The sequence below is a fragment of the Cellulomonas sp. JZ18 genome (assembly GCF_009720485.1).
Taxonomy (GTDB): domain Bacteria; phylum Actinomycetota; class Actinomycetes; order Actinomycetales; family Cellulomonadaceae; genus Cellulomonas.
Genome location: NZ_CP045245.1, coordinates 3,960,551 through 4,043,325, shown reverse-complemented (window position 1 = coordinate 4,043,325; position 82,775 = coordinate 3,960,551). Strand labels below are relative to the sequence as shown.

Here is an 82,775-nt window from a genome sequence, read left to right as displayed (position 1 = left end):
GTCCTACCTCGATGATCGGTCTCGCGGTCCGGCGAGTCTGGCACGCGGGCCCGTCGTCCACATAGTTGTCCACACCTGTGCGTGCACGGGGTGCGATGGTGCGCGCGACCGCACCGGGCGCGCGGGCGCGTCCCGGTGGACCGTTCGTCGCCGTCGCCACCGGCTGCCCGACCGGCGGTCCCTCGCGCGCCGGAGAGGCGCGGGGTGCGACGTCGACCGATGCTAACGGTGCGGCGCGGGACGCAGAAGGGGCCGAGGGGCGTGCGGGCGCCGAGCAGGTGCCGGTCCGGTGCAACCCGGCCGGGGGGCCGGTCGCGTGGTCGGCTCAGCCCATTTGACCGGCTGGCGTCGCGGAGCGTAACGTGGTCCAGCCTTTGACGGCTCCATCGGCGCGCCCTGACGCCACTCACACGGCTCCCCGTGTGCTCCTGAGGAGCAGTCGAGCACCTGGACCTGGTCGCGCGTGCGCGGCCGCCCCGAGAACGTGGAGATCGTCGTGACCAAGCGCACCTTCCAGCCGAACAACCGGCGCCGGGCCAAGACGCACGGCTTCCGCCTGCGCATGCGGACCCGTGCCGGCCGCGCGATCCTCGCCGCGCGCCGTCGCAAGGGGCGCGCCGAGCTCTCGGCCTGACCCGCACGCCGGTGCTCCCCGCAGCGCACCGGATGCGCCGCTCTGCCGACTTCCAGCAGACGGTGCGTCGCGGTGCGCGCGGCGGACGCCCGACCCTCGTCGTGCACGTCACGACCACGACCGACCCCGGCCCGCCCGTGGTCGGTCTCGTCGTGTCACGGGCCGTCGGGATCGCCGTCGTGCGCAACCGCGTGCGGCGGCGGCTGCGCGAGGTCGTCCGCGCGCGTCTGGACGCGCTCCCCGCGGGCACGCGGGTGGTGGTGCGGGCGCAGCCGGCGGCTGCCGAGGCGACGTTCGCGCGTCTCCAGGCCGACGTCGACGCGGCTCTCGACCGTGCGCTGAGGCGTGCCACCCCGGTCGGCCAGGTCGTCCCATGACCGTCCGCGGTGCTGCTCACGAGCTGCGTCGGCTGCCCGCACGGGCGCTGCTGGGGCTGCTCTGGCTGTACCGGAACCTCGTGTCGCCGCTCACACCCGCGACCTGCCGCTTCTACCCGTCGTGCTCCACGTACGCGGTGACCGCGGTGCAGCGGCACGGCGCGCTGCGGGGTACCTGGTTGGCGGCTCGACGTCTCCTGCGCTGCCACCCCTGGAACCCGGGCGGTGTCGACGACGTTCCACCGGCGCGCGATGCGCGCCATCATCTCGACGCGGTCACGTCCGCGCACTGAGCTCTCGAGGAGCACTTCCCGATGGACTGGATGGACGGCCTGCTCTTCCCGATCATGGTCGCGGTGGCCTGGATCATGGTCCAGTTCCACAACCTGCTGACCGCGGTCGGGCTCGACCCCGCGGGAGGTGCGGCATGGGCTCTGTCCATCGTCGGCCTCGTGATCGTCATCCGGATCCTGCTGATCCCGCTGTTCTTCAAGCAGATCAAGGCGTCCCGCGGCCTGCAGCTCGTGCAGCCCGAGATGCAGGCGCTGCAGAAGAGGTACAAGGGCAAGACCGACCCGGCGTCCCGTGAGGCGATGAGCCGGGAGATGATGGAGCTCTACCGGAAGCACGGGACCAACCCGTTCGCGTCCTGCCTCCCGCTGCTGCTCCAGTCGCCGATCTTCTTCGCCCTGTTCCGCGTGCTCTACGAGCTGCCGCGCCTGGCGGAGGGGACGTACCCGCGCGCCGACTCCATCGGCCCGATGACGCGGGAGCTGGCGGCACAGGCGGAGGCGGCGACCATCTTCGGCGCCCCGCTGTCGGGCACGTTCATGCAGGCCGACGGCAACTGGAACATCCGCATCGTCACGGTGCTGCTGATCATCGCGATGTCGGTGACGACGTTCACGACGCAGCGTCAGCTGACGATGAAGAACATGCCGCCGGCCGCGCTGCAGGGGCCGATGGCGCAGCAGCAGAAGATCCTGCTGTACGTCCTGCCGCTGGTGTTCGCGTTCTCGGGCGTGAACTTCCCGATCGGTGTCCTCATCTACTGGACGACGACGAACCTGTGGTCGATGGGCCAGCAGTTCTACACGATCCGCCGGATGCCGGCCCCGGGGTCGCAGGCGGAGGCCGCGCTCAAGGAGCGCAAGGCCCGGAAGGCGGCCCGCCGTGGCGTGTCGATCGAGGAGGACGCCGGCACGGTCGCCGTGATCGACGAGAAGCCGCGCGGGCAGCGCGAGCAGCCCAAGCGCAAGGACCGCGCGAAGGCACGTCCGGCCCAGCCCGGCACGAAGCCCGGGGGGCGCGACCCACCGGGGGCACGCCGAGCGGCAAGGGTGGCTCCTCGACCGGGAAGGGTGGGTCGGCTGCCGGCAAGCCCCGGGCCTCGGGTGCCGGCCGACCCAGCGGCTCGGCGGGTTCGGGCGGCGGGGCGACCGACGGCCCCGACGCCGCCTGACGCGAGCATCACGGACGTCGCCGCGAGCACGCGGCAGGTGAACGGAGGAGAGATGGGCACACAGCCGGACACGGCGGTCGACGCGGACCTCGTGCGGCGCCTCGAGGAGGAGGGCGAGATCGCCGCCGACTACCTCGAGGAGCTGCTGGACATCACGGACCTCGACGGCGACATCGAGATCGACATCGACCACGGTCGCGCGGCCGTCGAGATCGTCGCGGCGGAGGACGGCGACGAGGCGTCGCTGCGTCGCCTGATCGGGCGCGACGGCGAGGTGCTGGACGCCCTGCAGGAGCTGACCCGTCTCGCGGTGCAGGCGCGCACGGGGGAGCGGAGCCGGCTCATGCTGGACGTGGGCGGTCACCGTGCCGCCCGGCGGGCCGAGCTGGTCGCGGTCGCGAAGGACGCCATCGAGCGCGTGCGCGCCTCGAACTCGGCGCTGCGACTGGAGCCGATGAACCCGTTCGAGCGCAAGGTCGTGCACGATGCCGTCGCCGAGGCCGGGCTCGTGAGCGACTCCGAGGGCGTGGAGCCACAGCGTCGGGTGGTCGTCCGTCCCGCGTGAGGACGTCAGTCGTGAGAAGGGCGGGTGAGCCGATCGGCTCACCCGCCCTTCTGTCTCTCGGCCGTGGTGTTCGGGGTTCGGCCTGCCACCTGTCCGTGTGTGGGGAGGGGCTTCGCCCCTGAACGCCGTTTCACGTGGAACGGGGCGCGCACGTGGAAGGCCGAGCGTGCGTGCCCGAGGGCATCGCCTGCCTACCTGCTTCCCTGCATGCTTGCCCTGGCACGCACCGGTCCCGCACGCCGCACTCCGCGTCGTCCGTTCCACTGGTTCTCTCGACAGGTGACTGCAGGACGTCGTCCAGTAGCGCCCGCCCTGCCGGTGGTGTTCCCTTCGGTCGAGCACGTTGGATGGCGCGGCGGCTGGGCGGTGGGACGACGAGATCCGCAGCGGGACGTGGCGGGGCGTCGTGACACATGCCGTCATTGGCCGAGTGAGGTGGCAGGGTCGGCGCGCGGTTGGGCGGTACGCGTCGGGTGGACCGCTGGCGTTCCACGTGAAACGGCGGACCGAGCCTTCGCGGGGACCCCTCTGGTCGCTCCGATCCTTCCGATCCCGTCGCCGGTGCCCGGGTGGATACCGCGGGGGCGAGCGAGAGGCGGATGCCTCGACGGGCTCGCGCGCTGCGGGTGCAGCTGCTTCTGAGGTGCGTTCTCGGGCAGCGCTCGGCGGGTGACGACGATCTGACGCCCCTGGACAGAAGGGGGCGCGGTGATGTGCAACGACCGCCTGAAGCGCGGGAGTCGGGAGCACCCGCCCCCGTCACCGGCCGTCAGACGGGGGAGCGGCACGCTACCGCTCTCGGGTCACGGAGTCGTCGGCGGGCTCGGAGTCGTCGGACGGCCGTTGAGGAAGCGGCATGGTCCCGATGTCGCACCCGACCGGAGTCGCCCACGGTTCCTCTGCGTCCGCCCTGGTGTTGTACCGGGTCACGTCAGCGGGCTCGGATCTGCACGGAAGGCGAACGGAGGACGGGGCCCTGGGCAAGCCAACGCAGCCTCCACCGGGTTGAGCCGCCGCACCGGGGGCTGCAGGCGATGTGCGCCCGCGGGGTTTCGGCGTCGGGCGCACGCCGACCCGCGGGGAGGTCGTGCTGCGGAGCAACGTCGCCTGATCGCGGTCGGCCGGCGCCCGATGGTCTGGTGGGCCGGCCATCAGGTCGGCCAATGCCGAGCAGCGCCGTGCTTCGTGTCCGGCGGAGATCGCCATCCGCTCCGCTGCCAGCTCCGTGATCGCCGGCCTTGGGATGCCGAAGAAGCCACGTCCTCGCACGCAACGCCTCTCTACAGGGCGGCCCTGCGAGATGGACGCGCCGTTTCACGTGGAACCGACCGCTAGTGCCCGGAGAGGCCCCTACGCGCTGCCCATCAGGTCGCGTGGCTTCGTGTCCCCGTCTTCCTGGGCCTCATGACGCGCCGCCCCCGCGCACGGCAGGCCCGGACGGAATGCGAGCGTGACGCCGTAGAGGTGTCGGACCGGCGTGTGTGTTCTCAGCTCACAGTTTCACGTGGAACCGGGGAGGTGCGTCGGCGCTCCGCCAGGAAGGCAGTGGAGCAGGAGGTCCGACCGCGTCGTGTGGGGCGACCGGCGGTCGTGCTGGCGACGGCTGGCGGAGAGCGTGCCGGCGTGGGTGCGGAGCGCTTCTCGAGGATCGGCTCGTCACGCATCCTGAGGACGACCGTCGGAGGACTGAGGCTCCTGACGCCCCGGGAAGCCGGCCCGCAGGGCATGGCTGGACCAGTACTGCTCGGGCAGTTGCGGCCCTCGATCGACGATTGCGGCGCCACCGATGGCTGGCGCCTCCGTCGGGGTCCTGGGGTGCGGCGGGCGGGTTCCGCGCCGCCGGTGGCGGCTGAGGCGCCGTGGTCGAGCCCGCGTTCCACGTGAAACGCTCTTGCCGCGCCTGCAGAGGGGGAGAGTGCGGCACCCGCGCGGCCCGCGACGACCACGACTCTCCGCAGCGCAGCGCGTCGGGAGCACGGGCGGCACGCTGCGCTGCCTCGGCGCAGCCACGACGCGGCCGGTCGGTGCGGGCCGTGCCAGCAGAGGTCGGTGCCCGCCCGGCCCTCTGGTGCCCGCAGCGCTGGCACGGGAGCATCGCCGCGTCACCATGACCGGGAGCTGGAGCACCAACGCCCGACGTGGCCGCGCGGCGTCGACGCGGGACCACGCCGGCCTACGGCGGTGCTGCTCCGGGCCCGACGACCGGCGCGTCCGACCGGTGGAAGAGCCGGCGGCGGCCAGGGGCAGTCGATCGCCCGAGCTCCGCGCGGACCCGTTCATGCCTGCGGTCCGGAGGCGGCAGGAGATCGCGCCGGGTGCGGCCGGCACGACGACGGGCCGCCCATCCGTCGTGTCTCGCGAGCGGGACGCAGCAGTGCTGGGGTGCGGTGCGGTGAGGGCTGGGTGTGGCGGCGCGGGGAGGTTGGGGTGTGGCGTGCCGGGGTGCTGGGCGCCGCGACGCTGTGCAGCGAGGTGCGTGCGCTCGGGCGCGGTGAGTCGGCGGGATGTGCGCGCAGAGCGCTGTGCAGGAGGGGCCGCGAAGGATCGCGTGCTGCGAGGGGGTGACAGCGGCGGGCTGCGGTGGGAGTCCATCGGTGCGCGTGCGGCGGTGGGCAGCGAAGTACTACGGGACACAGCGTCGCGAGCGACGGTGGGGACTCGTGACCTGCCGACCAGATCGATCCCGGAGGACGCAGACGGGTACCTCAGTCGTCGAGGCCGTACGTCGTGAAGCGCGCCGAGCGACGGGGTACGTCGGTCCGATGCGGAGGAGGAAGCGCCCGGCCGCCCGGTTGCTGGGGCGTCAAGGGGACGGGCGCGCCGCCGTGAGGTCGGCGCCATCCGGGAGAGGTGACGAGTCGTCGAGAGGCGCGGACACGTCTCGGATCGGCAGGGGATCGGCACCACCGACTTCGGCGGTGCCGCATGCGGGCACGTCGCCGCAGAGCGGGCCTCGGCGGTGAGGAACCGAGGTGGCGCCACCCCGAGGCAATCGGCCCAGCGTCTGCACGGGCTGGCGGTGCGGCGCAACGGGGCGGTCTCGCGGTCCGGGGAGCAGCGATGCGCCAGCCGCGGGCCGACGGTGACGGTCCCGGCGACGAGTACAGGAGGGGCGGCACGCTCGCCCCGTGCACGGCCGTGCGAGGTTGCCGTGGATCAGTCTCTGAGGAGGACTCCTCGCTAGCCCGGCGGACCGGTGCGACTCCGATCTCCACAGGACCCGCGAGGCGCCGGAGCCCTGCAGGAGTCGCCTAGTACCGTTAGGGCACGTGCCCCGGCCTGGGGCTGCAGGACCGTGGATAGGAGCGCCGCGCCGCTGCGGCCCGATGGCGAACCGGGGGTCGGTGCGTGGTGAGCGAGCCGGACAGGACCTCTGCCAGCGAGCTCCCGCCGGCGCGAGACCCGTGGGAAGGCGACCCGCGCCTGGCGGAGTTCTTCGGTGATGCATGGGCGCAGGTCGAGCGCTTCCACCGGATGCTCGTCGACGAAGGCGAGCTGCGAGGTCTCATCGGGCCCCGCGAGGTGGAGCGCCTCTGGGAGCGGCACCTGCTCAACTCCGCCGCCGTCGTCCCGTTCCTCCCCGAGTCCGGCCTCGTCGTCGACGTCGGCTCAGGGGCGGGACTGCCGGGCATCGTCGTCGCCGCGATGCGTCCGGGCGCGAGCGTTGTGCTGGTGGAGCCGATGGAACGGCGGACCGCGTGGTTGGCGGACGTCGTGCAGGCGACGGGTCTGCAGAACGTGGAGGTCCGACGGGCGCGCGCGCAGGAGCTCGATGGTGCGGTCGAGGCGGACGCTGTCACAGCACGGGCCGTCGCGTCCCTCGACAAGCTGTTCCGATGGACCGTCCCGCTCGTGAGGGAGGGCGGACGTGTCGTCGCCCTCAAGGGTTCGCGCGCCGCAGACGAGCTGACAGCAGCGGCGCCGGTGATGCGCAAGCTGCGTTTGACCGACGGGGCGGTGCACCGTGCACCGACGATCGAGGGCGTCGAGGCGACCTACGTCGTGACGGCCGTGCGGGGAGGTGCTCCCCGTGTTCGGTAGAAAGCGACGCCGGGAGGAGAAGGCACGCGAGGCAGCGCGCGCGAGAGAGAGCGTCGAGCAGGGGCGTGTGCCGGATGCCGTGGACGCGCATGGCAAGGCGAGCCCCGCGCCGGCCGAGCAGCGGTCGTGGCAGCCTTCGGGACCAGAACCTGGGCCGTCGGTCGACCAGCACGAGACGGTCCCCGGTGGCGGGGCGGCACCTGTCCTGCGTGGATCGGTCGGTAGCAGCGGAGCAGACGACGCGACGGCGCGATCCCTGTGCGGCGCTGCTGCTGACGGGGCGGCGACGGATCACCCCATGGCGGATCGGGTGGTTTCACGTGGAACGGACCCCGCCCCGGTCGTGAGCGCACCGACTCGCGCCGGGCATGGGGGCACGTCGTCGCCGGCGTTCCAGGACAGGTTGAGGAGCGGGGGAGCGGCGACCAGGGAGGCAGCGTCCCGTGGGGGCCACGGCCCTTCGTCAGCGGAACATCCCGCGAGACCACGAGTGCGACGACCGGCGACCGCGATCCCTCACCCATCCCGAGGCCGGACGACGGCCGAGCCTACGGCTTCGCCGAGGAGGGTAGCGCTGGCCGCATGGGAGTGGAGCCCGTCCGTGAGGACGGCGGTGCTGGCCGCGGGGGAGCGGCGGCCTCCCGCGCGGACAGCGGTGCTGGCCGTGGAGATGGGGCGTCCTTCTCTGAGGACGGTGGTGCCGACGACGCAGGAGTGGAGTCCGCGGCCCCCGTCGTTGTACCGGTCGGCAGTGACGACAACGCGGTTTCACGTGGAACAGCCCTCGGTATGAGCGCGACGCATGGCGCTGTTGGTGCTGCAGCCTCGTCCCTCGATGCTCCCGAGACGACGCACCGCGAGAACGCGCCCGTTCCACGTGAAACGACGGAGACGTCGTCAGAGGAGGCGGCGTCCGCCCCCGACGGGGCCATCGACGCGCCGGCGGTAGGGCCGGCGGGCCTGACCGACGACCACGAGGCGGCCGGACACACTCGCACGCCGGACGCTCCCCAGAGCAAGGACTCTGAGGTCTCCCGCAAAGAGATCGAGAAGTCGACCGTTCCACGTGAAACGGCGCCGCAGGGCGCGGAGGGGAGCGCGCCCGTACCCGGAGGGACCGGCCCGGCTCAGGGCTCGCCTCCACAGGACGGCGAACGCCGAATCGACGCGAGCGAGGTACGGACGCGGCGTACGAGCGGCCGGCCGCAGCCCGTGTCCGTCGCGGACGTCGGTGCCGCCTACACGTGGCAGACTGAGCCGTCGCCCGCCCCGAGGAGCATGTGCCTGGCCGGCCCCACGCTCTCGAGCCGCGCGTCTCAGCCGGCGCCGCTGCACCGGACGACGACCACCACGGTGCCGACGAGCCCGCGCCCGAGGCGTGGACGACGGGGCGTGGCGACGTTCGGGACGACGTGGAGGGAAGTGGCGTGACGGCCATCGGGCGGGAGTCGATGATCTCGACGACGGGCGCACACGAGGACTCGGCAACGGCGCCCACGACCGGTCTGGACCCCGAGGAGCAGCGCCGAGCGGCTCTGGTGGAGAGCCTGCCGCGCCCGTCGGACGACACCCCGTTGATGGCCGAGCTCCAGCTCGACGCTCGTCGGCGCATCGAGCTCCGAGGTCGCAAGTTCCCGCGTCCGCCGCAGACGCGCGTCATCACGGTGGCGAACCAGAAGGGTGGCGTCGGCAAGACGACGACCACGGTGAACCTCGCCGCCGCGCTGGCTCAGGCCGGGCTGAAGGTCCTCGTCCTCGACAACGACCCGCAGGGGAACGCGTCGACCGCACTCGGTATCGACCACCGAGCGGGGACGCCGTCGATCTACGAGGTGCTCGTCGACAGCGCTCCGATGCAGGACGCCGTCCAGGAGAGCCCCGAGATACCCGGGCTCTGGTGCCTGCCGGCGACGATCGACCTCTCGGGCGCGGAGATCGAGCTCGTCTCGATGGTCGCGCGCGAGACCCGGCTGCGGACGGCCCTGGACGCGTACCTCCAGTGGCGGCTGGACCAGGGGATGGAGCGGATCGACTACGTCTTCGTCGACTGCCCGCCGAGCCTGGGCCTGCTCACCGTGAACGCGTTCGTCGTGGCGCGCGAGGTGCTGATCCCGATCCAGTGCGAGTACTACGCGCTCGAGGGACTCTCGCAGCTGCTGAAGACGATCGACCTCATCCAGGCGCACCTCAACCCGACGCTGCGCGTGTCGACGATCCTGCTCACGATGTACGACGCCCGCACCAACCTCGCCCAGCAGGTCGCCGAGGAGGTGCGCACGCACTTCCCGGACCGCACGCTGCGCACCACCGTCCCGCGCTCGGTGCGCATCTCGGAGGCGCCCAGCTACGGCCAGACGGTGATGACCTACGACGCCGGCTCGTCGGGTGCCCTCGCGTACCTCGAGGCCGCGCGGGAGCTTGCCGAACGAGCGGCCGGTGCGGGACAGCCGTCCTCGGGCACGGCCGCGGGCGACCAGACACCGGCGGCGCAGGCCACCGGACAGGAGGAGCAGTGAGCGAGAAGCGACGCGGCCTGGGTCGTGGGCTGGGCGCCCTCATCCCCACCGGGCTGGACCAGCCGCGCTCGACGGCGGAACGGCCCGTCGACGTGTTCTTCCCCGACAACCGCAAGGATGCGGTGCCGCCCGCCCAGGACGCCACGGCCAGGGCGGACGACGCCCGCGACGAGGGCACTCCGCAGGGCACGGGGGAGGGCGGGAGCAGCGCCGCGCAGGGGCAGGACGCCACCGCCCTCGAGGCACCGGCCACGACGAGCGACGCTGCGGCGCCGGCGACGGTCTCACGCGATGCGATGACGACCGCCACCGGCGACGTCCTGACCGACGCGCGCGAGCAGGACGGGCAGACGCAGGCCGAGACGCCAGGGTCGGCAGACGGCCCCACGGGCGCGGCGACACCCGGCGGTGGCGATGCGCGGGCGAGCGCGTCCGACGCCTCGCCGACGGAGGCGGTCGCCGCGGCCACCGCCGACGTCGGCTCCGAGGGCCTCGTCCCCGTGCCGGGCGCCCGGTTCGCGGAGCTGCCGGTCGAGTCGATCCGGCCCAACCCCCGCCAGCCGCGCACCGTCTTCGACGAGGACGCGCTGGCAGAGCTCGTCGGGTCGATCCGCGAGATCGGTGTGCTGCAGCCGGTCGTGGTCCGGGCCGTCGACGACGGCTACGAGCTCATCATGGGGGAGCGGCGCTGGCGGGCGACGCAGGAAGCCGGCCTCACGACGATCCCCGCGATCGTGCGCGAGACCGAGGACGGCGACCTGCTGCGCGACGCGCTGCTGGAGAACCTTCACCGCGCCCAGCTGAACCCGCTCGAGGAGGCGGCCGCGTACCAGCAGCTCCTCGACGACTTCGGCTGCACCCACGAGGAGCTCGCGGCGCGCATCCACCGGTCACGGCCGCAGATCTCGAACACCCTCCGCCTGCTCCGGCTGCCTCCTCTCGTGCAGCGCCGGGTCGCCGCCGGTGTGCTCACGGCGGGGCACGCCCGCGCGCTGCTCGGCCTGAGCGACGGCGCAGCCATCGAGCGGCTGGCGCAGCGGATCGTCGCGGAGGGGCTGTCGGTCCGCGCGGTCGAGGAGATCGTCGCCCTGGGCGGCGACGAGACGGCGCCCAAGCCGCGTCCGCGCCCGCGCGCGGGCGTCCGCAACGAGGCGCTCGACGACCTGGCGTCGCGGCTCTCGGACCGTTTCGAGACGCGAGTCAAGGTGGACCTCGGCAAGACCCGCGGCAAGCTGACGGTCGAGTTCGCCTCGGTGCAGGACCTGAACCGGATCCTCGCGTCCCTGGCGCCCGACGACCCGGGGATCCTGCGCGGTTAGGTGCGGCGTAGGGGTCCGAGCGGGCCATCAGCGGCTGCCGCTGGTACCGGATCGGCCCCTTCTCGCCCTCTCAGGGCTTTTGGGGCAACTTCTGGCGCGGTAAAGACTCCATCCGGGGCCGCTCGTTTCCCCCAGAGCCCTCCTCCGGAGGGCCACTCTCCGAGCGGTTCGTGCCCGCTCACCGGGACGGACCCAGCCCGGGGCCCTCTCGTTCCCGGATCGCCAGCCCCTCGGGCCTCCTGGCTGGGCAGGCCCTCGGATCTGCACGCCGGTGCCTCCGGTCGGCGACGCCCGCGTCTCCGGTCCGCGACGGCCGCACCGCCGACCGCGACACCCGCGACACCCGCACCGCCGACCGCGACACCCGCACCGCCGACCGTGACACCGGCGCCGACCGCGAGCACCCGCATCCCCGCGCGCCCGCATCACCTGACCCACCCGTGACGCACGCACCCGCGCTACCACCGGACGCACGCACCCGCGCTACCACCCGGACGGTCGCCCGGCCCCACCACCCAGTGCCGTAGCCCGGACGCACGGACGCCCGGACTCGTCAGCACGGTGGCTGTCGAGTCCGGGCGTCGATGTCGCGCCCGGCCGGACCAGGGGCCAGGTCAGGGGGCCAGGTCAGGGGGCCAGGTCAGGACTGCTGGGCGAGCAGCTCCTCGACCGCCTCCTTGAGGACCGCCTTGGGGCGGGCGCCGACGACCGTCTTCTCGAGCTCCCCGCCGGCGAAGAACGCGATCAGCGGGATCGACTGCACCTGGTAGTCCTGGCTCAGGCGCGGGTTCTCGTCGGCGTTCACCTTCACCACGCGCACCCGGCCCGCGTAGTCCTCCGACAGCTCCTCGAGCACCGGCGACACCATGCGGCACGGGCCGCACCACGGCGCCCAGAAGTCGACGACGACCGGGACGTCGCTGCGCAGGACCTCCGCCTCGAAGGTGTCGTCGGTGACGTCGATCGTGCTCATGCCTGCACCTCCGGGACGGGAGCGGACGCCTCGGCCGGGACCACGGGGTTCTCCACGTCGGACGTGTAGGCGAGGCCGGCGAGGTAGTGCTGGGCGTCGAGGGCCGCCGAGCAGCCGGAGCCTGCGGCCGTGATCGCCTGACGGTACGTGTGGTCGACGAGGTCGCCGCACGCGAAGACGCCGGGCAGGTTCGTCGCCGTGGTCCGTCCGGCCACCTGGACGTAGCCGTTCTCGTCCAGGTCGACCTGCCCGACGAGCAGGTCGGAGCGCGGCACGTGGCCGATGGCGACGAACAGGCCGCCCGCCTCGAGCTCGCGGGTCTCGCCGGTGCGGGTGTCGCGCAGGGTCACGCCGGTGACCTTCTGCTCGCCGTGGATCGCGACGACCTCGGCGTTCCACTCGAACTCGATCTTCGGGTTGTCGAACGCACGCTGGGCCATGATCTTCGACGCCCGCAGCTGGTCGCGGCGGTGCACCATCGTGACCTTCGACCCGAAGCGCGTGAGGAACGTGGCCTCCTCGACGGCGGAGTCGCCGCCGCCGACGACGACGATCGGCTGGTCGCGGAAGAAGAAGCCGTCGCAGGTGGCGCACCAGGACACGCCGCGGCCGGACAGGCGCTTCTCGTCCTCGAGCCCGAGCTCGCGGTACGCGGAACCGGTGGCGAGGATGACCGTGCGCGCGCGGAAGACGTCACCGCTGCCGGTGGTGACGACCTTGACGTCGCCGGTCAGCTCGAGCTCGGTCGCGTCGTCCCACAGGACCGTGGCACCGAACTTCTCCGCCTGCTTGCGCATGTCGTCCATCAGCTCGGGGCCCTGGACGCCGTCGGGGAAACCGGGGAAGTTCTCGACCTCGGTGGTGTTCATGAGCGCGCCGCCCGCGGTGACGGAGCCGGCGACGACGACGGGCGCGAGCCCGGCGCGCGCGGCGTAGACGGCGGCGGTGTACCCCGCGGGTCCGGAGCCGACGATGACGACGTCGCGGACGTCGTCGGCCGGGGTGCCGGGCTGCGCGGCGGGGTTCTGAACGGTCACAGGTGCCTCACTGGGTCGGATCGGCTGCGTCGCACGGGCGACGGGGCCGCCGGTGGCGGCCCTGGTCTGCCCGTCCGAACCGATCGTAGGGCGGTTCTGTTCCCGCGTGCCCGACGGTCCGCGGGGACGCGCGGTCACTGGACGGTGAGCTCCGTCAGCTCGATCCGGAAGCGGCCGTCGGGCATCGTCGGCAGCTCGGTGAACCACACGGTCAGGACGTCCGTCTCGACGGGCGCCGCGAAGGTGAGCGCCGTCTGCGGCCCCATCGGTGCGGCGGCCAGCACCTCGCCCTGCGTCGGGGCGTCGCCGCTGGTCGCACGGACCTCGACGTTGCCTCCCGTGCCGTTGACCAGCAGCGTCACCCCGCTCACGCTCGCGGGCGCCGCGAGGCGCAGCTCGAGGCCCACGCCCTCCTTCAGGCCCGCGAAGTCGGGACGGTTGTACGTCTGGGAGAACCAGAACGTCGCCGGGTCGCCGTCGATCGCGCGACTGACCGCCTCCTCGTGCTCGCCGTCGGCGTCGGAGGCGTCGAGCGACCGGATGCCGATCACCACGGGCGGACCCGCGGCGGGAGGCTGCGCGGGGGGCGCCGCGGTCTCGCCGCCGGCGGTGTCCGCCGGTGTCGGCGTGGCGGACTGCTCCGCCGCGGGTGTCCCGCCGCCGGAGGTGTCCGGCAGGGTGAACAGGGCACGCGCCGCGAGGACGAGGCCGACCAGCACGGCGACACCGACGAGCACGAGGACGACACCGGCGGCACCGACGCGACGGCGCTCCTGGGGCTCGTCCTGCTCGAAGGGGAACGGGTCGTCGTCGCCGCCGTCCCAGGCACCGTCCCACGCGTCGTCGTCCTGCCGTCCCGGCGGCGGCACCGGCGGCGGCGTGGCACCGCCACCCACCGGGGGCAGGGCGGCGGGCAGCGTCGGTGGCGAGGTGGCGGCAGCGGCGCCGACGCCCGCGGCGGGCAGCGCGCTCGTGCGCTCGACGCGGGCGCCCGGCAGCCCGCTCATGCGTGCCGGAGCGGCCGGGGGCGGGGTACCGGGGCGGACGACCCCCGGCGGCGCCTCGTCGAAGACCGTGCGGACCGACTGCCGGGGGACGCGCACCGGTGCCGTCTCGGCCTCGACGTCGGACGTCGCGCCCGCCGGGGCAGCGACCACGCCCGGTGCGGCCGGCGTCGCGTCGGCGGCGCGGCCGACGCGGATCTCGCCCCACGGCTCGAGCTCGTGCACGAGCTCCCCGGGGGTGTGCGGCCCGTCGCCGTACGTGCCGAGGGTGACCGCGCAGAGGGTGTCGAGGTCGTTCGGGACGCCGGGCGCGAGCTCGGCCGGTGCGACGGGGACGCCGTCGAGGACGGGTGCGGCCGGCAGACCGGGGGCCGCGCCCGCGGCGCTCTCCGGGTCGAGCGGCCAGCGCCCGGTGAGGCCCGTGTACAGCAGGCGCACGAGGTCGACGGCGTCGGTGCGGCTGGTGGCGACCGCGTCGCCGTGGGCGCGACCGGCGAGCGCCGCGTCGATCGCGAGGCCGGAGAGCAGCACCCGCCCGTCGGCGGACACGTGCACGACCGAGGGCCGCAGCGCGAGGTGGTGCACGCCCCGCCGCCGCGCCACCTCGAGCGCGGCGGCCGCCTCGCCGACGACGGCTCGCGCCTGGTCGGCAGTCAGGGGACCCTGCTCGACGAGCTGCCCGAGGGACGCGCCGACGATCTGCTCGGTGACGACGTAGCCGACGCCCTCGTGCATGCCGACGTCGAGCACGCGCACGAGGCGCGCGTCCGTGACGAGCGCGGCACGCCGGGCGGCGTCGAGCGCGGGCGCGACGTCCCCGGACTGCAGGACGCGCACGCGCACGGGTCGGTCGAGGATCTGGTCGACGGCGCGCCAGACGGACACGCCGTCGAGGTCCGACGGGAGGGGTTCGAGGACGCGGTAGCGCCCCGCCAGCACCGTCCCCCGGCCGACCTCCGCCACGTCCGCACCTCCGCCCGTCCGACCTGCCGTCGTCACCGCCGTCGACCCGTCCGCGCGAGCCGCCGCCGTCGTGCACCCCGCCCGGTACGTCCCTGCGCCGCGTCGCGCGCCGCCGGTCCCGCACCCCGGGAGCCATGCTAGACGGGTCGGTCCTGCCCCCGCCGCCCGCGCAGCCGCCGCAGCACCGGTCCGAGCAGCAGGTCCAGCTCGCGGACCCGCAGCAGACGCAGCGCGCCGAGGTACGCCAGACCCATGACGCCGCCGCCGACGACGCACTCCAGCAGCGCCCCGGGCACGCCCTCGACGCCCGCCCGCCGCAGCAGCACGAGCACGCCCAGGGCGACCGCCGCCGCGACCAGTGCGCCGAGCACCGCGCGGACGTGCGTGCGCAGCACCGCCCCGCGTCGACGCCGTGCAGGCGCCGCCGCAGCGCGGTGAGCGCGAGCAGGGCGCCGAGCAGGTACGACACGCTCATCGACAGGCCGGCCGCGGCCACCCAGGCCGTGCCGGGCAGCAGCACGGTGCCGAGGAGCGTGCCGCCGACCACCACCGCCGCCATCGCCACCTGGACCGGCACCATCCCGCGCGCGTCCTCGTACGCGTAGTAGACGCGCTGGCACATGGACCAGGCACCGAACGCCGGGAGGCCCACGGCCATCGCGATCACGACGTCCGCGACGGCGACGACGGCACCGCGCGGCTCGGCGGGCAGGACGATGCGGGCGACGGGCTCGGCGAGGACGACGAGCGCGACGGCCGCCAGCACCGTGAAGAGCCCGACGACGCGCAGACCGACCGACAGGGTCGAGCGCACGCTCCCGGCGTCCTCGTCGTGCGCCTGCGCGGACAGCCGCGTGAACAGCGCGGTCGCCAGCGACACGGTGACGAGGGAGTGGGGGAGCATGAAGATGGTGAACGCGTACTGGTACGCGGCGTTGCCCGCGACGTGCGCGGCCTCGGCCGCCGCACCCGGCGCCGACCACGCGACCCGTTGGACGACGAGGTAGCCGACCTGCCCGATCGCGAGCCCGACGAACGTCCACGTCGCGACGGTCCCCGCGCGACCGAGGCCGGAGCCGCGCAGACCCCAGCGCCACCGGTACGACACACCGGCCCGGCGCAGGGACGGGACGAGCACGAGCGCCTGCGCGACGACCCCCGCGGTGGCGGTCCCGGCGAGCAGGGCGACCCGCCCGCCGTCCCACGCCGACGCGTCGGAGACGTCACCCCCGAAGACGGCGATGAACACGCCGAACCCGGCGATGGACACGACGTTGTTGACGACGGGCGCCCACATGTAGGGCCCGAACGACCCGCGCGCGTTCAGCACCTGGCCGAGCAGCGCGTACGCGCCGTAGAAGAACAGCTGCGGGATGCACCACCACGCGAACGTCGTCGCCAGGGCGATCTGCGTCTCGTCCCCGCCCTGCGTGTACAGGCCCACGAGCAGGGGCGCGGCCAGCGTGAGGACGACCGTGAGCGCGGCGAGCAGCGCGAACCCGAACGACAGGAGGCGGTCGACGTACTCCTGACCGGCGTCCCGCTTGTACGCCCGGACGACCTGCGGCACGAGGATCGCGTTGAGCACGCCGCCCGCGAGCAGCATGAACAGCACGTTGGGCAGCGTGTTGCCGATCGCGAAGGCGTCGGCCGCCTGGCCGGTGACGCCGATGGCCGCGGCCAGCACCATCGCCCGCAGCAGCCCCAGCGCCCGCGACACGGCCGTGCCCGACGCCATGAGGGCCGCTCCGCGGCGCACGGCGCTGCGCGACGCGCCCGCCGACCTGTCGCCCGACCCCGCGTCGCTCACCTGTCTCCCTCCGGCGTGCCGCCGAGCACCGGCAGCGGCCGGGTGCCCTCCTCCTCGCGCACGCGCCGCGCCCCGCGCCGCGCGCTCTGCCCGCGTCGCACGGTCCGCACGATGCCGAGCACGAGGCCGATCGCCAGCAGCACGCCGACGACCGCCGTGCCGACCGACTCGATGGTCGGCGTCGCGCGGGCCAGGAAGGTGACCGGCGCGGACAGGGCGGTGCCGTCGGCGCTGGTCAGCACGGCCTCGACCTGCACCTCGCAGTTGGCGGTCGCGTGCACGGCCACGGGCACGGTGGCCTCGCCGCCGGCCGGCACGACGACGGTCGCGCTCGGCTCGGCGCGCAGGCACGCCTTGCGCGGCGTGGTCAGCACCCGCACGGACGCGTCCGCCGGCAGCGCGTTCCGCACCGAGAACCGCACCTCGCCGCGTGCGCTGATGATGTTCTGCGTGCTGGTCGGTGCGAGCTCGAGACCCGCGCGCCGGGCGTCCGCGGCCGCGACCACCGCGTCGACGAGGGTGGTGCGGGCGTCGGGCTCGGCGCGCCACGCCGTGGACAGGGGGCCAGGACGGCCTCGTCGAGGCCCTCCACGATCGCGGCCGGCTCCTCGGTCACCGACGCGAACGCGTGCGTCGCGGTGCGGGACGCGTCGAGCCGCCGCACGTCCTCGGCGCCCAGCGCGGCCTCGACGGGCACCAGCGCGGGGAGCGGCTCGCGCTCGGCGGTGCCCGTGGCGGCCCCCAGGAGCGAGGACAGCGACGCCGTCCGCGCCCACGGGGCCTGCTGGACCGCCGCCAGCACGGCGTCGACCACCGCGGCGTCCGGCGTCCAGCCGCGCGGCGGGGCGACGAGCAGGTGACGGGGCCCGCCGGTGGTGTCGCGCGCGACGACGGACAGCTCCGCGAGGGCGCGCTGCACCGTGGTCGCGGACGTCGCGTCCGGGTCGAGCTCGGTGGGGTCGACGAGCAGCTGCGTGAGCACCGCGTCCGGCACCAGCCCGACGAGGCCGGACGCGAGCTGCGTCCGCGCACCGGCCGGCTCGCCGTCCGGCGTCGGCACGTCGCCCGGCCGCAGCACGAGGGTCTGCGCACCCGTCGCCGCGGCGAGGTCGGCGGTCGCCTGGTCCGTCGCCGGACCCGGTGCCCACAGGACGTCGGTGCGGCCCGCGAAGGGGGCGTCCTGCAGCGCGCCTCCGGCGAGGGCCGCGCGCGAGCGCTCGGTGGCCGCGGCGAGCAGGTCGGGTGTGCCGGCGTGGGCGAGGGCGGTGAGGTCCGGGTCGCCCCAGGGCAGGGCGAGGACGTCGCGCCCGGTCGCCGCGGCCAGCAGGTCCTGCGCCCAGCCGGCCGTCGTGTCGTCGGCGGACAGGGCCGTCGCGACGAGCGCGGGGTCGACCGCCAGCGACACGTCGGGGTGGGCGCGCACGACCTCCAGGACGTCGGCGAGGCGCCCGCCGGCGACGAGGGACGCGAGGTCGGGTGCGGGGCCGGCGACGTCGTCCGCCAGGTCCGTGGGCACCGTCGGCGGACCGACCACGGGGCCAGCACGGACACCCGGGCCTGCGGGATGGCCCCTCGGTCGCCCAGAGCAGGAACGTGCGCTGCAGCCCCGCGCGCCGGGAGCCGTCGACGGCCTCGACGGCGAGCCCGCGCGGCCCCCAGACGTCGGGGCGGTCGAGCAGGCCCACGTCGCCGGCGGCGACGGTGAGCGTGACCTCGACCGAGGCGCCGGGCGCGAGCGGCCCCGGCGCGGCGGCCACGGCGACGCGGCTGCCGACCCGGCCGCCCGTACCGGGGGCCACGGGCTCGTCGAGCCACGCGGCCAGGTCCGCGCGCGTGCCGGGGCGGATCCGCTCGATGCGCAGGTACGCGCGCGGCGCCTCGACCTCGTCGCTCCCGTCGTTGGTCAGCCGGGCCCGGACGGTCAGGTCCTGGCCCGGGGCGAGGACGGCCGGCGCCACCTCGAGCACCTGCACGCGCACGGGGAGCGCGTCCTCGTCCTCCTCCTCCTCGTCGTCCGCCGGGGTGCGCGACGGCGTGCCCGCAGCACCCGACCCGTCCGACGCGGTGGGACGGGACGAGGGGGAGCCGGTCGCGGCGTGCGCGCCGGGGGCGGCGAGCAGGAGGGCGAGGAGCCCGACCAGCAGCGCCGCCAGCGCCGCGCTCCGACCGGGACGGGATGCGCTCATGCGTCCGCGGAGAGGACCACGAGCGCGGTGCCGGCGAGGCGGCGCTCGTTCGGGTACGCGAGGCGCGCGGAGAGGTCGACGACCCGCACCCACTCGACCTGCTCGGCCTCGCCGTCGGGGTCGTTCTCGACCGTGAGGTCCCCGTGCACGGCACCGAGCAGGAAGTGGTGCACGACCTTGTGCACCCGGCGGTCGTCGCCGGAGAACCAGTAGTCGATGACGCCGAGGCGGCGCAGGACCCGGCCGGTGATGCCGGTCTCCTCGGCGATCTCCCGGACGGCGGCCTGCTCGGGCGTCTCGTCACCCTCGAGGTGGCCCTTGGGCAGGCACCACTCGAGGCGTCCGGCGCGGTTGCGGCGCGCGATCACCGCGGCCTCGTACTCGCCGTGCCGCCGGATGACGACCAGCCCGCCCGCGGACGTCTCGTCGACCACGGGGACGGGCACGGCGTGCGGCCGCGGCGCCAGCCGGGCCGGGTCGATCCGCAGCCGGTGGCCGCCGGGCGGCGCCGGCACACGCCCGGGGACGGGCGGGTGGGCGGCGGCGGACATGCCGACACTGTAACGAGTCATCCCCCGCTGTCCCCCCTCGTCCGGGGACGGACGTCATGTCCGCGTCATCGCCCGGTCACGACGAGGTCGACCGGGCGCCACGCCGGGGTCAGCGCGTCGCCGGGGGCGCGGGCGGTGCCCCACGCGCGTCGCCGGGGTGCGCGCCGACCTCTGGCAGGCTTGTCCGGTGCCGCGCGAGACCGACGACCGACCGCCCTCCTCCCCGCAGCCGCCGTCCCTGCCGCAGCTCCAGCGCCGCGCGATCGAGGTGCTCACGCGGATGGCGCCGGACGCCGTGCCGCTGGGCGAGGCGTTCCGCGCCGCCGGGCACGAGCTCGCGCTGGTCGGCGGTCCCGTCCGCGACGCCTTCCTGGGGCGGGTGAGCAACGACCTCGACTTCGCGACCTCGGCGACGCCCGACGACGCCGAGCCCCTGCTCGCCGCGTGGGGGGACGCGCACTGGGACGTCGGCCGCGCGTTCGGCACGGTCGGCGCGCGCCGGTTCGCCGGGCGGCGCGGCCGGGGCTCGCAGGACGTCGTCGTCGAGGTGACGACCTACCGGACCGACGAGTACGAGGCGTCGTCGCGCAAGCCGGTGGTGGCGTTCGGCGACACGCTCGAGGGCGACCTCTCGCGCCGCGACTTCACGGTCAACGCGATGGCGGTGCGCGTGCCGGACCTCGCGTTCGTCGACCCCTTCGGCGGCCTGGGGGACCTGGCCCGGAAGGTGCTGCGCACGCCCGTGGACCCGCGGCAGTCCTTCGACGACGACCCGCTGCGGATGATGCGCGGCGCGCGCTTCGTCGCGCAGCTCGGCTTCCGGCTCGACGACGAGGCGCGCACCGCGATCGTCGAGATGGCGGACCGCATCGCGATCGTCTCCGCCGAGCGCGTGCGCGACGAGCTCGTGAAGCTGCTGCTGGCACCGCACGCGCGCGCCGGGCTCGAGGTCCTCGTCGACACCGGCCTCGCCGACCACGTGCTGCCCGAGCTGCCCGCCCTGCGCCTGGAGATCGACGAGCACCACCGCCACAAGGACGTGTACGAGCACTCGCTCATGGTCCTGGAGAAGGCGATCGCGCTGGAGACCGGTCCCGACGGCGCCGTCCCCGGCCCGGACCTCGTGCTGCGCCTCGCGGCGCTGCTGCACGACATCGGCAAGCCGCGCACGCGCCGGTTCGAGCCCGGTGGCGGCGTGAGCTTCCACCACCACGAGGTCGTCGGCGCGAAGATGGTCGCCAAGCGGCTCAAGGCGCTGCGGTTCGACAAGCAGACGGTGCAGGACGTCGCGCGGCTCACCGAGCTGCACCTGCGCTTCCACGGGTACGGCGACGGGGAGTGGACGGACTCCGCGGTGCGCCGCTACGTGACGGACGCGGGTCCGCTGCTCGAGCGGCTGCACCGGCTCACCCGCTCCGACTCCACGACGCGCAACCAGCGCAAGGCCGCCCGCCTGTCCGCGGCGTACGACGACCTGGAGACGCGGATCGCGCGCCTGCGCGAGCAGGAGGAGATCGCGGCCATCCGGCCCGACCTCGACGGGACGCAGATCATGGCCGCGCTCGGCATCGCACCCGGCCGCGAGGTGGGGGAGGCGTACCGCTACCTGCTGGAGCTGCGCATGGAGCGGGGCCCCCTCGGTGAGGACGCGGCGCGCGAGGAGCTGCTGCGCTGGTGGGCGTCCCGCGGGGCCTGACGGCCGGGGTCGACGGCGGCCGGTGCCGGCGTCAGCCGTCGCGGACGACGAGCAGGCACACGTCGTCCTCCTGGTGGCGGCCGACGAGCGCGCCCACGAGGGCGTCGCGCACCTGCTCCGCGCTCGCCCCCGAGGGGGTCGCGGCGAGCGCGTCCCGCAGGGCGGCGACGCCCTCCCGCAGCGTGCGGTCGCGCCGCTCGACGAGGCCGTCGCTGTAGAGCACGAGCGTCGACCCCGGCGGGAACGTCGCCGAGGCCTGCGTGCCGCGGCCGGGCCCCGCCAGCCCGACGGGGGTGGTGCTGCCGCCGGTGAGCTCGACGACCTCGCCGTCCGGCAGCCGCAGCACCGCCGGCGGGTGCCCCGCGCTGGCCCAGGTGAGGTGCGCACCGGCGTCCGTGCGCTCCCAGCGCACCTGGACGCACGTCGCGAGGTCGGCGAGCTCGAGGCCGCGCACGAGGTCGTCGAGGCGCGCGAGCGCGGGCCCCGGCTCGTCGCCGCTCCACACGGCGGCGCGCAGGAGCGAGCGCAGCTGACCCATGGACGCCGCCGCCCGCAGGTCGTGCCCCACCACGTCGCCGACCGCCAGGCCGACGGCGCCGTCGGGCAGGGCGAACGCCTCGAACCAGTCCCCGCCGACCTCGGCCCGTCGCCCCGACGGCAGGTACGACGCCGCGACGTCGAGCCCCGCCACGTCGCCGAGCACCGGCAGGAGGCTGTGCTGCAGGGTCAGCGCGGCGTCGCGCTCGGCCAGGTAGAGGCGCACGTTCTCCAGCACGATCCCGGCGCGGCTGCTGAGGTGCGCCGCCGTGACGACGGCGTCCTGGTCGAAGCCGTCCGGACGCTCGTGCACCAGGCACAGCACCCCGATCACGCGCGACCGGGCGCGCAGCGGCACCACGAGCGCGGAACCGAGCCCCAGGGCGCTCAGCAGCGCGAGCTGGCGGGGCGTCGTGCGCCCCGGGAGGGAGTCGACGTCCACGGGGAACGCGTCGGCGACGTGGTCCGGGGCGGACGTGAGCGCCTGCTGCACGCGCGACGACTGCACCAGCCACTCGGGCCCCTCGTGCGCGAGCTCCGCCGCCTCCCGTGCGCGCGCCGGGTCCGTCGTGACGACGTGCACGCGCTCGAACCGGCCGCGCTCGTTCGTCACCGCGACGAAGCCCCAGGTCGCCATCCGCGGGACCACGACCTCGGCGAGGGCGTCGACCGCGTGCCCGTACTCCAGGTGCCGCGTGAGCTCGTCCGTCACGGCCGCGAGCAGCGCCAGCCGCTCACCGGTCTGCCGGGCCCGGACCAGCTCGGTGTCCCGCGCGGCGTCGCCGACCGCGCGCGCCGTGACGTCGACCTGCACGCCGACCCGGTGCGTGACGCGCCCCTCGGCGTCGCGCAGGTGCGTGACGACGAGCTGGTTCCAGAACTCCGAGCCGTCCTTGCGCGCGTTGAGCAGCAGCTCCACGTGGTCCTGGCCGGCGGCGAGCGCGGCCCGCAGGCGGGCGACGGCCGCGGGGTCGGTGCGCGGCGTCTGCAGGAAGCGGCAGTTGCGCCCGCGCGCCTCGTGCGGCGCCCAGCCCGTGAGCCGCGTGAACGCCTCGTTGGTCCACACCACCGGCTCGTCGGGCAGCGACGGGTCGGTCAGCACGATCGCGAGGGTCTCGTCCTCGAGCACGCGACGCGCCAGGTCGCCCGTGAGCACGTCGTCGAGGACGTGCGGCAGCGGCTGCCCGTCGCCCCCGCTCACGCCCGTGCCGCCCGTGCCGCGGGGGCGTCGACCTCCTCGGGCACGTGCGGCGCCACGGCGTAGAGGACCGCACCCGCCGCGTACACCGCGGCCAGCGCGACGAACACCGGCCGCGACCAGCCGCTGTCGGGCAGCGTGACGGCGGCCAGTGCGGCCGCCCCGACGAACGCCGCGTTGTAGAGGACGTCGTACAGCGAGAAGGCCCGCCCGCGGTACGCGTCGACGGTGTCGCGCTGGACGATCGTGTCGACGGCGATCTTGGCGCCCTGCGCCGCGAGGCCCAGCGCGAGCGCCCCGGCGAGCACGGCCCACCGCGCGACGGTCACGGCCAGCAGCAGCTGGGTGACCACCGCGAGCCCCAGGCACAGCACGATCCAGCGGTGCGGCCCCGTGCGGGGGCTGAGCACGGGGGTCAGCACGACCGCGAGGGCGAAGCCCACGCCGCTGACGGCGAGCACGGTGCCGAACGTGCGCAGGCCCGCGTCGACGTCGGCCGGGTCGGACAGCAGGTTGCGCGAGATGAGGATGCTGGCGATGAACACCGCGCCGTAGCAGAACCGGTGCAGCGCCATGATGCCGAGGGCCTGCGCGGGCGTGCGGCGGGCCACGAGCCAGCGCGCGCCGGCGACGAGCCCGCGCGCGAGCTCCACGAGGGCCGCCCGGACGTCCGAGCGGTCGGCGCGCTGGTCCGGGCCGAGCTCGTCGGGTCGCAGGCGCGTCGCGAGCCCCGACGCGACCGCCATGACCGCGGCGGCCACGAGCAGCGAGATCGCGTCGCGCAGCCGCCCCGCCGGCAGGACGAACCCGAGGACGAACCCGAGGGCGCCGCCGGCACCGGCGGCCGCGGCGCCGAGCGTCGGGGTCAGGGAGTTGGCCGTGAGCAGCAGGGGCCCGTCGACGACCTTCGGCAGCGACGCCGACAGCGCGGCGAGCAGGAACCGGTTGACCGACAGCGTGACGAGCGCCAGCACGTACACCGCCGGCGTCACCCCGCTGGTGAGCATCACCACGGCGATCGTCAGCGTCAGCGCGACCCGCACGAGGTTGCCCCACAGCAGCACCTGACGCCGCCGCCACCGGTCCAGCAGCACGCCCGCCCAGGGGCCGACGATCGTGAACGGCAGCAGCAGCACCGCGAACGCCGCGGCGACGCCCGTGGCGGTGCTCGCGTTCTCGGGGGAGAAGAAGAACAGCGTCGCGAGCCCGACCTGGAACATGCCGTCGGACGTCTGGCTCACCAGACGGACGGCGAACAGGCGCCGGAAGCCGCGCAGCGGCCAGAGCGCCCGGAGGTCGGAGATCACCTGCACGCGGGACAGGCTATGCCCCGGCGCCGACGCGGCGACGGACCCCGGCACCTGACCCCGGCCCACCGGTTACGCTGCCCGGCAGCCGTGGACGAGGGGACGACGTGGACAGGGACGAGCGGGACGAGGTCGACCTCGTCGCCGAGCTGCGCGAGGCCGTCGAGCGGCGAGTGCCGGACGACGTCATGGTCGAGGAGACCGACGACGGGTTCGCCGTCGGGTTCCGCCACCCGTTCGAGGACGGCATCGGGAGCACGCGGGGCTGGGTGCGCAGCTGGTCCATGGTCCGGTGCGACCCCACCACGATGACCCTGCGCATCGTGGACATGAGCCTCAGTGCGGAGGTGAACCGCTTCACCGGGTCCGTCAGCGCGAGCGGGAGGACCGGGCGGGAGAAGTACCGACGCTGGGTCGAGGTCTACGAACGGGGACCCGACGGCAGGATGGTGCTGGTCGGCCGCGAGGAGCAGCGCAGCTCCACCCTGCACGACGCCATCAGGGGGCCCGCGCGCGAGCTGGGGTGGCAGGAGAAGCAGCCGGCGTCCGCGATCGCCGGCCTGGTCGCCGCCGCGGTGGCGGGCGGCGGGCTCGTGATCGGCGGCGTGTTCGTCGCCGTGATGGCGCTGACGGGCCGGATCGGCTGACCCCGGGCGTCGCCGCCGCCCGCCGCCGCAGCGCCCGCTCAGTCCGTCGACATGCCGCTCAGCACGGCGCGGAACTCCTCGCCCACGACCGGCAGCTGGTCGGCCGTGCACGTCGCCGTCAGGACCACGACCGCGGTCGTCCCGTCGTCCTGGACGGCCCCGAGCAGCCCGTCGAGCTGACGCAGGTCGTACCGCACGCCGTCGACCTCCGCCTGCCCGGCCAGCAGCTGCGTGAGCCCCGGCGCCGGCCCGTCCGTGCCCGTGGTCGTCAGGCGCAGGCGCTCGGCGGTCCCCGTCTGCCGCGCGAGCCGCAGCGCGGCCTCGTCGGCCACCCGCCCGAGCGGCGCGCCCGCGGGCAGCAGCGTGCGGCGCACGCTCATCAGCGGCGTGTACCCGCCGCCCAGGCCCGCGCGCCCGACCAGCAGCTCGACCCCCTCCACGCCGACCGCGCCGGGGTCCAGGGGCCGCCACAGGTCGTTCGGCCACCGCAGCGTCACCATCGCCGTCACCACCAGCTCGCGATCTCGTCGGCCATCTTCTGCCCCGTCTCGACGACCTCGGCGGGGTCGATCACGATCCCGACCGACAGCTCACCGCCGAGCCCCACGCGACGCCGCCGCTGACGCCCATGCGCCACTTGCCGTCCTCCATGCCGAACTGCACGGAGCCGCCGGCGCCGGCGCCGGCCCAGCCCTCGGCGCCCGCGGTGATGCCGATGCCGCCGAGGCTGGCCTCGCCCTCGACCGCCACCTTGGCCCCGGCCAGCGCCTCACCGCTCAGCTCGACGCCGTCGGTCGTGAACTGCGCCTCGCCCTTCGCGTACGCACCCGCCTGCGCCGTCCCGCTCACGTGCGCGTCGGCCCAGTCGTTGCGGTAGCCGACCTGGCCCTCCGCCTTCGCGAGGTTCGCCTCGGCGTTCGCCTGCGCGTGGAAGCCCTTGCCGTTCGACCACGACGCGGACCCGGTGGCCTCGGCGGACAGCACCGACACGCTGCCGTTGCCGTACACCTGCGCGCCCCCGCCGAGGGGTCTGGTGAAGCTGCCCTGCGTCCGCCACACCCACGCGGCGCCGTGCACCGACGCGAGCACCGCCGACAGGCCGAGCTCCGCGGGGCCGCCGGGGTCGCCCGCCCACGAGCCGCCCCACTGCTGCTTCCACTGGTCGCTCTTCGCCGACCCCCACGACCAGCTGCCCTCGGCCCCCGGGCCCTGCGAGCCGCCCTGCGTGAGCGTGCCGCCACCCACCTCGACGAGGGCCATGATCGCGGTGTGCCCGGACTCGTCGAGCGCGCTGCGCGCGTCCTCGAGGATCTCGCGCGCCTCACGGCGGTCGGCCTCGCCCGTGTCGACGAACACCGGGTGCACCCCGCCCTGCTGCGCGAACCGCTGCGCCGCCTGCTGGTACGCCGCGCGGGCGGCGGCGCTGCGCTCCTCGCCGCGGTTCCACCGGTCGATCGCGTCCTGCGCCTTGTCCTGCGCCCGCGTGATCGCGTCGGCGTGCGCCTCGAGGGCTGTGGCCGCGTCCGCGAGCAGGTCTGACGCGGTGAACCAGACCGCCGGTACGGGCCCGAACGACGCCCAGAACGCGTCCGCGCCCTCGCCCGTCCACGACGGCGCCCGCAGCGTCCTCAGGTGGTCGCCCGTGTCGGACAGCCGCGTCGACCAGGAGCGCAGGGTGGCCGCGACCTCGCGCACGTCGCCCGCCTGGCCGGGGACGAGGGCGACAGGGTCGTCGGACTCGCCGAGCTCGGCGCTCGCGGGCGCCGTCACCGCGCCTGGTCCAGGTGCGCGTCGAACGCGGGCAGCCGCAGCGCGTCGACGGCCGAGGACGCGCCGTCGTCGGCCGAGCAGTACAGCCGCGACGCCTCGCGCAGCTGCTCCGCGTGCTGCATCAGGTTCGCCACCAGGGCGTTCAGCACCTCGGACGTGAACTGGCAGAACTGGGGCAGCGCCTGCGCGAGCTCGACGTGCCCGGTGGACTCGGCACCGGTACCGGTGGTGGGGAGCGCCGGGCAGCCGTACTCGGCCCCCACGCCGTCCAGCGCGTCCGCGAGGCCCGTGACCTCCTGCGCGCTGACCGAGATCGAGACGTTCATCCCACCCCTCCCGCGGCGACCCGGTCCGTCAGGACCCGTCCGCCATCGGCTCCTCGTCGACCTGGACGTCGAAGTCGACGGTGTCGCCCTCGACCGAGGTCGCGGTGACGGTGAGCCCGTACCGCTCCTCACCGGCGGTCAGGACGCAGCGCGTCGTGGCGTCCACCCGGGCGTCCAGCTGGTCGTCGCACTCCACGTCGTCGGGGGCGACGCCGACGGACTCCTCGAGGGCGGCGCTCACCTGCGTCGCGAGCTTCTCCGGCTCGACGCCGGGCCCGAGGTCGACGTCCGCGGAGAACGTGCAGGCCGCGAGGGCGGGGAGGACGAGGACGCCGGCGAGGACGGGACGAAGGAGACGCACCCGGGCATGCTGCCACGGGGCCGGCGCGTCCTGCCCGGCGGGCACGCGGGTGACACCCGACCGGAGCAGCGCCGACCGCCGTACGGGCACCGCCCCCAACCGCCGCGGGCGCGCACGCGTTGTACTCCCGAGCGCGACGGAGGAGGACCGGTGCCGGGGTGGTGGACGACGTGAGCGGACGGTGGCAACCGGCGCTCGACGCGTTGGTGCAGGAGCGGTACGGCGCGCTGGTGGCGCGGGCGACGCTCGTGTCCGGGTCGCGCGCGGAGGCGCTCGACCTGGTGCACGACGCGCTGGTGGCGACGTTCTCGGCGCGGGCCGCGTTCGCCTCGGTGCAGCAGGCCGAGCAGTACGTGTGCCGCGCGATCGTGTCGCGGTTCGTCGACGGCGCGCGCCGACGGGGCCGCGAGCAGCACGTCGTCGCACGGCTCGCGACCATGACGCAGCAGGCCGTCGTCGACCCCGACCCGGACGTCCTGGGCGCCGACGTCGTCGCCGCGCTCGCGGAGCTGAGCCCGCGTGAGCGCGCCTGCGTCCTGCTGCGTCACCTCGACGACCTGTCCGTGCGCGAGACCGCACAGCTGCTGGGCCTCAGCGAGGGCGCCGTCAAGCGGTACGTCGCGGACGGCATCGCCACGCTCAACGCCCGCCTCGGCACCACCGCCGTCCCGTCCACCGACGTCGCACCCGTGCACCTCGTGAGCCGGGAGGAGCCCCGCCGTGACCGATGACCTGACCGCCCGCCTCACGGGCGCGCTGCGGGACCTGGAGGCGCGTGAGGCCGGCCTGCGCCTCGACGCCGACGAGCTCGCGGCGCTCCACCGCGACGTGCGCCGGCGTCGTGCCCTGCACGAGACGCGGTACGCGTCCGTCGCCGCGGTCGCCGTCGTCGCCGTCGCGGTGGCCGGCTGGCTGGGTCTGCACCGCCCCCCGGCCGAGCCCGCCGTGACCCCGAGCCCGACGACGACCGGGACGGGGACGCCGTCACCCACCCCCACCCCGACCCCGACCCCGACGCCCACCGCCACCCCGACGCCGACGAGCACGCCCGTCGCGGTGGCGGGCATGCCCCCGATGCTGTCCCTGCCTGACGGCGCCCTGGACGCGGCCGGCCCGGGCTGGTTCCTCCTGTCGTACGCGCCGCTGGTGTACGAGCCGGAGGTCGAGCGGCACGTGCTCGCGCTGTCCGCGCCCACCGGGGAGCTCTACCTCGTGCGCGAGAGCGAGCGGGCCGTGGAGCTGCTGTCCTGGTCGGGTGGTCCGACCGCCCGGGTACGGACCTGGCCCGAGGGGGTGGGTGCCGACGCACCGCCCGTCGTCGGGGAGTACGACCTGCGTACGGGGGACCTCGTCGTGGACGAGCGGGTGCGCGGCACGGACGACCTCGTCTCGGTCCTGCCGACGGGCGAGGAGCTGTGGTCCGGCTCCGCCGAGGGCGCCCTCCGGCTCCGGGTCGTCCCGGTGGACGGTCCGCCGCGCGAGCTCGCCGGTGCCGCGGACCTCACCGAGGTCACGCCGGCCCCGGACGGACGCCGCATCGCCTCCGCCGGCGGCTTCAGCCCGACGCCCGTCGTGGTGGACCTGGCGACCGGGACGACGACGACGCTCAGCGTGCCGGCGGGGCAGACCTGCTTTGTGGCGACCTGGCTCGACGCCGGCACCCTGCTGGCGACCTGCCGCGACGACACCCCCTACGTCCCGCAGAACGAGTACCTCGAGGAGCACGGCGGGCAGGTCGTCCGCCTCGACGCCGGCGGCGGCACGCCCGAGGTCCTGCACGCGCTGCGTGGCGGCGACGTCGCCCCCGGCCCCGGCAGCTGGCTGCGCGACGGGGTCGCGCTCGTGACGCACCTGCCGCTGACCCGCGCGTTCGCGGACTGCTTCGACGTCTGCTGGGGCGGGGCGTACCTGTGGGAGGACGGCCGACCCACGGAGCTGCCGGGCGTCGCGGGGCTGCCGGACGACGTGTGCGGCGTGGAGCCGGGTGGCGCGGGTGCCCTGGTGTGGACCGGTCACCTGCACTGCTACGAGGAGCCCGGTGCCAGCCGCCAGCTGTGGACCGTCGACCTCGCGACCGGTTCCGTCCGCGGCGTCGGCACGACCGTGCAGGAGGCGGGAGCGCTCGGCGTCGCGAGCTGGCTCGCACCCCGCACCGACGGCTGAGCCCGGCGCGGGCCCCGGACCACCGGGGAGCTCTCGTGAAGCGTTGCGGACACCAGGCGTCCGGAAGGCTTCACGAGGGCGGACGGGCGTCGTCCCGGCAGCGTGGGCAGGCGCGCAGGTCCACCGCGGTCCCGCGCACCGCCAGGGCGGACGCCACCTGCCGCGCCACCGCGCACGGCGTCGTCACCACGTGGTGCCAGCGGTAGCGCAGCGTCACGTCGCCCTCCTGCACGCGCACGGCGTTGTCGCGCCACACGTCGGAGTCCGTCGCCGCGAACGGGTGCGCGAGCGCGCCGTCGAGCTCGACGCGGACGCCGGGGTACACCCGGTCGGACCGGATCCACCGGTCCTCGACGCGCGTGCGGACCTGGCCGGCGGACCGGGGCAGCCCGTGCCGGCGCTCGACGTCACGCACGTACCGGTGCTCGAGGGGCGACTCGACCCCGAGCGTCGGGTCGCCGAGCAGCGCGCGCACCAGCGCGCGGTGCCGGAGGACCGCGCGCTCGGCGGCCGCGGCCAGGACCACCGCCGGCCGGACCCCCGCCCGCACCGCCTCGCACGTCACGGCCACCGCCGCGTCCTCGTCGGCGGCCTCGTGCACGAGGTCGAGCACCGTGTCCTCGGGGCCCACGGACCGCAACCGCCCCACGCGGGCGGCACCCGCCTGCGGCGTCGGACGACGAGCCCGGCGTGGGGCCGCACCACCCGCTCCGCCGGCACGCTCACGACCACCGAGCGGCCCGGCGTCGCCCGGAACCCGTGCAGGTACGCGGCCGACGCGTGCGACAGCGCCGACCCGGGCCCGGCCGCCAGCAGCGCGCCGTGCGCCCGCTGGCGCCAGCGCACCGGTCCCGACTGCAGCACGACGACCCCGCGGTGCAGGCGCTGCCACCGCCCGCACCGCACCCGGCGCGCCACCGTGCGTGCCGGGACGCCGCCGGCGACGAGCTGCGCCGTCGTGGCCGTCCCCTCCTGCTGGACCACGAGCGAGCGCACGGGCTCGGGGAGGGCCTGCACGTCCGGCCACGTCCTGACGTCCGTCCGCAGCACCGCCTCGCCGGTCATGCCCGTCATGGTGCGCGAACGGCGCCGTCCCCTGGGGGGCGAGGACCAGGCCCTGTGGACGGGGGGCCGGCGGGGCCGGCCGCGCCACCGGGGCGTGAAGCGTTCTGGTCACTCCGTGTCCGCAACGCTGCACGACCCGCACCGCGACCGGCGCCCCGACGGCCGAGGGCCCGACGAGACGTGCTCGTCGGGCCCTCGTGGCGTGGTCCTGCGCTCCGCTACGGGCGGGTGCCTCGCTGCGCTCGGCCCCCACCCTCCGCTGCGCTCCGGGTCAGCGCTCCACGCCCGTGGTCGCGCTGTCCCTCCGCTGCGCTCCGGGTCAGCGCTCCACCTCACCGCGGATGAAGGCCTCCAGCTGGGCGCGGCCCTTCTGGTCCTCCATCTGCACCGGCGGGGACTTCATGAAGTACGTCGACGCCGACAGGATCGGGCCGCCGATGCCGCGGTCCTTCGCGATCTTCGCCGCGCGGAGCGCGTCGATGATGACGCCCGCCGAGTTCGGGGAGTCCCAGACCTCGAGCTTGTACTCGAGGTTCAGCGGGACGTCGCCGAACGCGCGGCCCTCGAGGCGCACGTACGCCCACTTGCGGTCGTCGAGCCACGCGACGTAGTCCGACGGGCCGATGTGGACGTTGCGGTCGTCCTTCTTGCCGGCCAGCGGGCCGTCGTCGAGGTTCGACGTGACGGCCTGCGTCTTCGACACCTTCTTGGACTCCAGGCGCTCGCGCTCGAGCATGTTCTTGAAGTCCATGTTGCCGCCGACGTTCAGCTGGTACGTGCGGTCGAGGATGACGCCGCGGTCCTCGAAGAGGCGGGCGAGCACGCGGTGCGTGATGGTCGCGCCGACCTGCGACTTGATGTCGTCGCCGACGATCGGCACACCGGCGGCCTCGAACTTCGCGGCCCACTCCGGGTCGGACGCGATGAACACCGGCAGCGCGTTGACGAACGCGACGCCCGCGTCGATGGCGGCCTGGGCGTAGAACTTCGCCGCGTCCTCGGAGCCGACGGGCAGGTAGCAGACGAGGACGTCGGCCTGCGTGTCGCGCAGCACCTGCACGACGTCGACCGGCTCCGCGTCCGACTCCTCGATCGTCTGCGCGTAGTACTTGCCGATGCCGTCGAGCGTGTGACCGCGCTGCACCGGCACGTCCAGCGGCGGGACGTCGGAGATCTTGATGGTGTTGTTCTCCGAGTTGAAGATCGCCTCGGAGAGGTCGAAGCCGACCTTCTTCGCGTCGACGTCGAACGCGGCGACGAACTCGATGTCGCGCACGTGGTAGTCGCCGAACTGCACGTGCATGAGGCCCGGGACCTTCGCCTGCGGGTCGGCGTCGCGGTAGTAGTGCACGCCCTGGACCAGCGATGCGGCGCAGTTGCCGACGCCGACGATGGCGACGCGGATGGAGGTCATCCTCGCTCCTTCTCGGTGTGCGCCTCGGTGGATCCCTCGGCGTCGTCAGTGGCGAGGGCCGGCCGGCCCTCGCTCTCGGTGCGGGCGCGGCGGACGCCGCGCTCGTTGTCGATGAGCCCGTCGAGCCAGCGGACCTCGCGCTCGACCTGCTCGAGGCCGTGGCGCTGCAGCTCGAGGGTGTACTCGTCCATGCGCTCGCGGGTGCGGTTGAACGACTGGCGGATCGTCTCGAGCCGCTCGGTCAGCCGCGTGCGGCGGCCCTCGAGGATGCGCAGGCGCGTCTCGGCGTCGGTCTGGCCGAAGAACGCGAACCGCACGTCGAAGTTCTCGTCCTCCCACGCCGACGGACCGGCGGAGCGCAGGACCTCCTGGAGGTGCTCCTTGCCCTCGCCCGTGAGCTGGTAGACGATGCGCGCGCGCTTGGTCGCGACGGCCCGCTCCGCCGGCGCCTCGGTGCCGACGATCCAGCCCCGCGCGGCGAGCGACTTGAGCGCGGGGTACAGGGAGCCGTACGAGAGGGCCCGGAAGGACCCGAGCACCAGGTTGAGCCGCTTGCGCAGCTCGTACCCGTGCATCGGCGACTCGGCGAGCAGGCCGAGGATGGCCGGCTCCAGCACGTCGGAACGTCCGCGCACCTGGCCTCCTCTCCCCGCGCCGGACGGTCGCCCGGTCTCGATGTATCACCGCGATACATCCGGAGAATAGGTCGGCACGAGCGGACGCGACAACCCGGACGGCCTGCCCGGGGTCGCCCGTCCGGGGCGGGGACCGTCGTTGTCGGGTGGCGATCATGTGAAGGCGCGCGCAGAACCGGAACATCCCGGGCGCCCACGGGCGAACAGCGCAGGTCGTTCCTCCATACTGAGCGCGGCGCGCCGGCCCCGACCCACCGGACGGGGCGACGTGCCGGACCAGTCGTCGGACGGAAGGCCTGGAGTTGGCAGCCTCGAACCGCCGTACGGCGCCGCCGCGCGCCCGGCGCGCGACGCGTCGCCCGACCGGGGAGGCCGGGAAGCGACGCTTCTGGGACTACCCCCGCTCGGGGTACACCGGCCTGCACCGCTGGCTGCCCTCGTGGCGCGTGGTGCTCGGCACGTTCATCGGCGGCGTCTTCCTCGTCCTCGGCGCGGGGGTCGCCGCCTTCGCGCTCGTGCAGCCGCCGGACGCGCTGGCGGAGGTCGAGTTCGAGACGACGACCGTGTACTTCGCCGGCGCGGCGCCGGGCCAGCCGGGCCCGGTGATGGGCCAGTTCGCCGAGCAGAAGCGCGAGATCGTCGACTACGAGACGCTGCCGGACCACATCGGCAAGGCCGTCGCCGCCGGTGAGGACAAGACGTTCTTCTCCAACCGCGGCATCTCGATCACCGGCATGGCGCGCGCCTTCATCAACAACGTGCAGGGCAAGCCGACGCAGGGCGGGTCGACGCTGACCCAGCAGTACGTGGAGCGGTACTACCAGAACACCACCAAGGACTACCTGGGGAAGGCGAAGGAGGCGATCCTCGCCGTCAAGATCACCCAGAGCGAGTCCAAGGAGAAGATCATGGGCCGCTACCTGAACACGATCTACTTCGGTCGTGACGCGTACGGCATCCAGGCGGCCGCGCAGGCGTACTTCCACAAGAACGCCGTCGACCTGAGCGTCTCGGAGGCGGCCCTCCTGGCGGCGGTCATCCCGTCGCCGAACAACTGGGACCCGGCGAACAGCCCGGAGAAGGCGCAGCAGCGCTGGGGCATCGTGCTCGACTCCATGGTGGACTCGGGCTGGCTCAGCGCCGCCGACCGCGCCGCGCAGACGTTCCCCGAGTGGAAGCCGTACGCGCGCAGCGAGACGTACCGCGGCCCCAACGGCCACCTGCTCAAGATGGTCGAGGACGAGCTGCTCGCGACGAAGCTGTGGCGCGAGGACGAGCTGCGCACGCGCGGGCTCGACATCATCACGACGATCGACCCCGAGGTGCAGGAGGCCGCGAGGGTCTCGGCCGAGGAGCTGCGCGCCGGTGCGCTCTCCGACGGCAGCACGCCCGACCCGCGCCTGCGGGTGTCGGTCGTGTCCGTGGACCCGGCGACGGGCGGCATCGTCGCCCTGTACGGCGGGCCGGACTACCTCGCCGACGCCCGGAACACCGCCAGCTACGACATCATCCAGGCGGGGTCGACGTTCAAGCCGTTCACGCTGGTCGCGGCGCTGGAGAAGGGCATCAGCCTGTCGACCCGCTACGACGGCCGGTCCCCGCAGCGCTTCCCCGAGTGGGAGAACGGGACCAAGGACGTCCGCAACTTCGGCAACCAGGACTTCGGCAACATCGACCTGGCGGAGGCGACCGCGGACTCCGTGAACACGGTGTACGCGCAGCTCAACATCGAGGTCGGCCCGCAGGCGACGGTCGACGTCGCCAAGAAGGCCGGGGTGACGACCGAGCCGAGGATCGAGGTCGCGAACGTGCTGGGCACGGACTCCGTGCACCCCCTCGACATGGCCGGCGCGTACGCGACGTTCGCCGCGCAGGGCGTGCAGCGCACGCCGCACATCGTCCAGACGGTGCACAACACCGACGGCTCGGTCGCGTGGACGCCGGACACCGCCGGGAACCAGGCCTTCGCGCCGGACGTCATGGCCGACGCGACGTACGCCATGACGCAGGTCGTCGAGCGCGGGTCCGCCGAGCGCAACGTCAAGCCGCTCGGTCGTCCGATCGCCGGCAAGACGGGCACGTCGAACGAGAACAAGTCCGCGTGGTTCGTCGGCTACGTCCCGCAGCTCGCCACCGCGGTGGCGCTGTCGCAGCTGGGCGAGGACGACAAGACACCGGTCACCATCACGCCGTGGGGCGGGGTCCGGGAGGTCACCGGCGGGTCCTACCCGTCCGCGCTCTGGGCCACGTACATGGAGCGCGTGTTCGCGCAGCCGGAGTACGCCGAGGAGATGGACTTCCCGCCGCGCGCGAACGTCGGCGGCAAGCCGACCGCGACCGCGACCCCGACGCCGACCGAGACCGTCGCGCCCGAGCCGACGCAGGAGGCGCCGACCGAGGTGCAGGTCCCCGGCGGGCTGGCCGGCCGCACCGAGGCCGACGCCGCGGGCGCGCTGCAGGCGGCGAACCTGGTCGTCAACGTCACCTACGAGTACTCGACGAGCGGCGTCGCCAAGGGACGGGTCATCCGCGTCGACCCCGGTGAGGGCAGCACGGTGCCCGTGGGGTCGGCCGTGACCCTCGTCGTGTCGAACGGCCCGGCGCCGCAGCCGACGCAGTCGCCCCAGCAGCCGCAGCCGACCCAGTCGCCGCCGCCCGGCAACGGCGGCCAGCAGCCGCCCGCGAACGGTCAGCAGCCGCCGGGGAACGGCCAGCAGCCGCCCGCGCCGGGCAACGGGTAGCCGGGCGAGAGCCGGGCCGGGGCGGCGCGCGATTTCGGTGCGGCGCCCCGGACCGGTAGTCTGGGCCGCTGCCGTCCGTCACGGACGGCAGCGGCGTGCCCTCTCCCCGACCTCGGGGCGGGAGCGCGCCACGACGCACGAGACCCTCCTGTCACGGACCGACCGTGACCGCGAAGACCAGAGGAGGTGGGTATGAGCCTGCGTCAGTACGAGATCATGATCATCCTCGACCCCGAGATCGAGGAGCGCACCGTCGCCCCGTCGCTCGACAAGTACCTGACGGTCGTCAAGACCGAGGGTGGCACGGTCGACAAGGTGGACGTGTGGGGCCGTCGTCGCCTCGCGTACGACATCAAGAAGAAGTCCGAGGGCATCTACGCCGTCGTCGACTTCACCGCGTCGCCGGCGACCGCCAAGGAGCTCGACCGCCAGCTCGGCCTCAACGAGGTCGTCCTGCGCACGAAGGTCCTGCGCCGCGAGGCCTGAGCCCGCGTGTGGGTGCCCGGGCCTAGCGTCCGGGCAGCACCCCACCCGTGCGGCACAGCCGCAGTCGATCCGTCGGAACGAGCGAGGAGGCCGCCATGGCCGGTGAGACCACCATCACGGTGATCGGGAACCTGACCGGGGACCCGGAGCTGCGCTTCACCCCGTCCGGGGCCGCGGTCGCGAACTTCACCGTCGCGTCCACCCCGCGCACGTTCGACCGCCAGAGCAACGAGTGGAAGGACGGCGAGACGCTGTTCCTCCGCTGCTCGATCTGGCGGGAGGCGGCCGAGTCCGTCGCCGAGTCCCTCACCAAGGGCACCCGCGTCATCGTGACCGGTCGGCTCGTGCAGCGCTCCTACGAGACCCGCGAGGGCGAGAAGCGCACCGTGTACGAGCTGCAGGTCGACGAGGTCGGCCCGTCGCTGCGCTACGCCACGGCCAAGGTCACCCGGACCCAGCGGTCCGGTGGTGGCGGCGGCTTCGGCGGTGGCGGCGGTGGCGGCTTCGGCGGCGGTGGCGGCGGCTACGGGGGCGGCCAGTCGTCCTCCGCCGGCCAGGTCGACGACCCGTGGGCCACGCCCGCGGGCGGGTCGTCCGGCGGCGGCTACTCCGACGAGCCCCCGTTCTGATCGGCGCTCGCACCACCTGAAGACTCACATCCCCGAGCACGGCAACGCTCGGGGCTCCACAGACAAGGAGCACCACGATGGCCAAGCCCGTCGTCCGCAAGCCCAAGAAGAAGCAGAACCCCTCAAGGCCGCCAAGATCGAGACGGTCGACTACAAGGACACGGCTCTGCTGCGCAAGTTCATCTCCGACCGCGGCAAGATCCGCGCCCGTCGCGTGACCGGCGTGTCCGTGCAGGAGCAGCGCGCGATCGCCCGTGCCGTCAAGAACGCCCGCGAGATGGCCCTGCTGCCGTACTCGTCGTCGGCGCGCTGAGGAAGGGGAGACTCATGGCGAAGATCATCCTGACCCACGAGGTCACCGGTCTCGGTGCCCCTGGCGACGTCGTCGAGGTGAAGGACGGGTACGCCCGCAACTACCTCGTCCCGCGCAACCTGGCCACGCCGTGGACCAAGGGTGCCGAGAAGGACGTCACCGCGATCCGCAAGGCCCGCAAGGCCCGTGAGATCGCGTCGCTCGACGACGCCCGTGCCGTCCGCGACTCGCTCCAGGCGAACGCGGTCACGGTGACGGCGAAGTCCGGCGAGTCCGGCCGCCTCTTCGGCGCCGTCACCACGGCCGAGATCGCCGACGCGATCAAGGCCGCCGGTGCCCCGGCCGTCGACAAGCGCAAGATCGAGGTCTCGCAGGCGATCAAGTCGCTCGGCGAGTACAAGGTGCAGGTCCGCCTGCACCCCGAGGTCTCGGCCACGGTGACCGTCAAGGTCGTCGCCGCCTGACACCTCCCTCGAGGTCGTACGAGGCCCCGTCCCGGTCCGTCCGGGGCGGGGCCTCGTCGCGTCCGGGGACCCGCCGCCCGTGCGCGTCGGCGGGGATCCGGACGGGTGGACGCGGGAGGCAGAGGTCTGCAGGCAGCTGTGGCGTGCCCGGCGCTCCGCACCCGCCCGAGCGCGGCGATGTGGGCGAGATCACATGTCGACGGCCTGCGCGGCGGACGACGCGTCAGGAAGGTTGTGACGCACGTCGGAGCGGCCGACGACCGAGCCGAGGAGGGCTGGTGCGTCGGTCACGAGGGCACGTCGCTGCCGCACCGGTCCTGACTCAGCCGGCGCCGTCGTCGGCCGCCGCGTCGCGCGTGCCCGCCGTCGGGCCTGCGCACACCGCCACCCCCGACGCAGCGACGAGCTCGACGTGCTCGGGATCGGCGGGGCTCGACGCCCGGGCGCTGGAGGACGCTCTTGCCGGCCGCCCGTGACGCCCGCCGCTGGGGCCTCGCGCTCGTCGTGGCCCTCGTCCCGGCGCTCGCGGGCTGCAACGCCGACGACACCGTCCTGACGCGCGCCCGCGAGGGCGCCGAGGCCGGGCTGGGGAGCCAGCTCGCGCGGACGCTCGAGTGCCTGGGGAACAAGGGCGGTCGGCTCCCGGCAGCGGGCGCGGACACGACGGCGCTGGCGCAGGAGCTGGCGGACTGCGCGGGCACCACCGTGCTGAACGCGGACGACGAGGCCGTGCGCACCGTCGACTTCCTCTCGATCATCCTCGGGAGCGTCGCTCTCTCCGGGGAGGTGGTCGACGGTGACCTGCACCTGCGCATGTATACCCAGGAGTCCTCGGTGGTGCAGTCCGGTGTCACGACCGGCCGCGTCACGCTGGCGACGTGCTGGCAGGTGACGATCGACGGGACGGGCGAGCTCGGCCAGCCCTCGGGCGTGCCGTGCGGCGACGCGCTGCTGGAACGTGCCCGCCCCACGGAGGAGGTACCCCTCGACCAGGTCGACGTGTCCCGCCCCACCGAGAGCGTGCCGCGCTGACCGTCGCGGTCGGCTCCCGCGCCGGGCGCGCCGGTCAGTAGCCTCGCGACGAGGACCGACGAGGAGCTGAGGAGGCCCGACGTGACCGACGACGCCGGCGAGCAGGGGAGCGGCACGGGTGCCCGTGAGGAGCGGCCCGCAGGGGCCGCAGCGGGGGCGGGCGCGGCCTTCCTCCCCATCGGGATCGTGTTCCTGGTGCTGGGCATGGGCCAACGTGACTCGTCGGCGTTCATGGCCGTCGGGATCGTCTTCCTCGCACTGAGCGCCGCCTCGGCGGGCGCGTGGTGGACCGGGCGGAGCGTGTCGCGTCCCGCGGCTCCTCGACCCGGCGCTCGCGCGAGGCCGTCGGACGGCGGCGCGGGCGGGTCCTCGTCGGGGGACTCCGGCGGACGTCACGGCCACGACGGCGCATCGCAGGACGGCGGGTCGCACGGCGGCGGCTGGGGCGGATGGGGTGGCGACGGCGGGGACGGCGGCGGGGGTGGAGGCGGCGACTGACGCCGGCTCGCCGTCCGGTGGCCCACGGCGTCGCGCTGGCCCGGGTCATGCTCGTGAGCGGGCGCACCTGCGGCGACGGGGCCGCGACGCCGACGGTCCCGCACGTGGACTGACGGGCGAGCGGGTCGTCGCGGGCGCCGCGGGAGCACCTCGAGCGCCGTGCGGTCAGCGCGCGCCGGTCACCATCCAGGCGGTCCCACGTGCGCGCAGGCCCGTCGTCACCGCGCGCGCGGCCATGAACAGGACCGCGAACGCCGCCCAGAGCCAGGCGAGACCGGCGGGGCCGGGCGGCGCCCACGCGTGCACGGCGAGGGCCGCGGGCGTGTAGACGACGAGCGTGGCGACGCCCGCCCACGCGAGGAACGGCCCGTCACCGGCGCCGATGAGCACGCCGTCGAGGACGAACACCCAGCCGGCCATCGGCAACGCGAGCGCGGCCACGACGAGGCCGACGACCGCCGCCCTGCGCACCTCGGGGTCGGACGTGAAGAGCGGGACGTACAGCGGCGCGAGGCCCCCGACGAGCACACCCATGACGGCACCGGCGGCGACGCCCCACTGCAGCGTCCTGCGCAGCAGGGCGCGCGTGCGCGCGACGTCGGCGCCACCGAGGGCGTGCCCGACCAGCGCCTGAGCGGCGATCGCGAGGGCGTCGAGGGCGAAGGCCGTCAGTCCCCAGACCGCGTTGACGACCTGGTGACCCGCCAGCGCGGCGGCGCCCAGCCCGGTCGCGACCCACACCGTGAGCAGGATGGCGAGACGCAGCGTGGCGGTGCGCACGAGCAGCGGGACGCCGGCGCGCGCGTTCGCGAGGATGCCGCCGGCGGCCGGGCGCAGGTCGGCGCCGGCGGCCCGGGCACCGCGGACGACGACCACGACGAGGGCGACGGCCATGCCGAGCTGTGCGACGGCGGTGCCCAGGCCCGAGCCGGCGATCCCCATGCCGGCGCCGTACACGAGGACGGCGTTGAGGGCGGCGTTGGCGACGGCGCCGGACGCTGCGACGACGAGCGGGGTCCGGGTGTCCTGCAGGCCGCGCAGGGCGCCGGTCGCCGCGAGGACGAGGAGCATGCCGGGCAGGCCCGGGGTCGACCAGCGCAGGTACGACACGCCCTGCTCGAGGACGGCGCCGTCCGCGCCCAGCGCCGCCAGCAGCCACGGCGCCGAGAGCCACGCGGCGACGGCGAGGACCACGCCCAGGCCGAGCCCCAGCCAGATCCCGTCCACCCCGGTCTGCAGGGCGCCCCGGGTGTCGCCGGCACCGAGGCGGCGGGCGACCGCGGCCGTCGTCGCGTACGCGAGGAACACGCACAGGCCGACGAGCGTGACCAGCACCGTGGAGGCGATCGCGAGACCGGCGAGGGCGTCGGTGCCGAGGTGACCGACGATCGCGGAGTCGACGAGGACGAACAGCGGCTCCGCGACGAGCGCGCCCAGGGCGGGCACGGCGAGGGCGACGATCTGCCGGTCGACGCCCGGCGGACGGGCGTCGGGCGACGCGCCCGGGGGCGACGCGCCGTCCGCGTGCCGGTTCACTCGTCCGCCAGGTGGATACGGGGCGAACGGATGTCGATCCACAGCACGTGCACAGCGTATGCGCCGGTGGAAGGCGGTGTCCGGACTCCTCCTCCACGTTGTCCACAGCACTGTCCCCATCCTGTGCACACAGGGTCCGGGCGTGCGTCCACAGGCTGTCCACCGCTCTGTGCACAGCGCCGTTTGGGGGTCGGGTCGTGGGCACCTACCCTCGCGAGGACAGGTGGCACCGGTGCGCCCACGCGGCGTCGCCGCACGGGAACCGGGGAACTGTCGGCAGCTCCGTGTAGAACGTCCGTTCGACCGGGTGGGACGAGCGAGGAGTGGGTGACGGGTGACCATCGAGGACCTCGAGTACGGCGCACCGCCGGACACGGGCAACCGCGGCGGGGGCGGCGGGTTCGACCGGACGCCGCCGCAGGACCTCGAGGCCGAGCGCTCGGTGCTCGGCGGCATGATGATCAGCAAGGACGCCATCGCCGACGTCATCGAGCAGGTGCGGGGGACCGACTTCTACCGGCCGGCGCACGAGGCGATCTACGACGCGATCATCGACCTGTACGGCCGCGGCGAGCCGGCCGACGCGATCACGGTCTCCGACGAGCTGACCAAGCGCGGCGAGATCGGCCGCATCGGCGGCGCCGCCTACCTGCACACCCTCATCGCGTCCGTGCCGACCGCCGCGAACGCCGGCTTCTACGCGCGGATCGTGCGCGAGCGCTCCATCCTCCGCAAGCTCGTCGAGGCCGGCACCCGCATCGTCCAGCTCGGCTACGCGACCGACGGCGGCGACGTCGACGAGCTCGTCAACAACGCCCAGGCGGAGGTCTACGCCGTCACCGAGCGGCGCGCGTCGGAGGACTACCTGCCGCTGTCCGAGATCATCGGCGGCACCGTCGACGAGATCGAGGCGGCGGGCCACCGCGGCGAGGGCATGATCGGCGTGCCGACCGGGTTCGCCGACCTGGACCGGCTGACGAACGGCCTGCACCCCGGGCAGATGATCGTCATCGCCGCCCGACCCGCCATCGGCAAGTCGACGGTCGGCATCGACATCGTCCGGTCCGCGGCCATCAAGCACAACATGGCGTCCGTCGTGTTCTCGCTCGAGATGAGCCGCAACGAGATCACGATGCGTCTGCTGTCCGCCGAGGCGCGCGTGCACCTGCAGAAGCTGCGCACGGGTGCGATGGGCGAGGAGGACTGGGCGAAGATCGCGGCGACGATGGGCCGCATCTCCGAGGCGCCGCTGTTCATCGACGACTCGCCGAACATGTCGCTGATGGAGATCCGGGCCAAGTGCCGGCGCCTGAAGCAGCGGCACGACCTCAAGCTCGTCGTCATCGACTACCTCCAGCTGATGACGTCCGGCAAGCGCGTCGAGTCCCGCCAGCAGGAGGTCTCCGAGTTCTCGCGCGCGCTCAAGCTCCTCGCCAAGGAGCTCGAGGTCCCCGTGATCGCGATCTCGCAGCTGAACCGTGGTCCCGAGCAGCGCACCGACAAGCGGCCGGCGATGAGCGACCTGCGCGAAAGTGGTTCTATTGAACAGGATGCGGACATGGTAATTCTTCTGCATCGTGAAGACGCATATGAGAAGGAATCACCGCGCGCGGGTGAGGCCGACCTGATCGTCGCGAAGCACCGTAACGGCCCGACGGACACGATCACCGTCGCGTTCCAAGGGCACTACTCGCGCTTCGTCGACATGCAGATGTAGCGCGAGTGCCGCGGTTCGCCGAGTCTGCGAATCGGCTGTCGTTGTGGGAAACGGTGAGAAGGACCGGCGATCTCACCGTCGATGTGGGAAGCCTGCTCGCCCTCGCGCGATTCCGCGCGCTCGCCGGGACGTCGCCGGCCCGGTATCGACGAGCCGACGTTCATCAGGCGGCGCAACAAGACCGACTTCGTCTGGGGCGCCGACGCGGCGAATCTCCAGATCCTCATGTTGGTTGGCCAGGCGGCATTCGAGTACGCGGCGGCCAAGGGGATCTCCGCGCTCGGAATCAAGATCCGGGATCGGCTCGGCGGGGACCAGACCCCGATCTCCTTCGAGGACGCACAGTTTCGGGCGCGCCAGCGAGTCGCCCTGCGTTTCGACACTGACGGACAGGCGCTGGAACTCGTCACCTCGGTCGAGCGGGAAGCCGAGTACGAGTTCGAGTTCCGCGAGCCGCGCGACGCGGACACCGCGTACAAGGTCGTGGTCGAGTCATTCGGTCCGAACGCGCAGCGGTTGGAGATTCACCGGCGTCACGCGGCCTGACCTCTACGACGGGTCAGTGCGCTTTGGTCCCGGCAGACGCCTTCCTCCACGGAGCCTTCTCGTCCGAGAGGGTGTCGAGGACGAACTCGACCCACATTCGTGCCGCGTTCACCACAAGCCGAGCGTGCCTGGCGCCCAAGCCGGTGTGGGTGACGTCCTTGCCGTGGCCGGTGCCGTACGAGTTGCGAAGCTCCGCGACGCTGTTCGCGATCGTGACGCTGGCACCGAGGATCTTCTTAACACCGTCCGAGCCATCCGGGCCGGGCGCCGCCTTGCTGGGGTGGATCGCCAGCGCCTCCTGCACCCGGCGCACCAGGTCCGAAACCTCGGCTCCCGAGGGAACCTCCTCGCCCAACTCCCCAAGGGCGAGCTTGGCGGTGCTCTCGATGAGTTCCTTGGCAGAGCCGATCGCCAGGGAAGGGTCCGCCTGAGCAACTGCGCGCTCGATGCGGTCCAGGTGGTCGCGGATGACACGTGGGTCCGAGAGGTTGTCCAGCAACTCCGTCGCGACCACGGTCGTCGTCGGACCGCCGACGATCTTTCCTTCGTCGGTCCACTCGTAGCCGTCCCGCTCCCACAGGCGTCGCAGCCGGGCCATGGTCGCCGCGTTCGGGTACTCGGCGCCCGGCACGAAAGCGAACGCGAGTGCTGCCTCGAAGACGCGCAGCGCCCGAGATACCTGGATGGGGTCGGTCCAGTCCACCTGGTCCATGTACCCCTGGAAGTGCGTGACACGCTGTCCGCCGACCGGCTCCGGGTCGTCGAACACGGGCGCGAACAACTCGTCCTGCCACAGCTCATCGATCTCACGCAGCGTCGTGCCGCTCATGAGGTCTCGAACCGCCGTGCGGGCGCGCTCGCTCACGAGTTCTCGCCGCTGCGGGGTCCTGATCGTCACACCGGGCAGCGTAGAACCAGTCACGCGCCAGGTCCGGCACAACTCCGCCCGATGCGGTGGGCCTTGCCGGAGGGTCAGCCCTGCGACGCCCGCGCGATCGCCTCGTGCGCCACCGCGACCCCCTGGTTCGCGAAAGGCTGCAGCAGCGTCCGCACGACGTCAGCACCGACTCGGTCGCAGAGAGCGACCGCCTTCGACGCCGCCGAGATGGCGACCTTGAGCGCGCCGAGGTCCAGCGGGTGGGAGAAGTCGGAGCGCGACAGCCCGAGCGCGGCGAACGCGTCGAGGCCCGCCTTGTCCACAGCAGCGAGTCGGGGGGCCGGCCACGGGACATCTCCGACTGCCTGGATGGCCGAGCGGCGCTCGGGCGTCCTCGAATCGGCAACCACCTGCTGCCAGTCGAGGCCGCCCGCCGTCAGCGCGTTGATGAAGGCGGAGACGAGGTCGCCGTTGGGGCCGTACTTGGCGTTCGCTGCCTCGCTCGCGGTGCTCACGTCCGTCACGGTACCGGCACCGCGTTGACCAGGCGGAGCGCACGTTCATGCGGATGTCGCCCCACACGGCCGGGTCGATGTCGGCGTCGACCAGAGCGTCGTCCATGGCTGCCTGGAGGTCGTCAGCGTTGTTGCGCCATTGGGAGCCGATCGACGAGTTGACGCCGCCGTCGCCCATGCCGGTGATCTGCTCGGGGTTACCACCGGCTCGCTGGTCGGGCCCATGCAGAGGGTGCTGTCCCTGAAGCTGCCGTCGCGCCTCGGCGACGGCGTCAGCGCGCGACATCCCGCGTTCCTCGACGAGGCGGTCGCTCTCGTGTGGCCCCTGGCGCGACGGAACTCTCGCGGCGGTCGCGCTCGTCCGTGTCAAAGAAGAACCGAGTGGCGATGTTCAGGCAGCGCCTTCTGGCCCGCGGAGTTGACTACACCACGGTCTCGAAGTCTGCTCTCAGCAAGGTCTTGGACATTGCGAGCGCGAACGCCGGGATCGACAAGCCCGCGTCTGTGCGGCTCTCGCAGGCGAGCAGACCCGGCGACCTTCAGGGCCGTTACGTCGTCACGCGTCCCGGGGAGATGCTTCAGATCGACGCCCAATCGCTTGATGTCAAGGCATGGTCCCCGGTTTCCGGATGGATCTCGGTGGGCGGACCGACGCTCGGTGGGAGAGTCGTCGGGGTGCCCACCAACACCTTCGCCGCGACGCTCACCACTGGCGTCACGCTCGGCCTGTTCGCCGCATGCTCGCGTCCTGCCGGCGGCCCAGACACGCCGAGGGAGACCGAGCCGACGATCGACCCTGAACTGAGCACTACCTGGACAGATCGCAACGGGTTCACGTACCGGCTCCAGGTCACCTCGTTCGACCTGGATGTCGACGTCGATACCGAGCGATCAGCACCCGGTACCGCCGAGGTCACCTACGACTATCAGGTCCGCGCCGAGGTCTTCAACACCACGCCCGATCGGGTCGCCCCGTTCCCCACGAGCGCCGGGACCATCCGACCCGTCTGGGACGCCGGCTCCATCGCGTGCGATGGCGAACGCGACCTGTTCGACTGGCCGTCGTACGACGTGGCAACGGCCGATGCAGCGTCGAGGACGAGGGCTTGACGTTCGCAACACGTCCGTCGATGAGATCGCCAAAGGCGGATCAGAGGACACCGTCGCCGAAACCCAAGGTGACCGCACCCTGATCTTCGACGAAGCGGACGGTGAGGCTGCAGCGGCGGCGCTGCGGGCCCCGAACGCATGGGTTCTGGTCGGCGAGGAGGGGTGAGGTCAGAATGCCTCGTCCATGTCGACCGTCCGGCATGGTGCTGTGCGCCCGGGCTGAGGTCCACCACTCGACTCGACCGACCGGGCCAGGTCGGCGGGCAAAGTTGCCACCGGTCCGTGCAGCAGGTCCTTGGCCTCACAGCCTGACCGGCACGAGGCGCACGTCGAGCACCGACACCACGCCCAGCGGCTCGGCCTCCTACTCGCGCGCGATCAGCTTCTGCACAGCGGTACGGAGCTGCTGCAGTCCCTCGAGCGTGACCGTCGACCCCCCGCCCGAGACGGAGTTACGGCTGTCGAAAGCAGCCCTGACGTACGGCATGCCCGCAGCCCGCACGATTCGCTCCGCTTGTGCCGGCATCGCTCCGCTCGCATCGAGACCGAAGCGGCTGCAGATCGCATCGAAGAGGGCCTTCGGCACGGACGACCCGACACCGAGGCGGACGTTGGTGGCACCCACGAGACGTGCGAGGGCGGCGAGCTCGTCTTCCTTTGACATGTTCGGAACGTAGCGCGGCGGGTGATCCGAGGACAGGACCATTCGGACCATAGGGGAGTGCGAGGGGCTCCCCCGAGATCGTGCGTCCTGATCACGCGACTGGCCGAACCCGAGAGCCCGGTGAGCCCAGTGTTCCCACGGGGCCTTGTCGGTCAGGCCATGAGACGTCCGACGAGGGACCCGGGGCGCCTGAGCAACTCGAAGGACGAGCAGAAGTCTGCTCCCGGCCACTGGTCCTTGACGCTGGCGACGCGCTCGCTGGGCACGTCGGCGTTCGGGTTCTCGAACGGATGGAGGACCGCGAGGATCTGGCCGCTCCGGCCGGTGATCGCAGGAACAGGACCCTCCTCGACCGTGAAGTTGAAGTCGGTCGCCAGCGCACTGGCCGCCCGAGCATCGCGTTGTGCGTCCCGGTCGAAGTCGATGCCTCGCCCGCGGAGCAGGTCGAGAACGTCGACCGCGAGGCGCCAGTCCAGGAGCGGGTGCCATGACCGGTTCCCGTAGTCACGAAGGCAGCGGTAGCAACTCGAGTCACACGGACCGTCGTCGCCGTGGGTCGCGAGTCCTTGGGCATACGCGTCCGCGACGTCGAGCAGTTCCTCGAACCTCCCCTCCATCCTCTTGGCGTAGCCCGCGCCGTTCTCGAGGGTGTCGGCGATGAACATCTGACCTCGTACCGAGCCGTTAACAGGTCGCGGGTGGACGCCGACCTCGATCTCGTCGGGACCGATGTCGAGCCACTTCGCGGCCGCGTCGCGGAAGAGGAAGCCAAGTGACGCCCAAGCCCCCGGCCCGCCGGGATCCGGGGATCAATGGCGAGACCGGTCGGTGTCGTGTGAAGCGCGACGGTGAGCACATCGGTGCGTCGACGGGCTGATAGGGCGATCGGAGGTAGCGGGCTGCCTGCCGGCGAGACGAAGCTGAGGCCGGCTCGTTCCTTGCGGTCCTTGTCCACGAGCAGCGACCGCTCCACCAGTCCATGTCCCGGTGAGCCTTTGCCCTTGTAGTCCCGGGTGGTCGGCGTCATGGCGTACAGCGAGCCGTTGTTGTCGTTGACGGAGACGACCTCAGCGTTGGCCGCGAGGACCCATGCGTTCTCACCCCGCCCTTCGCCGCCGGCCGCCGGCAGCGCCAGACGGGGCTGCGCAGCTCGGGCAACAGGGTCGCCCAGCTGCTCGTAGTCACGCGGGGAGAACGAGGTGCGGTAGCCGGTCGGTTCGACGAGATCCACGACCGCGTAGTCCGGAGCGCTGGCTCCACACGTGGGGCAGAGGTCGGCGCTGCTGTAGGTGATCGCCAAGCATGCGCGGCAAACGCCTGCGGACGTTCGGGGCCCGAGTGGGTCGTCCCCCTCTGTCCACGTGCCATTGGCGCGCTGGTAGAAGTCGACGACTCCTACCGCCGTGTGGATCTGCTTGTCCTTGACGATCTCCGATCCGGGAGCGAACTCAGAGACCGCGATCGGGGCATCGCGGTCCAGCGTGTCGGGTTCCCTTGCCGCCGATGGCGCTCGCGTGTAAAGCAACCGCACCTGGGTCGGGAAGCCGAACATGGGCAGGATCCCCGCCTGGGCCAGCGCCTCGGAGAGATCCGACGCCCTTGCCTGGTCTGCCGCGAGCTGCATGAGCTCGAAGAGCTCGTCTGTTATCCAGCCCGCCAAGTCCACGGGTGTCGCGTCGGTTACCCGTGTTGCGCGCAGGAGGTTGGCCGCGGCAGCTGTCGCTTCTGGTCCGACGCTCGAGAGGTGCGACTTGACGAAGCGGCGAAGCTCTGGGGACGACGTCCAGAAGTCGACTGACCCGAACTGTCCGTGGACGTTTCGTCCCGCCTCGAAGCCGGCAACGGACGCCTGAGCAGCAGCGAAGACCCGAACCAGTGCTTCCTTGGCTAGCGCCCGCCTGATGATGGGGACCGCGGCGGTGTCAAGGAACGGCTGAGGTGGGGCATCGCCGGTGATGGCCTCCGGGTTGGAGAAGTAGTGCTCGTCGTGGCTGCGTGCGCCGCGGCAGACCGTCAGCGCCACGGCGAGGTGCTCTGACCGACGCCCCGCGCGCCCGACTCGCTGCTGGTAGTTGAACCTCTGAGGTGGCATGTTCGCCATGACGACGCCCTTGAGTGCGCCGATGTCGACGCCGGCTTCCATGGTCGTGGTCACCGACAGGACGTCGATCGTGTCGACTCGCGGCACTTCCTCGTCATCGAGCAAGACACCTTGGAATCGAGCCTGGCGAGCCTGTGACTCCAGGGGATCGGTCTGCCCTGTGAGCTCCTCGCAGTGGAGCCGGTAGGCGCCTCCGTCCTCGGAGGCGAGCCAGGCGTAGTAGTCGGCCTCGTGTGCGGCTTGCTGCTCAGGGGTTGGAGGGAGCTCACGGAGGCAGCTCACGCACACTCCCGCGCTGGGGTGCAGGTGGCGCGTGCGACACGTGGTGCACCGCCAGACCGGCGCGTCTGCCGTGGCGAGTCGGACCGTTCCGGGGTCCAGCCGGAAACTCGTCTGACTCCCAGCCTTCAGGTGCGCGCCCAGCGCTTCCAGAAGGCCATCACCATCGAGCGCGGTCTTCTGCAGCGCGGCGACCGCGTTGGCGTAGTTCTTGACGGGTGTGGGCCAGCCTTGGGCGCCGTCGCTCGTCCACGTCGTGCGCCGGCGACGGCCGAGAAGGCGGATCACGGAGCCGGCGAACTCGCCCGCCGCGCTGTCGGACAACCCCGCCACCATGAAAGGCGTGCTGGGTATGGCGCGAGCGAGTCCGATCGACTCGACGTCGCGGTCGCCTCCCGCGAAGACGGTGCGAACGATCTGCTCGCCGAGTGTCGCCTCGAGGTCGCGCAGGAGGTTGCGCTCATCGGAGTCCAGTTGAGACTCCCTGGCGGTGATCGGCTCTGCCGACCAGTCGAACAGCCGTGTCCACGATCGCCCGGTTCGCGTGTGCTGGAGGCTCGCGGCTGGCCCGGCGGGATTCACACCCAGCGCCAGGAGCTTGGGCAGGACGGCGCGCTGCAAGTCAACGAGCGTCGGACGTCCGTTCATCGCCTCGGCGAGATGAGAGAGGGCCGCGACCTCGCTCGCGTCCAGGTCCATGCCGTTCGCCTGCGTCATGAGCGCCATGGCCGCCGTGGAGGAGAGGTTCTGGACCGCCTTGAAGGCAGCCTTCGCCTCGGCTCCGTGGTTCGTCTTGCTGACGTACGCCTCAGCCAGCTCAAGCGTGCGGGAACCCTCGGTCAGGGCTTCAAGAGCGAGTGCTCGCACGAGGTCTAGGTAGTGAGCTAGCTCCAGATTGGCCGCTACACGCGCCGCCCCCTGCCGGCTGTCGGAGAAGACGACCAGACTCGAATCAAGCCGTCTCTTGAGAGCGCCCGTGAGAACCTGGTTCGCTCGGTCGAAGCCGACGCCCTGGGTGCGGATCGGAGAGCGAGAACGGCGCCGGTCTTCCACCACGCCGTTCTGCCGGTACTCCCAGTCGTCACCGCACGAGGGGCACTTTGTCGGGAACGCCGGCATGCGGGACTCGGCGCCGCCTGCCTCGAGTCGGTACACGTACCCGGTAGCGACTCGTCCAGGCTTGGCGCTCAGTTGCCCGGTTCCCGGCAGCAGGGATGCCTTGACGAAGGACATGGCGTACTTCGGCGCTTCCGAGTCTGTGGCCAGCTTGGTGCCGGTGCGGTTCCACGTCGCAGTGACAACCGGTGTCCGCTCAGTAGGCCAGTAGACGCGGTAGCCCGCTGCGTCCCGACCGTGCTCCGCGCGGTCCGGGAGGTCGTCGAGCGACGTCATGGTGGGCAGCAGGAACTGGCGGCTGCCCGCAGCCGCTACGTAACCGCCGAGCATGCTCTCGCCACACGACTGGCAGTACAGCAGCTCGAGAACGCGCGAGCCGCACTCGCACGTGAGGCGCGCCGAGGAGTAGATCTTGCCGATTCGACGTCCCTCGGTGCGGTCAGGCGCCTCGACGGCGGTGCAGGTCGGCGAAGAGCAAGCCCAGAGACCCTGGAGCGTCCTGAAGAACATGTGGGAGCGGAGTCGGACGGGCGGCTCGTCGTGGCTGCCCAGCACAGCGACCAGGTTGTTCAGCGCCGTCTCGGCGTCGCCAGGATCGAGGCTTGGGAACAACGCCCTCGCAAGGTGCGAAGCGCGCCGTGGGCGCATCTCCCCCTCTGAAGCCATCGCTGCGGCGAAGGATCCTCGCAGCGTCGCCGTATCGGGAAGATCACTCGGCCCAGCCCCGCCAGTCAGGAAGCCGTCGGCCCAAGGTGCGAGATCGCCTGCGGGCTGGGCGTCCTCGGGCTCGCTCCGGACGAACTGGAACCTGGTCGCATCCTCGCGACCGAAGAACTCGCTGAGGAACTGGCGGCCCTCGGCGTCGTCTTGGATGCTCGCCGACGTCCCGATGATGCGAAGCTTCTCCGGGTGTTCGTCCAGTCCGAGTGCTGCGAAGAGCCGTCGCAGGAGCAGGGCCACCTCCGTGCCTGCCGTGCCCCGATACATGTGGAGCTCGTCGACCACGAGTGTGAATCGGGCGCCGTCAGCCTTCAGCCACTCGCGCGTCTGCGCGATCATGTTCTGCTCGTCGGAGCGGGAGAGCGCGATCGACAACATGCTGTAGTTCGTGATCAAGATGTCGGGCGCTCGGTGCTGCATGTCCCACCGGGACCTCATCTCTGCGCCGTCAAGGGCGGGCAGGAAGTACCTTGAGTCCCCTCCAGTCGCCCGTCTCTAATGCGGCCGAGCAGAGCGTCGTGCCGCCGGTCGGCGCTTCGCATCAGCTCCCTCAGTCGGTCGACGCGCTGCGGTGTCGCGGACTCGCGAGTTCCGGGGAGTGGCGTCCGCCCGGTGTAGCGCCCGAAGTAGAAGCGGTGCCCCTGGCGGTTCGCCGCAAGCCATGTCCTAGCGGCGGGCGAGTCCAGGGCTTCTCGGAGCCGGACGAGCTGGTCCTCGACCAGTGCGTTCATGGGGTAGAGCAGGAGCGCCCGGATACCCGGTGCGCGGCCCGTCTCCCCGTCCCGCTGCGGGAGGTACGGGTTCGATCCCTTCCACCAGCGGTTCGATGTCGTGTTGTTCGAGGGCGCCCATGACCTCGACTCGCGAACCAGGTCCGCGATCACCGGCAGCAGGAACGCCTCTGTCTTACCAGAGCCCGTCCCGGTGCCCACGATCACGTCCGAGCCTGCATCGGACTCGCGAAGCGCGGCCTCTTGGTGCCTGAACGGCTTGTCGTAGGGCAGCAGTCCGCCAGAGATCAGCTCTGCCGCTTCGGGCAGCGCGAGGTCCTCGAAGATCGAGGTCAGCGTCGAGTCGGATGGGCGGTAGGTGGGCATCAACTCGACGATCGGCTCGCTGAACACCGCGCCTCGCCCACTGAGGAGACGGTGACGTTCGCCCCGGATGCCTTCGTCCCGCAGCTCGTAGGCCGTCTCGTAGTACCGGAGGAAAGCACTCTGGAGGTAGCCCAGGAGGCCATCGATGGTCTGCGGCGCCGTGGGTCGCTCGTCACTCATCGAGGCTCCTCATCTCTTCGTACTCCGGGACGACCGGAATCTGCAGCGCTCGGGCGACCAGCTCAGCCGCGCCGTCATCGACGTTCTCGAACACGCGCGCACGGAACTCGGCGCCGCCGCGCGGGGGAAGCCCTCGGAAGAGGTAGGGGGGTAGCCCTGTCCTCAGGATCAGCGCCCGCTCAACCATCGAAGGCAGCGCCATCGCGCGCGGAACGAAGAGGCGGTCAGTGAAGTGCTCGTGCCACATCTTCGGGAGCTTCTCCTCTGCGCGGGCGAGCAGCTGTCCGACGGCGGGTTCCACCTCTGACATGGTGCCTTCGAACGCGTCGCGCCAGACGAAGACTCGTCGGTGACCCTGCTTGTATCGATAGAGGCCCGGCAAGCGGTCATCAGCCGCGCGGAGCCAACGCCACTCTCCGTTGACGCAGCGGTAGACCACGGGTTCGCGGCCGGGAGCGTGGGTGAAGGTCTGGCCGGCGGAGGCCGCCTCCCGCAGGCTCGGGGTGGAGGCAAGAAGGAAGTCGGCGGTGCCCCCGTGGAGAAGGACACCCAGCCGCTCCAGGCCGGCCCGGACCGCGTCAACCCGGGCGAGGTCGATCTCGAGGTAGACCGTCGAGGGCCCAGCCGGTCGACCGGCGCGGCGCATCGGCGTCCTGTAGTGGACGGTCAGCGAGCACACGGCCTCGGAGACGATCGGGTCGCCGTCGTCCGGGTCGTCCAGACGCTCCAACAGCCGCAGTGGCCGGGCGCCCGTCAGCAGGAAGAGGCCCCTAGCGTTCGGCAGCGCCACGGCCGTGGCCGGAGCAGGAGAGACCCTCCCGGTCTGGAAGTTCTGCTCGATGTGTCCCATGTCGGTCAGCAACTTGAGCGCGAGCCGCCAGTCGCCGACCTGGTCCTCGAGCCCCATACGTCGGCACACCCATGCCCAGGTCGCGGCGACGTCGGGGCGGTCGGCCCCCGCATGCTCTCGTTCCGACAGCCAGGTCAGGACGTCGTCATACGGATTCGGGACGACCCGTTCGTGACGGAGATCCGGCCGGACAGCTTGCTCCCTTCGCGTGGCCGCGGGGCGTGAGGCTCGAGGCGCCTCGCCGCGTTGCCGCCCGTTGAGGGCGCGCGAAAGGCAACGCCGTGCTCCCACGTCGTCCGGCGTTCCCACCCAGCGCCAGTTGTCGGTCACCAACTCGTGGATGAGGTCGGGGCGAGGCAGGAGCGGATAAGGGGTCGAGGGCGTGCTCGGGGAGTAGGCGGCGGCGACCTTGCCGCGAGTCTTGGGGTGCCGGGCGATGACGTACGCCGCGTCGGGAACCCGTGAAGCGACGGCGTCGACGTCGATCGCGTCGACCGTGAGGGCCGCCCGGTCGAGCCAGCGAGGGGCGAGCGGACTGACCTGGAAGACGCCCCCATCGCGCGTGAGAACGAGGCACTCGGCTCCGGGGTTGTGGATCACGTGTGCTGCTCGGATGTCCAGCCCAGTCACCTGGGCACCGGAAAGTGAGGGCGGCGCGGGGCTCTTCTCCGTCTCGCCCATCAGCAGCCGCCCCGACGGTGCGCGCCGCAACGGCCGGCCGGCTGCTGATGCGGCTGCGACCTCCCGCATGTGCGACACGGTCCGGAACTTCACACCCGACGAGCCGTCGGAGACCTCGTGGCTCCCGGGGTCGAGCGCGAGCTCGGCCAACGCGATCAGGCCATCGGCCCCCAGCTTGACGGCCGCGCGGTCCACTCGAACGAGGACGGGCTCATCCGTGCCGTGTGGCATCACATCGGGCTCACCACCCGCGAGGAAGGTGGCCGGTGCACCGACGCGTAGCCCGCCAATGAGGCTGAGCCCTGCCGAGGAGGTCGGCAGCGCGGCGCCGAGGCCGAGCGCGCGAAGGGCGGGAACCTCCCGGTCCAGCCAGATGTCCTCGAGCCAGTGCCATGCCGAGTCCGCTACGGGCTTGGTCCTGGGTGGAGGGATACCTGCAGCACGGAGGGCGGCCTGGACCTCAGACAGTCGGTCGCGGTGTGCGAGCGCATGATGAACGGCAGCGCGGTCGATGACGCGTGCCTGGAGCCTTCCCTCTAGCGCCGGCTCGTCTCGGAACACGAACGCTCCGCCGCCGCCGAAGTCGACGGACACCGTCGGAGTCAGCTGGTGGCGGAGACCATCGCGCAGCCGCGTCAGCACACCATCACCCAGGTCAACCTCGACGTACTGCGTGAGCGCGTCGACAGTCACCGTGCCGCCGCTGCCGATGTTGACGGAGGACCCGATCCACGCGGGCTCAGCCAGGACTGCACCGCTGAGCGTGTCCGTCCAGTCGTCATAGAGGAGCAGTCCCCGCACGGCCCCGGCGCTCCGCGGCCGCGTTCCTTCTTTGCGCCAGCGGTCAGCCTCGTCCTCGAGGACGTCCCGCAACACCTCGCGCGCCGCGTCGTCATCGACACGCTTCAGCAAGTCCTGCGCCCAGGCCCCGCGGTACGTGAGCCAAGCAATGAGGTCTGCAACCTTCGGTGACCCCACGCGCGGGCAACCACCGTCCTCGAAGAACTGCTCGATTCGCAGCCGATCCGGATGGCGGATGAGGCCCTGGCTTCGTGCCCACCCTTGCAGGGTCCAGTGCGGGTGGGTCTTGGCGCTAGGCCGGCCGAAGGCGGCGCCAGGGCCTTCAAGCCAGTGGTTCCAGACGCCCCACATCAGAGGGACGTCATCGCCGTACCCATTCGGTGGTGCGGGCAGCTCCGGCAGGCCGAGCAGCTGGTTCTGTCGCCTGTAGACGCCGTGGGAGCTGCCGAGCGACTCCTCCGTCACGGCAAGAACAGTCATCGCGAGGTGGGCCACGAACGGGGGGTCACCGAGGTACCCGCTGCGTCGCCACTCGAGTGCGGCCCGGGCGCCGCGGCCGAAGGGGCGTCCCGCTCCCTCGGCGCGGAATGCGGAGATGAAGTCATCCAGTGCCTCGGACTCGTCGAGGCCGGACACGTTCGCGAGGTGCTCGCGGTCGACGAAGAGGTACAGCCGCCGATCGCGACGACCCTTCGCGCGCACGTCGTCATGCAGCGCCGCGTTCCAATCGGAGAGCATCATCCGGACTAGATCACCCCGCTACGTGATCGGCAGCACATGTGCGCGACTTGAGCGCGTCGCCAAGTCGACATGCTCGGCTGAGTCGCGGAGTGGGCGACGGGCGAGGGCCGCTGACGCGCTAGGCGGATCGACGTCTTTCGGACACGAGCAGGACGACTGCACGAGCTGCCGCGATCGGGTCCTCGTGCTCCCAGAACCTGAGGGACACCCATCCGCGTTCGGCCAGGCGTCGGTCCGTGTCGGCGTCGCGCTCCTTATTGCGCGTGATCTTGCTCGACCAGTAGGGAGCGTTCGTGCGGGGCGCGGTGCCGTGCAGCACGCAGCCGTGCCAGAAGCAGCCGTCGACGAAGACGGCGACCTTGGCCGGCCGGAAGACCATGTCCGCCCGCCGGTTGACGTCCGGCAGCGGCCGCGCGTCGACCCTGAAGCGGAGACCGGCGGCGTGGACGGCCTTGCGGACGGCCACCTCTGGTGCGGTGTCCCTCCGCCGGTTTGCCCGCATGACGGCGCGCGCCTCCGGGGACGACGCCCACGACTCATAGTTCTTGGCGATGACGCCCTCCAGTCGCTTGGGGCCCGGGATCGGGAGCGCGTGGGATGGCCTACCCGACCGACTCAACTCAAGGATCGCTCTGCGAGGCGGCTCGCGCTACGAGTCGGCGTGGGCACCGGTGCGAGATGGCTTTAACCCATCAGCACGCGGATCGGTCCCCTTGTCGCCGATCGCCGTGCCCTACGCTCCTAGCATGGCAAAAGAATACGGCGTCGAATATCCGGAACGCGCGCTGATGGCGGTTCTGTCGGACTTGTTGGGAATCCCTCATTTCACCACGAGTCGGGGCTCAACGGTTCGCTCCGACTTCCTCAAGGCCGTGCTCGTCGCGCTAGGGGAGAGCCCGAAGGCAAGGACAAGGATGGTCTGATCGCGGCCTGCGTCGAGGCCGCTACGCGGCGGCCATTCGATGCGCGCCTCTGGAGCCCGGGTGGAACGGTCAAGAACGAGGCGCTTCGGGTGATGATCGACGGCGTGACCGAGCACGGCGTCGAAGGGCGCCTCGCTCCCAGTGCGCCGGTCCCAGCCAACGAGCCGGTGCCGGAGATGGCGGCTCCGCTCTTCGACCCCGCCGACGTCGCCGACGAGCGCAATCGCCAGCTCGCGGAGCGCGCCGTGCGGGAGGGCCAGGACCGGTTCCGTCTTGCCGTGCTCGCCGCATACGGCCAGGTCTGCGCGATCACCGGTAGCGATGCGGTCACCGGCCTGGAAGCAGCCCACATCACTCCGTTCAAGGGCCCGGCAACGAACGTGATCGTCAATGGCATCTGCCTTCGTGCCGACATCCACCGCTTGTGGGATGGCGGACAGATCGCAATCGACGAGCGCACCCAGACGGTCGTCATGGGCTCTGCGCTGCGAAACTCAACGTACGGGGATCTGGACGGGCAGCGGGCCAAGCTGCCGCGCGCCGTCAACGAGCGTCCTAGCACGCAGGCACTGCGAGCCCACCGAGAATGGTGCGGCCTCTAGGTCGTGCAGTGCTTCGGCTTGGCGCCGGCCGGGTCTAGGCAGGGGCCGAACCAGAGGGAGCGTGGCTGGCGAGAATCCCGTCGGGGCTGAGGGGTGCGCTCAGCACGGCGTCGCGGATCCGGGCGCCAGCTGGCGTCATCTTCAGCAGCCACTCGTCGCGCCGTACGTGCTCCCGAAGGATGTGCCAGACGACTCCGACGTTCACGCCGTTCCCCATCTGACGGTAGGAGACAGCCGCTGGCTGGCTTCCAAAGTCGAAGCTGTCGGGCAAGCCCTGGAGGCGCGCGGTCTCACGAGGCGAGAGTCTGCGCTCCCGTGGGCCAACGATGCTGGTCTGAGTGATGGCAACCAGGGCAGGCACATACGTGGCAGCCTTCGCGCGGATACCCGAAGGACGCAGGTGCATGACGGTGTCCCACAGCCGTGGCGTCTTCTGCGCCTGCCACTCGAGCTTCCGCCGGGAGGGCGGGAACGCAGGCGTGAAGACACCCCACCGCTCAGCCCAGGCCCGGATCGCGCGGTGATGCTCGATGAAGAACCGGTAGTTGTTGCGGAGGTGGCTCCGCTTCCAGTCCGGCAACGTCGGGTCGATCTCGGGTGCTTCGAGTGCGTCCGGCACGTCAGCGGGGTCGGGTAGCCATGCGTCTTGGACGTCTCGCCACGAGTCCGCCCAGAGTGGGAACCCAGGGAGCTGGCGCCCTTCGCGCGCCTCGTACATCAGCTCGACGAAGTCGTTCCACGCGTTGATCCACAGCCGCTCAGGCTCGGAGAGGTCACAGCCTGGCACGTTGTGCGAGTCGTCGAGGATGTCCTCCAGGTGCCACTGCGCCTTCGGCTTCCATCCGTCGATCGGCTCTCGAAGAGAGGCAACGGGCTCAGGAGCCACGTCCAGCTCAGGGCGCCCCCACGCGTCATCGGGGATGCGAGTGGCTGTGATGAAGACGCGCTCGCGTACTTGCGGACGGCCGCCGCGCTCCGGGGGAGGAGGTGCGGCGAGAAGATGGCCGGCTCGTCACTGACCCAGTAGCCAGCCTCGCGGAGGGTGCTGATGATCACTTCCCACTCGTGGAAGTGGCGAGGGCCAGCGAGGTTCCGAACGTTCTCGAGGAGCACCACTGTGGGCTTACGCGAGTGGATGATCTGGAGGATGTTCCAGTAGAGCGTCCCGCGGGTCTCCTCCATGCCCCGCTGGGCGCCGGACTTGGAGAAGGGCTGGCATGGGAAGCCGGCTGTGAGGACATCGTGGGGGCCGACGTTCATGACGCCGTCGGTCGCGTCCTTAGTGATGTCGCCGAGGGGATCGTGTCCCCAGTTGTGCCGGTAGACGGCGGCTGCCGCCTTGTCGATCTCCACCGCGTAGACGCACTCGCCGCCGTAGCTCTTCAGTGCTGCGTGGAACCCGCCGACGCCGGCGAAGAGGTCGACGAAGTCGAAGGCCGCCTGGTCCGGACGACCGTCAGCGACGGGGTCACTGGCATGCATGGGGCCAGCTTAGCTTGTTCGAGCTGATGTTCGAGACGCGCACCCGCGTGTCGCGACCCAGACCCGGTCGGAGCGTCGTTCCGACGCCATCAACGGCGTGCCCGACAGCGCCCGTGGATTCCTTGACGTCCTCGGCGGCGGCGCGATCGTCGGTCCGGCGGGTGGATGCGGGGATGCCAGCTCCGAGCCGAGAACGGGAGCCCGATGCTCGAGGCGCTCCGGGACCCCGGCTCCTGAGAACCACGCGGCGCACCTACGCCTCGATGACGCCGGGGAACCACGCTCCGGCCTCGGCTATCGGTCCCCGAACGACGTCAACGACCTTCCGCCACTGCTGCCGCGGCATGATCGACCCGGACGGTCCGGGGTCTGCTGCACGAGTAGGTGACACCTGACCTGTGGCGCTGAGGGCGCCGCTGGAAGGATGTGCACCGTGCCCAGGCCCTATCCCCAGGAGTTCCGGAATGACGTCGTGGCGGTCGCTCGCCGCGGGCGGGCTCCGCTCAAGCAGATCGCGGCGGACTTCGGGATCGCCGAGTCGTGTCTGCGGAACTGGCTGCGTGCCGCCGACGTCGAGGACGGCAACCGTCCCGGCACGAGCGCGTCGGAGTCGGCCGAGCTGCGCGAGGCGCGCCGGCGTATCCGGCTGCTCGAGCAGGAGAACGAGGTGCTGCGCCGAGCAGCGGCGTACTTGTCTCAGGCGCAGCTGCCGGGAAAAGGCTCTACCCGCTCGTGAGTGAGCTCGCCGTCGACGGGGTCCCCGTGGCGGTGACGTGCCGGGTCCTCAAGCTCGCGCGACAGCCGTACTACCGGTGGCTCACCTCGCCCGTCGGCGCGCGCGAGCTGCAGCGGGCTCACCTTGCCAACGCGCTGTTCGACGCCCACCGCGATGACCCGGAGTTCGGGCATCGACTGCTGGCCGACGAGGTAGCCCGCGCGGGTGTGCGGGCCTGCGATCGCACGGTGTCGCGGATCTGGTCGGAGCACGGCTGGTGGTCGGTGTTCGGCAAGAAGCGCGGCAGGAACGGCAAGAAGGCCGGCCCGCCGGCCCACGACGACCTCGTCCTGCGCCAGTTCCGGGCCGATGCGCCGAACCGGCCGAGGGCCGGCTGTACCTGTGCGCGATCAAGGACTGTTCTCCAACCGGATCGTCGGCTACTCGATCAGCGACCGAATGACGTGCCGCATCGCCGTGAATGCGCTGGCCAGTGCGGTGCAGCGGCGCGGTGACGTGGCGGGGTGCGTGGTCCATCGCGATCGCGGCAGCCAGTTCCAAAGCCGAAAGGTCCTGCGCGAGCTCGCCCACCACGACCTGATCGGGTCGATGGGCCAGGTCGCCTCCGCGGGCGACAACGCCGCCACGGAGTCGTTCTTCGCGCTGCTGCAGAAGAACGTCCTCAACCGGCGGCGATGGACCAACCGTGACGAGTTGCGGCTGGCGATCATCATCTGGATCGAACGGACCTACCACCGCCGCCGACGCCAGGCCCGCCTCGGTCGCCTGACGCCGGTCGAGTTCGAGACCATCATGACCACTCAGGTCGCACTCGCAGCCTGAGACCCGCTGTCACCTACTCGTGCAGCAGACCCCTCAGAGAGACCGGGCGCTCGACGAGCGACTCGTTGGCACGCGCGACGACCTTGACGGTCGCCCACGACTCACCAGGCAGCTCGTACTGAACTGCCATGACCGTGCGGTCCGGCAACGCGGCAGGGTCCAGTTGCGGCCGGGTTGGGTCAACAGACAGGCCATAGAGGTTGAACGGGTCTGCGTCGTCCAGCGCACCGAACAGGGAGTGCAGCGTGGTGATCGCGTCTCGAGGACTCAGCGGGCTGCCCGCCGCTACGCCCAACTGGTTCTTGAGCAACTCGGTGACCCGTGCGATGGCGTCGTTCGCACGCTGCTTGCCGTCGTGCAGGTAGTAGTCCACGACCATCGGGTACTTCGAGATGAGTGCCTCAATGAAGCTCAAGCCCTTCCAATGAGCTTCCCAGGGCTGGCCCCCGGCGACGTCGCCCATCCACATCAGATCCGTCGGTGTGGGACCGAGCGGCATCGTCGGGTACCAGCGGCGGATGTCGTACCGCTGCGCGAACTCCGACGTTCGCATGCGCTTGTGCGAGGCTGCAAGCTTCGTCCGTTGACTGGCGTCGAGGTTCTCGGCGTGGCGCTTGACCTGGAAGACGGCGAATCCGCCGTCGGGCAACGGCACCAGTACGTCGATGCCGCCATCGCCCTGTGCAGGGCGCACCCGGACGGCATCGGGGTACTCCAGACACAGCAGCATCGAGACGACAGCCTCGACGTCCTCGCCGGCGAGCCGCGTCCACTCCACGCGCGACATGACCTGATGATGCCGCGAGCACCGCCAAGGACGCCGCAACGCGACCGAGCGACGGGTCAGGGCGTCGCAGAGACGTTCGCCGCAAGGCCCGCCCGCTCCGCCACCGATCCGGTCTGTATGGCCCGGCGACAGGGGCTGTCAAGCTTCGACCATGGTGGTCACCCCTCGCTGACATCCGGGCGCATCGGGCAACTGGGGATTTCACGCCAGCACGCGAGCGGATGCTGGTCGTCACGCCTGCGGTAGTGGGCCCTACTCAGGCCGGGCCGCGATGCGTCCCTGGCGCCGGATCGGTCCTGCTCGGGACAGTGATCAAGGTTTCGGCCGATGTCACCGCTTCTGCGCTCCGGGTAGCCGTGATGACGACCGAGTTCGCCTACGCGGAGGCCCTCCGGCCCTGTGACGCGCGACTCATGTGACAGAAGTTAACCAGTGTGACCAGATTCCCCGAGGGTCGCACGCCCCGCTGCCAGAACGAGGCTTCCGTCCAGGAGGGTTTCCCAAGTCTGACGGGCGGCAGCACGAGGCGCGCGCGCCCATCCGCTGCTGCTGCTTCAGGGCTACTCGAACCTCAACGACACCGCGCGAACTCGCTGATGGTCGGCCCGGCCAGCTCCACCGATGACGGGCAGCCGTTCTCCGCTCAGGACCGTGCGTTCCGCGAGATGACGCCCGGGACCCGGGTCGCCCCCGACATCCCCTTGGGGGAGCCGGTGCTTGTCGAAGCGCGGGCGGCCGTCGTGGTGGAGCGCCCGTCCTCGTCGCCGGCGCGTGCGAGTGAGAGCATCCGGCATGGTCGGTACGACGGACGAGCGGTAGCTGCTCGACGGTGCGTGGTTCCCGGTGACGCACGGCATCACGTTCCTCGCGGCGGACGCCGCGACGTGCGCGGACGTGCTCGTGTCCTGGCGCGGCCGTGCCACGACGGAGCTCACCGGCGGCGTCCTGCGGACGCGGCGTGTCGAGGGCACGCTGCCGGAGCTGCCGGAGCTGCTGGGCAGCTTGCTGCCGCTGAGGACGACGTACGTGACGCACCACCTGATGCTGGCGACGGCCGGCGCACGCTGGACGGCCATGCTGGGCAACTCGTGGCGCGGGAGCGAGGCCCTCAGCGAGGCGGGAGGGATGGCCGCGCAGCCGGGGGGCGTGCGCGCGGTCGGCGTCGTGGACTCCCGCAGAAGCACGCACCTAGCGGCTGACCGAGTCCAGCACCTGGGCGAGCTCCACCGGTCGGCTCACCATCGGCCAGTGCCACGTCGGCAGCTCGACGTACGTCCAGTCACCCTCGACCATGTGCGCGAACACCGGCGCGTGGGGTGCCATCTGCCGCAGCTGCTCCAGGCTGAAGCTGCACAGCACTCCCGTCCGTGGCAGGCGCTCCCAGGCGCCGGTGAGCGCGACCGGCTGGGTGGCGGTGCGCCAGGGCTGCGGCTGCGAGCCCTCGACCAGCGCGGCGACGGCGACGTCGTCGACCTCGGGCACCTCGGCGGCGAGCACGGCCCAGGGCGGCGGCGGGAGCTTCCAGCCGTCGCCCTGCGCCATGACCAGGTCCTCGTTGGCCGCCCGTGCATCGGGTCCCTCGAAGTCGGCCTGCGCCATGCCGTCCGGCAGGGGGCCCGAGTCGATGTACACCAGGCGGGCCACACGCTCGGGCGCGCGGTCGGCCGCACCGGTCGTGACGAGGGCGCCGTAGCTGTGACCGACGAGCACGACGTCGTGCAGGTCGTGCTCCTCGAGCAGGTGCACCACGTCGTCGACGTGGGTCGTCAGGTCGGTCGCCGGCGAGGCGAGGTGCGCGCGCTCGCCCATGCCGGGCAGGTCGACGGCGTGCACGACGTGGCCGAGGTCGCGCAGCGAGTCGGCGACGGCGCGCCAGACCGAGGCGCCGAGCCAGAAGCCGGGGACGAGGACGTAGGTGGTGGTCGTCATGACGATGACGCTACGGTCGTTTGCGGACAGGAACCGCCCGGTATTCCGAACGCATTCGCCGTCCTTCCCGTGCAGCCCCGAGGAGCGCCGTGACCCGCCCGACCGCGCGCGTGCTCGCGATGCTGGAGCTGCTGCAGGCGGGCGGGCAGCGCACCGTCGGCGACCTCGCGGCGCGGCTCGGGGTCGACGAGCGGACGGTCCGGCGCTACGCCGAGCACCTTGCCGACCTCGGGATCCCGGTCCAGGCGCAGCGGGGCAGGTACGGCGGCTACCGGCTCTCACCGGGTTACAAGCTGCCGCCGCTGATGCTCACCGACGACGAGGCCGTCGCCGTCGTCCTGGGCCTGCAGGCCGCGGAACGCGCGGGGCTCGCCACCACCGAGCGCGCGGCGACGGCGAGCGCACTGGCCAAGGTGTCGCGAGTGCTGCCGCGGGCCCTGGGCGAGCGGCTCGGCAGCCTGCTGTCGACCGCGCAGTTCACGACCCCGCGCGCGCCGGCGCTCCCGCCGGCGCCGAGACCCTGCTCGACCTCGCCTGGGCGGCGCGTGCGCGGCGCACCGTCGTGATCGCCTACACCGCCTGGGACGGGCAGGAGTCGCAGCGTGAGCTCGACGTCTACGGTCTGGTCTTCCACTCCGGCCGGTGGTACGCCACCGGCCACGACCACGGCCGTGACGACGTGCGGACGTTCCGCCTGGACCGCATCGCCTCGGTCCGACACGGCGACGGCTCCTACGTCGTGCCCGCCGACTTCGACGCGACGGCGCAGGTCGTCTCGGGGATCGCCGCGGTCGGGTGGTCGCACGAGGTCGCCGTCGTGCTGCGGACCACCCTCGCGGAAGCGGGCGAGCGACTGCCCCGGAGCGTGGGGCGGCTGAGCGAGCACGTCGACGGTGTGCTCCTCGAGACGCGCGCCGAGCACCTCGACGGCATGGCCCGCATGCTGGCCGGGCTCGGCTGGGACTTCGAGGTGATCACCCCGGACGCCCTTCGCGACGAGGTCCTCGCCCTCTCCGACCGCCTCCGGGCCGGCGCGGTGCGCGGCGCCGGCACCACGGCTACACCGCAGCGTCCTTGAGCGCCGCCACCCGCGCAGTGCTCGCCGTCGGCCTGTGGCGCAGTCACCGCCGGTGCATCAGTGTCCTCGCCACCTCGACCGGCACCGGACCCTCGACGTCCGCGAGCAGGACGTGCAGGTCCCAGCCCCCGTGCGCGCCCACTTCTCGTCACAGTCGCTCACGGGGAAGTCCGGGCTCGCCGAGTTCACCCGCCCAGGCCCTTCCTCCGCCTCGACGGCGACCCATCGCCCGTCCGCGAACCGGAACGTGTACTCCCGAAGGACGTGGCGTCCACCTCGTCGACGGGACCGAACCGTGAGTGCGTCATCGCCACGACGGTCGCCATCCAGTACGTCGACTCTCCCCAGGTCGCGAAGACGACCTCCTGCTGGGTCCCCGGGCCGGGGAGCGACAGGGCGAAGGCGTCACGGCGGCCGACCGCCAACGACTGGTCCAGGTTGTACCAACGCGGCTTCCACGACGCGCTCAGCGGGGTGCTCACCGCCCGAGCATGCCGGAGTCGTCGACGGCCCGAGAGGAGGCCGTGTCGCGCACGACGGCCGTGGGTCGGACGAGCCGGGCGGGCGTGCCCGGCGGACCGCTGCGCCGCCTCGTCGGCCGCTCAGGTGCACCTGCGGCCCGGGGCGGCGACCCTCGGTCCCGTCGGGACGGTCACCGCAGCTCGTTGCCGGGGTGCAGGGCGTCATAGGCGTGCCGCGCGCGGGCGATGGTGTCCCGGTGGGTCAGCGACCAGTCCGCCAGTGCCCGGACGAGGTGCGTGAGGCTGGCACCGTCGTCGGTGAGCCGGTAGTCGACCTGCGCCGGCACGGTCGCGTGGACGGTGCGGAGCACGAGGCCGTCACGTTCGAGCCGCCGCAGGGTCAGGGTGAGCATCCGCTGGGAGATGCCGTGGACGGCGCGCTGCAGCTCACGGAAGCGACGCGGGCCCGGCGCCAGCTCCGTGACGACCAGCACGGTCCACCTGTCCCCGACCCGGTCCAGGACGTCGCGGATGCCGCAGTCCGGGTGGTCCGGCCGGCCGCACGGCTCGAGGTCCGCCACCTCGGTGGTCACAGCGGTGTGCCCCACTGACACGCACGTGCCTCCTTGTCGGCCTGGTCGGCCCGGTTCACGATCTGCAGCGTAGTGACCGAGCAGCACCACGAAGGGACGGCCGATGATCCTGGTGACCGGGGCGAGCGGGCGGTTGGCGTCGCTGACCCTCGCGGCGCTGACCGCGCAGAGCGCGCCGGCCGTGGGGGGCAGTCGCACCCCGGGGGCGGGGCAGCGTCATCTCGACCTCGACGACCCGGACAGCCTGGACCTCGCGGGCGTCGCGACGCTCGTCCTCGTCTCGGCCGGCTACGCCGAGGACGACCGGGTCGTCGCCCGTCACCGGGCTGCCGTGGACGCCGCCGTCCGCGACGGCGTCCGTCACGTCGTCTACACGAGCCTGACCGGCGCCGGTGACCACCTCGGGTTCGCCCTCGCGCACCGGGTGACCGAGAGCGTCGTCCGCGAGAGCGGGCTGCCGTGGACCATCCTGCGCAACGGTCTGTACGCGGAGCTGTTCGGCTCGCTGCTGACGTGGACGGCGGACGGCATCGAGTCCGCGTTCGGTGCCGGTGCTCTGGCCGCGGTCGCACGGGCGGACCTGGCTGCGGCCGTGGCGGTCGTCGCGGCGTCACCGGCCGCTCACGCCGGCAAGACGTACGAGCTGGTCGGCCGACCGGTCGACGCCGAGGCCGTCGCCGCACGGCTCGGCGTCGTCCACCACGACATCGGTCTGGGCGAGTACCGCGCCCGCCTCCTGGCCGACAGCACGCTCCTGCCCTTCCAGCCGCCGATGCTGACGTCGATCGCGAGCTGCGTCCGCCACGGCCTCCTGGGCGCCACCGGCACAGACCTGCAGGAGCTGCTCGGGACCCCGCTCACCGACGCGCTCGCGGTCGCAGCGAGCACGGCGGCCGCCGGCAGACCGCGGGGACGCTGACCGGTCGGGTGCGCCCGGGAGGTCAGGGGACCGGTGTGCCGCTCGGGCCGATCGGGAGCGGCTGCCCCTCGCGGAGCATGCGCCCGGCGGTGGCCTTGGCCTCGGTGACGTCGACGTCCCACAGCGCCGCGAGTGCCGCGCCGTCGTCGCTCGTGTACCCCGCGTCCCAGAACGCCACCAGCTCCAGCTGCGCGACCGTCTCGGGATCCGTCAGGTCGAGCGACGAGCCGGGCGCGATCGGCACGGGCTGCCCGTCGAGCAGCATCTGCCCCGCCCGCGCCTTCGCCTCGAGGACGTCCACGTCCCACAGCTCGGCGAGGGCGAACGCGTCCTCCAGGACGTAGTCCGCACCCCAGAACGCGTCCGCTCGCTCCTGCGTGTACTCCTCCGCGGCGGCGAGGGTGTCGGCCGTCGCCGGGGCGTCCGTCCCGGCCGCGCCGTCGCCCGCCGCAGCCCCGGCGCTCGGCCGGTCGTCGGTCGTGAGCGCGTCGGAGAGCCCGGCCGCCCCGACCGTGAGGGTCACCGCGACCAGCCCGACGGCAGCCGCGCGTCGGGAGGATCCGGTCGTGCTCGTGCGCGGCGTCATCGGTGCTCCCCAGCTCGTGGGTGGGAGACCTCCCGTCCGGGGGCAGGACCGGACGAGGAGGCGGGTCGCGCCGGCCGCCGACGCGAGGTGCCGTCGGCCGGGCGGTCGTCACCCTAGAACGCGGGGCGGGTCTCGCGGGGCGGATGCGCGACCTCCTGCCCGCCGGCTCCGGCGCGTGCGCCCCCTGTCGCCGGGGCCGGCAGCACCGGGACGAACCCGGCCACCGTCCGGGCGGCGGCCCCTACGGTGTCCCCGTGGACGATCCGGACGAGTCGCGACGGCCTGCCCGGACCTCCCGCACGTCCCGGCACGCCTCTGGTCGTCGGCCGGCGAGCCTCCTCGCCCTCGGTGCGCTCCTCTCCGCCTGCTCGTCCGGTCCGTCGTACGACCCGCACGACCCGGAGATCGAGGAGGCGCGCGTCCTCGCCACGACGCGGCTGGACGCCGCGCTCGAACGGGTCGTCCTCCCGGACCGGTTCACCGTCCTGGGCCAGGGCCGCGGTGACGGCTGCGGGACGTACAGCGGCGGCGCGAACACCTTCGCCGACCCGACGGGCTACCACTGCTCGATGGGGTGGACGGTGGTGTTCGTCGTCCCGGACGCGCGGACCCGGGACGAGGTGGCCGGTGCGGTCGACGCCGCCGTGGCGGCGATGGACGTCCACGACGCGTCCCGGCTCGCGGACGACCTCGTGCTGGGTTACCCGAAGCTCCGGGACCTCCGGGTCCTGACCGGCGGCGGGGTCGCCGACGGGGTGGAGCTGCGCACGGAGGTGACGCCGTTCGACGACGCGTGGTTGCCGCCGTTCGTCGGGAGCGCCGCCTCCGCCGTCTCGAGCAGCGGCGACCTCGACGCCGTCGACGCCGCTGCCGTCGAGGCGACGGGCGCCACGGAGGTCGTGACCCTGGCCCTGAGCACGAGGTACTGGGACACCCGCGGGCTCAGCCCGGTCCGGCGAGGAGATGCCGGGCTCGTGCTCGAGCACTACACCGAGGGGTCGGTCTACGCCTTCGACCTGGTGCACGCGCAGCCCGCCGAGCGGGCTGCTGCGTGCGCGCAGGACGCCGCCGTCGACGCGGCGACCGTGTCGGCGCTCGACGCCCCGTTCCCCCGACTGACGTTCTCGCTGCGGCAGGACGCCGTCTCCCAGGACATGCAGCGTGTGCGGGAGTGCCTGAGCACCGGTCTGCTGTCGGGGGCGGTGGCGGTGCTGACACCGGAGTGAGGGCGCGCGGCGGCCGCCTCGGCGGAGGCGAGCCAAGCTGGGGCACCGGCGTCGCCTGCGAGTGCCCCGACGCCTGACCTCACCGGGCGATCGGCGGCCCCGGTGGGACACCACCGGTCAGGTCGAGCTCGGTGTTGCCGATAGGACGACTCGTGAGACGACCCTCCCCCTGATCCACACCGCCTTCCTCGCTCTCGTGCTCGTGGGCTGCGCACCCACCGCGGCGGATCTCGGTCCCGAGGAGTCTGCGGCACCGGGCGCGGCCACCACCGAGCAGGCAGGCGGAGCTCAGACGGGCCCGGCCACGGAGGTCAACGCGGTGATCCGTGCCGAGGACGTCGCGGCAGCCCGCACGAGTGGCGTCCACGTCTACGTCTCACCCAACGGCGACGGCAGCGGGGTGGTCGGCGTCCCCGGCCAGCCACTCCCGGCGGTCATGGAGGCGGACATCCGCGCGCTGTTCGGTCCCGCGGCGCCGCCTGCGCCCACGAGTGCGACGGAGCCCGACCCTCGCATGCAGCTGCACTTCCAGCTCCTCGGCTCCCAGCTGCCGTTCGTCCTGCTCAACGCCGTCGGACCGTGCGGGGGCACGCCCGACGACGTCGAGGACTACCACGCGGTCGACGAGACCCCCGAGCAGCGTGCCGCGTTCCTCGAAGAGGTTCGGCTGTGCCGGCTCCCGGTCACGTACAACTGGCACGTGTACAACGCGGACGGCTACGAGCAGCTGTACGCGGGGCGGATCTCGCCGAGCAGGTTCGAGACGCTCGAGGCCGCGCGCGCGGACATCCAGCCGATCGTCGATGCCTTCCCCGGCATCCCGGTCCTGGACCTGACGACGTGACGCGCGAGCCGGAGCCGCGCAGAGGACGTCACCCTCGGGACCGTGCGCGGACAGGGCCGCTGAGCGCGTGACGAGGGCCGCACGTCCTCGTGGACGTGCGGCCCTCGTGCCGTCAGCCGGCGGTCAGGACGCCGTGCAGGTGGCGCTCAGGTTGCTCGCGCTGCCGCTGCCGAGGAAGCCGGCGGAGGTCGTCGCCCCCGCGGCCAGCTTCCCGTTCCACGACGACGAGCTGATGGTGTTGCCCGAGGCCGTGCCGTTCCACGCCTGGGTGATCGTCGCGCCGTTGATGGTCGCCTTCCACCCGTTGATCGCGCTGGACCCGGCCCTGACCGTCACCGTCGCCTGGTAGCCGCCCTGCCACGAGCTCGCGACCGAGACCGTCGCGGTGCAGGCGCCGGCCGGCGTCGTCGGGTTCGGCGTGGTCGGGTTCGGCGCGGGGGTGGTCGGGTTCGGGGCCGGCGTCGTGGGGTTCGGCGCCGGGGTGGTCGGGTTCGGGGCCGGCGTCGTCGGGTTGGGCGACGGGGTGCCGCCACCGCCGAAGTCGACGTCGCTGCACTGGTAGTACGGCTGGTCGAGGTGGCTGGCCTGCCAGATGGTGAAGACGACGTGGTGCCCGCGGCGGTCGCTCGGGACGCTGACGTCGGTGACGTACGGGCTCGAGGTGGGGTAGCTGCCCGTCGTCTTGATCAGCTCGAGGTCGGACCACGCGAGCGCCTTGGTGCGGGCGTCGTAGCCCGGCTTGGTGACGTAGATCCGCAGGTAGTCCGCGCCGTGGTTCGACGGGTCGTGCACGGTGAGGCGGAAGTTGTGCGACCGGGGGGTCGCGCGCCAGGCGCCGGGGACGTCCGCGGCCGCGTAGGTCGGGTTGTTCGCGGAACAGAGCTTGCCGTTCGGGAGCGCCTGCTCGTGCCGGCCGCCGACGTTCTCCTGGAACATGCCGTTCCAGTTCCACATGGCGTTGGGGTTGCTCTGCCAGGCGTTCCAGCACATCGGGTCCTGCGTCTGCATGGCCGGGTCGGTCCACGCGGCGCTCCAGCGGTCGTAGCAGCCGTAGATGCGCGAGGGCGGGTCGGAGACCGCGCCGTGCGCCGCCGCCGGTGCGGCGGTGACGACGGCGCCCGCGAGCATCGCGCCGCCGAGCGCGAGGGCGCCGGCCGCGGCCGTCAGGCGACGGCGCAGTGGTGAGATCCGTGACATGGGTGCCCCTCCGGGACCTGGTCGGTGGAGATGTACGGGGAGAACCCTTCGGCTGCGCCGGGGCGACGGCAACGGTCCGAAACGGTTGAGGTCGTCGACACGCGCCGAGCCCCGGTCGGCGCGGCTGCGTGGCCGCGCCGGTACCGACGGTGCCGCGGGGAGCTGCTTGACACCGCCCCGACCCCCGCGATCGTGGCAATGCCGCCGTGCAACGACGGCAAATTTGCCACTCCCTCCCCGTGCAAGGGTGCCCGGGGACGTCACCGGAGGTGCCATGTCGGATCGGCGACGAGAGACCACAGCCACGGGACGGGCCGGCTCCGCGCACAGCCCCGCAGCGGAGGGCGCCGGCGACGGTCGGTGCTCGCCTCCGTCCTCGCGGGGATGACGGCGCTCGCCGCGGTGGGTGCCGGCCAGCAGGCGGTCGCCGCCGCCGAGCCGGCGCTGCCCCCCAGCGGCCAGACCTTCGAGCACTACCCGCCGATGAAGGACGTCTACGCGGACCACTTCTCGTTCGGCGTCTTCGGTGCCGGCGAGATCGAGGGCCTGACGTACAACTACGCGTCCTACACGCCGGGCAACGAGATGAAGCCCGAGAGCACGCAGCGGGAGAAGGGCGTCTTCACCTTCGACGCGGCCGAGGCGGCCTTCGCGCGGTACGAGGCCCGCAACCCCGACCTCCTGCGCTACGGCCACACCCTCGCGTGGCACTCGCAGACGCCCACGTGGATGTGGGACGCGCCCCCGGCGCGGTTCGGCCAGCCCGGCACCTTCGACCGCGCCGTCGCGCTCGAGAACCTGAACGCCCACATCGAGGCCGTCCTGGGCCACTTCGGCGACCGCCTCGTGGCGATCGACGTCGTGAACGAGGCCGTCGGCACCGCCGACCCGGCGGACTGGCGCGCGTCCCTGGCGAAGGGCGAGGGCTGGTACCAGGCGCTCGGCGCGGAGTGGGTCGAGCTCGCCTTCCTCAAGGCGGCCGAGGTGGTCGACGCGAACGGGTGGGACGTCAAGCTCACGTACAACGACTTCGGCCTGGACTCCCCGACGAAGGCGCGCGTCGTCCACGCGATGGTCGAGGACATCAACGAGCGGTACGCCGGCGTCCGCCCGGACGGCAGGCCGCTCATCGAGGTCATCGGCATGCAGGGGCACTACAACCTGGCCACGGACGTCGAGGCCGTCGAGCAGAACATCAAGCTCTTCGCGACCCTCCCCGGCGTCGAGGTCAACGTCACGGAGATGGACATCGCCCTGCCGCCCGGCGAGCTCACGCCCGAGAACGAGAACAACCAGGGCGTGAAGTACGCCGAGCTGTTCCGCGTCTACCGCGACCACGCGGCCGGCCCGGCCAACACGACCGGCAACCCGAAGGTCGTCACCGCCGTGAAGCTCGCGGGCGTGCGCGACGTCCGCACCGGCTGGAAGGGCGGTGAGTTCGCCATGCCGTACGACTACGACGGCCGGGCGAAGCTGGCGCTGCTCGGCATCCTGTACCCGGACGAGTTCCTCGCCACCCACGAGTGGATCGACACCTCCGGCGGCGAGGAGCTGCCCCCGGTCCCCGGCGTCCACGTCTACGACACCTCGGCCGGCGACTCCTGGAGCGGGGCCAACATCGTCCTGGGCGACGACGCCACGGCGTGGCCGTGGTCCACGACCGACGACGGCGAGGTCGCCTTCCGGCCCGAGCCGGGTGCGACCTACCGCCTCACCGTGAACTACACAGCCAAGGGGACGACCTCGATCCGGGTCCGCTGGCTCAGGGACAACAGCAACGGCGGCTACACGAACGCCGACGGCGCCCTGGTCAACGCCCACCCGTACGCCGCGGACCAGGTCGCGACGCAGCTGCCCGCGTACTTCAACAGCGGCATGGTCAACATGGGCAGCTACGACCTGGTCAGCGAGATCACGATGGACGGGTCGCAGCCGGCCGACGGGCTCGTCGGCAACATCGGCATCCGCGGTGGCGGCGGGGGCAACGCCTTCTCCGTCAACACGATCACGGTCGAGAAGGTCACCGGCACGGGCGACGAGCTGCTCGTGCGCTGGCCGGAGGGCGTCGCGGAGCCGGAGCCGCCGGCGACGACGCTGGCGTACCGCGGGAACAACTGGGTCACCGTCACCCTGGACGGCCGGGCGACCGCACCCGCGACGCTCGCGCGCACCGAGTACCGCGTCGGCGCGGGGGAGTGGACGACCTACGAGGGGCCGTTCCGGCTCAAGCGGTCCGACCGGCAGACGCTGCGCTACCGCAGCGTCGACTCGGCGGGGACGGTGGAGCAGGAGCGGTGCGTCACCTTCCGGCCGGGGGGCGGCTCCGTGGACGTCGTGGTCCCGCCGGACGAGGACAGCGCCTGCGTCGTCTCGTGACCCGGACGAGAGGCGTCCCGGGGTGGTGCACGCCGCCCCGGGACGCCCTCAGGCGTGGTCGGCGTCGTCGTCCGGACGCTGCACGGCGCCGTCCGCCCCGTCCAGCGGCAGGCTCCGCACGCTGCGGAACTCCCGCCGCCGGCCGTCGACCGGGTCCGTGAACGCCACCTCGGCGGCGAGGAGCTGCAGCGGCTCCCGGAAGTCGTCCACGGCGACCTCGCGCACGACCGGGTACAGCGGGTCGCCCACGATCGGGATCCCCAGGTGCGCCAGGTGCACCCGGAGCTGGTGCGTGCGGCCGGTGCGCGGCGTCAGCCGGTACACCCCGTGGCCGTCGGCCTCGCGCTCGAGCTCGACGTGCGTCTCGGCGTTGACGGGGGCGCCGGGCACGACCTCGGCGCGGGGCGTGCCGCGGTCCTTGCGGACGTGGTCGCGCACGACCGTCGGCAGCGTGAGGTCCGGCCGGAGCGGGGCGAGCGCGCGGTAGGTCTTGTCGACCGTGCGGCGCTCGAAGCCCGTCTGGTACGCGCCCCGCCACCGCCGCTCGGTCGCGAGCAGCAGCAGCCCGGACGTCACGCGGTCGAGCCGGTGCAGCGGCGAGAGCTCCGGCAGGTCCAGCTCGGCGCGCAGCCGGACGACGACGCTCTGCAGCACGTGCCGGCCGCGCGGGATCGTCGAGAGGAACGGTGGCTTGTCGACCACGACGAGGCGCTCGTCCCGGTGCACCACGTGGATCGCGCCCGGCACGGCGGGCTCGTCGCGCAGGTCCCGGTGGAACCACACGTGCCGCGCGGGCACGTACGGCTCGTCGTCGCGCACGGGGCGCCCGTCCTCGTCGACGAACCGACCCTGCGTGAGCAGCGCCGCCACGTCGACGTGCTCGGGCAGCCGGTGGCGCAGCCAGGCCCCCATCGTCGGCCACGGGTCGGCGGCGGTGCGGACGCGGGGCGGGGTGCACAGGTGGGCCGCGGCGAGGCCGTGGCGTGCCGGGAGCGGGGAGCGGGGCACGTGTCGAGGGTACGAGGCGGTCCCGCGGCCCGCGGCGGGGACATCGCTAGGGTGGCGGCCGTGACGGTCACGGCGCGGCAGGTGGTGGAGCGGATCGGTGCGCACGTCGGGGTGCCGTGGCGCGAGAGGACGGTCGACGAGTTCCTCGCCGGCGACCCGGACGCCCCGGTCCGGGGGGTCGCCGTCACGATGATGGCGACGTTCGACGTCCTGCGGGACGCCGTGGAGCGCGGGCTCGACCTCGTCGTCACGCACGAGCCGCTCTACTTCGACCACCACGGGGCGGCCGACGCGGAGCTCGCCGCCGAGGCCGACCCGGTGTACGCGGCGAAGTCGGCCTTCGTCGCCGAGCACGGGCTCGTCGTCCTCCACCTGCACGACGTCTGGCACGACCGCCGGCCGGACGGGGTGCTCACCGGCGTCGCCCGCGCGCTCGGCTGGCTCGACGCCGAGCGCCCCGACGTCGAGGGCGTCTACGACCTGCCGCCCACGACGCTCGGCGCCCTCGCCGCGCACGTCGCGCAGGCCCTGGGCGCCCGGGCGCTGCGCTACGTCGGCGACCCCGACGCGCCCGTGCGCACCGTCGGCCTGCAGCCGGGGTTCCACGGCTTCGGGCCGAACCGGCGCCTCCTCGCGCGGCCCGACGTCGACGTCCTCGTCATCGGCGAGGGCCACGAGTGGGAGACGGGCGAGTACGCGGCGGACGCCGTGAGCGCGGGTCTGTGCGCGGGCCTCGTCGTCGTCGGGCACGTGCCGTCCGAGCAGGAGGGCATGGCGGAGGCCGCCCGGTGGCTGGCCGACCTGGTCCCGGAGGTGCCCGTGGAGCTCGTGCCCACGGCCGATCCGTTCCGGGTGGTCGCGCGGTAGTCGTCCAGCGGCGGCGGCGCCACGCCCGCCCCGGCACCGCGCGCACGCACGACGACGGCGCCCCACCGGTGGTGTGGGGCGCCGTCGTCGTCCTGGGCCGGAGCCGGTCGTGCCGAGCGGTCAGCTGCGGCGGAGGGTCACGTCACGCGCAGGTGAGGGACCCGGCGGCCGGCGGCGTGCCGTTGCCGATGAACCCGAAGGACGTCGACTGGCCGGCAGCGACCGAGCCGTTGTACGGCGCGTTCGTCACCACGCCGCCGGAGAGCACGCCGTTCCAGAGGTTCGACGTCGTCACGCCGGACGGCAGGGTGACCCGCCACCCGTTGAGCGCGGACGACCCGGCCCGGACCGTCACGGTGGCCTGGTAGCCGCCGCCCCAGCTGTTGGCGACCGTCAGCGACGCGGAGCAGGAGCCGCCGGGGTTCTGGGTCGGCTGCTGCGTGGGCTGCTGGGTGGGCTGCTGCGTCGGCTGCTGCGTCGGCTGCTGGGTGGGCTGCTGCGTCGGGGTGACGCCGTTGTTCAGGGTGTTGAGGACCGCGGTGTACGCCGCCTTCTTGTTGCCCTGGCCGTCGAACAGCAGCGGCGTGCCCGAGGCGCGCCACGAGTCGGTGTCCCGCACGCCCCACACCGTGATGCCGGTGCAGCGGGCGACGGCGAGGCAGTCCGCGACGACCTTGGCGTAGGTGTCGGCCTGCGTCTGGCCCGAGCCCTCGATGTCGAGCTCGGTGATCTGCACGTCCACGCCCAGGGCCGCGAAGCTCGACAGCGTGGTGCGGTAGTTGCTCGGGTACGGGCTGCCCGAGTTGAAGTGGGACTGCAGGCCGACGCAGTCGATCGGCACGCCGCGGGCCTTGAAGTCGCGGACCATGTTGTACACGGCCTGGGTCTTGTCCCAGTTCCAGTTGTCCGTGTTGTAGTCGTTGTAGCAGAGCTTGGCGCCCGGGTCGGCGGCGCGGGCGGCGCGGAACGCGGCCTCGATCCAGTCGTTGCCGGTGCGCTGCAGGTTCGAGTCGCGGCGGGCGCCGCCGTTGCCGTCGGCGAACGCCTCGTTCACGACGTCCCAGGAGTGGATCTTGCCCCGGTAGTGCGTCGCGACCTGCGTGACGTGGTTGAGCATCGCCTGGCGCAGGGCGGTGCCGGACATGTTCTGCATCCAGCCCGGCTGCTGCGAGTGCCACGCGAGCGCGTGGCCGCGGACCTGCTTGCCGTTCTGCAGGGCCCAGTTGACGATCCGGTCGCCGTTGGTGAAGTTGAACTGGTTCTGCGACGGCTCCGTCGCGTCCATCTTCATCTCGTTCTCGGCGGTGATCATGTTGAACTCGCGGTTCGCGATGGTCACGTACGTCGAGTCGCTGAGCTTGTTCGCGGCGATCGCCGTGCCGAAGTAGCGGCCGCGCTCCTCGGCGGCGTCCTGCAGCGTCGAGCCGGCGGCGTGGGCGGGGACGCCCACGGCAGCGGTCACCGCGACGGTCACGACGGCGACGGCGAGCGCGCCCGCGCTGCGAGCGCCGTGACGACGCCCTCGTCCTCGTCCGAGCATGGGTGGGGTCATCATGCCTCCTCGATGAGCCGTCCCCGGATCAACCCTGAGCCGGTCGGCGGTGGTCCACTCTGGGACCTGGCGCCCCCACCGTCGATGGACGTAAACGTTATGGTCCGCTCACTTTCGGGTGCGGCCCCGAAAGGGTCGCCGCGCCCGCGGACGTCAGGGGTGGAACCAGCGGGCGACGGCGGCGTCGAGGTCCGCGACGACGCCGTCGACCACGAGCGACCGGCACCCCGAGTGCTCCATGGCGACGGTCGGGCCCCACACCGGGACGAGGGCCTGCGCCGCCCGCAGCGCCGCGTGCGGGTGCGGCCGGGTGAGGCCGAGGGCGACCACGGGCGTGTCCCGGTCGATGCGCTCCGGCAGGGGGGCGTCCGGCTCGGAGCGGGGGTGCAGGAGGACGTCGGTCAGCGTCGTGGCGGCGTACGCGGAGGTGGCGGCGTCGTCGCGCAGGAGCACGTCGAGCTCGTCGTCGATCCGGGGTGAGGTCCACCCGGACAGCCCCGCCGCCCGCAGCAGGTGCAGGACGTCCACGGCGCGGACGGCCGGCCGGGGCGTCGGCGGTGCGTCCGGCAGCGGGTCGACGGCGCACCCCGCCAGCCACTCCCAGTCCTGCGCGAAGTCCGACAGCGGCAGCAGCGTCGCGCCCCATCCCATGGGCCGGAGCATGGCAGAGCGGCGCACGTCGTCGCCCGTCCCCGGCTGCGCCCGTCCCCGGCTGCGCCGGCACGCCGCGCCACGCCGCGGGCCACCGGGACTACCGTGGGCCCGACGCGTGCCCCCGCACGCGCCCCGGGCTCGCGGCTGCGCCCGGCGGAGGGACCCGGGCACCACGGAAGCGGGACCGGACCCGCCGCCCCTCAAGGCGTGGACTGCGCTTACCGAACGGGGGAGCATGAGACGCACCGCACCGCTGATCGTGGCCGCCTGCACGCTCGCCGGCCTCCTCGCCGGGTGCTCCGGCCAGGACGAGCCCGACGAGGCCACCCCGACCACCGACCCGCGCGAGGCCGCCTACACCGAGGCGATGGCCCAGGTCGCCGGGGTCGCGCGGGAGGACTGGTCGGACGAGCACGTCCTCGACGTCGGCCGCGCGATCTGCGCGCGGCTCGAGGCCGGCGAGGTCACGGCGAGCGACGTCCTGCCCTGGGTCATGGGCGAGTACGGGGCGGAGGACTCCGCCGCGGTCGCGGCCGCGACGCAGGCCCCCCGCCACCTCTGCCCGCAGGGCTGACCGACGGACCCGCCGCACGCACCGGCGTGCGACGGCGGGTCCGTCCCGCCTCAGCTCACGGGGTACCCGGCCACCGCGCGCAGCAGGTCGGCGGCGCGGGTGTGCTCCCCGACCAGCAGCGCGTGCTCGGCGTCGGCGAGGTCCGCCGCCCAGCCCTCGGGCGCGTCGGCCCCGGCGTCCACGACGTGCTGCTGGGCGACGTCCCGCAGCACCGAGACGACGGCGTCCATCTGCTGCCACGTGGGCTCGTCGCTGGCCGACAGCCGCCCGATCGCGCGCCCCAGGATGCGCAGCACCGCGCGCTCGTTGCCGACCGCGCCGCTCGGCGTCCAGCCGCCGCGCTCGAGCGCCGCGTCGATGTCGCCGACGGCGCGCCGCACCTGCCGGTCGCGCGAGGACTCGAGCTCGGCGCGCAGGGCCTCGAGCCGGGCCCGCGCCGAGTCGGTGCGCAGCCCCCAGCCGAAGGGCAGCTCGGGGTCGTAGTCCGCGTCGCCGACGTTGATCGGCTCCTGCTCCTGGCTGCGCGGCCACGTCATGCCGAGGCGCCCGGTGAAGGGGGCCTCGCCGAACAGCACGTCCGCGACGCCGGCGCCCTCGGAGCCGGGGAGCCACGACGCGACGAGCGCGTCGACCTGCCCGGCGGGGTCGGCCACGACGTTCGGCCGTCCCGTGACGAGCAGCACGACGCACGTCTCGACGGCGGAGCAGACCGTGTCGACGACCGCCTGGTCGCCCGGTGTGAGCGTCAGCTGCTTGTTCGGCTCGCGCGGCACACCGCCGTCGGAGGGGTCCCACGGCCAGCCGGGCCCGCCGACGTCGCCGTAGCCCTCGGCGTACGGCGTCTCGCCGACGACGACCACGCCGACGTCGTTGCCCTCGACGGGCGCGGAGGCGTCCGGGCTGAACGTGACCTGCGCGTCGGGCGCCACCTGCGCGATGCCCTCGCGGATGGTCGTGCCCGGGATCAGGTCCGGGACCGGCTGGCCCTGCCAGGTGACGGTCCACCCGCCCGCCTGGATGCCCATGTTGTCCGCCGCGCGGCCGGCGAGGTACAGGCGCGCGTCCTTCGCCAGCGGCAGCGCGTCGCCGGTGTTGCGCAGCAGCACCTGCGACTTCACGACGGCCTCGCGCGCGACGGCCCGGTGCTCCTCGGAGCCGATCGCCGCCTGCCCGGCGCGGTCGGTGAACGGGTGCTCGAAGAGCCCGAGCTCCATCTTCTGCCGCAGGATGCGCCGCACGGCGTCGTCGACCCGGGCCATCGGGACGCGTCCCGCGCGGACCTCGCCCATGAGGGTGGCGACGAAGGGGTCCGCGGTGTTCGGCTCCATGAACATGTCGACGCCGGCGTTGACGCTGGTGCGCACCTGCGTCGCGTAGTCGCCGGGGATCTGGTGGATCGCGTTGTAGTCGCTGATGACGAACCCGTCGAACTCGTGCTGGCCCTTCAGCCAGCCGGTGATGAGCTCCTGGTGGGCGTGCATCTTCAGCGGGTCGCCGACGCCGTTCTCGGTCCAGTCCACGCTCGAGTACGACGGCATGACGGTGCCGGCGCGGTACTGCCGGACCGCGGGGACGTACGGCGCGAGGTCGATGCGCTCGAAGTCCTGCCGGTTCGTGACCGTGACGCCCTGGTCGATCGTGTACTCGCCCTCGCCCGTGCCGAACTCGGTGTCGCCGTCGCCCGCGAAGTGCTTGGCGGACGCCAGCACGCGGTCCGGCTGGTCGAGCTCGCTGCGCGCGGGGCCCTGGAGCCCGTCGATCGCCGTCTCGTTGAGGACCACGAGCGCCGGGTCCTCCCCGAAGCTCTCGTACGTGCGACCCCAGCGCAGGTCGCGCGCCACGCACAGGCACGGGGCGAACGACCACTGGGGGCCGGTCGTGCGCGTCTCCGCGGCCGTGACGTGCGCGGCCCGCTCGACCAGCCCCGGGTCGCGCATCGCGCCCAGGCCGATGTTGTGCGGGAAGACCGTGGCGCCGACCAGGTTGTTGTGGCCGTGCACGGAGTCGACGCCGTAGAGCAGCGGGATCGACAGGCGCGTCGACAGCGACTGCGTCTGGAACCCGTCGACCATGTCCGCCCACGCCTCGGGCGTGTTGGGGGTCGGCGTCGACCCGCCGCCCGAGAGCACCGAGCCGAGCCCCAGGGACGCGACGCGGCCGGGGCTGCCGGCGACGTTGGCGCGCTCCGCCTGCGTCATCTGGCCGACCTTCTCGGCGAGCGTCATGCGGCCCAGCAGGTCCGCGACGCGCTCCGCGACCGGGCGCTGCGCGTCGAGGTACGGGAAGCCGTTCGCGACGACCGCGACCGTGGCGCCGCCGGAGACCGTGGCGCCGCCCGTCGTGGTGCTGAAGGACAGCGGGACGGTCTCGGTGGTCTCGGCCTCGTCGTCGGCGGCGACGTCGACCGTGACCTCCTGGGTGGAGCCCGAGGCGGCACCGGCGGGGAAGGTGACGGCGCCACCGGTCTCGGTGTAGTCGGCGCCACCCGTCGCGGTGCCCGTGCCGGTGGAGAAGAAGACGGTGACGGGCCCGGCGAGCGGCGTGCCGTCGGCCGTCGTGGCGCTGAGCGTCACCGTCGCGGTGTCGCCCTCGGCCGCCGTGACGAGCGCGGCCACCGGTGTGACCGTGACGGGTGACGCCGCCACGGCTGCGGGGGCCGCGACGACCAGGAGCGGGACCGCGAGGGCCCCCGCACCGAGTGCGGCGACGTGCCGCCGGACAGACATGCGCACGGTCATGAGCCGGCCCCCCGGGCTCTCGAGCTCGCGTGCGCGTCGTCGGGCACGCGGTGCGCCCTGCGCACCCGCCCATGCTTCGACGCCGACGAGCCGCTGTCAATGGGCCCGTCGACTCCCGTGCTGGCGGCCGTCGACCGCCGTCGCTGCCGCCCGCGCGGCCGCGCGTGCGCGCCCGGGCGGCACCGGCGCGCGCCACGAACGGCGGCAGTGCCCGGCCGCTCGCCGTTGCTACTGTCCGCCCGTGACACCGGACGCCCCCCGCACGAGCGTCCTGCGGCAGGCCGCGCTGCGCCTCGCCACCTGGCTCGTGACCGTCGTGTACCGCGTCTACCGGCTGCACCCGGCGCTGTGGCGGTTCACCGCCCGCAACTACCACCCGGCGATGGAGCGGTTCGCGCGGCTCAACGCGTGGATGATCTGCCAGCACGCGTACCTCGACGTGCCGGCCTACCGGCACTACGTCGAGGAGGCGGGCTTCCGGTTCCGCTGGTGGGACCTGACGCGCTACCGGCCGACGTCCAAGCACGACTACGTCGACCGCTACCCCGAGGACCAGCGGTGCTGGGACGGGCTCATCGAGACGGTCGGCACCGTGGTCGACGAGTCCAGCGGCTCGTCCGGCACGCCGTACAACTGGATGCGCTCCAAGCGCGAGCTGGCCACCGTGCACAAGAACGTGTCCGGCTACGTGACCCTGCTGTTCGGCTCGCGCCGGCTCTTCGCGGTCAACGCGTTCTCGATGGGCGCCTGGGCGACCGGCACGAACACGGGCATCGCGATGTCGCGCATCGCGATGGTGAAGAACACCGGGCCGGACCTCGACAAGATCGTCGACACGCTGCGCCACTTCGGTCCCGGGTACACCTACCTGGTCTGCGCGTACCCGCCGTTCCTCAAGCACCTGCGCGACCGCCTCGACGCCGAGGGCTTCGACTGGGACGCGTACGACCTCCACGGGTTCGTCGGCGGCGAGGCCCTCACCGAGGGGCTGCGCGACTACCTCGAGGACCGGTTCGGCCGCGTGTACTCCGGCTACGGCGCGTCCGACCTGACCATCGGGATGGCGGGGGAGAGCGACCTGTCGGTGTGGCTGCGCCGCACGCTCGCGGCCGGCGGCCCGTTCCGCGAGGCGCTGCTCGGGCCGGACGAGGCCCGCACGCCCATGGTCTTCCAGTACAACCCGCTCGAGACCTACCTGGAGACGACGCAGGACGGGCGGCTGCTCGTCACGCTGAACTCGGCCGACATCATGAGCCCGAAGCTGCGCTACGACATCGGCGACGAGGCGACGATCGTGCAGTTCGACGAGATGAAGGCCGCGATCGCCGCGCTGCCGGAGCCGGCGCGCGACCGCCTCGCGTTCGGCTTCGAGCGCGCGTACGCGATCCAGCGCATGCGCCTGCCGTTCCTGCTGCTGTACGGCCGCAAGGACTCGACGGTCTCGTACATGGGCGCGAACCTCTACCCGCTCGACGTCGAGAACGGGCTGTACCTCGACAACCCGCACGCGGCCGCGATCGAGTCGTTCAAGCTCGCGCTGGTCGACGTGGGGGAGCACGAGCAGCGCCCGGCGGTCCACCTGCAGCTGCGTGCGGACGCCGACCTGGACGCCGGGGCGCGCGCCGAGCTCGCCGAGCGGGCCGCGGCGGGCGTGCTGCGGCACCTCGCCGCCGTGTCCCGGGACTTCGCGCAGTCCCTCGAGGAGGACCCGACGGCCTCCGAGCTGCGCGTGCACGTGCACGACCACGGCACCGGCCCGTTCACGGGCGGCAGCACGAAGATCAAGAACGTGTACGTCGTGGACCCCGGCGACCGTGACGCCACGACGGCGCACCCGGCGGTCGGCCGCGCCTGATGCGGACCCGCGACTTCTCCCGCGCGCCCCGCCAGGCCCGGGCCGAGGCGCTCGTGGTGCTGGAGCGCACGGGCGCCGGTGCGGCGTGGGCGCGCCGCGCGCGACGTGCCGTGCGCGCGGCGGACGGGTACGTGTGGAGCGCGGGGCTGCGGGCGCGCGACGCGGACGGTCGACGGGTGCGGGGGCTCGTGGTGTGCGTGGCGACACCCGCCGACGCCCACGCGCTCGCGGGCTCGTCCGCGCCCGGGCACGAGCGCGCGCGCACGTTCGTCGCCGACGCCGAGGGGTACTCCAACGGCGTGTGGCGCGCCGAGGGCGACGTGATGGCGCACATCGAGCGGTTCACGGCGCTGACCAGCGAGAGCACGCGCGGACGGACCCCGCCGCTCGTCGCGCCGGCCCCGCCGCGGCGACGTGACGCAGGTGCGCAGGACGGCCCGCGCGGGGACGCGCCCCGCTCCGGCGGCACCCCGGCGCAGGCCGGCGCCCTGTTCCTCGGTGCCACCCGCTACCGGGGGCCGCACGCGTGGGCGGCGCTCTCGCGCGAGTGGTACCCGATGGTGGCCGCGATGCGGCGCATGAAGGGGTACGTGTGGCACCGGGTGTACTGGGAGCCGCCGTTCACGCTCGGCACGATCGCGTTCTTCGCCGACCGCGACGCGCTGATGCTGTTCGCGCGGCTGCCCGCGCACCGGCGGCTCATGACGTGGATCACGCGCGACCGGCGGCACGGCACCGGCGGGTACATCCGCGTGCACGTCGCCGCGCAGGACGTGCGGGACGACGGCGCGGACGCCCTCGCGGACGACGGCACGAGGGGCGACGCGTCGTGAGCCTCACCGTGGCCCCCGTGCGGACGCGGGCCGACCTGCGCGACTTCGTCGACCTCCCCCTGCGTCTGCACCCGCGCGACCTCGCGGTGCCGCTGCTCGCCTCGACGATCACCTCGTGGTGGCGCGGGACGTCCCCGCACCCCGAGCCCGTGGAGCTGCTGCTCGTGCGGGACGCCGCGGGCCGGGCCGTGGGCCGCACCACCGTCCACACGGACGCCCGGCTGGACGCGCGCCTCGGCGTGCCGTCCCTGCTGTTCGGCGCGACCGAGTTCGCCGATCCGGACACCGCTGCCGCCCTGGTGGCGGCCCTCGAGGCGCGGGCGGCCGGGCGGGCGCAGCTGTTCGGGCCCGTGTCGCTGCTGCCGAACCAGTCGGGCGGCGTCGTCACGTCCGGCTCCGACGCGCGCGGGTTCGTCGACTCGCCGTGGAACCCGGCGTGGGTGCCGGACGCCTACGAGGGCCTCGGCTTCGCGCGCTGGGGCGAGTCGGACACGTGGGTCGTCGACGTCGACCCCGCGTCGGCGGCGGGTGCGCCCACCGAGGACGAGTGGCGCGCGGCCGGCCTGCGGCTCGAGCGCGGACGGCGCTCGCAGGTGGCCCGCCTCGTGCCCGAGGTGCTCGCGGTGCTCAACCGCTCCTTCGCGGCGCTGCCGTACTACACGACCATCACCGACGCGGAGATGGCGGCCGCCACCGACGGGCTGGCCTTCCTCGTCGACGAGGACCTGCTGCTGCTCGCGCGGGACGCCGCGAGCGGTTCGCTCGTCGCCTTCGTGCTGGTGGTGCCCGACATCACGGCGTTCGTGCAGCGCGTCGGCGGGCGGCTGGGGCCGCTGCAGCAGCTGCGGCTCCTGGCGACCCGTGGCCGGTACCGGCGCGAGGCGGTGCTGATCATCCAGGGCACCGACCCGGACCGGCAGGGCCGCGGCGTGCTCACGCTGCTGTCCCGCACGCTCCACGCGCACCTCGCGGCCGGCGGGTACACCCGGCTGCGCTCGACCTTCGTCGGCCGCGACAACCCGGCCTCCGCGCGCCAGCTCGCGCGGTTCGGCGGGCGCCCGCTGCACGGCGTCACGTTCTACCGCAGGCCGGTCGCGTGACCGGCACGACGGCCGCCGCGGGCGGCGAGGAGGCCGCATGACCGCGACGCACGGCGTCACCGAGGACGACCTGCGCCGGTGGGTGCGCCTGGCCGGGCGTGCCCCGTCGGCGCACAACACCCAGCCGTGGTCGGTGCGCGTGGTCGACGGGCGCATCGAGGTCGGCGTCGTGCCCGGCCGCATGCTGTGCGCCGGCGACCCGTCGTCCCGGGACCTGCTGCTCGCGCTCGGGGCGTGGGTCGAGTCGGCGGTCGTCGTCGCCGCGGCGGACGGGGTCGGGCTGGACGTCACGCCGACGCCCGTCCTGGACCGGCTGGACGACCTGCCCGTGCGCGGTCCGGCCGACCCGGCCCACGCCGTCCTCGTGCTGCGTCCCACGGCGTCCCCGGCGGCCACGCCGTTCACGCCCGCCGACGTCCGCGAGCGGCGCGTGAACCGCGGGCCGCTGCTGCCCGCGCCCGACCTGCGCGCCGGTGCGCCCGAGCTGCCGGCCTGGCTGCGGATGCTCCAGGTCGACGACCCGGCGATGCGCCGTCTCGTCCGGCTCGGCACCGCGTGGACGGCGTCGCGCCCGGCCGTCGCCGCCGAGCTGGTCCGGTGGCTGCGCCTGAGCCCCGCGCACCCGCGCTACACCCGCGACGGCATGACCGACCGCATGCTGCAGCTGCCCGCGTGGGCCGCCCGCGTGGCCGCGCCGCTCACCCGGCGGCCCGCGCTGCACGACGCCGCGCTGCGCGTCGCCGGGCTCGTCGGCCGCGCGGTCGAGGCCGTCGACCGCACGC

Annotated in this window: 69 protein-coding genes and 8 pseudogenes (1 of these 77 cut by a window edge); 36 read left to right on the top strand and 41 right to left on the bottom strand. The window is 73.1% G+C overall.

All coding sequences use genetic code 11. The features are described 5' to 3' along the window. Window positions 1-496: 496 nt before the first annotated feature. The 7 genes from rpmH to GC089_RS18250 all read left to right on the top strand — a co-directional run bounded on the left by rpmH (window position 497) and on the right by GC089_RS18250 (window position 10,914). The gene (gene rpmH / locus GC089_RS18280) at window positions 497-634 is read left to right on the top strand and encodes a 50S ribosomal protein L34 (RefSeq protein ID WP_043601468.1); all 138 of its coding nucleotides are present in this window, start codon (window positions 497-499) and stop codon (window positions 632-634) included. Window positions 635-645: 11 nt separating this feature from the next. Further along, complete coding sequence (gene rnpA, locus GC089_RS18275) at window positions 646-1,011, top strand: ribonuclease P protein component (RefSeq protein ID WP_155378836.1); 366 nt, start codon at window positions 646-648, stop codon at window positions 1,009-1,011. Then, complete coding sequence (yidD, locus tag GC089_RS18270; protein ID WP_155378835.1) at window positions 1,008-1,304, top strand: membrane protein insertion efficiency factor YidD; 297 nt, start codon at window positions 1,008-1,010, stop codon at window positions 1,302-1,304. The genes rnpA and yidD overlap by 4 nt, the downstream gene beginning before the upstream one ends. 21 nt (window positions 1,305-1,325) lie before the next feature. Next, entirely contained in the window at window positions 1,326-3,038 is a 1,713-nt protein-coding gene (yidC, locus tag GC089_RS18265) for a membrane protein insertase YidC (RefSeq protein ID WP_155378834.1), read from the top strand. 3,351 nt (window positions 3,039-6,389) lie between these two features. Then, window positions 6,390-7,079: a 16S rRNA (guanine(527)-N(7))-methyltransferase RsmG gene (gene rsmG / locus GC089_RS18260; RefSeq protein WP_155378833.1), complete on the top strand. Its 690-nt coding sequence runs from the start codon at window positions 6,390-6,392 to the stop codon at window positions 7,077-7,079. A gap of 1,577 nt (window positions 7,080-8,656) precedes the next feature. Continuing rightward, on the top strand, window positions 8,657-9,595 hold the full coding sequence (locus GC089_RS18255; protein ID WP_155379328.1) for a ParA family protein: 939 nt from the start codon (window positions 8,657-8,659) through the stop codon (window positions 9,593-9,595). Continuing rightward, window positions 9,592-10,914 carry a ParB/RepB/Spo0J family partition protein gene (locus GC089_RS18250; protein WP_155378832.1) on the top strand — a complete coding sequence of 441 codons (1,323 nt, stop codon included), beginning with the start codon at window positions 9,592-9,594 and terminating at the stop codon, window positions 10,912-10,914. Before GC089_RS18255 ends, GC089_RS18250 begins: the two co-directional genes overlap by 4 nt. A 640-nt stretch (window positions 10,915-11,554) precedes the next feature. On the opposite strand, the gene trxA is transcribed toward GC089_RS18250, so the two are convergent. The 9 genes and pseudogenes from trxA to GC089_RS18215 form a co-directional block, all read right to left on the bottom strand. Continuing rightward, window positions 11,555-11,887, bottom strand: coding sequence for a thioredoxin (gene trxA / locus GC089_RS18245; protein WP_155378831.1), 333 nt, complete (start codon window positions 11,885-11,887; stop codon window positions 11,555-11,557). Next, on the bottom strand, window positions 11,884-12,924 hold the full coding sequence (trxB, locus tag GC089_RS18240; protein WP_155378830.1) for a thioredoxin-disulfide reductase: 1,041 nt from the start codon (window positions 12,922-12,924) through the stop codon (window positions 11,884-11,886). The genes trxA and trxB overlap by 4 nt, the downstream gene beginning before the upstream one ends. Window positions 12,925-13,058: 134 nt before the next feature. Beyond that, the gene (locus GC089_RS18235; RefSeq protein ID WP_155378829.1) at window positions 13,059-14,891 is read right to left on the bottom strand and encodes a protein kinase family protein; all 1,833 of its coding nucleotides are present in this window, start codon (window positions 14,889-14,891) and stop codon (window positions 13,059-13,061) included. Between the two features lie 137 nt (window positions 14,892-15,028). Next, window positions 15,029-15,286, bottom strand: coding sequence for a hypothetical protein (locus GC089_RS19545; protein ID WP_230684945.1), 258 nt, complete (start codon window positions 15,284-15,286; stop codon window positions 15,029-15,031). A gap of 68 nt (window positions 15,287-15,354) precedes the next feature. Beyond that, window positions 15,355-16,581: pseudogene (murJ, locus tag GC089_RS18230) on the bottom strand (murein biosynthesis integral membrane protein MurJ); the annotation flags it as partial. Window positions 16,582-16,697: 116 nt separating this feature from the next. Further along, the gene (locus GC089_RS19700; protein WP_255449024.1) at window positions 16,698-17,207 is read right to left on the bottom strand and encodes a DUF6049 family protein; all 510 of its coding nucleotides are present in this window, start codon (window positions 17,205-17,207) and stop codon (window positions 16,698-16,700) included. Between the two features lie 92 nt (window positions 17,208-17,299). Next, window positions 17,300-18,217: pseudogene (locus tag GC089_RS19695) on the bottom strand (DUF6049 family protein); the annotation flags it as partial. A gap of 67 nt (window positions 18,218-18,284) precedes the next feature. Then, window positions 18,285-18,887 (bottom strand): annotated as a pseudogene (locus GC089_RS20310) (DUF6049 family protein); the annotation flags it as partial. Next, on the bottom strand, window positions 18,884-19,438 hold the full coding sequence (locus GC089_RS18215) for an NUDIX hydrolase (RefSeq protein ID WP_155378826.1): 555 nt from the start codon (window positions 19,436-19,438) through the stop codon (window positions 18,884-18,886). The gene GC089_RS18215 and the pseudogene GC089_RS20310, both read right to left, overlap by 4 nt. A 280-nt stretch (window positions 19,439-19,718) precedes the next feature. Here GC089_RS18215 and GC089_RS18210 point away from each other — a divergent pair, with 280 nt between their 5' ends. Continuing rightward, window positions 19,719-21,134, top strand: a complete 1,416-nt coding sequence (locus GC089_RS18210; protein ID WP_230685291.1) for a CCA tRNA nucleotidyltransferase — start codon at window positions 19,719-19,721, stop codon at window positions 21,132-21,134. Window positions 21,135-21,165: 31 nt separating this feature from the next. On the opposite strand, the gene GC089_RS18205 is transcribed toward GC089_RS18210, so the two are convergent. Further along, window positions 21,166-22,872, bottom strand: coding sequence for a SpoIIE family protein phosphatase (locus tag GC089_RS18205; RefSeq protein WP_155378824.1), 1,707 nt, complete (start codon window positions 22,870-22,872; stop codon window positions 21,166-21,168). Then, window positions 22,869-24,182 carry an MFS transporter gene (locus GC089_RS18200; protein WP_155378823.1) on the bottom strand — a complete coding sequence of 438 codons (1,314 nt, stop codon included), beginning with the start codon at window positions 24,180-24,182 and terminating at the stop codon, window positions 22,869-22,871. The genes GC089_RS18205 and GC089_RS18200 overlap by 4 nt, the downstream gene beginning before the upstream one ends. A gap of 101 nt (window positions 24,183-24,283) precedes the next feature. Between GC089_RS18200 and GC089_RS18195 the strand changes: the two genes are divergently transcribed. Then, complete coding sequence (locus tag GC089_RS18195) at window positions 24,284-24,823, top strand: hypothetical protein (protein ID WP_155378822.1); 540 nt, start codon at window positions 24,284-24,286, stop codon at window positions 24,821-24,823. 38 nt (window positions 24,824-24,861) lie between these two features. Here the strand turns inward: GC089_RS18195 and GC089_RS18190 are convergent, their stop codons facing one another. The 4 genes from GC089_RS18190 to GC089_RS19540 all read right to left on the bottom strand — a co-directional run bounded on the left by GC089_RS18190 (window position 24,862) and on the right by GC089_RS19540 (window position 27,280). Beyond that, window positions 24,862-25,323 carry a hypothetical protein gene (locus GC089_RS18190; protein WP_155378821.1) on the bottom strand — a complete coding sequence of 154 codons (462 nt, stop codon included), beginning with the start codon at window positions 25,321-25,323 and terminating at the stop codon, window positions 24,862-24,864. Window positions 25,324-25,393: 70 nt separating this feature from the next. Then, on the bottom strand, window positions 25,394-26,593 hold the full coding sequence (locus GC089_RS18185; RefSeq protein ID WP_155378820.1) for a putative T7SS-secreted protein: 1,200 nt from the start codon (window positions 26,591-26,593) through the stop codon (window positions 25,394-25,396). Further along, window positions 26,590-26,919, bottom strand: coding sequence for a hypothetical protein (locus GC089_RS18180; protein ID WP_155378819.1), 330 nt, complete (start codon window positions 26,917-26,919; stop codon window positions 26,590-26,592). Before GC089_RS18180 ends, GC089_RS18185 begins: the two co-directional genes overlap by 4 nt. Before the next feature lie 28 nt (window positions 26,920-26,947). Then, complete coding sequence (locus GC089_RS19540; protein ID WP_155378818.1) at window positions 26,948-27,280, bottom strand: DUF4333 domain-containing protein; 333 nt, start codon at window positions 27,278-27,280, stop codon at window positions 26,948-26,950. Window positions 27,281-27,450: 170 nt separating this feature from the next. Here GC089_RS19540 and GC089_RS18170 point away from each other — a divergent pair, with 170 nt between their 5' ends. After that, a complete protein-coding gene (locus GC089_RS18170; protein WP_155378817.1) occupies window positions 27,451-28,011 on the top strand; it encodes an RNA polymerase sigma factor in 561 nt (186 codons plus the stop codon). Further along, window positions 28,001-29,443: a hypothetical protein gene (locus GC089_RS18585; RefSeq protein ID WP_196250763.1), complete on the top strand. Its 1,443-nt coding sequence runs from the start codon at window positions 28,001-28,003 to the stop codon at window positions 29,441-29,443. Before GC089_RS18170 ends, GC089_RS18585 begins: the two co-directional genes overlap by 11 nt. A gap of 70 nt (window positions 29,444-29,513) precedes the next feature. Here GC089_RS18585 and GC089_RS18160 read toward each other — a convergent pair whose 3' ends face one another. From GC089_RS18160 to GC089_RS18145, 4 genes are all read right to left on the bottom strand, one after another. Further along, window positions 29,514-30,074, bottom strand: a complete 561-nt coding sequence (locus GC089_RS18160; protein ID WP_155378816.1) for a hypothetical protein — start codon at window positions 30,072-30,074, stop codon at window positions 29,514-29,516. After that, complete coding sequence (locus tag GC089_RS18155; protein ID WP_196250762.1) at window positions 30,005-30,508, bottom strand: type IV toxin-antitoxin system AbiEi family antitoxin domain-containing protein; 504 nt, start codon at window positions 30,506-30,508, stop codon at window positions 30,005-30,007. Before GC089_RS18155 ends, GC089_RS18160 begins: the two co-directional genes overlap by 70 nt. Window positions 30,509-30,827: 319 nt before the next feature. Beyond that, window positions 30,828-31,922: an inositol-3-phosphate synthase gene (locus GC089_RS18150; protein ID WP_155378814.1), complete on the bottom strand. Its 1,095-nt coding sequence runs from the start codon at window positions 31,920-31,922 to the stop codon at window positions 30,828-30,830. Further along, window positions 31,919-32,557 carry a PadR family transcriptional regulator gene (locus GC089_RS18145; protein WP_155378813.1) on the bottom strand — a complete coding sequence of 213 codons (639 nt, stop codon included), beginning with the start codon at window positions 32,555-32,557 and terminating at the stop codon, window positions 31,919-31,921. The genes GC089_RS18150 and GC089_RS18145 overlap by 4 nt, the downstream gene beginning before the upstream one ends. Window positions 32,558-32,859: 302 nt before the next feature. Here GC089_RS18145 and GC089_RS18140 point away from each other — a divergent pair, with 302 nt between their 5' ends. The 7 genes and pseudogenes from GC089_RS18140 to GC089_RS18580 all read left to right on the top strand — a co-directional run bounded on the left by GC089_RS18140 (window position 32,860) and on the right by GC089_RS18580 (window position 38,720). Continuing rightward, window positions 32,860-35,298, top strand: a complete 2,439-nt coding sequence (locus GC089_RS18140; protein WP_155378812.1) for a transglycosylase domain-containing protein — start codon at window positions 32,860-32,862, stop codon at window positions 35,296-35,298. Window positions 35,299-35,490: 192 nt separating this feature from the next. Then, window positions 35,491-35,784, top strand: coding sequence for a 30S ribosomal protein S6 (rpsF, locus tag GC089_RS18135; RefSeq protein ID WP_155378811.1), 294 nt, complete (start codon window positions 35,491-35,493; stop codon window positions 35,782-35,784). Between the two features lie 95 nt (window positions 35,785-35,879). Beyond that, window positions 35,880-36,413 carry a single-stranded DNA-binding protein gene (locus tag GC089_RS18130; RefSeq protein ID WP_155378810.1) on the top strand — a complete coding sequence of 178 codons (534 nt, stop codon included), beginning with the start codon at window positions 35,880-35,882 and terminating at the stop codon, window positions 36,411-36,413. Between the two features lie 77 nt (window positions 36,414-36,490). Beyond that, window positions 36,491-36,726 (top strand): annotated as a pseudogene (gene rpsR, locus GC089_RS18125) (30S ribosomal protein S18). Between the two features lie 14 nt (window positions 36,727-36,740). Beyond that, a complete protein-coding gene (rplI, locus tag GC089_RS18120; RefSeq protein WP_155378809.1) occupies window positions 36,741-37,190 on the top strand; it encodes a 50S ribosomal protein L9 in 450 nt (149 codons plus the stop codon). Window positions 37,191-37,649: 459 nt separating this feature from the next. Beyond that, window positions 37,650-38,222, top strand: coding sequence for a hypothetical protein (locus GC089_RS18115; protein ID WP_155378808.1), 573 nt, complete (start codon window positions 37,650-37,652; stop codon window positions 38,220-38,222). A gap of 81 nt (window positions 38,223-38,303) precedes the next feature. Beyond that, complete coding sequence (locus GC089_RS18580; RefSeq protein WP_196250761.1) at window positions 38,304-38,720, top strand: hypothetical protein; 417 nt, start codon at window positions 38,304-38,306, stop codon at window positions 38,718-38,720. Between the two features lie 165 nt (window positions 38,721-38,885). On the opposite strand, the gene GC089_RS18105 is transcribed toward GC089_RS18580, so the two are convergent. Further along, the gene (locus GC089_RS18105) at window positions 38,886-40,256 is read right to left on the bottom strand and encodes an MATE family efflux transporter (protein ID WP_155378807.1); all 1,371 of its coding nucleotides are present in this window, start codon (window positions 40,254-40,256) and stop codon (window positions 38,886-38,888) included. A 334-nt stretch (window positions 40,257-40,590) separates the two neighbouring features. Between GC089_RS18105 and dnaB the strand changes: the two genes are divergently transcribed. Continuing rightward, window positions 40,591-41,973, top strand: a complete 1,383-nt coding sequence (gene dnaB / locus GC089_RS18100) for a replicative DNA helicase (protein WP_155378806.1) — start codon at window positions 40,591-40,593, stop codon at window positions 41,971-41,973. Window positions 41,974-42,054: 81 nt separating this feature from the next. Continuing rightward, window positions 42,055-42,519: a hypothetical protein gene (locus tag GC089_RS18095; RefSeq protein WP_155378805.1), complete on the top strand. Its 465-nt coding sequence runs from the start codon at window positions 42,055-42,057 to the stop codon at window positions 42,517-42,519. A gap of 13 nt (window positions 42,520-42,532) precedes the next feature. Here GC089_RS18095 and GC089_RS18090 read toward each other — a convergent pair whose 3' ends face one another. From GC089_RS18090 to GC089_RS20305, 3 genes and pseudogenes are all read right to left on the bottom strand, one after another. Then, the gene (locus GC089_RS18090) at window positions 42,533-43,417 is read right to left on the bottom strand and encodes an abortive infection family protein (protein WP_155378804.1); all 885 of its coding nucleotides are present in this window, start codon (window positions 43,415-43,417) and stop codon (window positions 42,533-42,535) included. Between the two features lie 74 nt (window positions 43,418-43,491). Then, window positions 43,492-43,911 (bottom strand): hypothetical protein, encoded by a 420-nt coding sequence (locus GC089_RS19535; RefSeq protein WP_230684944.1) that lies wholly within the window; start codon window positions 43,909-43,911, stop codon window positions 43,492-43,494. Window positions 43,912-44,008: 97 nt separating this feature from the next. Further along, window positions 44,009-44,197: pseudogene (locus GC089_RS20305) on the bottom strand (polymorphic toxin type 15 domain-containing protein); the annotation flags it as partial. Between the two features lie 95 nt (window positions 44,198-44,292). On the opposite strand from GC089_RS20305, the gene GC089_RS18080 reads away from it, so the two are divergent. Beyond that, on the top strand, window positions 44,293-45,021 hold the full coding sequence (locus GC089_RS18080) for a hypothetical protein (protein WP_155378802.1): 729 nt from the start codon (window positions 44,293-44,295) through the stop codon (window positions 45,019-45,021). Window positions 45,022-45,385: 364 nt separating this feature from the next. On the opposite strand, the gene GC089_RS18075 is transcribed toward GC089_RS18080, so the two are convergent. The 6 genes and pseudogenes from GC089_RS18075 to GC089_RS18055 all read right to left on the bottom strand — a co-directional run bounded on the left by GC089_RS18075 (window position 45,386) and on the right by GC089_RS18055 (window position 54,804). After that, window positions 45,386-45,685, bottom strand: coding sequence for a hypothetical protein (locus tag GC089_RS18075; RefSeq protein ID WP_155378801.1), 300 nt, complete (start codon window positions 45,683-45,685; stop codon window positions 45,386-45,388). 152 nt (window positions 45,686-45,837) lie between these two features. After that, a complete protein-coding gene (locus tag GC089_RS20300) occupies window positions 45,838-46,401 on the bottom strand; it encodes a DUF1998 domain-containing protein (protein WP_370514122.1) in 564 nt (187 codons plus the stop codon). A gap of 1,334 nt (window positions 46,402-47,735) precedes the next feature. Then, window positions 47,736-48,401: pseudogene (locus GC089_RS20295) on the bottom strand (helicase-related protein); the annotation flags it as partial. A 1,934-nt stretch (window positions 48,402-50,335) separates the two neighbouring features. Further along, the gene (locus tag GC089_RS18065; protein ID WP_155378799.1) at window positions 50,336-51,178 is read right to left on the bottom strand and encodes a DEAD/DEAH box helicase; all 843 of its coding nucleotides are present in this window, start codon (window positions 51,176-51,178) and stop codon (window positions 50,336-50,338) included. Beyond that, the gene (locus GC089_RS18060; protein WP_196250759.1) at window positions 51,171-54,251 is read right to left on the bottom strand and encodes a hypothetical protein; all 3,081 of its coding nucleotides are present in this window, start codon (window positions 54,249-54,251) and stop codon (window positions 51,171-51,173) included. Before GC089_RS18060 ends, GC089_RS18065 begins: the two co-directional genes overlap by 8 nt. A 118-nt stretch (window positions 54,252-54,369) precedes the next feature. Beyond that, window positions 54,370-54,804 carry a very short patch repair endonuclease gene (locus tag GC089_RS18055; protein WP_255449069.1) on the bottom strand — a complete coding sequence of 145 codons (435 nt, stop codon included), beginning with the start codon at window positions 54,802-54,804 and terminating at the stop codon, window positions 54,370-54,372. Between the two features lie 193 nt (window positions 54,805-54,997). Here GC089_RS18055 and GC089_RS18050 point away from each other — a divergent pair, with 193 nt between their 5' ends. Beyond that, window positions 54,998-55,174 (top strand): hypothetical protein, encoded by a 177-nt coding sequence (locus GC089_RS18050; RefSeq protein WP_155378796.1) that lies wholly within the window; start codon window positions 54,998-55,000, stop codon window positions 55,172-55,174. Between the two features lie 92 nt (window positions 55,175-55,266). Further along, window positions 55,267-55,776 carry an HNH endonuclease gene (locus tag GC089_RS18045; protein ID WP_230685288.1) on the top strand — a complete coding sequence of 170 codons (510 nt, stop codon included), beginning with the start codon at window positions 55,267-55,269 and terminating at the stop codon, window positions 55,774-55,776. Between the two features lie 34 nt (window positions 55,777-55,810). Here GC089_RS18045 and GC089_RS19690 read toward each other — a convergent pair whose 3' ends face one another. Beyond that, complete coding sequence (locus tag GC089_RS19690) at window positions 55,811-56,698, bottom strand: DNA cytosine methyltransferase (protein WP_255449068.1); 888 nt, start codon at window positions 56,696-56,698, stop codon at window positions 55,811-55,813. 149 nt (window positions 56,699-56,847) lie between these two features. Then, window positions 56,848-57,258: pseudogene (gene dcm, locus GC089_RS19685) on the bottom strand (DNA (cytosine-5-)-methyltransferase); the annotation flags it as partial. Between the two features lie 433 nt (window positions 57,259-57,691). Between dcm and GC089_RS18035 the strand changes: the two are divergent. Next, a pseudogene (locus tag GC089_RS18035) lies at window positions 57,692-58,816 on the top strand (IS3 family transposase). A gap of 13 nt (window positions 58,817-58,829) precedes the next feature. Here the strand turns inward: GC089_RS18035 and GC089_RS18030 are convergent. Together GC089_RS18030 and GC089_RS18025 are read right to left on the bottom strand one after the other, a co-directional pair. Beyond that, complete coding sequence (locus GC089_RS18030; protein ID WP_155378794.1) at window positions 58,830-59,603, bottom strand: hypothetical protein; 774 nt, start codon at window positions 59,601-59,603, stop codon at window positions 58,830-58,832. 1,188 nt (window positions 59,604-60,791) lie between these two features. Beyond that, the gene (locus tag GC089_RS18025; RefSeq protein ID WP_155378793.1) at window positions 60,792-61,532 is read right to left on the bottom strand and encodes an alpha/beta fold hydrolase; all 741 of its coding nucleotides are present in this window, start codon (window positions 61,530-61,532) and stop codon (window positions 60,792-60,794) included. 89 nt (window positions 61,533-61,621) lie between these two features. Here GC089_RS18025 and GC089_RS19530 point away from each other — a divergent pair, with 89 nt between their 5' ends. Together GC089_RS19530 and GC089_RS19525 are read left to right on the top strand one after the other, a co-directional pair. Next, window positions 61,622-62,098, top strand: coding sequence for a YafY family protein (locus tag GC089_RS19530; RefSeq protein WP_230684943.1), 477 nt, complete (start codon window positions 61,622-61,624; stop codon window positions 62,096-62,098). Continuing rightward, window positions 62,095-62,610 carry a WYL domain-containing protein gene (locus GC089_RS19525; protein WP_230684942.1) on the top strand — a complete coding sequence of 172 codons (516 nt, stop codon included), beginning with the start codon at window positions 62,095-62,097 and terminating at the stop codon, window positions 62,608-62,610. The genes GC089_RS19530 and GC089_RS19525 overlap by 4 nt, the downstream gene beginning before the upstream one ends. 185 nt (window positions 62,611-62,795) lie before the next feature. On the opposite strand, the gene GC089_RS18015 is transcribed toward GC089_RS19525, so the two are convergent. Beyond that, complete coding sequence (locus GC089_RS18015; protein WP_155378792.1) at window positions 62,796-63,092, bottom strand: hypothetical protein; 297 nt, start codon at window positions 63,090-63,092, stop codon at window positions 62,796-62,798. Window positions 63,093-63,262: 170 nt separating this feature from the next. After that, window positions 63,263-63,679 carry a winged helix-turn-helix transcriptional regulator gene (locus GC089_RS18010; RefSeq protein WP_370514038.1) on the bottom strand — a complete coding sequence of 139 codons (417 nt, stop codon included), beginning with the start codon at window positions 63,677-63,679 and terminating at the stop codon, window positions 63,263-63,265. 88 nt (window positions 63,680-63,767) lie between these two features. Between GC089_RS18010 and GC089_RS18005 the strand changes: the two genes are divergently transcribed. Further along, a complete protein-coding gene (locus GC089_RS18005; RefSeq protein WP_155378790.1) occupies window positions 63,768-64,583 on the top strand; it encodes an NmrA family NAD(P)-binding protein in 816 nt (271 codons plus the stop codon). 22 nt (window positions 64,584-64,605) lie between these two features. On the opposite strand, the gene GC089_RS18000 is transcribed toward GC089_RS18005, so the two are convergent. Continuing rightward, window positions 64,606-65,169, bottom strand: a complete 564-nt coding sequence (locus GC089_RS18000) for a hypothetical protein (protein WP_155378789.1) — start codon at window positions 65,167-65,169, stop codon at window positions 64,606-64,608. Window positions 65,170-65,423: 254 nt separating this feature from the next. Between GC089_RS18000 and GC089_RS17995 the strand changes: the two genes are divergently transcribed. Both GC089_RS17995 and GC089_RS17990 read left to right on the top strand, forming a co-directional pair. Then, window positions 65,424-66,395, top strand: coding sequence for a hypothetical protein (locus tag GC089_RS17995; protein ID WP_155378788.1), 972 nt, complete (start codon window positions 65,424-65,426; stop codon window positions 66,393-66,395). 319 nt (window positions 66,396-66,714) lie between these two features. After that, on the top strand, window positions 66,715-67,239 hold the full coding sequence (locus GC089_RS17990) for a hypothetical protein (RefSeq protein WP_155378787.1): 525 nt from the start codon (window positions 66,715-66,717) through the stop codon (window positions 67,237-67,239). A gap of 123 nt (window positions 67,240-67,362) precedes the next feature. Here the strand turns inward: GC089_RS17990 and GC089_RS17985 are convergent, their stop codons facing one another. Continuing rightward, the gene (locus tag GC089_RS17985) at window positions 67,363-68,436 is read right to left on the bottom strand and encodes a lytic polysaccharide monooxygenase (protein WP_155378786.1); all 1,074 of its coding nucleotides are present in this window, start codon (window positions 68,434-68,436) and stop codon (window positions 67,363-67,365) included. Between the two features lie 360 nt (window positions 68,437-68,796). Here GC089_RS17985 and GC089_RS17980 point away from each other — a divergent pair, with 360 nt between their 5' ends. Next, on the top strand, window positions 68,797-70,812 hold the full coding sequence (locus GC089_RS17980) for an endo-1,4-beta-xylanase (protein WP_196250758.1): 2,016 nt from the start codon (window positions 68,797-68,799) through the stop codon (window positions 70,810-70,812). Between the two features lie 48 nt (window positions 70,813-70,860). Here the strand turns inward: GC089_RS17980 and GC089_RS17975 are convergent, their stop codons facing one another. After that, window positions 70,861-71,820: a pseudouridine synthase gene (locus GC089_RS17975; RefSeq protein ID WP_155378784.1), complete on the bottom strand. Its 960-nt coding sequence runs from the start codon at window positions 71,818-71,820 to the stop codon at window positions 70,861-70,863. A gap of 60 nt (window positions 71,821-71,880) precedes the next feature. Here GC089_RS17975 and GC089_RS17970 point away from each other — a divergent pair, with 60 nt between their 5' ends. Next, window positions 71,881-72,687, top strand: coding sequence for a Nif3-like dinuclear metal center hexameric protein (locus tag GC089_RS17970; RefSeq protein WP_155378783.1), 807 nt, complete (start codon window positions 71,881-71,883; stop codon window positions 72,685-72,687). Window positions 72,688-72,829: 142 nt separating this feature from the next. Here the strand turns inward: GC089_RS17970 and GC089_RS17965 are convergent, their stop codons facing one another. Then, complete coding sequence (locus GC089_RS17965; RefSeq protein ID WP_155378782.1) at window positions 72,830-74,239, bottom strand: endo-1,4-beta-xylanase; 1,410 nt, start codon at window positions 74,237-74,239, stop codon at window positions 72,830-72,832. Window positions 74,240-74,392: 153 nt separating this feature from the next. Then, a complete protein-coding gene (locus tag GC089_RS17960; protein ID WP_155378781.1) occupies window positions 74,393-74,890 on the bottom strand; it encodes a hypothetical protein in 498 nt (165 codons plus the stop codon). Between the two features lie 238 nt (window positions 74,891-75,128). Here GC089_RS17960 and GC089_RS17955 point away from each other — a divergent pair, with 238 nt between their 5' ends. Beyond that, window positions 75,129-75,467, top strand: a complete 339-nt coding sequence (locus GC089_RS17955; protein WP_155378780.1) for a DUF732 domain-containing protein — start codon at window positions 75,129-75,131, stop codon at window positions 75,465-75,467. Between the two features lie 50 nt (window positions 75,468-75,517). On the opposite strand, the gene GC089_RS17950 is transcribed toward GC089_RS17955, so the two are convergent. Continuing rightward, window positions 75,518-78,193, bottom strand: coding sequence for a glycoside hydrolase family 3 protein (locus GC089_RS17950; protein WP_230684941.1), 2,676 nt, complete (start codon window positions 78,191-78,193; stop codon window positions 75,518-75,520). Window positions 78,194-78,446: 253 nt separating this feature from the next. Between GC089_RS17950 and GC089_RS17945 the strand changes: the two genes are divergently transcribed. The 4 genes in view from GC089_RS17945 to GC089_RS17930 are tightly spaced (at most 37 nt apart) and all read left to right on the top strand, a layout consistent with a single transcriptional unit that may run on beyond the window. After that, the gene (locus GC089_RS17945) at window positions 78,447-80,060 is read left to right on the top strand and encodes a phenylacetate--CoA ligase family protein (RefSeq protein ID WP_155378778.1); all 1,614 of its coding nucleotides are present in this window, start codon (window positions 78,447-78,449) and stop codon (window positions 80,058-80,060) included. Continuing rightward, a complete protein-coding gene (locus GC089_RS17940; protein ID WP_155378777.1) occupies window positions 80,060-80,893 on the top strand; it encodes a hypothetical protein in 834 nt (277 codons plus the stop codon). Before GC089_RS17945 ends, GC089_RS17940 begins: the two co-directional genes overlap by 1 nt. Then, complete coding sequence (locus GC089_RS17935) at window positions 80,890-81,993, top strand: hypothetical protein (protein WP_155378776.1); 1,104 nt, start codon at window positions 80,890-80,892, stop codon at window positions 81,991-81,993. The genes GC089_RS17940 and GC089_RS17935 overlap by 4 nt, the downstream gene beginning before the upstream one ends. A gap of 37 nt (window positions 81,994-82,030) precedes the next feature. Continuing rightward, window positions 82,031-82,775 carry the 5' portion of a hypothetical protein gene (locus GC089_RS17930; protein ID WP_155378775.1) on the top strand. The gene runs 359 nt beyond the window's last position, so 745 of the gene's 1,104 nt are visible here — the first part of the coding sequence; it begins with the start codon at window positions 82,031-82,033; its stop codon lies off the right edge, out of view.

Coding starts and splice junctions, on each gene's coding strand:
- yidD (WP_155378835.1), top strand. CDS start 1,008: ATGACCGTCCGCGGTGCTGCTCACGAGCTGCGTCGGCTGCCCGCACGG.
- yidC (WP_155378834.1), top strand. CDS start 1,326: ATGGACTGGATGGACGGCCTGCTCTTCCCGATCATGGTCGCGGTGGCC.
- GC089_RS18255 (WP_155379328.1), top strand. CDS start 8,657: ATGGCCGAGCTCCAGCTCGACGCTCGTCGGCGCATCGAGCTCCGAGGT.
- trxA (WP_155378831.1), bottom strand. CDS start 11,887: ATGAGCACGATCGACGTCACCGACGACACCTTCGAGGCGGAGGTCCTG.
- GC089_RS18215 (WP_155378826.1), bottom strand. CDS start 19,438: ATGTCCGCCGCCGCCCACCCGCCCGTCCCCGGGCGTGTGCCGGCGCCG.
- GC089_RS18210 (WP_230685291.1), top strand. CDS start 19,719: ATGGCGCCGGACGCCGTGCCGCTGGGCGAGGCGTTCCGCGCCGCCGGG.
- GC089_RS18190 (WP_155378821.1), bottom strand. CDS start 25,323: ATGGTGACGCTGCGGTGGCCGAACGACCTGTGGCGGCCCCTGGACCCC.
- GC089_RS18180 (WP_155378819.1), bottom strand. CDS start 26,919: ATGAACGTCTCGATCTCGGTCAGCGCGCAGGAGGTCACGGGCCTCGCG.
- GC089_RS18155 (WP_196250762.1), bottom strand. CDS start 30,508: ATGACCGGCGAGGCGGTGCTGCGGACGGACGTCAGGACGTGGCCGGAC.
- GC089_RS18150 (WP_155378814.1), bottom strand. CDS start 31,922: ATGACCTCCATCCGCGTCGCCATCGTCGGCGTCGGCAACTGCGCCGCA.
- rpsF (WP_155378811.1), top strand. CDS start 35,491: ATGAGCCTGCGTCAGTACGAGATCATGATCATCCTCGACCCCGAGATC.
- GC089_RS18130 (WP_155378810.1), top strand. CDS start 35,880: ATGGCCGGTGAGACCACCATCACGGTGATCGGGAACCTGACCGGGGAC.
- rplI (WP_155378809.1), top strand. CDS start 36,741: ATGGCGAAGATCATCCTGACCCACGAGGTCACCGGTCTCGGTGCCCCT.
- GC089_RS18095 (WP_155378805.1), top strand. CDS start 42,055: ATGTGGGAAGCCTGCTCGCCCTCGCGCGATTCCGCGCGCTCGCCGGGA.
- GC089_RS18075 (WP_155378801.1), bottom strand. CDS start 45,685: ATGTCAAAGGAAGACGAGCTCGCCGCCCTCGCACGTCTCGTGGGTGCC.
- GC089_RS18065 (WP_155378799.1), bottom strand. CDS start 51,178: ATGAGTGACGAGCGACCCACGGCGCCGCAGACCATCGATGGCCTCCTG.
- GC089_RS18060 (WP_196250759.1), bottom strand. CDS start 54,251: ATGATGCTCTCCGATTGGAACGCGGCGCTGCATGACGACGTGCGCGCG.
- GC089_RS18050 (WP_155378796.1), top strand. CDS start 54,998: ATGGCAAAAGAATACGGCGTCGAATATCCGGAACGCGCGCTGATGGCG.
- GC089_RS18045 (WP_230685288.1), top strand. CDS start 55,267: ATGATCGACGGCGTGACCGAGCACGGCGTCGAAGGGCGCCTCGCTCCC.
- GC089_RS18030 (WP_155378794.1), bottom strand. CDS start 59,603: ATGTCGCGCGTGGAGTGGACGCGGCTCGCCGGCGAGGACGTCGAGGCT.
- GC089_RS18025 (WP_155378793.1), bottom strand. CDS start 61,532: ATGACGACCACCACCTACGTCCTCGTCCCCGGCTTCTGGCTCGGCGCC.
- GC089_RS18005 (WP_155378790.1), top strand. CDS start 63,768: ATGATCCTGGTGACCGGGGCGAGCGGGCGGTTGGCGTCGCTGACCCTC.
- GC089_RS18000 (WP_155378789.1), bottom strand. CDS start 65,169: ATGACGCCGCGCACGAGCACGACCGGATCCTCCCGACGCGCGGCTGCC.
- GC089_RS17985 (WP_155378786.1), bottom strand. CDS start 68,436: ATGTCACGGATCTCACCACTGCGCCGTCGCCTGACGGCCGCGGCCGGC.
- GC089_RS17965 (WP_155378782.1), bottom strand. CDS start 74,239: ATGACCCCACCCATGCTCGGACGAGGACGAGGGCGTCGTCACGGCGCT.
- GC089_RS17960 (WP_155378781.1), bottom strand. CDS start 74,890: ATGGGATGGGGCGCGACGCTGCTGCCGCTGTCGGACTTCGCGCAGGAC.
- GC089_RS17955 (WP_155378780.1), top strand. CDS start 75,129: ATGAGACGCACCGCACCGCTGATCGTGGCCGCCTGCACGCTCGCCGGC.
- GC089_RS17950 (WP_230684941.1), bottom strand. CDS start 78,193: ATGTCTGTCCGGCGGCACGTCGCCGCACTCGGTGCGGGGGCCCTCGCG.
- GC089_RS17940 (WP_155378777.1), top strand. CDS start 80,060: ATGCGGACCCGCGACTTCTCCCGCGCGCCCCGCCAGGCCCGGGCCGAG.